This is a genomic window from Bradyrhizobium stylosanthis, from assembly GCF_001641335.1.
Taxonomy (GTDB): Bacteria; Pseudomonadota; Alphaproteobacteria; order Rhizobiales; family Xanthobacteraceae; genus Bradyrhizobium; species Bradyrhizobium stylosanthis.
Genome location: NZ_LVEM01000006.1, coordinates 1 through 112721, shown reverse-complemented (window position 1 = coordinate 112721; position 112721 = coordinate 1). Strand labels below are relative to the sequence as shown.

The following is a 112721-nucleotide window of genomic DNA, read 5'->3' as shown; positions in this document are numbered from 1 at the left end:
CAGAATTGGAGCCCATGCACCTCGGGCGGCTACTGAACTACGTCGAGATGCTTGCCGATCTAGGAAAGATGCGCGCGAAGCAGCAAGGAAAATAGCGGGGACGAGAGTGTCTAACCCCTCAGTGACCGCAACAATCTCAGCCAATGATCAGGCGGCCCCCAAGCTGAGAGAGTTGCTCGAACTAACAAAGAAGCTAGAAAGCACAGCGAAGGCGGCTTTTAAAGAGAATGGCGGCAATGCTCTCGCTAACAGCTACCGGCAAGCCACGTCCGCCGCGCAGCAACACCTCACGGTGCTTGAGAAGATGCACTCCGTGCATCTCGCGCGGCTCATGCAGTTGCGTCACTAGGCATGTATGGGGTAAGGGGCTCACGGCAGAGCAGATGCGGGAAAAGCTCGCGTCCGCTCTCGACGAAGGCGCACGCACCTTGTGTCCGTGTGCACCCTAGTGAGTGGCCGACTAGAAATCGAATTCGACGCCAAGTTGGGCGATGTCGGGCGAGCCTTCGAGGAGGCATCGAAGGCAGGCTCCGGGAAGCTGAACTAGCCAGCGATGCGTGGTACTGAGGACTTGAGGCCAGATCAGCCTATCTCGCTAAAGGCTGCCTGTGAGATCATCTTCGAGGACAGCATAGGCCCCGCGACGCTCAAGGTGGAACATAGGCGGGGCAACCTTGAGATTTTCAAGATCGGCCGGGCGTACTTCACGACGCGGCGGCATGTGGAAGCGATGATTGAGAAGTGTCGAACTCAGGTGCGGGCAGCACCTTCGAGATCATCTGGCGCCGACAACTTGACAGAGGAAGCGAGTCGCCGCGCCTCGCGTGCTGCGGCTTGGCTGAGCGTCAATCCGGCCCATCGTGTTGTGGCTACCGCTGTTCATACGCAGGCCGAAAGCCCTTTGTCTGCGGCCTGAGGGCCGCAGAGCGTCTTTTAAGTTTCGACGGCAAGCGGCCCACACGGGCCGCTTTTCGTTTTATGGATGGCCGCGCAGTCTCGTCAGCTTTTGGTCAGCCAGCGCGGATACGGAGCCCCGGGGTTAGCGGGTATGTGGCAGGGACAGCGCGATGGCACCAGAACGGTCAGCGCCGAGTCACGTGCCGCTAGCTTCCATGGTAGTGCGGGCGGGGCAGGGACAGCGTCCTGTCATGCCCCAAGCCAACAGGCGCCGAGTCTCGCCCGCGCTGCCTGCGATCTGGGAATCATATTCCTCACGGACACTCAGGGAGCGAGAGGAGATTGTCCGGTTGAATTCCGTCCACTGTTGTCTTGATGTACTTGTGTCGGCCGTCGGTCGCGACGATGACCTCGGCAGTGATGCCTGATTCTTCGACGTAGTACTCCCACTCGCGGCTTTCGATATCTCGGATAGTCTTCGCGACCGATAGCCTCCATCGCGTTCCGTCTGAATTCAGCCCGCCGACAAATTTGATTCTCTCATGTGCGATTCGCCTGTCAGACTTGTTTATGCAATGAATGCGCACGCGTTTTGCGGGGTGTCTCCCGTCTCTGCAAGCTGCCGGACCAGCTTAGAGATTGCCTGACGACGTGGGGCCGACCGGTTCTGGTAGTTGTGCCAGGGCTTTTCCTGATGAATGTATCGTACCGTCAGCTTCTTCCGCTGCTGTGAGGCTGGCTGTGTCGAAGTTAGCGGTGCGTTGCAGGGACAGCGCTCTGCCTCCAACGCTCGGGCGCCGAGTCACGTTGCCGCTAACTTCGACTGCGGATGATCCAGGCAGGCGGTGATCACCAGGGGCGAGGACCCTCGGGAGCGTAAGTCAAGGCACCCGCTGCCACTGGCTGATTTTGTCCGGTATGCCCAAGTTTGATGGGTCTCCGGCCGAAGGCCAAGAGCATGTCCCGTTCGCCAAGTCTTCGGCCGCGGAGGCTGGCGAAGCATACCGCCCCAATGTCTCACCACCAAACGTGACCGTAAAATCCTCCCCATTGGGAACGATCTGAGCCACCCCAGCGTGAGTTTTGTAGAACCATTTCACCATCTGCGACCCTTCCATGAACGTGCTGTGGTTTCACGTCTGAATGTAACTCGCATGCGCTGAGCACGCTCGCGCTGCCTTGCATTCTCGTCCCCACCAGTTTTGATAGGTGCCCCGGTTACTTGTCTGCGCCATTATCTGGTGGCGCCTGTAGAATGTGACCCTCTCAGCGAAGCGTAACCTACGGTAGCTACCGGCCAACGAATGGACATTTTCGAGCGGCACATCAACTCACTGCGGTCGCAAGCGCTTGCGGTGCTTGCCGCCAATCAAGCCCGTTCGGCCGATCAGTCTTTGAGCCTGGCAGATCGCCAAGTCGCGACGTTTGATGCTGAGGACGCCCAGGAAGTGCTCAGCATACTCGATTGCGTGAAATTCGACCCCGGGCCCGAGGAGGCACGGAAGATCGCTGCGCGCATACGTGCGTTTCTAGAGGACCCCGTGTGCGCCCACCAATCCAGGTAGGTGCTTGCGGTAACTTCTCCATGTTACAGATTAGTAGCCCCCCGGGGAATTGAGCCTCTCGGAGAGTGAGGTGGTTAGCAGTGTCTGACCGCCGAAGTTTGCTGCGCGTGGTAGAGACGGCGCTTCGGGTCTGGTCCAACTACGCGAGCGCCGTGTCAGCGCCGCCAACTTCACTGGTAGCGCGGACGTGGTAGGGGCAGCGCCAAGTTCCCGTATCTCCGGCTGCCGCCGAGCCACGTTCGCGCTGCCTCCTTTGGGCCAATCAACGGTGGCCCCCGTTTAGGGCCGCTGGCCGACGATGGCGGCTCGCCCGTAGTGCGCAACGTCATGAAGCCATCAGATGCACCGATGCCAGCCCGTTACACGATTCGACGTGACGCACTCGGATGGAGCGTTATTGATGTGTTCACCGGGCAGGTAGCATGCCGCGACAACGTCACCCTGACGGGGTTCTCGTCGAGGAAGAAGGCTGACGACTTGGCCAAGGCGCTGTCCTGGCTCTATCGCAAGGCCAGACGAGACTAGGCGCCGGGCTATAGCGCCGCGCGTACTTGCCATTGGAATCTGTTACCCCCGCGTTACCCGAACGCTCCATGCGATCTTGGGCACATGAGTTTTCGTCGGAGGTTTTACAGTAGTTACAGGTGGTTAAGTGGTGAGCGCGCTGGGGCTCGAACCCAGGACCCCGTGATTAAAAGTTATGGTTTTCCGGATTTCATTGGATTGCATCAGCTTTCATTGGATTACATAACTCACTGAAAGTATTGCCGTTTGCGCCGATATGCGCTATCAATGGATTTCATTGGGGCACGCGCTGTTTCGCATTCATGTGGCCCCGGAGTGGCCCCATGCCTGCGAAGAAGCATCGCACCGAGCTTACTGCGACGTCGATTGCTAAGCTCAAGCCGCCCGCGATTGGACGCCTATGGATCGCGGATTCGATCGTGCCGGGTTTCGGTGTGCGCGTGACGGATAAGAGGTCCAAAACCTTTGTGCTACGGACGCGCTACCCCGGCGAAACGAGCGCCAGCCGGCGCGAGATCGGCAAAGTCGGAGAGATTAATTAGCCGACGCCCGGGACAGGGCTAGGAACTGGATCAGGTTGGTGGGCGAGGGTAAGGACCCGGGGAAGGTCGAGGAGCAACAGCGAAAGGCCCAGCTTCGGAAAGGTGCCGCCACCGTTACTGCCGTGCTGGACGCGTTCGAAAAGGACCATGTTGAGGGGCTGCGCAGCGGCGGTCAGGTTAAGGCAGCATTCAGCAATCATGTTCGGCCGCGTATTGGCGATCGGTCCATTTATGACCTGAAGCGCAGCGACATCACTACCATGCTCAACGAGATCAAAGCCGAGAGTGGCCCGGTGATGGCTGACCGTGTGCTGGCGCACGTTCGAAAGGCTTTCAACTGGCAGATGATCCAAGACGACGATTTCAAATCGCCGATCGTCCGCGGCATGGCCAAGACGATGCCAAAGGAGAGGGCTCGGAAGCGGATCTTGGCAGACGACGAGATCCGAGACGTGTGGACCGCGCTCGACCAAATTGAACAGCCGGCCTGCTACCCGCGCTATGTGAAGTCCCTACTGTTCGCCATGACGCGCCGGAACGAATCTGCTCGGATGCACACAGACGAGCTGGAAAGCGACCTCTGGATCATTCCGGGTTCCCGTTACAAGAACAAGCAAGATCACGTCATTCCGATCACATCCGCGCTCCGTGAGTTAATCGGCGACAAGCCCGCCGGCTGCAAGGGAAATTCGTGACGTTTTCTCAACCACGACACTGAACGGCGAGTTCGATGGCGCGAAGCCCCTCAGTGGGTTCAGCAAAGCAAAGAAAGAACTCGACGGGATCGTCGCCCGGATCGGCAAGGTGGAGGGCAGGGCGCCGATGAAGCAGTGGCAGCTTCACGACCTGCGCCGCACCGCTCGGAGCCTCATGAGCCGGGCCAAGGTCGATGCCGATCACGCCGAGCGCTGCATGGGTCGCGTCATCGGCGGTGTCCGCGTAACCTATCGAATATCTGACCGAGAAACGGAAGGCGTTCGAGGCGCTGGCGTCCATGCTGGATATGATCCTAAACCCGTTTGCGGATAACGTCGTGCCGATGCGCGCTGAAGCGATCGGGTAATTCCGCGCAATTCGCAATGTTTCGTTAACCTTCGTGCGGCAGCATACGATTGTATCTAGGTTCTAGGGAACTAGCTGAAATTCGTTGACCGAGATGGTCGCGAGAGATCTGCGGATCTTGCTAGTGACTAAGGCCGCGCGACCGGGATGGTCGGGACCAGCGCAACAAGCGCTCGCCCGGCCTTTTTTATTGGCGGCGAGCACAGCTACCGGAGCACGCCGCCGTGTCGCAGAAGTTGATTGCCTATGAGGGCCTTTCGGCCAAAGGCATCGTTTATTCCAAAACTCAGCTTTGGCGGCTCGAACGAGCAGGGAAGTTTCCGCGGCGCGTGAAGCTCTCCGCCATGCGGGTTGCCTGGATCGAAACTGAAATTGACGAATGGATCGCGGCCCGCATTGCCGCGCGCCGGCAGCCCGTCGCGGCTTGATGTTGATTGGTCAACATCCAACGCTGACTTTCGATACTCAGGAAGCTTAGGGAAATCCCATGAACGAATTGCATCAATTGATCGAGCAGCGCGGCGCACCGCACGAGGTCGTGGAACGCGCGAAACCCCTTATCGCGACGGCACGTCACCTGGCGGATGCGGTGGACGTATTACGCACGGTAACAAAGAATGCGGCTGCAGATCGAACCCGGACGGCCGAAGGGCAACGCGGGTTCGTTCGCACGCACATCATCGACGGGACATCAACGTCTCTCCGGAAAGCGCGATCGCAGGCCAAGCAATGCCGGGATGATCTGGCCACTTGGACAAAGCGCCTGGTCCCTCCAACCGGCGACAAGAGCGATCTCGAAACGGCGGTAGTTCGCAGTGACATTCGAGCAATGTTTCGCGGCATGCCGGCGCCGGAGCGAATGCAGTTCCTGGCAAAGCTCGACCACCCTGTTGAAGTGTATTCCGCTTTGTTGTCGGGACCAACCCTGCTGTCAGGCATCAGCGAGGCTCAGCGCGCCAAGCTGCTCGACAACTACCGGAGCCAGTTTCACGCTGCAGACATGCAGCTAATCGCACAGCAAGAGGACGCAATCGCGTTTCTCGACGCCGTCAGTAGCACAGTCGTTAACGAAGCTGCGCGCACCGGGGGTTGGCAATCCCACGAATTTTCCAAGCTCATCGAAGAGGCGAACTGAAAATGGCGACACTATCTCAACTCCAAACCTCCCGTGCTGCAGCCGGCTCCGCATACGCCAGCGCCCTTGCGTCATTGAAATCGGCATATATCTCGCTAGCGGCGCTCGACCGCACCATTGGCAATACGAACGTCAGTGGCGCGACCGTGCAAGGCTTTCCGCTCGACCACGCGGCGCTGAACAACACCATTCGTATGCTGAGCCACAGCCAGTTCGCACCGAACCAGGCGCAGGGTTGGGAAGACCAGATCCTCGCCGCTTCCAACGCGCAAATTTCCGCCTTCACGCCAGGCTGATCGCATGACCACTCTGATTGCGGTCTCAAAGACCACCGACTCGCTTGCGCCACTTCACATACTGACGGTAAGCGTTCCGGCAGACAGTGCCGCGTCTGTGACTCGGTTGGGCGACCGCATCGGCGATACGCCCGAAAGTGTCACGGCAATCGCGGCCGACGAAACGAAGCTCTTCGGGCCGTTCGCCATGGCGACCCGGTGGAAATTCGTTTGCGCTGCCGGAACTGCAACGATCACCACGGCGCCGGCTGATCTTCTGGCCGTGGATCAGAATATCGAGCGCATGGTGAAGTTGACGCAGAGCGAATACGACGCGCTCGATCCGCCCGACTCCAAAACACTCTACATGATCGTCGGATGACATCACGGAACAATCAAGTGAGGAAGAACGGACGTGTGATCGCTTGGAGCGCGTCGCGATCGGGCGGATTTGGTTGGCTTCGAAATCATGAGGGTGGCCCCGACTTATTTTTTCACAATTCGGCACTGGCGTCGGACGATAGGCCCACCGTCGGTCGCGAAGTTACCTTCGAGACCGATTTTGACGAGGTTCGGGGCAAGCCCAAAGCTGTTCAAGTTCGACTAACCTAGTCGCAACCTACGTTCTTGCTCGCGAACCATCGTCAATTTAGACTTCCTACCTCTATTTTTATCGGAGTGTTATACGTGGCTTTGGGTACCGTGAAGTGTTCAACGCGACCAAGGGATATGGAGTTATTCAGCCGCAGGATGGTGGTCCTGACGTGTTCGTTCACATCTCGGCTGTTGAAAAAGCGGGCTATACCGGTCTCGCTGAAGGGGCGAAGGTCAGTTACGAACTGACGACGGGGCGGAATGGGAAAGTGTCAGCCGAGAATTTGCGGATCGGCTAACGAAAGCATCCGGTTTCCACGGACCTGCATCGATTGGGCTGCAATAAGGAATCGGCTAGGATCGATTTCGTGGCTTGTTGCGTCCGCGAAACCCGTCTCCCGGCAGTCGCCATGGCGCATTTGCCCCAGGCCGCTTGAGATCGGCACCAACCAATCCTGGTAGGTGCTTGCAGCACTTCTCCGCAATACCCTTGCTCGCCCTTGAGAGTTTGATCCTCTCGGAGGCCAGTGTGGTCAGTCTCGCCAATCCAAGGACGAGGGCTGATCACCGAAGTTTGCGGCGTGCGATAAGGGACAGTCACATCGCCACCAACTTCGCTGGCAGCGCGGGCGCGCGGACAGCGTCGGTTCTCTTCGCACTTCCCGACGCCGAGTCGCGCCCGCGCTGCTTCAATCGCGGGGATAGCTCATTGTGGGGACACGCTCTAACAGCCTTTCTTTTGTCGATATTTGCGCACTAGCTTTGGTTTTTGAGAAATGGAGAAGTTAAGTGGCCTTAGGGACGGTCAAGTGGTTCAACTCGACAAAGGGTTATGGATTTATACAGCCCGACAACGGCGGCAAGGACATCTTTGTTCACATCTCAGCAGTTGAGAAAGCTGGTTTCACTTCGCTGGCAGAGGGCGCGAAAGTTAGCTTCGACGTCGTGAACAATCGCGGAAAAGACTCGGCGGAAAATCTACGGATAGGTTGAGCCCGCTAGCATCCGGTCCAGCGGGTTCGGTGCGTTTTCACGTCCGGAAGATCAGTAAACGCCGCGTCGAGCTTGAACCTGTCCCAGATAGCGCGCGCCCCGACCCGATAAGGGCGGGGCATTCGACCATCGGCGACCATCTCGTCGAATTTGGTCGTCCCCACGCCGACGTAGCGGGCGGCCGCATCGCGATTCCGCCCACGCGGAGGATACGCGATCGGATCTGGTCGGAGCGTCAACGACTGCGGCCGTTCAGCGCCGGGAAAGGCACCATCTTTCCGCACTTGGACGTGTCAGCCATCTCGCTGAACGCTTCGGCAGACGATCCGTTGATGCGAATACTGAGTGTCTGGAGTCCTGTCATGCCGCCCTGTGAATTGCGGCCGTTGGCGTCGAGGCAAACACAATCGTCGTTGCCACTTGGACAAGGCGCGACGGCGCCTAGCGAAGCGTCGTGGATCGAATCCGGATCTTTGAACATTCGCGATTTCGCGGCTATCGCCGTCCAGAAACGCTTCATTTGAAATCCCCTTACCGCCGGCATCTAATCGGAACCACAAGGGCACGCAACTACAAATTATTCTGTGAAAACAATACATATGTTGATTGTCAACACGCCGAAGGCTCCGCGCGTGCTATCGGTCGACCATGATGACCGCCGAACCTCGCTTGATGACCGGACGCGAAGCCGCGGCGTACTGCAACGTGACGATAGCCACGTGGGCCGAGCACCTCGTCGAACATGAAGCGTGGATGCGCAACAGCCAGCGGGAGAAGCTGAACAACTGCGGCGACGCCTCTGGAATATCTGGAAAGACCTCAAGGGGACCGCGCTCCGCTCCAGACACGAAAAAGCAGCCCCGATGACCGATGACGACGCCCTGATCACCCTCGACGAAGCGGCCAAACTCATCCCTGGCGCCGACGCTGACACCTTGAAGCGGATGCATCGGGCCGGAAAGCTGGTCTGCTACCGGCCTGGAAAAAAGCTTCTAACAACCGCGGCGAATGTGCAGGAGGCGGTTCGGACCAACTACCGCGTGACGCCTGTACGGGCTCCGAAGATTGCGGGCCGTCCAGATGCCGCGGCAATGGAGCGATCGAAGGCCGCACTAGACCTGGCGTTGTCTCGCCTGCCGTCGAAACGCAAAAAGGCGGCACGAGCAAAAGCCCGGCCGCCCCACATGCCCGAAAAGTCCGACTAGTACGATGGGCGCTTTCGCAACTGGTCCCACCGCGCCTCAACGGTCCGCATGTCCATAATATAGTAGTGCCGATCACGCCGGCCGCGGCGAGCCGCGTGCCACTGAATCTCACTTTCGGTGTAGCCGAGCTTGGAGAGACTGTTGCGCAGTCGATCGGCGGCGGCGGCGCGGGCTTCGGCCCGGGTCATCTTGAAGCCGTACCGATGGGCCGCCGCAATGGATTCGCTGATGCCGGCCGGGCTGGCCTCTTTGGCGAAAGTCTGTACGGCCGCCTCGTATTGGCGGCGCTCCAACGCGAATTCCATGAAGGCGCCCGGGTTGGAAAAGTAAGCGCCGGGAAGAGTGTAGATGTGCGTGCTGCGGGCGGGCGTGAAGGTGGCGAGGTTAATCATGCTGCTCTCCTATTCGGCCGGGCTGTTGCCTCAGCGAGGGCCAGGCGCGATGTCCGCTCGGATTGGAACGCGGGGGATGGCGTTCTGTCGTCATCGCCGTCTGCTCGACGTCCGGTGCGGTTCGCGCGGGCGACCTGCTAGTCCGGCCAGACCCGTACTCGGATTCGTCCTGCCACGCTTGCAGGCGGCTGGTCCCCAATTACGTTTCCCGGTTGATGCGCGCAGTAGCCACTGGTGGCGCGGACGCAGCGGGAGACCGACGCGGTCGCGGAACTGCTGGCGAACATCTTCGAGGAAGACGCGACGCTGGCTCCGGTCGAGACACCGGTGGCATCGGCGGCGAGCGAGGCCTCCTTCGAGGGGTTGGACGGACCGCACACCGAGCTTGTCGAGCTTCTCGAGCGGAAGGGATCAGTCGCGAGAGCCGAATTCGATCAGCGTGCGCGCGCGATGAAACTCCTGCCGGACGGCGCCATCGAACGCATCAACGATTGGTCGTTCGAACGCTTCGAGGAATCGCTGCTCGAAGACGGGGACGAGATCGTCATGGTGCCGCATCTGCGGGAGCGACTGGTTCAACTGAGAGAGACGACGGCATGAGCAAAGCGCCAAAGACGATAAAGCCGAAGGAGCGGGACACCATCATCCAGGCGCTGAGCGCCGGCGTGGTCCCGCGCGTCGGACTTCCGCACATCCAGGTCGGCAGAGCCGCGGAGATCGGAGCGTTGGTTCGGGACGTCGACCGCATCGCGGACGGCGGCGCAGCCGTCAGATTCGTGATCGGCGACTACGGCGCCGGCAAGACGTTCTTTGCGAACCTCATCAGGCTGATCGCGCTGGAGCGGAGGTGCGTGACTGTGCACGCGGATCTGGGGCCCGATCGCCGCATCTACGCCAGTGGCGGTCAGGTGAGGGCGCTCTATTGCGAAGCCGTCCGGAACATGGCGACACGCACGAAGCCGGAGGGCGGCGCGTTGGCGGCGGTCGTCGAGCGGCTCGTCACCGACGCCGTCAAGGAAGCCGGAGAACGGCAGGTCCCGGTCGAAAAGGTGATCGACGAGAAGCTGGCTCCGATCCAGGAATTCGTCGGAGGGTACGATTTCGCGACGGTGCTCAAGGCCTACTGGCGCGGCAGCGAAGCGTCAAACGAGGAGCTCAAGCTCGCGGCCCTGCGTTGGCTGCGCGGAGAATTCTCGACCAAGACCGAGGCTAACAGATCCCTCGGCGTCAGGACCATAATCGACGACGACAGCGTGTACGATTCACTGAAGTCCCTCGCGTGCCTGACGAAGGTCGCAGGTTATGCGGGCCTGCTGGTGATGTTCGACGAGATGGTGAACATCTACAAGCTCCAGAATGCCCAGGCGCGCAAATCGAACTTCGAACAGATCCTCCGCATCGTGAACGACGCTCTGCAGGGAAACACCGCCAACATCGGCTTCCTCATGTGCGGCACACCCCAGTTTCTGATGGACACCCGGCGCGGCCTGTTCAGCTACGAGGCGCTGCAGTCGCGGCTCGCGGAGAACCAGTTCGCCACCAAAGGTCTCGTCGATCTCTCGGGCCCGGTGATAAACCTCCAGAGCCTGAGGCCGGAAGATCTTCTGATCCTTCTGTCCAATATCCGAACGGTGTTCGCTGCCGGGGACCCGACCAAATATCTGATTCCCGACGAGGCGCTTACCGCCTTCATGGCCCACTGCGATCGCCGCATCGGAGAGGCGTATTTCCGCACGCCGCGGACGACCGTGAAGGCCTTCGTGCAGATGCTTTCCGTGCTCGAGCAGAACCCGGGCACGAAGTGGCAGGACCTTGTTGGGCAGGTCGACGTACCCGCCGATCTGCAAGGCCAGCAGGAAGCGGTGCCCGAAGGCGGCGCTCAGCCCGGAGACGACGATGAACTCACCAGCTTCCGGCTCGGGACTTGAAGCCGCCTACCACCTGCTACATCCCAAGATCCGCCGCTGGATCCGCGATCAGGGCTGGGACGAGCTGCGCGAGATCCAGGCGCGCACGATCCTCGCCGTTCTCGAGGACGACCGCGACATCCTGATCTCCGCGACGACCGCGGCCGGCAAGACGGAAGCGGCGTTCCTCCCGATCCTGACGTCGATCGCAGAGCGCAGCGCTTCGGGCTTCTCGGTCCTGTACATCAGCCCGCTCAAGGCGCTCATCAACGACCAGTTCCGGCGGCTCGAGGGACTGTGCGAGAGCATGGAAATCCCCGTTGTGAAATGGCACGGGGATGCGCCGCAGGCCGAGAAGAAGAAGGCGATGAACAAGCCCGACGGGATCGCCCTCATCACCCCGGAATCGATCGAGGCGATGTTCGTCCGTCGTCCGGCCGACGCTAAACGGTTGCTGTCGGCCGCCGAGTTCATCGTTATCGACGAGCTTCATTCGTTTCTGCAGGGACCGCGTGGACTGCATGTGGCCAGCCTGCTGCGGCGGATGGACGCGATGGCGGCGCGTCCGGCCCGGCGCGTCGGGCTTTCCGCGACGATCGGCAACCTCGGCCAGGCCCGGGCGTGGCTGCGACCGAGAGATCCTACGAACGTCGAAGAGCTCGTGGCCAAGTCGGACGCTCCGGAATTGCGCCTTCAGGTCAGAGGCTACGTCGAGCCGCCGGATCTCGACGATCCGGATCACGCGGAAGGCGGCGGAACGGGTCCGGAGCAGCAGGAGCCGCGGCGGATCGCGCTTGACTCGATCTCCGATCATCTGTTCGAGATGCTGCGGGGGGAGAACAACCTCGTGTTCGGCGGTTCGCGGCGGACGGTGGAGTCGACCGCCGACCGCCTACGCAGGCGCTCGGAGAAGGCCGAGGTACCCAACGAGTTCTATCCGCATCACGGAAGTCTTTCGAAGGTGCTCTGCGAAGAGCTCGAAGATCGGCTGAAGGAGGGGAGACTGCCGACGACGGCGGTATGCACCTCGACCCTCGAGCTCGGCGTCGACATCGGCTCGGTCAAATCGGTCGCCCAGATCGGCGCGCCGCGCTCGCTCGCCTCGTTGAAGCAAAGGCTCGGCCGGACCGGTAGGCGACGCGGAACTCCTTCGGTCCTGCGCATCTACCTCCGCGAGCCGAACATCGACAACAAGTCCGGCATCCTCGATCGCTTGCGGCTCAACACCATCAGATCCGTCGCCGTGGTCAGGTTGTTGCTCGAAGGATTCGTGGAGGAGGCCCGCACTGCACCCGAGATCGCCTCGACGCTCATCCACCAGATGCTGAGTGTGATCATGGAACGCGGCGGCATCGGGCCGAAGCCTCTCTACGACCTGCTGTGCGGCCCGGGGCCGTTCGCCTCAATCTCCACCGCCGACTTCGCTTCGCTGCTCCGGCATCTCGGCAGCGAAGCCGTCCGCTTCATCGAGCAGGCGGGCGACGGAACGCTGATGCTTGGGCAGGAGGGCGAGAAGGTCGGCCAGTCCCGGAGCTTCTTCGCGGTGTTCGAATCGAACGAGGAGTGGCGGTTGACGACCGGCGGGCGCACGCTCGGAACGTTGCCGATCATGCATCCGGTCCACAAGGAAGGACTCGTCGTCTTCGCGGGCCAGCGCTGGATCGTGCAGGACCTCGACGAACAGACGATGACGCTGGTGGTCGCTCCGCATCCGGGTGGCGTCGTGCCACGTTTCGAGCCCGCGGCCGGCGAACCGGCTCACGACCGGCTGATCGCGGAGATGCGCAAGGTCTATCTCACCGACGACGTCCCACCCTATCTCGACGCCAGAGCCCGGGATCTCCTGGCGGAAGGTCGCGACATGTTCCGCGAGCTCGATCTGGAAAGTCGATCGCTGGTCGAAGAAGAGCGCGACACCCACATCTTTCTCTGGCGGGGATCTCAGGCGACCGCGGTCTTCAGCGCGGCGCTCGCGATGGCCGGGCTTCAATCGGGTGTGCACGAACTCGGCGTCACGGTCTCCAAGACCAAGGAGAGCGAACTGCGACCGATCCTCTCCAAGCTCGCCGAAATGCGAAACATCGATCCCCACGACGTCTCGGAGTTCGTGGCGAACATCAAGGTCGGAAAATTTAGGGAACAGGTCCCGGAAAATCTGGCACGATCGCTCTGGGCCAGACAGAACGGCGACAAGGTCACTGGAATCCCCGTCATGGCCGAAAGTCTGTAGCTGCGAACTGCCTTCGAAGGCTCGACGGCGGAGGAATGACGAGATGCATAAGACGGGCGACAAGCTCAACCTGAGCGCCGGCGATCTCGTCGGTCACCTGAATTGCCGGTACTTGACCGAGCTCGACCTCGCGGTGATACACGGAGGGCTGGCCAAGCCCCGGGTCTGGGACCCGGTGTTGGAGACGCTCGCGGACTGAAGGCGAACACGATCGACGGCGTAGGCATCGACGCGAGCGCCGTCGCGGTCACCACCGAAGCGATGGTTCGGGGCGATCCCGTCATCGTGCAGGCGGCTCTTCAAGGAAGCAATTGGAGCGGACGTGCCGACGTCCTCCTTCGTGTCGAGCGGCCGAGCAATCTCGGGCCCTGGTCATACGAAGTCACCGACACCAAGCTCGCCCGCGAGACGAAGGGCAATACCGTCCTCCAGATCTCGCTCTATTCCGATCTTCTCGGCAAAATGCAGGGACTGGCACCGGAGGCGGCGTTCGTCGTCACCCCCGGAACGGACTACGCGCCGGAACGATACCGCATCTCCGACTACGGCGCCTACACGTGAGAGGAAGCCGCGAGCGGGCGGTTTCGGATACCGAGGCCGAAAGCGCCTATCCGGAGCCGATCGAGCACTGCGATATCTGTCGCTGGCGGCGCTACTGCGACGAGAAGAGAAGGGCGGACGACCACATGTCGCTCGTCGCCGGCATCAGCAAGTCCCAGATCGGAGAGCTCGAGCGGCGCGGCGTCGGCACCACTGCCGCGCTGGCCGCGATGCCGATACCGATGAAGTGGAAGCCCGATCGAGGCGCTGCCAAGAGCTTCGAGAAGGTACGCGAGCAGGCGCGGATCCAAGTCGAGGGGAGGGACGCGGGGAAGACTCTGTACGAGACCCTTCCTCCGGTCGAGGGGTTCGGATTGTCGCGCCTCCCGGCGCCTTCGCCGGGCGACATCTTCTTCGACTTCGAAGGCGACCCGTTCGTGGACAATGGAGGTCTGGAGTTCCTGTTCGGCTACGTCTTCGCCGACGAAGACTGCGCGGACAGGTACGTGGGCGATTGGGCCTCCAATCGGCAGGAGGAGCGGGAGGCGTTCGAGCGCTTCGTCGATTTCGTGATCGAACGCCTGAAGAAGCATCCGGATCTTCATATCTACCGCTTCGCTCCCTACGAACCGGCCGCGCTGAAACGCCTGATGGGACGTTACGCGACGCGCGAGAACGAGGTCGACGACCTGCTGCGTGCGGAGATCTTTGTTGATCTGTACTCGGTCGTGCGTCACGCCGTCCGCGCCAGCGTCGAGAGCTATTCGATCAAGAAGCTCGAGCCGCTCTATGCGTTCACGAGGTCCGTCCCGCTGGACGAGGTCGGTGCGACCATGGCGCGGACCCAGGCGCGGCTCGAGATGGCCGACGGCGGAGGAGTTCCAGAAGAGGATAAGGCCGCCATCAGGGGCTACAACAAGGATGATTGTGCGTCCACCAAGGCACTTCGGAACTGGCTGGAGGAGGTGCGAGCGGATCTCATCGCGGGCGGTGCACAGATCGAGCGGCCGGCCCCGTCGGAAGCCGCGATCGTTGCCGAGCTCGACGATCGGCAGAAGAAGATCGCGGCGCTCGTCGTCCGCCTCACGGAAGGCGTGCCCGATGACGTCGCGGAACGGAGCGCCGAGCAGCAGGGACGATGGCTGCTGGCGCACATGTTGGACTGGCACGGGCGCGAGAAGAAATCAGTCTGGTGGGAATACTTCCGGCTGCGCGATCTGTCGGCGGAAGACCTCCTTCACGAGCGGGACGGCCTGGCGGATCTCGAATTCCTAGAGCCGTGCGGCGGGACGGCCAAAGCACCGGTGCATCGGTATCGGCTCGCGCTGCAGGACACCGACATCCGGGCGGACGACGAGCTCAGAAGCATCGGCGGCGAAAAGTTCGGACGGGTCGTGGCTATCTCCTTGGACAATCGTACCATCGACATCAAGAAGCGCGGCGACACGGCCGGGCTGCATCCCGAGGCGGTCTTCGCCCATAGTTTCGTCGATACCCAGGTGCTCGCGGACTCGCTGATGCGGATCGGCGAATACGTCGCGGACCACGGACTGCAAGGCGACGGCGACCACAGGGCGGCGCGGGACCTTCTGATGGCGCTCGTTCCGCGCCTCAGCAATGGGGGACTGCAGGTCGACGGCGAGCCCGTGGTCGCGGCCGCGACGCGCATAGCGGTCGATCTCGACGAGAGCGTCTTTCCCGTGCAGGGCCCTCCCGGCGCCGGAAAGACCTTCGCCGGAGCCCGCATGATCCTCGCGCTCGCGCGCGAGGGACGAACCATCGGGATTACGGCGAATTCGCACAAAGTGATCCGTCATCTCCTCGACGAAGTCGGAAAAGCATCAAGAGAACAAGGGTTTGCCGTCGAATGCATCCAGAAGCTCTCGGACAAGGAGGATGACCGGCCGGGTCTCAGGTTCACGACCGAGAACGGAGCATTCCTGGACTCCTTGAATTCGGACTGCAGGGTCGGCGGCGCGACGGCATGGTTCTGGGCGCGGCCCGACGCCGCGGAGAACGTGGACGTTCTGTTCGTTGATGAAGCGGCGCAGATGTCCCTCGCGAACGTTCTGGCCGTGTCACAGGCCGCGCGCAGCGTTGTCCTGCTCGGGGATCCGCGGCAGCTCGAGCTGCCGATCCAGGGTAGCCATCCCGACGGGGTGGACGTTTCAGCACTCGACCATATCCTCGGTACACATGCGATCCTTCCGCCGGAACGCGGCCTTTTTCTGCCGGAGACTTGGCGTCTGCACCCGAACATCTGCGCGTTCAACTCCGAGCTCTTCTACGAGGAACGCCTGCGATCGTGCGCCGGGCTCGAAAAGCAGGAGATTAGGTCGAAGAGCAGGGTCAGCGGGGCAGGGCTCAGATATCTGCGTGTGGAGCACGACGGCAATCAGAACTCATCCAAGGAGCAAGCCGAAGCGGTTCGGCTTCTTGTTTCGGAGATATTGGACGCCGACAGTACTTGGATCGATCTGAAGGGCGTGGAGCGACTTATCGGTCTCGACGATATTCTGATCGTCGCTCCCTACAATGCCCAGGTCTTCCAGGTGCAGGAGCTCATCCCCGGCGCGCACGTCGGTACGGTCGACAAGTTCCAAGGCCAAGAGGCGCCTATCGTCATCTATTCCATGACGACGTCGAGCCATTCCGACGCTCCACGAGGAATGGAATTCCTTTACAGCGCGAACCGCTTGAATGTCGCCACGTCCAGAGCGAGGTGTATCTGCATCATCGTTGCTTCGCCGCGATTATTTGACGCGGAGTGCCGCACCCCGAGGCAGGTGCAGCTCGCGAATGGCTTCTGCCGATATCTGGAAATGGCCACAAAACTTCAAGAGCGAAGTACGCCGTAAGGCGAGGCCGAAAGGCACCTTTCGTGGGCGAAAAGCACCTCAGCTCATTCCTTGGCTGCGTAAGCCATTGATATCACGGGAAATGCGAACGCCCTCCGAGCACACCATAAACCCACGCCTGCCTTTGAAGCCGCCGGCGACCGCAGCTCGCGATATCAATCACCCCGCGGGTGGCTCGAGTTATCGAACTCACCTCAGAAACAGACAGGGGATTTTTGAGACGCTTGGACGGCTCACGTTTTATTGTACTGCTTTACAACATGCGTCCAAGCTTGCCGGAGCTTGACGTGGATATGGGAGGACTGGCTTGAAATGGCCGCAGCTCATCTTCGCGATTTTTCGGGGCTGTTGAAGTGTCTTCTTTGTTGCGCTTTGTATCATCCGATCTGTCTCCAGCACGCTGCAACCAAGCGACGGCATTCGCGACAAGGAGCGACTATGACGGGTGGCCAATCAAAGAACGATGGACGAAGACCGCCTAGAAACGAATTGTCGCCTACGGGTCGCGATGCGAAAGTGGTCCCGTTTGGTGAGCGACTCAGCTGCACCGTCGAGGAAGCTTGCTTGGCAACCGGCTTGGGACGCACAAAGCTTTACGAGTTGATAGGATCTGGCCAACTTGTCACGACAACAATCGGACGCCGGCGCTTGGTGATGGTGCGATCACTTCTCGCACTTCTGGACACGACCATGTCGGCGTGACCAATCGCTTACTTTCGTCAGGGGCTCAGCTTCTGGGCTTGGGGTAGGAGAACGGGTTTCGCGTTCCAGAATGTGGCGCTAAAGCTTTAGCGGTCGCGTACCACGTCGCCGGCCTAAAACGCCGCAACGTTCATGCCCGTTTCCCCATAGGCACCACATTTCCGCCGCTCCTGAACACCAGCGGCACGACTGCCGCCCTCGCTAGCTCTTCCAGGGCTGTCGCAATGTATTTCGCGTAGTGCCGCTCGATCATTTTAACGGAGGTGTTGTGCATTTTGGCGACGTGCTGGATCGGTAAACCCTTCCGGAGACCGCGCACAATGCTCGAATGCCGCAAAGCGTAGGGAATAACGTCAGGCATGACGGCGCGTTCGCGAATAGCGCCCCAGGGGCGCGTAAGTTCAGCTCTTTTCCATGGGCCGCGTTTGGATCTTTTCCATTCAATGCCGTTCGGCGCCTGCTCGTGGATCCAGCGCTCAAATAACGTCGCATCGCTCGGCCGTCCGACGATCGCGGGCAAAAGCGTCTCAATGACATCGTCACCTACCGGCACGGGGACTGAGCCGCCATTGCCGCCACGACCCTTGTACGAGCCTGGCACCATTAGACGCCGCTCAGGGGCCTGTAGGTCGCCCACACGCAGACGCCTGACCTGGGCATACCGCGCGCCGGTCGCCGCTAGACACACGACGATCTGATACAGATCGCCGTCGAATTCCTGCTCCCTGTCAACTTCCAACGCGGCTTGAAGTATTTCAGCGACCTGCTGATCCGTGAGGATCTGGTTGTCTCGAGCAACCGATGTCTCATCATCGTCATCGATCCGCTCGGCTTTGAAGCCGGCTTTCACGTCGGTGAGGAACGTGGGATTTAGCTTCTTTCGATCCGCGGAAAGCCGGGCCCAAGAGGCGTTGAGAGCGGCCTTCAGGTCATTCATAAGCCGCTGCTTTGTCGTGACCTTAAGTCCCTTCGGCAAGCCCTCACGCCACGTCAGCATGTCATCTTCCTTCAGCGCGTGCAGATGTACCGCCGCGAGAGGTGCAGCTTCGATGGCTCGCTGGTTGCCGCGCTTGTCTTGGCCGAGAACGTAGCGCCGCAGTTTGTTGGCGGCATCGGACCGCACGTCGCGACCTGTTCGCCGCCTTTCTCGAGCGTCGCGCTCCTCGATGTAGGCCTCAACGGCTGATCGCACGGTAGGGGCAGGCCCCGCTGCCTGCGCCGCGGCTTCTGCCCTGGCCCGAGCGACGGCGTCTCCGGCAGTCTTGTTGGCCTGCTGGAAGGTCAGAACGCCAACGGCCGTTTTGTCGTTGACATCGTTGGCGGTGCCAATAGGGGCCTGCTTGTAGCTGGCACCTTCATGGTGGTTGCGCCAACGGACTAACCAAACGCCGCTTTGTCTTCCCTTGCGATAGCCCAGGTGCGCTTCCGCATCGAGGCGGCGCCAATGCACGCCAGGTTCCAGCCTAGAGCGTGCCTTTGCCGTCGTGATTTGAGCCTCTATGAGCGCCTTCGACATTTCATCTACCGCATTGCCACAAGTCGAATATCCGTCGAATATCTGTCAAATATGCATCGTCGTGCAGTGGCGGACAATAGTGAAGTACGATCCACAAGTCATTGATTTTGTTGAACGTGAGCGAACAGAAGCGGACTGGTGTAAGCGCTTTATTTGGCCCTCTCAAGGCTGAAACAGGGGTTCGATTCCCCTAGGGAGCGCCAGCGGCTTTCAAAAAGCGCTGTGATTTCCAGTTGGTTGCGGCCAACTCAACGCTGCAGATTTCGCAAGGATTGGACCGTCGCCGGCAAGCGCGACGCTCGCCGGCGATGTTCGGATGGCCTACCGATCCTGGCGTCACTGCCGGATCAGCCTCACCACATCCTGCCTCAGCAGATAGAACGACACCGCCAGCAGAACCACGTCCTTCATCAGGAAGGGCACGTTGCCCGTCATCGCGGGGAAGCCTCCGGCTGCGACGTCCCAGCCGTCCGGCATGAAGGGAATGATCGTGACCGTGGCGATGAAGGTGCCGGTCGAGCCCAGCGCGCCGAGAATGCCGAGCGGCCTGTTCCAGAAGCCGGCGAACAGCAGTGTCCCGAAGGTCCACTCGGAGACGCCGAGGAAGTAGCTGGCGCCGGCGTGGCCGAAGACGGGATAGAGCCACCAGATCAGCGGCCCGTTGCTGATGAACGGGACCAGCCTTTCGAACTCGTACGGAAACCACTTCTGGTAGCCGAAGAAGAGAAACATGATCACCATCGACGCTCGCACGACGTGGTAGTCGAGGTCCTCCGCGAGCAGGCCGGACTTCTGCAGCGCGCGGACAAGCGGATTGTGTGTGGTGCTGGCAATTGCGCTCATGGTCGTGATCCTTTCATGCAAGATCTGACAGGCGGTCGCTTCACGCGATCGCGGGGAAGTCGATCTCGGTGTCGTTGATGCGGTTGAAGACGTTGGTGAAGACCGTGGTCGCGAAGGCCAGGCTGATCTCGACGAGCTGCGCGTCGGTGTAGCCGGCAGCCTTGATCGCGGCGAAATCCGCGTCGCTGACGGTGCCGCTTGACCGCGCGAGCTTGCGGACGAAGCGGATCAGCGCATCGCGCTTGTCGTCGCCGGTCGGCTGGTCTTCCCGGATCTGCTTCAACTGCTCGGGCTTCAGGCCCGCGAGCTTGCCGAGCAGGCTGTGCGCGGCCACGCAGTAGTCGCAACCGGCGACCCCGGAGATGACGAGCTTGATGGCTTCCTGGTCACGCTTGGAGAGCGAGCCCGAAGCGAGCACGCTGTCGGCGAGCAGGATGGCCTTGAGCGCGTCCGGTCCATGGGCGCCGATCGCGGCGAAGGTATTCGGCACGCTGCCGATCGCCTTCTTGATCTGGCCATAGACCTCGGCGGTCGCGCCGGTTGCGGAGTCGAAGCTGGGAACGGAAAGACGGGACATTGTTGGCACTCCTTGGTTCGGGTGGTGAACGATTGCGGAGTGACAATAGGATCGAGGCTTGATACTATTAATACCGATATTTCTCGATTATATGCTCAATCGTCTCATCTCGAGCTCTAGGGAGAACCGCCGTGGATTGGTTGAGCCGGTTGTTCGAGATGATGCCGGTGCGCGGGCGCCTCGATCTGCGCTGCTCCTACGGCACGCCCTGGCGCATCGACCAGGGACCGGGTGCGTCCAACGAAATCCCCTATCACGCCGTGCTTGCCGGCTCGGCGATGCTGGACGATCCGGCGGGAGGGCGACCACTGCAGCTCAAAGCCGGTGACATCCTGCTGCTTCCCGCCAATCCCCGTCACGTCATGCACGACGGCAGCGGGGCCGCGCCGCTACCGGCGCAGAACCGCGCGGTTCTCAATTTCACCATCAGCGAAAATCCCGGCGCGGGCGAACGGCTCGATCTGTTGTGCGGACATTTCGCCATCGCGCCGCCGCACGACCGTCTCCTGCGCAGCTATCTGCCGCCGCGCCTCGTCGTGCATGCGGGTGACGATGCCGGCGACGACGACACGGCAAGGCAGCTCGCCGGGCTCGTTGCGCTGATGCGCGGCGAGTCCACGGGCGATCGTCTTGGCGGCCGCGCGATGCTGAACGCGCTCTCGAGCGCGATGTTCGCGCTGGTCTTGCGGCTCGCCAGCCTTACCGGCGATGCGCCGCGCGGTCTGCTCGCGCTCGCCGGTCATCCGCGCCTCGCCCCGGCGATGGCTGCTCTTTTCAACGAGCCGGCGCGTGCATGGTCGTTGCCCGAGCTGGCGCGTCTGTGCGGCATGTCGCGCGCGACGCTCGCGCGGCAATTCCAGGAGAAGCTCGGCCACTCGGCCGCGGATCTCCTCACCGATATAAGGATGGCGCGCGCGGCGAACGAGCTGAGGGCATCATCGCTTTCGACCGGCGCCGTCGCGGAAGCTGTCGGCTATCAATCCGAAGCGGCGTTCCAGCGCGCCTTCAAGAGCCACATGGGCATGACGCCGGCACAATGGCGAAAGGCCGAGGCCGCCACGGCGAGACCGTCGGGGGATGTGTCCGGCTGATGTCGTGCGGCCGCTCGCTCACGCCGTCGTGCCGTCGATCGAGCGGCGGATCACTCGCTGCACTTCCGCGTTCGACAGAAACAGATCGTGGTTGATGATGCCCCAGCCTTCCTGCGAGGCATCGACCACGCGCACACCGAGCCGCGCGATGGCGGCTTTCTCGGCCGCGCCGACGCGGGTCATGCCGCCTGCGATCTGGCCGGACAGCGCGAGGGCACGATCGTTGGTCGCGGCGATCACGGTGATCTTGCCGGCGAGCGGGCCGATGCGCTGGATCGCCGACGAGAACACGTCCATGTCGATATCGGGGGCGGCAAACACGACCGCGCCGATCCTGCCCGTGACCGTGTCGCCGTATCGCGCGTAAAGCTGACGCAGGCTTTCGAGCGTCAGCATGGTTCCCATGCTGTGCGCGACGATGTTGACGCGGCCGCCGCTTGGCGCCGACACCAGCGCAGAGAGCACGCGCTCGAAATCGTCGCGAGACCACATCGCGCTGTCGCGGTCATAGGCATAGTCGAAAAATCCCGCCTTGGAGGGCCAGGAGAACACCATGGTCCGGCCGCGGAACCTGATCCCGTCGGAAAGATGGGCGGCATCCAGCACCGCCGTCTCGAATGTCTGCTTGAAGCCGTGCACGTAGATCAGCACGTCGCCTGCGCCGGCCTGCGCGGCGAGATCGCCGGCGTCAGCCGACACCGGTTCGATCCGGTCAAGACGCCAATCGCCGAGGCCGACCGAGGCGAGAGAAAGACGGCTCTCGTCCGGAGCCACCAGCCTCGCCCGCGCGACCGTCATGCTCGTCGCGCGCTCCGGCCCGAACCAGGGTTTGGTGCGGCCGCCGCCCACGGGCTTGCGCGTGGTGGTAACGAGCACTGTGGGATCGGCGGAGAGCGACGAGGCGTCGTAGCGCGCGCCGGTCGCACCCAGACCGGTGCATCCGCCGAGCGCAAGGGCGCTTCCTGCCGACACAAATCCGCCGAGCAGCGCGCGGCGCGAAACAGAATGACGGGAGTCGGATTGCTGAAGACGTCGGACGACCAAAGGGAACCCCGGGGAACTTGCCCACCGTAACGCCGCCCCGCTGTCTCCCTGAATGACAATGGGGGCGAGAAGACGGCGGCGGCTTTGTCAGTTCCCGGAACCTGCGGCGATCCTGCGTCTGCTTCAGCGGCGCAGATAGCGCCAGCCGACGACGACACCGCTCACCGAGACAATGGTGCCCAGGATCGACAGCAGCCAGACCACGATGTCCCAGGCCGGGCGATACATCAGCAGAAGGCGGAAATCGAAACTGTGCAGTGCGTTGAACAGCCAGCGATACGTGCGATGGCTGGTGTCGATGCGGCCGAGGATGTCGCCCGTGACCGGGCTGATGTGGAACCATGTTTTCGCGTCGTCATCGAACGCTGCGCGCAGCACCGGCAATTCGCGGTCGTGATGATGAGCATACCAGTAGGAGTCGTAGTCTGCGACGATCGACCGCTCCGTCAGGCGGGCGTGCGGTAGCAGCTTTGTTGCGGCGGTCCAAAGACGATCCTGCGGGAGTGCCGTCATTTGGCCGGACGTCACATCCAGTAGCCTATGCGTGCCATCGCGCGATGCGACGATCATCATCGGGCTGCCATCGAGCCATACGAAGCGCGCTTCGACCGCCGCGTCTTGTGGCGCCGGCAGCCTTGTCGCAATGGTCGGTGCCTCATGGCCGGCATAGCGCTGCAGCACGGCGTGCGGCGTGTTGCGGCTTGCGAAATAGTCGCCGGGATTGAGCGAAAGCCAGCCGGAGAACATCCAGGTCAGCACGAAGATGCCCGCGATCAGGCCGGCGACATGGTGCCATGCCATCCAGCCGCGATACGGCGTGATGCTGCCGCTCGCATAGCGCCGCTTCAGCCGTACGCGCAGGATGCCGACCCAGATGCCGGTGGCGCCGGTGATCAGGCAGATGCCCGAGATCCAAAGCACCACCAGCCGCCACGATGGCCCATCCTTGCGCAACACGGTCGGATAGATCCAGTGCGGAATCGAGCCGAGCCAATTCCAGACGCGCTCGGTGCGGTTGGTGTCGAGCACGATCTCGCCGGAGCGCGAGGAAACGTAGACCTTGGTACCGGCACGGTCGCCGAGCCCGATGAGGTAGAGCGGCCGCAGCGGATCGTAACGCGCCGTCACGCTCCATTGGTCGCGATCGACGATGTCCTCGAGCTCAGGTGTCTTGCTCGCGGGGTGATATTGCGCGATCGCCAGCGCCTGTTGTTCGGAGACGTCGGTGATGGCACGGCCATCGGCGGCAGAGATCGCCTGCCGGGAGCCGTCCCACCCCGTCATGCGATAGACGGGCTCATCGGCCAGCATCGAAAGACGGAGATCGCGCGGATAGCGCGTGACGCCGGCCTTCTTCATGGCGTCGTCCGGCGACAACGCCACCTTCTCCCATTGGATGTCGGGAAGCGCTGCCAGCCTTTCCTTGTTGGAAAGGCCGGGGAACGCGACATACATCATCACCACGCCCGAGATGAACCACATCGCAAAGAACAGGCAGGTGGCGATGCCGATCCAGCGGTGGCCGATATACAGCCACCGCCGGAGCGTGCGTTTCAGGGTACGTGACACGCTCAGAACTTCACGTTGACGGCGAGCTGGGCCGTGCGGGGCATTCCGAGCAGCCATTGCGTGGTGCCGCCGGACGTCGTGTAAACCTCGTCGAAGAGATTGTAGACGCGGAACGACACCGTGGTGTTGGGATCGGGCTTCCACTGCACGCCGGCATTGACGATGTTGTAGGCCGGGCGCGTCACCGTGTTGGCGTTGTCCGCAAAGGTCTTGCCGACGATCTGGACGCCCGCATTGGCCGACCAGTTCGGCGCAAAGGCCCAGGTCGCCCAGATGTTGGAGACGGTCTGCGGCACGTTGACGGGCACGTTGCCGGCGTAGTTCACGCTTCCGCCGCCGACCGCCTGTACGAAGTCGTCGTACTTCGCGCGAAGGAAGGCGGTGTTGGCGTCGATGCGCCAGCCGTAGTCGAAGAGGAAGCCGACCGATGCTTCGACACCACGCGACGATTGCTGGCCGACCTGGACGGTGAGCGATGGAATGTTGGGATCACGTGCCAGCAGATTGTTCTTCACGATCTCATAGCCGGCCAGGGTCCATTCGCCGCGGCCGCCCCAGAACGATTGCTTGACGCCGATTTCGATCTGTCTGCCGGTCGCGAGATCGAAGTTCTTGTTTGCGGAGGACAGTGAGATGAGCCCTCCGACCGGATCGACGGCGGTGGCGTACTGGCCGTAGAAGGCGAGGTCCTTGATCGGCGTATAGACCGCACCGGCGCGCCAGGTCGTCGAGGAGAACGACTTCTCGAAGCTGCCGGCGGGCGCGACATAGTCGGTGCGCGTGATGGTCGGTTCGTCCTGGCGGACGCCGGCGATCAATGACAATTGCTCGGTGACCGACAGCCTGTTCTCGGCAAACAGCGCGTACTGGTTGGTCACGCTGCCGAAGCCGGGAACGGTGGCGTTCGGGCTGCTGAACACGCCCGGAACGAAGCTGATGGGATTGACGGACGACGCGCCGCTGTAGGGCGAATTGTTGGTGTGGGTGAAATTGATGCTGTTGACGTCGAAGCCCGCCAGGAACTCATTGGCCATGCCAAACACATGCCCGCTGAATTTCGCATCCATGCGATTGCCGACCTGCTGCTGATCGTGAAAGATCTCGATATAGCTGCTGCGGTTGATCAGGCCGGTGGCGGGGTTATAGGCGTAGCTTTCGACGTCCTTCCAGTGTCGCTTGGAATTCAAATAGTAGAGCGTGTTCTGGATCGAGATTCCATCGGCGACCTGCCATTCGGTCTTCACCTGATTCCAGCTGTCCTGGTATCGGATATGGCTGTCGCTGAAATTGTAGTTCTTGAAACGCAGGGCGTCGTCGATCCTGCCGTTGATCAGCGGCGTGCCGAAGTAGCGCGACGGGTTGCGGTCACCGTAGTCCGTGGACAGCGTCCAGGTGATGTCTTCGGTCTGCTTGATCTGGACGACGGCGTGAAGCGCGACATTCGAGGTGTTGTCGCGATCGACCCATCCGTCGGACATGTTGCCGGTGGCGGTGATCCGGTAGGCGACGTCCTTGCTGACCGGGCCCCCGCTGTCCACCGCGATGCGCCGGGTCATGTTGCTGTCCAGCGAGATCTCGGCCTGATTGCGAGGGACCCACGACGGCAGTTTCGAAACCACGTTGATGGCGCCGCCGACTGCGCCCGCGCCGTACAACACCGACGCGGGGCCGCGCAGCACCTCGATGCGCTCCGTCGACCAGGTGTCGAACGGAAAGGTCACCGTTCCGGCGCCGATATAGAGCTGGGTGCCGTCATAGAGCGTCATGACGGAGCCAAGGCCCGTGAAGCCGCGGGTATTGAACGAGACGCCGCCATTGCCTGGCGCCGGGCTTGCAGTGAAGCCGGTCGCATTCTGCGTCACGGCGTCTAGGATGTTCTGCTGGCCGCGTTCGGCGATCGTTTCGGCGGAGATCACCTCCACGCTGGCCGGGGTCTGCAGGCGCGTCAGGCCGAGGCGGCTGCCGGCCGTGCTCGCGCCGGTGAGATTGAGCGTCGGTGCGGCGAAGGCAGGACCGCTCGGCCCTGCAGCCGGTGCGCTGTTGGTGGACGCGACGTAGCGCTGCTGGCGTGAACGCGCCGCGTTTGCGGCAGTGTTTCGCCCGCTGCTGCGGGCACTCGACGGCCTCGCCGGTGGCTGCACCACCACCGGGTCGAGCGCCTGCGCTGGCTTTTCGGACTGTGCCCAGCCATCGGTCGACAGCACGAGGCAGGAGAATGCAACTGAACGGAAAAGCGCACGGCGACGCCGTGATGCGAAGATGGGACGGGAGGTCATCAATGGACTCGCGATAACGTGGCACGTCACCGCGAACGCAGTTTGGCCGCCGCCTCAAACCGAAGACGGCCCAACACCCACCAGGACACCCCGCCCAATGTGCTCGCGTGTGACCACGACTGACGGCAGGTCTCCTGGCTCGCGGGTCGTTGCCTGTCGCCGCCTTCCCAGGCCCGCAGGCCCAGTGGCATTTGACGAAGGCTCGCCGCTTACAGTTGCGGGGGCAGCCACGGCGTTGGGGAGTCCCCGCACCGTATTCCCTATTGATCTCCCGAAGGAGAACCGTCGCAGGCACCCTAGTTGTATTTGCAAACGACTGTCAACTGGTTGCGCCGCCGGGCCGACGTGCGGATCGTCATCGCCTCGTTGGGGCAAAACAGCACAGGCTGCTGTCGATCCCCTTTGCCAAAAATATCCGCTCTACTGAAATTCGGATGTGGTGCGGCGCCGCCGGCGTTAGCGGGCTACGAGGTCAATGCATCCAGCAATCGTTTCGCAACTTCTGGATCATCTAGGTATCCAACAACGCCGTGACGATTGTCCGTGTGATTCTTCACGAGTGAATAGTTTTCGATCGCAGGCGATACCGGGAAATTCGCTTGATCCAATGGATAAAGCGCTATGACATCTCTGGGGTCGTATGCGTTGTACCACCTCTCGATCGGCTGCGGATATCGAAGGGGGCGTAGTTGATCTCGAACAGCTCTGATCCCAAGAGGGGATCCTACCGTTAGGTACAGTGGAATGCGAAGCGATCTTCGGTCGGATCGCAACACATTATAGGCAACAATCGAGCCCAGCGAATGACCAACGACGACCGTCGGCTGTTCAGTGAGGGCGGCCCCGACGACTCGGTCGATCTCGTCCCGAACACCAGCTCGGGTCGTGTAGAGAAAAACATCCCGAGTAATGGTCTGAAGCGCCGTCTGGCCCATTCCGCCGCCGTGCTTGTCAAGCGCCCGCAGGATTGCCTGGACCCACTCCCAATTGAGGGGCCCTTTTGGTTTGGGGTTCGCTCCGTATTCAGTATCGATCTGCTGGTCGGTAACTCCAGCGCGTAAGCGGACGCTCTCCGCGATCTGGGCCTGGAACACCAGGAACTCATCCTCGATCTGGCCGCCCTTTGCGCGAACGTTTTCAGTGAGGGGAATGTCGAAATCCCTCACAAATTTATCGAGGATGTCTGCGTAAAATGGAAATGTCACCTCCAGCGATTCCGGAAGACTTCGCCCAACACTCTTTGCACCCAAGGCAAGCGCATCAAGCCAAGCGGCTTTCAAGGCAACGGGATCCAGGCCCTGTTGGGCTCGCCCGTGAACCATCACCAGGCGAATGCCATTCGAAGCCGCAAGTGCTTTCGGAACCATGCTCAATATAGCGCCAAGCGAGGATAGCCATAGAATTTCTCTGCGGTCGAAAAGACTGCTCATCCGGCGTTCCCTTGTCGGACCATTGTTGAGACGATGTCCATGCCGGTGGGATCGAAGGTGGTCCACAGGGATGGCCGCAGGTGATTACGTGCCTCGTCCAGTGCGGTCGGAAGCTGAATTTGCAGTACCCTGAGAAGATTCCATCCCTGGCTCAACATCGGAAACAGAGGGAAAACCGTTTTCGCTTCACTCAGGGCGGGACCGCTTCGTTCCCGCGACAGCATGGCGACGTCGAACAATTCGATGCTGAGGTCGCTCCGCATGAAATCATTGACCGACCTCACTTGATCGATGAGGTCTGCCTGTGAGTAGGCGTACGCAGCGTACAATCCCAAAGTAGGATCAGCGCTCTTCCCGACCCTTATGCTATCGCCAAAAGACCGAGCGTTTTGCGCGGCTGTTTCTCTCGTTCCATCAATACGAAAGACACCTGATTGCGCCGCCGCTGTTACGGCGGCGTGAAGGGCGTCGATGTTGGGATCGCTCGGTCCCCTGCTGCGAATATACGTTACGCTTGCAACTCCGATCCCGTCGAAAGCCAAGCTGCAGATGAAGCCCCTGATTGCCGGAACGACAGTTCCGGACCCATCACTGAAGCGGACAGCGACATTCGCGGCTGGTTTGCCTCGAAGCAGGACAACTGCCCTGGACGGGTCGAGAATTTGTGCCTTCACGCCACCATCCGCCTCGACCTGTTTGAACGATGTGTTTGCGACCAACAGCTCGGCCTCGCCGTGGCCCGACATCGTCGTGGAAGGTCGGCGGGCAGCGGCGTTCGCCGTGACGACGCGAGTCTGTGCCCTTTTGAACTCCCCTACAGAAGGAATGGCTATGCAAAAAGCATCCTGCGGATCGCATTGGTCATTTGGATCGGGCAGAGCCGCATTCGTCGGAAGGCTTTCGTTCAAGATAGGACCGGCCCCCGCGCTTTGCAGTGTCTTCGCCGCAAACTTGTTGATCGTCCATTGCGGCGCCGGAATTCCGGCGAGGCTTCCCAGATCCGCGACCGGTGTCAGATAGGTGTTGTCACCGGATACGATATTTGCATCCGGCTTCTGCTGAAGCTTGATTGATCTGCGTTCGGCCTGTTTCACGACCTCACTTTCCAGGAATGACTTCAGGTCCCTGTTGGTGATGACACGAACGCCATCAACGGTTTTGATCAAGGAGCTCACTGGCGTCTGAAACGCGCTGAGGAGGCAACTCGTAAAGATGCCCTCGAAAGCCGGCGCGCTTTGCGAAATAGGAAGCTCAAGGGCCGGACTTCCGGGCAACGCTGCTAGAAATTGGTCGACCTCTGACCGCACATTGCGGCTGACGTCACCGTTTGGGAAAATCAGGCTCCCCCTGACGCGGCTAGTCCCGATGCTATCCGGAGTTGAGCGGCATGCATCGGAGATGAAGACGACGCTTGGAATGCCGGTCTCTTTGGCGAGTACTACGCTTTCTGTGAGACTGACGGCTTCGTTCGGGTTTTGCGGTGCATTGGATAGCATCCAATATTCCGCATAGGCATTCAGAAAGCCGTGTCCGGAGAAGTAAACGACGAGCTGATCGAGCGTGCCGCGTTGGACAAGCTCGTCTATCGCTTCGAACAGGGCGGCGGCTTTGACCGGCGAACTTTCGTCAACAAAGAGCTTAACTTCGAAGCCCGCACCTTTCAGCCAATCCGCGACCGATCGCGCACCTGATACCGCAGCGCTCAGCTTGGGCAGATTGCCGGCTTTGTTCACCCCAATGACGACTGCGGCACACTTGCCTCTGTTGGCTAGAGCGCCAGAGGATAATAGCCAGCTAGTCGCGGCCGCGCCGCCGATCAAAAAATCGCGTCGTCTCATGGCTCGCCAGCCCTAAAATGCCGTTCAAAATAAAAATATGCCAGCAGGGAAGGTTTGTCCATCATCATACAGTGTAAGGTTGTGCCTGTCGATCATTACCAGACTTAAGCCTGGGCTTGGATCGAAATGCCTGCGGCGACGTCGCTCTGAGCAGAAGATCTTGTCTTGAAGGTTGGTGGACATATTCAATGCGCGGACGTCTTCACAGATTTGTCCTCGGCTGCACGCACTGTTGCGTCATGTGCCAGTCTATACTGGCGTCCGCTGCCCGTCGGGCAAAACAGCTCATGCCGCCGTCAAGTACCCCATCAAAAATATTCCACTTTACCGAAATTCGGATTTATCGTATGCCTCGCCCATCCCAGCCCACCAAAGGGGCGGTCGTACGTCGTTTCGAGCGCGGGTAGGGAGTTGCGGTGGACGCGGGCGGCGTTGAAGGCGGGCTTGTTGCATGCCGGGCGAGATGAACCTCGTGAGCATGACAGCTCCTGCGAAGACGGACGGCGCTCAATGTCTTGCGAAGCTCTCGGGCTAAGGAGCCCTGGGGCGATGCGAGAAAGCCTGCGTACGGCGAAACCGTGTGGTCCTGGCCGTCGTTGCTACGGTCAAGCCTTGGCGAAGGCGTCATCGCATCAACCGGTGCGGTGGCGTGTCTTTCGCGGAGGCGAGGGAGGCCAGAAGGAACTCGGCTCCCGGGAGAGCGCGGCATAGGCCGTCAAACCATCGCGCAGGGAAGGCCTGGTCTCGGCTGCCCTGTGTCTCCCCTGTGCATTGCGCGTGCATTCGTTCAGCGCAGGGGTTTTGTGGGTGCCAGCCGGCGCCCGGTCTTCCCTGCGCCCTTTCTTCTCGGGAGGGGGGTATGAAGCGAAGCAGAGCTCGGGCAGATCATGCCGCGAGGATGCGCGCGCATGCCGGTATGTTGCGCTCCGGTCCCGATACACTCCCAGCGTTCACCGGCCTCACATGCAAGCATGCAGCATCGGCATCCATGGTGGTGGTCGTTCTTGCCAAAACCTGCACTATGCGCCCCGCGCCTCCGGAGCTGCTGCCGGGTCTTTGGAGGTTCTTTGCAATAGCTTTTTGGAGTGACGAGATGAGCGGTTTGGTGATCTCTGGCGGCCGGGTGGTGGATCCCGCGAGCGGGATGGATGCCGTCGGCGACGTGGCGGTGGTGGACGGCAGGATCGCGGCCGTCGGCACGGGCCTCGGCGGCGCCGAGCGGGTGATCGACGCCACCGGCCTCGTGGTCGCGCCCGGCTTCATCGATCTGCACGCCCACGGCCAGTCGATTCCGGCCGACCGCATGCAGGCGTTCGACGGCGTGACGACGACGCTCGATCTCGAGGCCGGCGTGCTGCCGGTCGGATCCTGGTACGAGCGCCAGGCGCGCAAGGGGCGCGTGCTGAACTACGGCGCCGCCACCAACTGGGCCTTCGCCCGCATCGGCGCGATGACGGGCTCCAATGCGGAGAGCTCGCTGGAGGCATTCGGCAACGCCATGCGCGACCGCCGCTGGATGGACAATGTCGCGACCGATGCGGAGGTCTCAGGGATTCTCGAGCGCCTTTCGCGCGGCCTCAACGAGGGCGGCATCGGTATCGGTATCCTGAATGCCTATGCGCCGGGCGCCGGCGTGCAGGAGCTGACCGCGGTCTGCCAGCTCGCCGCCAAACAGGACGTGCCGACCTTCACCCACGTCGCCTTCATGTCGCGCATCGACCCCGAGAGCGCGGTGGAAGCCTATATTCGCCTGATCGGCTATGCCGGCGCCACCGGCGCGCACATGCACATCTGCCATTTCAACTCGTCGAGCAAGACCGACATCGAACGCTGCCGCGTGCTGATCGAAAAGGCGCAGGCGCAGGGCCTGCCGATCACGGTCGAGGCTTATCCCTACGGCACCGGCTCGACCGTGCTGGCTGCGGCGTTCTTCAGCGATCCCCAGTTCGTCGAGCGCAACGGCACCGGCTATGATTCCGTGCAGCGCGTGACCGACGGCTATCGCTTCCACGACCGCGAGGAGCTCCTGAAGGCGCAGGCGGAGGAGCCGTCCTCGCTGGTGCTCTGGCACATCCTCGACACCGAGCACAATGCGCATCACCGCGACCTGCTCGACATGTCGGTGCTCTATCCCGGCGGCGCCATCGCCTCCGACGCGATGCCGTGGACGACGTCGGACGGCAAAACCTACACCGGCGATGCCTGGCCGCTGCCTGACGATGCCACCTCCCATCCGCGCTCGGCCGGCTGCTTCACGAAATTCATCCGCGAATGGGTGCGCGAGCGCAAGGCCGTGTCGCTGCTCGAGGGCGTACGCAAATGCGCGCTGATCCCGGCGGAGATCCTGTCGCAGAGCACGCCCGCGATGCGCGCCAAGGGCCGGCTCGCCAAGGACGCGGATGCCGACATCGTAGTGTTCGACTACGAGAAGCTTTCGGACCGCGCCACCTTCACGGCGATGAACCGCCCCTCCGAAGGCGTGCGGCACCTGATCGTCAGCGGCCAGGTGCTGATCAGCGACGGTGTGTTGGATGTCGCGGCGCGGCCCGGAAAGCCGGTGCGCCGCCCCGTCGTCGGGGGCTGACCCATGCCGGTCCCCGTTCTTCTGGTGACGGGTTTTCTCGGGGCCGGCAAGACCACGGTCGTGAATCACCTGCTCGCGCATGCGGAGGGGCGGCGGATCGCTGCCGTGGTCAACGATTTTGGTGCGATCAACATCGATGCGGAGCTGATCGCGGGTGCCAGCGACGGCGTGGTCAGTCTCGCCAATGGATGCATCTGCTGCTCGCTCGAAGGCGATCTGCTGCGCACACTCTCGACGCTGCTCCGGCGTGATCCCCGGCCCGAATACATCGTCATCGAGACCAGCGGCGTTGCCGATCCCTCCGACATCGTGCGCAATTTGATGGATCCGGTGATCCTGCGCGAGGCGCCGCTGGAGACGGTGCTCTGCGTGATGGACGCCGGCACACCGCCGTCCGCGCTGGACGATGCGCTGTTGCGATCGCAATTGCGCGTCGCCGATATCGTGGCGTTGAGCAAGCTGGATCTGGCGGACGCGGGCGCCGGCGTCCGGATGCGCGAGGCCATCCGTGCCCAGCGCGTTCCCGCGGTCGTGGTCGAGGCGAAGCATGGCGAGCTTCCGTCGGCACTGCTGTTTCCCGCCACCGCCGATCGTGCGCCCGCGCGTGACCCTGGGCCGAAACGGCCGACGGAAGAGCGCTTCGAGACGCTGAGCTGGACGTCGGAGCAGCCGATCTCGCTGCCGCGCCTGCAGCAGGCCATCGGCAAGCTCGCGCCGAAGCTGGCGCGGGCAAAGGGTCTGTTCGAAACCATCGAGCAGCCCGGCCGCCAGATGGTCTTTCAGTTCGCCGGCGGCCGCGCCACGCTCGCCCCAGGCGAGGCGCCGGCAGCAGGCGTGCCGCGGTCACGGATCGTCTTCATCGCCGAGCTCGGCGTGCTGTCGAAGGCCGAGCTCGATGGAATCATGGAGGGGTGCGTTGCCGGCGGGTAGCGCAGCTCGCAGACGTATCAGGTCAGATCTGGCGTGGCCTCAATCCTCCACCGGCAGCGCATCTCCGTGCACATACCAGTCCGCGCGCGATGCCCACTGCACATGCCGGTCGGGTGCCGCACCCAGCGGCGCGTCGAACGCGCCGGCATGGATGATCGCCTCGCGCCCGCTGCGTGTGAGATGCGGCATCGGGCTGCCGCAGGTCTTGCAGAATGCGGTCGCGAAGCTCCGCGCATTCGGCAGATCAAAGCGGGCAACCGATGCTTCCCCGCGCAGCCAGCGCAGAGCGCCGGCCTTCACGATCACCTCGCAGGCATGTGCGGTCCCCGTCGCCTTGCGACAGCGCGAGCAGTGGCAGTTGAGGAAATGGTCGAACGGGCCCTCGACCTCGAACGCGACCTCGCCGCACAGGCAGCTTCCCCGGAATGCGGCCATTTCATTCTCCGTCCGGCTCGGCCGGTTTGTCGATCACAGTCAGCGCGCCATCAGACCCCTGCGGCCGGAAATTCTCAAGAGGGCGCTCGCGATTCCGCGCCTGGCCCGCTCAAGCAAATTGCGCGATGCCGTTTCCGACCGACCAGTTCTCCGCGGGCGCGTCGAGCACGTTCACGAACACGTCCTCGGGCCGGATGCCCGGATTGTCGCCGAGCAGCTCGGCGATCCGCCGGTACAGCGCCTTCTTCTGCTCGGGCGTGCGCGAGGCGAACACGGTGATCTGGATCAGCACGGCATCCTCGCTGCGATTCACGCCGTAGGCATTCCCGCAGCGGAAGTTCGCGGGCGCAAGCTCGTTGATGGTCATGAACTCGTCGCCTTCGGGCACGTTCAGGGCTTCGCGCAAGGCGCGGTAGAGACCGTCGAGGATCGCCTGCCGGTAGGCGTCAGGCTTCCCCGCGCGCATCGAGATGTGAAGCAGAGGCATGAGCTGGTTCCTGTGCATGCGCGCCCGGCCGGCCGGGCGCATCATCCGCGCCGGCCGCTGGCCTGTTGACGAAACGGGATATCAATCCCAATTTGTTTTTGACACGATGTCGAGAAATCACGTTTTTGACGGTGTGTCAAATACTATGGGAGCAGCATTTGAGACCGCGCGAGTTCGACCATGACGATGTCCTGCGCATCGCGTTCGACCAGTTCTGGCGCAAGGGCGTGCGCGGCACCTCGCTGTCGGACATCGCGCGCGACGCCGGCGTACAGCGCGGCAGCCTCTACAATGCGTTCGGCAGCAAGGAAGCGCTGTTCCTGCAGGCCTATGAGCGCTACGCCGGCGACTATCTCCTTGCCCTGCAAAAGGCGCTCGGCGCCGGCAGCCTGCGCAAGCGGCTCACCGCGTTCTTCGACCTCACCATTACTAATTTCCGCTCCGGCTCGCCGCCGCGGGGCTGCCCGACCACGCGCGGCCTGATGGAGCTTGGCGCAGCGGAAGGCGAAGGGCTCGATGAAGACGCGCGCGAGGCTTTCGCCAGCCTCGTCTCGCGCATCACCGCGCTGGTTCAGGGCACGTTGGCGGCGGCGGCGAAGCGCGGCGAATTCAACGGCAATCCCGCAAGCACAGCGCTGCACATCATCACGGTGACGCGCGGCCTCGCCGTGCTCGAACGCGCCTATGACGACGAAGCCCAGCTGCGCAAGATCGCGAGCCACACCATCGATCTCGTGCTCGACAAGAAGGGAGGCTAGGTCTCAGCAGCAGGCCAGCGCACTGACAGCCTGCGTCGTCGCGTCTTCTTTCCCCGCACCGACGAACTGGCAGACGACGGATTTAAGTTCGCCGGGCTGCGCGCTGCGCGCGACGGCCAGCAACTGCATCAGCTCCGCCTCGTCCTTCGAAAGGCGCCGGCACGACGGCGGCATGAAGCACAGCTCGCAGGGCCGCCCGCTCCGCAAAATCCTGACCAGCGCCGCGGCGCGCGCGACCAGCAGCGGACTGTCGGCTATGCCGGGAGCTTCGTCGGCGAAGCGATAGGCCGCCTCCCAGCAATCGGATGCACCGGTCGCGTAAGCCGCTCCAATGAAGCGGAGCAGCGACAGCGCGACGCGGGAAAATTGATCGTAGCTTTCGACGCTCGGACGCGCGCAAAGCGCACCCTGGAGCGGACAGAGTTTCGGCAGGTCCGCATCCGGGACCGGCACAGAAGCGCGAGCAGCCTGCATCATGGACGATCCCGTCAATGCAATGTGGGGCTGCCCACGAACCAGCTCTTCATCGCCATGATCTGGTCCTGATCGAAAGTGCGAACGTGCCGGTCGGGCATCACGAGACCAGCCATGCGGAAGATCGTCGCGAGCCCGCGCACCGGCGCCAGCGCCCAATCCGCACCGACCGGCGGCAACCAGCATTCGAACTGCTCGCGCGTGATCTCGATGTGCTCCCGCTGTGCCGCGGCGATGGCGCGCAGGATTCCGTGCTCGCTCTCCGACATGCGCGGGCAGGTGGGGCAGTGCACTTCGATGGCGGTGTGCGCCGTGCAAGCGAAGATCTCGATGATGGATTCCAGCGATGGCACGGCGTCGCCGACGCGAAAATGGTCATACACCTGCTGGATGTCGGCGGCGGTCGGCACGGCGCTTCCGCGCCGCGCCTTGGCGCGAAATCCCCAGATGAAGAGCCGCTCCGCCGCGCACAGCGCGGGCACGTCGAGGGCCGGCGTGGATGTCGATCGATGCATGGAGCCTCTCGTCCTTGGCTGCCGTCCTCGGCTGCGCTAGCGCCGCGGATGACGCTGACGTCTGCACGGATCGTTCGGCCAGAGGCTCCGCCAAGTCAACGCCGGGAGGCTCGATATCGAGGTCTTCTAGATCTAAAGAGCCGTACCTCGGCGTGGCCGCGAATCCCTGTCAGGCGGGCTCTTACGGAACCCGAATGCTTAAAGCTTTGCTAAGGCCTTCGGGATAAGTTGGCATACCACTATTGCCCCATCATGTGAGCTTCGATGATTTTCTCCCGCATCAGTTTCAAGCTGGTCCTGATTGTCGGCATCAGCCTTCTCGGCATGATCGCACTGGCGCCGATCGCGCTCTCGACACTGCGCGCGCAGATGATCGCCGACCGCCAGGCCAAGACGCAGCACATGGTCGATGTCGGCTACGGTATCCTGGCCCACTACCAGAAGCTCGAGAGCGAAGGAAAACTCCCACGCGAGCAGGCGCAGGCCGCCGCGATGGCGCAGCTCAAGAGCCTCCGCTACGACAAGGTCGAGTATTTCTGGATCAACGACATGACCCCCAAGATGGTCATGCACCCGATCAAGCCGGATCTCGATGGCAAGGACTTGTCGGGGATGAAGGATCCCACCGGCAACGCGCTGTTCGTGGGCTTCGTCGACGTCGTCAGCAAGCAGGGCGCGGGCTTCTACAGCTATCTCTGGCCGAAGCCCGGCTTCGACCAGCCGGTCGGGAAAATCTCCTATGTGAAGGGCTTCGCGCCCTGGGGCTGGATCATCGGCACCGGCATCTATCTCGACGACGTCGATGCCGTCTTCCGCCAGGATGCGATGACGTTCGCGCTGGTCTGCCTCGCGGTGCTGGTGCTGGTGTTGGCGGCGTCTTTCGTCATCGGCCGCAGCGTCACGAAACCGCTCGCAAAAATCACTGCGCTGACCGAGCGTCTCGCCGCCGGCGACAGCGCCTTCGAGGTTCCCTACACCGATCGCAGCAACGAGGTCGGCGGTCTGGCCAGGGCGCTTGCCGTGTTCAAGGATAACGCGGCAGCGGTGGGTCGGATGCACGCCGAGCAGCAGGAAGCCAAGCAGCGCGCCGACGACGAGAAGCGCAAGACCATGGCCGATCTCGCCGGCAAGTTCGAGGCGAGCGTCCAGGCCGTGGTCCGCGACGTCTTCAACGAGGCGCGCGAGATGCAGCAGGCCGCGCAAGGCATGTCGGAAACCGCAAACAAGGCGACCGATCGCGCCAGCTTCGTCGCGACCGCCTGCCAGCAGGCCTCGAGCAACGTGCAGACGGTGGCCTCCGCGGCCGGCCAGCTGTCGTCCTCGATCACCGAGATCAGCCAGCGCGTCGCGCAGGCCGCTTCCGTGGCCGACAAGGCCGCCGCCGACGGCCAGCGCACCAACGACACCGTGCAGGGGCTCGCCGCCGCCGCGCACAAGATCGGCGAGGTCATCGACCTCATCAACCAGATCGCCTCGCAGACCAATCTGCTCGCGCTCAACGCCACCATCGAGGCGGCGCGCGCGGGCGAGGCCGGCAAGGGCTTTGCGGTGGTCGCGAGCGAAGTGAAGTCGCTGGCGAGCCAGACCGCGAAGGCGACCGACGAGATCGGCGCGCAGATCACCGCGATCCAGGGCGAGACCAACCAGGTTGTCGGCAACATCGAGAGCATCCGCAAGACCATCATGGAGGTCAACGAGATCTCGTCGTCGATCGCGGCCGCAGTCGAGGAGCAGGGCGCGGCGACGCAGGCGATCGCGCACAGCGTGCAGGAGGCGGCCTCCGGCACCGATCAGGTCTCGCAGAACATCTCCGGCGTCACCGATGCGACGGCGGAGACCGGCCAGGCCGCCGGCCTCGTGCTGCAATCGAGCGGCCGTCTGACCAACAAGCTGCAATCGCTCCAGGACGAGGTCAGCACCTTCGTTGCCGGCGTGCGGGCCGCCTAGTATAGCGGGAGGATGGGTCAAGACTCTACTGGGCGAGCGCCCATCCTCCTGATCAATCCGAACAGCAACGAGGCGACCACCACGATGATGGTGGCGATCGCCAGGTCCGTCGTCGCCGACGGATTTGACATTGTCGGCGCCACGGCGAGACGTACGCCCGCGATGATCGTCTCGCCGGATGTGCTGGAGGCGGCTGCGCCCGAGGTTGAGGAGATCGCGCGGGCCCGCACCGGCGCGTGTTGCGGCATCATCGTATCGGCATTCGGCGACCCCGGCCTCGCCGGGATCAGGGCGGCGATGAAGCTGCCGGCCGTCGGCATCGGCGAATCCGCGATGCTGGAAGCCGCTGGGAACGGTCGCCGCTTCGGCGTGGCGACCACGACGCCGCTGCTGAAAGCGAAGATCGATGCATTGCCTGAAGCGCTGGGGCTGCGTTCGCTCTACACTGGTACGCGCTTTGCCGTCGGCGATCCCGAGGAGCTTGTGCGCGATCCGGCGCGGCTCCGCGCGGCACTAGCCGGCGCGGTCGAGGCCTGCATCGCGCAGGACGGGGCGGAAGCGGTCATCATCGGCGGTGGGCCACTGGGTGAAGCGGCGCGCGAGCTTCAGCCGATGTTCGCGGTGCCGGTCGTCGCGCCGATCCCGTCGGCCGTGCGTCGGATCATTCGTCTCGTCACCGCCTAACGTCGGGTTTTTCCGCGTCGCGGCATCGGCCGTGATGCGGAAAACTGTTTTCCTTGACATGAAGTCTGCCGTGCTCGACGTGTAACGATGTCGAGTGACGACACGTTGCGTGCCGTTGCGAAAAGAACAAGCAGCACGGGACGGACGCCATGACCGCAGGTCTCAACGAGCAGGATTATCTCGCCACCTTGCGGGGCCTGTGGGATAAGGCCTGGCCGAAGGGCATGCCGCGCTCGCCGAACTATCTGCACGGCGAGGTTCCCCTGACGGAATATCTGCGTGCCTGGGCGAAGCAGAGCCCGGATCGTCCCGCGGTGATCTTCTACGGGCACGTGACGACCTATGCCGAGCTCGATCAGCAGAGCGACCGCTTTGCCGCGCTGCTCGCGGCGAAGGGCGTGCGCAAGGGCGATCGCGTCGCCGTCTTCCTGCCGAACTGCCCGCAATTCCACATCGTGTTCTTCGGCATCCTGAAGCTGGGGGCCGTCCACGTTCCCGTGAGCCCGCTCTCGCGCGCGTTCGAATTGTCCTACGAGCTCAACGACACCCAGGCCGAGGTGATCGTGGCGCTCGACCAGCTGATCCCCGTCGTCGAGCAGGTGAAGGGAGAGGTGCGGCTGCGCGAGATCATCGTCACCAGCTTTGCCGATGTCGTGCCGTCCGCGCCGGCATTCCCGACGCCGGACTCGATCCGCGGCCCCCGCATCGCCGTCCCGGGCGCGACCGATCTGTTGCCCGCGCTTGCTGCGATGTCCGCGCCGACGCCGCTGTCGCCGCCCGGCCTCGACGACGTTGCCGCGCTCAACTACACCGGCGGCACCACAGGCATGCCCAAGGGCTGCGTCCATACCCATCGCGACATGGTCTATACGGCGGCGGCCAATTACGGCATCTCGGTGCTGTCGGACGAGAGCAGCGTGTTCCTGTCGTTCTTTCCGGAGTTCTGGATTGCGGGCGAGAATTTCGGCCTGATCTTTCCGTTGTTCTCCGGCGGGACTCTGGTTCTGCTGGCGCGCTGGGACGCCGTCGGCGCGATGGCCGCGATCGACAAGTACAAGGTCACGATCACCGCGATGCCGGTGGACGGCGCCGTCGAGCTGATGGACCATCCGCGCTGGAGCGAGTTCGACCTGTCGTCGCTGAAGCAGGTCCGCGTCGTCTCCTTCGTCAAGAAGCTGAATGCCGACTATCGCAAGCGCTGGAAGGACCTCACCGGCACGATCCTGATGGAAGCGGCCTGGGGCATGACCGAGACCCACACCTCCAACACCTTCACGGCAGGATTCCAGGACGACGACTTCGATCTCAACAACCAGCCGATCTTCGTCGGCCTGCCGGTCCCCGGCGCCGAGTTCAAGATCACCGATTTCGAGACCGGCGCGCTGCTGCCGCTCGGCGCGGAAGGCGAGATTCGCGTGCGCACGCCGTCGCTGCTCAAGAGCTACTGGAATAAGCCGGAGGCGACCGCGGAGTCGCTGATCGACGGCTGGCTGCGCACCGGCGACATCGGCACCATCGACAAGGACGGCTTCCTGCACTTCCTCGGCCGCCGCAAGGAAATGCTCAAGGTCAAGGGCATGAGCGTCTTCCCGCCGGAGATCGAGGCGCTGCTCGGACAGCATCCGAAGGTGCTGGGCTCGGGCGTGGTCGGGCGCGACGATCCGGACAAGGGGCAGGTGCCGGTGGCCTATATCCAGCTCAAGCCGGAGGCGGTCGGCACCATCTCCGCGGAAGACCTGCGCGCCTGGTGCGCCGAGCGCATGGCCGTCTACAAGATCCCGGAAGTGCGTATTATCGAAGCCCTGCCGCTGACGGCGACAGGGAAGGTGAAGAAGCAGGACCTCGATCCAAATCTGCCCGCTGCCGTCTGAGTGAGAGACACGATGTCGTTCAAGAGACTCCTGATCGCCAACCGCGGCGAGATCGCCATCCGCATCGCGCGTGCTGCGGCCGACGCCGGCATTGCAACCGTCGCGATCCATCCCGCGGACGATGCGCTGTCGCTGCATGTCCGGGTTGCCGACGAGGCGGTCGAAATCCCGGGACGCGGCGCACGGGCCTATCTCGACATCGACGCCGTCGTGAAAGCCGCGAAGTCGGCCGGCTGCGATGCCGTGCATCCCGGCTACGGTTTCCTCAGCGAGAACGCGGCGTTCGCGAAGGCCTGCGCCGATGCAGGCATCACCTTCGTCGGACCGAAGGCATCCGCGCTCGAACTGTTCGGCGACAAGGTCGCGGCCCGTCAGCTAGCAAAGCGTTGCGGCGTACCGATCATCGCCGGCACCAGCGGGCCGTCGAGCCTCGAGGAGATCACGGCGTTCTTCACCTCGCTCGGCAGCAATGCGGCGATCGTGATCAAAGCGATGGCCGGCGGCGGCGGCCGCGGCATGCGCGTGGTCGAGAACGCGTCCGACCTCGCGGAAGCTTATGCACGCTGCCAGTCCGAAGCCAAGGCGGCGTTCGGCTTCGACGGCGTTTACGCCGAGCGGCTGATCCGGCAGGCGCGCCATATCGAGGTGCAAATCATCGGCGACAAGCACGGCGCGATCTCCCATCTCTGGGAGCGCGAATGCACCATCCAGCGCCGGCACCAGAAGCTGGTCGAGGTGTCGCCCAGCCCGTCGTTGAGCGATCCCCTGCGCGGCCGCATTATCGAAGCGGCGAAGCAGCTTGCAACGGCCGCGGCTTACGACAATCTCGGCACGTTCGAATTCCTGGTCGACGGCACGGCGGACGACAGCTTTGCCTTCATCGAGGCCAATCCGCGGCTCCAGGTCGAGCATACCGTGACGGAAGAGGTGCTCGGCCTCGACCTCGTCCGCGCCCAGCTCGCGGTCGCCGCCGGCAGTTCGCTCGCTTCGCTTGGTCTTGCGCAAGGCGAGATCCCGAAGCCGCGCGGCTACGCCATGCAGCTCCGCGTCAACATGGAGACGCTGGACGAGACGGGTGCGACGCATCCGACCGGCGGCGTGCTCGCCGTGTTCGAGCCGCCATCGGGGCCAGGCGTCCGCGTCGATAGCTTTGGCTATGCCGGGTACAAGACCAGCGCGGCCTTCGATTCGCTGCTGGCAAAGGTCATCGTGCATACGCCGGGCGAGGCCTGGCACGACGTCGTTGCAAAAGCCTCGCGCGCCCTGCGCGAGTTCCGCATCGACGGCGTCATCACCAACATCGCCTTCCTGCAGGCCGTGCTGGCGCATCCCGATTTCAGGACCAACCGTATCGCGACCGATTTCATCGATCGCAATATCGCCAAGCTGGTCGAGGCGGCCGATGGCGCCGCCAAGCCGCTCTACTTCGCGGCGACGGAGCGCGGCGGCCACGATGCGGAAGCGCATGTCGCGCAGATCGTGCCCGAAGGTATGGTGATGGTCGCAGCGCCCCTGCAAGGCACCATCGTCACCATCCAGGTGAAGGAGGGCGAGATCGTGCGGCCCGGCCAGCAGCTCGCCGTGATCGAGTCCATGAAGATGGAGCATCTGGTCATGGCCGAGCAGGGCGGCCGTGTCGTGAAGCTCGCAGCCGGCGACGGGGTCACGCTGATGCACGGCGAGCCCATCATGTATCTGGAGCCGCTCGACGTTGCGGCCGATCATTCGGCGGCGGAGGCCGATGTCGATCTCGACCACGTCCGCCCCGACCTCGCCGAGCTGATCGCGCGCCAGGCCAACACGCTCGACGCGAACCGCCCGGCCTCGGTCGAGCGCCGCCGCAACACCAACCAGCGCACCGCGCGCGAGAACGTCGCCCAGCTCGTCGACGACGGGTCGTTCATGGAATACGGCAGCCTCGCCATCGCGGCGCAGCGGCGCCGGCGCAAGCTCGACGATCTCATCAAGAACACGCCGGCCGACGGCCTCGTGATGGGCGTCGCCACCGTCAATGCCGAAAAGTTCGGACCGGAAGGCGCGCGCTGCATCGTCGTGGCTTACGACTACACCGTGCTCGCGGGCACTCAAGGCCACATGAACCACAAGAAGATCGACCGCATGCTCACGCTGGCGGAAGACTGGCGCGTGCCGCTGGTGTTCTACACCGAGGGCGGCGGCGGCCGGCCCGGCGATACCGACCGGCTCGGCATGACCGGCCTCGACGGCCCGTCCTTCGTGCAGTTCGCGCGGCTCTCCGGTCTCGTGCCCGTCGTGGGCGTGGTCTCCGGCTATTGCTTCGCCGGCAATGCCGCGATGCTCGGCTGCTGCGACGTCATCATCGCAACTAAGAACGCTTCGATCGGCATGGGCGGCCCGGCCATGATCGAGGGCGGCGGGCTCGGCGTCTATCATCCGGCCGAGGTCGGTCCCGTCTCGTTCCAGTCGCCGAACGGCGTCATCGACATCCTGGTCGAGGACGAGGAGGAGGCGACGTCCGTCGCGCAGAAATACCTGTCCTACTTCCAGGGCGCGGTGACGGAGTGGCAGGCCGCCGACCAGCGCCTGCTCCGCCGCGCCATCCCGGAGAACCGCCTGCGCGTCTACGACATCCGCAGCGTGATCGACCTTGTCGCCGACAAGGACAGCGTGCTGGAGCTGCGCCGCGACTACGGCGTCGGCATGATCACCGCGCTGATCCGCATCGAAGGCAAGCCGTTCGGCCTGATCGCCAACAATCCGCGCCATCTCGGCGGCGCCATCGATGCCGACGCCGGCGACAAGGCCGCGCGCTTCCTGCAGCTTTGCGATGCGTTCGACTTACCCGTCGTCTCGCTCTGCGACACGCCCGGCTTCATGGTCGGCCCCGAGGCCGAGAAGACCGCGATCGTGCGCCACGTCTCGCGCATGTTCGTGACGGGTGCGAGCCTTACCGTGCCGCTGTTCGGCATCGTGCTGCGCAAGGGCTATGGCCTCGGCGCCCAGTCGATGATCGGCGGCGGCTTCCACGCCTCGTTCTTCACCGCGGCCTGGCCGACCGGCGAGTTCGGCGGCATGGGCCTGGAGGGCTATGTCCGCCTCGGCTTCCGCAAGGAGATGGAGGCGATCGCCGATCCCGAGGAGCGCGAGACCTACTATCGCAACAAGGTCGCCGAGCTCTATGCCAACGGCAAGGCGGTCTCGATCGCCTCGGTGTTCGAGATCGACAACGTCATCGACCCCGCCGAGACGCGGCGCTGGATCATGGCAGGGCTCCGCTCGGTGCCGAAGCCGCCGGCGCGGACGGAGAAGAAGCGGCCGTGCATCGATACCTGGTGAGGGCGGTGCAGCATCGGCGCTGCTTAAGTATTTGGGCATTCTGTTTCCACACCGTCATGCCCGGGCTTGTCCCGGGCATCCACGTTCTTCGCGCGTGCGGCAACGCGTGGATGGCCCGGACAAGCCCGGCCATGACGACGTGGTGAGAGTACGTCACTCCACCTCTATTCCCTGTTCCCGATTGACATCCCCGCCCGTGCTGCCAGACTTTGCACAATAATACAGGGTGGAGACGTCCGCGATGGCCAGCCTTTCGGCCTCGAACCATGTCGCCCGTGTCTTGTCCGTCGCCAATCATGTGGCCGACGTCGATGCCTCTTCGCGGATTGCCAATTCCTGGCGGCGCTGCCTGATCGGCCACAAGCTCGATCCCGCCCGCCAGGGCCCGCCGCAGACGCTGACCGAGGCCGAGATCCGCCACGTCGCCGAGCCGATGGAGGAGACGATCAGGCTCGCGACGCCCGAGCTCGACGATCTCGCCCGCGTGCTGCGCGATGCCGGCTACTGCGTCAATCTCGCGGATGCGAACGCGACCATGCTGTTCAGCCGCCTGCCGGGCGAAGCCGACGCCAGGATGTTCCTGGACTGGAAGATCTACACCGGCTCGAACTTCGCCGAGACCTTCGAGGGCACCAACGGGCTGGGCACTGCGCTCGCCGAGCAGAAGCCGATCCTGGTGCACCGCGACGAGCATTTTCGCGCGCAATGGCACATGTTCTCCTGCGCGGTGGCGCCGCTGTTCGACCAGGCCGGGCGGCTCGCCGGTGCGGTCAACATCACTTCCTGCCGCGAGGATCTCGAGCGCGCCGCGCATCAGCTCGCGCTCGCGGTGACGATGGAGGCGACGCGGCGGATGGAGGGCGCGATCTTCCGCGGCCATTTCCGCAACGCCTGGATCGCGACCGTGCCCGGCGATGGCGGCAGCGGCCTCGTCGCCTATGACGACGACCGCCGCATCGTCGGCGCCTGCCGCTCCGCGCGTGCGCTGCTCGGCCTCACCGACGGCCTGATCGCCTCCGGCATTGACCTGTCGCGCTACCTCAAGTTCGATCATCATGCCGCGCGTGGTGCGGACGAGATCGTCGAGCTGCGCCGTGCCGACGGCAGTCCGTTGGGGCAGGGGCATGTTGCCCCGCCGCTGCGTGCAAGATCGCATGCGCCGCGCCGCGATGCGCCCGCCGGCCGCTTCGAGGCCCTGCATCGGCTTGCCGGTCGCGATCCCGGCCTCGTCAGAAGCGTGAAGCGGCTCATGAGCATCGGCGATCACAATCTGCCGGTGCTGCTGCATGGCGAGACCGGCGTCGGCAAGGATGTGTTCGCGCGCGCCATTCACGCGGCGAGCAACCGCGCCCGCAACAATTACGTCGCGCTGAACTGCGCGGCGATGCCGGAAAGCCTGATCGATGCCGAGCTGTTCGGCTATGAGGCCGGCGCCTTCACCGGCGCGCGGCGCGACGGCTCGAAAGGTCTGATCGTGCAGGCCGACGGCGGCACGCTGTTCCTCGACGAGATCGGCGACATGCCGATCGCGCTGCAGACGCGCCTGCTGCGCGTTCTGGAAAACCGCGAGGTCTGGCCGCTCGGCGCGCTCAAGCCGGTGCCGGTCGACATCCGCCTGATCAGCGCCACCCATCGCGACCTCGGCCGCATGGCGGAAGAGGGCGCCTTCCGCGCCGATCTCTATTTCCGCCTGCGCGGTCTGGAGGTGAAGCTGCCCGCATTGCGCGAGCGCGCGGACAGGGAGGATGTCATCCGTCAGATCGCACGCGAGGAGGCGCCGGATTGCCGCCTCTCGGACGAAGCCTGGTCGCTGCTCGCGGCCTATCCCTATCCCGGCAACATGCGGCAGCTCCGGCACGTGCTGCGGCTTGCCGGCTGCACGGCGGAGAACGGCGTCATCACCGATGCGGACCTCGATCTGCCGCCGTTCGGCGGGCGGACGACGGAGCCCGATCTCGCGGCCGCCGAGCGTGCCACGATCGTCGAGGCCCTGCGCAAGCACGGCGGCCGCGTGACGGACGCAGCGCGAGCGCTGAAGCTGAGCCGCGCGACGCTGTATCGGAAGATCAAGCTGCTGAAGATCGAGACGGCGCAGTAGCGTTCAATCGCATGCGGCGAGACGGGTGAGGGGTATCTCTCCGCTAGCTTGGATTCGTAGGGTGGGCAAAGGCGCACTTGCGCCGTGCCCACGATCTCGAGCCGAATGTTGCAGATCGTGGGCACGCTTCGCTTTGCCCACCCTACGATACTGAACTCGCGGATAGAACCCCTCATCCGGCGCCATAGCTGAAGCTTTGCTTCGGCGTTCTTGAGAACGGCGGCCGGAGGCCGCCTATCCCACCTTCTCCCGCAAGGGGAGAAGGGAAGGGCAGCGAGCCCAAGGCCTACGAAAAATCCGTCCAGCTCAGATGCCGGGAATCGAGGTCGCCGACTGTGACGGTCTCGCGGATTTCCTGGGGTGTATGAAAACTGCTCCGCAGATAGATCAGCGGCTTGGCGGCATCCGCATGCGACACGGCGCGGACCTCGCCGACGAAGATCGAGTGCGTTTTGGTTTCGAACTCCTGCGCCAGCACGCAATCGAAGGCTGCCACTGCGTCGGTCAGCACCGGTGCGCCAGTGACGCCTCGCGTCCACTGCCCGAACGCAAAGCGGTCGTCGCCGTTGACGCCCTTCTGGCCGCTGAAGGTCAGCGCCAGCATGGCGTGATCCTCGTGCAGGAAGTTGATCGCGAACGCGCCTTCCTCGCGGATGCGTGCGTGCGCGCTGGCGTTGCGGTTGACGCAGACGATCAGCGAAGGCGGCGAGTCCGACAGCGAGCAGGCCGACGTCACCGTCAGGCCGGTGCGCGTGCCGTGCTGGGCGCCGACCGTGACCAGCGCCACGGCACCGGCGCATTGGCGCATCGCCTGCTTGAAATCCTTTGCATCGAGAGGATTGGCGTCGACCGTCACGCGGAAATCTCCGAAATGAATGCGGGTGCGGCACGATCGCGCCGCACCCGCACCCGCGTCAAGCCGCCTTCTTCGCGGAGCCGAGATGCTTCAGGCGCGGCATCACCTCGTTCTTCAAGAGCGAGAGCGAGTGGTGCCAGGCCTCGGCCTTGTGCTTGTAGTCGAAGCCGAACACCAGCAGCACGCCGAAGCCGCCGACCTCGTCGTAGATCTTCTCGATCTTCTCGGCGACGGTCGCGGGCGAGCCGACGATCCAGTTCCGCTTGGCGCAATATTCGACCGTGACGTCGCTGTCGGGCACGTCAGGGGCGTGCTTCAGATAGTCCTTGAAGCCGAAATGGCCGAGCAGGGGCAGGAAGTACTCGCTCATCATCCGGCCCATCATGTCGCCGGTCGAGAGCTTCCAGGCCTCCTCGTCGGTATCGGCGACGAACACCTCGCGCACGAGGCGCCAGTCCTGCCGGTTCGGCTTGCGCCCGGTCTTGGCGGCACCGACCTCGACCGAATCCCAGTGACTGGAGACGTAGGCCGGGTTGAGGTTGAGGCTCATCGGGATGAAGCCGCGCTCGCCAGCGAGCTTCAGCGTGTCCGAGTTCTTCGAGAGGCCGGCAACGCCGATCGGCGGATGCGGCGCCTGCAGCGGCTTGATGTGCGGCTTGAGGAAGTCGAACATCGTGTCCGGCTTCGTCACCGTCCAGAACTTGCCCTTGTGGGTGAAGGGCGCGGGCTCGGTCCACAGCTTCAGGATGATCTCCAGCGCCTCGCGGGTCATGTCGCGGTTCTGGCCGCTCATGCCGTCGACGTTGAACATCGCCCAGTCGCTCGGCAGGCCGGAAGCCGCGACGCCGAAATTCAACCGGCCCTCGGAGAGATGGTCGAGCATCGCGACGCGGTTGGCGAGTTCGGCCGGGTGGTGATAGGGCAGCAGGAATCCGCCCGGCCCGATGCGAAGCTTCTTGGTCTGCATCAGCGCTTGCGCGATCAGCAGGTCCGGCGTGGGATTGGGTTCCCAGGGCGCGGTGTGGTGCTCGCCGACCCAGGCCTCCTGATAGCCGAGTTCGTCGAGCCAGCGCATGACCTGCAGGTCCCAGTCGTTGCCTTCCTTCAGGCCGCACTCCGGCGGGTGCGAAGGCATCGTGAAGTAGCCGATCTCCATGGGTTTCCTCTCCATAATTGACGCGTCTTGTTGCGCGGTTCACGGATGTGAGTGGAGAGGCTTCAGCAAGCGGTGTGCCAGCGCGCCTTGCGCCCCTGGCTTGCGAGAAAAGGCTGGTTTGCCGGGGCAATAGCCGATATCCCGGGGCGGATTTGCTGGACGGCGTCTCATTGTCGCGAGACGGCGTCTTGCCGGTGAGACGAGGATACGATGACCGAACCCGCCTATGTCGCGGTGGACTGGGGCACCAGCAGTTTTCGCCTGTGGCTGGTTGATCGCGCCGGCAAGGTGCTGGCCGAGCGCCGCAGCGGCGAGGGCATGCTGGCTGCGGCCAAGACCGGCTTCGCAGCCGTGCTGCAATCGCATCTTGCCGCGGTCGAGGCGCCCGCTCATCTGCCGGTCCTCATCTGCGGCATGGCCGGCGCCAAGACCGGCTGGGTCGAGGCCGGCTATGTCGACACGCCGGCGCCGCTCGCCGCCATCCTCAAGCAGGCGGCGCGCGTGCCGGGCGAGGCGCGCGACATCCGCATCCTGCCGGGTATCGCGCAGCGCGATGCGGCCGCGCCTGACGTGATGCGCGGCGAGGAGACGCAGTTGCTCGGCGCGCTCGGTCTTCAGGCCGCCGGCGAAGCGATGGTCTGCATGCCCGGCACGCATTCGAAATGGGTGCGCGTGAAGGACGGCACGGTCGCGAGCTTCTCCACCTTCATGACCGGCGAGCTCTTCAGCGTGGTCTCGCGCGAGACGATCCTGTCGCTCGCGGTTGCCAATGCCGAGGACGCCGAGGACGTCTCGAGCTTCAGGGCGGCGGTGAAAGCCGCGTTCGAGGCACCGGCCTTCGCAGCCAATCTCCTGTTCGGTGCGCGGGCACGGCAGTTGCTGTTCGGCGGCACGCCCGCCGCGGCACGCGAGACGCTGTCGGGCACGTTGATCGGCGTCGAGCTTGCGGCGGGTCTTTCGGGCGCCGTGCCGAAAGCCGGCATCACGCTGGTGGCATCGGGGCGGCTTGCGGCGCTGTACAGGCTCGCCTTCGACACGTTGTCGGTCACGGTGCAACAGGTCGAGGCGGATGAAGCCGTCCGCCGCGGCCTGTCGATGGCGGCCGCGGCGATCTGGACGAAGTAGAAGGATTTTTGCGATGAGCGTTCCCTTTCCGCCGATGAAGCGTCCGCTGGTCGCGATCCTGCGTGGCGTCAAGCCCGAGGAGACCGAGGCGATCGTCGGCGTCCTGATCGAGGCCGGCATGACCGCGATCGAGATTCCCCTGAACTCGCCCGATCCGTTCCGTTCGATCGGGCTCGCGGCGAAGCTTGCGCCTTCAGGCGTGCTGATCGGTGCCGGGACCGTGCTGACCGCCGCCGATGTCGATCGTCTCAACGATGCCGGCGGCAGACTGATGGTGTCGCCCAATGTCGACACCGAGGTGCTGGCGCGCGCGCATCAGCACGGCATGGTGACGTTGCCCGGCGTGTTCTCGCCGACCGAGGCGCTGCTTGCCGCGCGCTCCGGTGCGTCGGGCCTGAAGTTCTTTCCCGCGAGCGTGCTCGGCGCCTCCGGCATTGCCGCGATCAAGGCGGTGCTGCCCGCCGGCGTGATGATCGCCGCGGTCGGCGGCGTGTCCGATCAGAATTTTGCGGAGTACATCAAGGGCGGCGTCACTGCGTTCGGTCTCGGCTCCAGCCTCTACAAGCCGGGCATGACGGCGGCCGACGTCGCGGCGCGCGCGAAGGTGACGATGGTGGCCTACGATCGGGCGATTGCGAAAGACTGAGCTGCCAATAAACAAGCCGTGATGGCGGCGACGCCATGCGTTGTCCTATCTTGCTGCACCAGCGAGATCAGGGAGACCGACATGGCAATCAACAACATCGCCGATCTGTTCGTGGCAACGCTCGAACAGGCCGGCGTCAAGCGCATCTACGGCATTGTCGGCGACAGCCTGAACGCACTGACCGAGGCGCTGCGCCGCCGCGGCACCATCGAATGGATCCATGTCCGCCACGAGGAGGTCGCGGCGTTCGCGGCCGCGGGCGAAGCCGAGATGACCGGGAGCCTTGCGGTGTGCGCGGGCTCCTGCGGTCCGGGCAACCTGCATCTGATCAACGGCCTGTTCGACGCGCATCGCAGCCGTGTTCCCGTGCTGGCGATCGCGGCGCAAATTCCGACCGCCGAGATCGGCGGCGGCTATTTCCAGGAAACCCATCCGCAGAACCTGTTTCGCGAATGCAGCCATTATTGCGAGCTGGTCTCGGACGCGAGCCAGCTTCCTTTCGTGCTGGAGAACGCGATCCGCGCGGCGGTCGGCCTGCGCGGCGTCGCCGTCGTCGCGATGCCCGGCGACGTCGCGTTCCGCAGCCCGCCCAAGCGCGCGCTCTCGACGTCGCGCGGACTTGCGCTTGTCGCGCCGAAGGTGGTGCCGCAGGCCGACGAGCTGCAGGCGCTCGCGGATCTCCTCAACGGCTCCGAACGCATCACGCTGTTCTGTGGCCGCGGCTGCGCCGGCGCACATGCGCCGCTGATGCAATTGGCCGAAGCGCTCAAGAGCCCGATCGTGCACGCGCTCGGCGGCAAGGAGCATGTCGAATACGACAACCCCTACGATGTCGGCATGACCGGCTTCATCGGCTTCTCCTCGGGCTATGCCGCCATGCACACCTGCGACGCGCTGGTGATGCTCGGCACCGACTTCCCCTACAAGCAATTCTTCCCGGCCGATGCGAAGATCGCCCAGATCGACATCCGCCCGGAAAATCTCGGCCGGCGCGCCAAGATCGATCTCGGCGTCGTCGGCGACGTCAAGCTGACCATCGAGGCGCTGCTGCCGCTGCTCAAGTCCAAGACGCAGCGTAAACATCTCGACGACGCCGTCGCGCATTACAAGCGGGCGCGCGAAGGTCTGGACTCGCTTGCCAAGGGCACGCCGGGAGCCAAGCCGATCCATCCGCAATATCTCGCAAAGGTCATCAGCGACCATGCGAGCGACGACGCCGTGTTCACCGCCGATGTCGGCACGCCGACGGTGTGGGCGGCGCGCTATCTCGACATGAACGGCCGCCGGCGGCTGATCGGCTCCTTCGTGCACGGCTCGATGGCCAACGCCATGCCGCAGGCGATCGGGGCGCAGGCTGCGCAGCCCGGCCGCCAGGTGATCTCGCTGTCGGGCGACGGCGGGTTCACCATGCTGATGGGCGATCTGATCACGTTGACGCAAGAGCAGCTCCCGGTGAAGGTCGTCGTCTTCAACAACGGCGTGCTCGGCTTCGTCGCGCTGGAGATGAAGGCGGCGGGCTTCGTCGACACCAATGTCGATCTGGAGAATCCCGACTTCGCGGCGATGGCACGCGCGATGGGCATATTCGCCAAGCGTGTCGAGGATCCCGGCGAGCTTCCGGGCGCGATGAAGGAGATGCTGGCGCACAACGGACCTGCACTGCTCGATGTCGTCACTGCCAAGCAGGAGCTGTCGATGCCGCCGACCATCACGGCGGAGCAGGTCAAGGGCTTCAGCCTGTGGGTGCTGCGCGCGGTGATGAACGGCCGCGGCGACGAGGTGCTCGATCTCGCAAAGACGAACCTGCTGCCGCGCTAACGCGCGAACGATTGCGCTCTAGCCCCGCTTCGGCGCCGGCAACGGCAACCGCTCGTGGCGGCGCTGGAAGCGCTGCCAGTGCAGCACGATGCCGATCAGCAGGGCCGGCACGAAGCCGAGCGCGAGCAGCCAGAGCGGCAGCCCTTTCGGCGAGATGAAGGCCATGGCGATGTCGGATATCAGCCAGAGCGCTGCAAACATGACCGTGAAATCCAGGCGCGGGCAGCGCAGATAGTAGAACACGGCGGTGATGATGATGGCGGGCCCGATGGCGATGCCGATCATTACCGCCGTCAGTTCCTTGGGCGTCAGCGCGTCGAGCACCATCGACGCCAGCAGCCAGAGTGCGGCGAACATGGCAATGATGTCGAGCGGATGCCGCAACCCAATACCTCTCGTGGGAACCGCGCTATCGTTGTGGCCGAGCACCCCTGCCGTCAAGGGAAAATGCGGCTATTCCTCGTCACTTCCGGGCGTCTGGCGTAGCATGAAATGGCCGAAAGCGGTGGCGATCGGCTTATCCGCATCGTCCTGCCAGGCGCGGGCCTCGAAGGCCACGATCCGGCGGCCCTGCTTCACGATCGAGACGTTGGCAAAGGTATCGAGCGCGCGGCCGGAACGCAGATAGTTGACAGTGAGTCCGATCGGCTTGGGAGGCGCGGCAGCGCCGAGCTCGCGCGCCACGCCGATGATGGCGGTGGTCTCGAGGAATGCGCCGGTCATGCCGCCGTGGATCGCGGGCAGAATCGGATTGCCGATGATCTGCGGCGAGAACGGCATCGTCAGCGTGCCGTCGTCGTTGACGCGGATGCCGAGCGCGCGCGCGAACGGGCTGCGTGCGAACGGGCCGTCCGGATCCTCCGGTGCCTCCAGCGTCGGGATGCTGCGCGCATCCATCCGGCGGTCGGCGAGCATGTTGGTGCGATTGGCGCCGATCATGAAGCCGGCGGTCGCGGTCGCGACCGGCTCGTCCTCGGACTCCTGATAGGCGGTGGCGCGCACGAACGCGATCGAGCGCGTGGTGCGGTAGCAGATCGAATGCGCCTTGATGTCGAGGCCGGGCGTTGCCGGCTTCTGGTAGTCGATGCGCAGATCGAGGGTTGCGATGGCGCGCGTACCGTCGAGCGCAAGTTGCACCGCCATGCCGCAGCTCTCGTCCAGCATCGCGGTGACGACGCCGCCATGCAGGACGCCGGTCTCGGTGTCGCCGACGAAGACCGGGCGATAGGGCAGGCTGGACCAGGCCTCGCTGGGCGCGAAGCGGTCGAGCTGGAGCCCGCTGATATGGCCGTAATCGGAGCGGCGGCCCTTGATGGCCTCGGCGAGTTCCTCGAACGGCAGCGTGGTGTGTGGCGTGGACATGGCGATGTTCTAGACCAGTGCAGGGCGGCGCGCAAAACCTGCGAATGCGCCTTGCCAGGGGGCTTTTGCCGGGGCCGGTTTGGCCTCGACAGGGCGGGTCAAAGCAACGATGGTGGGCCCTTCGTTCGTCCAATGCCCGCAAGGAGCGCCCATGACCGACCCCGAGACGCCCGGCACCAATCAGGGGCCCGTCACCATTTCGACCAGCAGCTCGGAGCGGGCGCCGATCATCTATTTCGACGGCGCGTCCTGCTTCGGCCATCACAACGGCGCGATCCAGATCGAGCTCGCCGCGAACCTGTTGGTGCCGATCGGTGCCGCCGTCAGGGTCGACGTGGTCCAGACCGCGCACCTGCGCTGCAGCGTGGCCGCCGCGCTGGCGCTGCGCGAAGCACTCGACAAGGCACTCGCAATGTACAAGCAGGGCCAGCAGCAGCCTGCGGAGGTCATTCCCGCGGTGAAGAACTGACGGGCCGGTTGAGGGGCTGATATCTCGCCGCGAAACAGGTCCTCATCCTGAGGGCCCACCGACGGCGGGCGTCTCGAAGGATGAGCTGTCGGAGGCGATCTCTCAGCTCACATGCACCTTCGGCTTCCGGCCGCCGTTCCACTTGCCGTCGAGCGCGCGCTCGATCTGGGCGGCGAGCTGCAGCAGGAGGCCGTCATTGGCTTGCTTGGCGATGGCCTGGATGCCCAGCGGCAGGTCGTGATCCTGCGCGGCCATCGGCATCGAGATCGCGGGCATGCCGCAGAGATTGGCGAGCGGCGTGAAGGCGAAGAAGCGCCAGAGATTGCCGAACCAGTCGAGCACGTCGGGGTTGTCGGAGATGGTGAGATATTCCTTGGTGCCGACCTTCGGCGTCGGCAGTGCGGTGATCGGCGTCAGGATCACGTCCCATTGCTCGAAGAAGCTGCCGAAGCCGCGCGAGGTCGTGTTGAACACGCCCTGCATCTTCGCCCGCTCGGCGAAGGTGGTGTGGCGGCCGGCTTCCCAGATGCGGATGTTCATGGGCTCGATCAGATCTTCCGGCGGCTTCTCCAGCCCGCGCGCCGCGAGCATGTTGGAGATCACGACTGCGAAATTGCTGATGTAGCAGGTGGTCTGTGCCTCGAAGGCGGCGCGGAAGTCGAGCTCGGGCAGTGCGTAGTCGACGTGATGGCCGAGGCCTTCGAGGAAGCGGCCGGTCTTCTCCAGCTCGGCGGCGATCTCCGGCGTCGCGGTATAGTCGCCCCAGGTATGCGACAGCGCGATGCGAAGCTTTGTCGGATCGCGCTTGATCATTTCCGAATAGGGCTGCGCCGTGGTCCAGAACGGCATGAACTCGCCGGGCGCGGGCCCGCGTGCGTGGTCGACGAAGGCGGCGGTATCGCGCACCGAGCGCGACTGGCAGCCCTGGATCGAGACGAGGCCGGTGAGATCGGACATGTGCGGCGCCAGCGAGAACACGCCGCGCGAGACCTTCAGGCCGATATTGCCGTTGACGCCGGCGGGAATGCGGATCGAGCCGCCGCCGTCGGTCGCGTGCGCGATCGGCACTACGCCCGCGGCCACCATCGCGGCGCTGCCGGCCGACGAGCCGCAGGTGGTGTAGTCGGTGTTCCAGGGATTGCGCGTGACGTAGACGGCGGGATTGTCGGCCGAAGAGCAGACGCCGAATTCCGGCGTCGTGGTGCGCCCGATCAAATTGAGCCCTGCCTGGCGGAATTTGCCGGTGAGGAACGTATCGGCCGCCGCGCGATTGCCGCGCATCAGGAGCGAGCCCATCTCCTGCAGCCGGCCCTTCATGGTCGGGCCGAGATCCTTCATCAGGAAGGGCAGGCCGGCGAAGGGACCGGCGAGATTGGCGCCGTCCTTGGCGGGATCGGCGATCACGTCCTCGAACAGCTCGACCACGCCCGACAGGGACGGATTGACCTTGGCGACGCCCGCCGCTGCCTGCCGCGCCAGTTCCTTTGCCGTCAGCTCGCCCTTGCGGACGCGGGCCGCCAGCGCGACGCCATCGTGCTGCGCCCATTCATTCCAGCTCATCGGCAAAGTCATGTCGTCAAAATCCCCTTGGGTAGCGGCGCCACCTTTTTCGCAAGGGGCCGCGTGAATCAACTGAGCCGGGGCGAAGGGCAGGGTTGCGCCCGGCGGAGAGGTCGGCGGGTCCTTAAGGCAGGCGCGCGATGACCGCAACCGGGCCGCCGCCGGCCGGGCCCTGATGCTCGGCGCCGCCGGAAACATAGACTGCGCCGGTGCCGGAAAGACCCGCAATCAGGCCGCCGACGGCGGCGCGGGCGTGGCGTGTCGAGCTGATGTCGGTGTCTTCGAGCATGGTGTGGCGGAAGCCGCGCACGGTGCCATCGGGCGAGGCCTCGGCCTTGGCGAAGATGTTGACGAGCGTGCGGCCCGGCTGCGGTGTGGCGCCAAGCCCGACGCTCTTCAGAGCCGACGTCACCGCCGCGGCATCGATCGCATCGTCCATCACGGCATGCCCGATTTCGAATTCGCTCGCTGATGATGCGGAGTTGCCGAGCACGATGATGACGTTGTGCATCAGCTCGATCCCCGACGAGGTCGAGGCGACGTTCGAGAACAGGTCGTAGCGCCGCATCACGTCCTCGTCGCGGACATCAGGGCCGATCTCGCCGAGCGCGACCCCAACCCCGAGCGCGGAGGCGCCGCGCGAATAGGCCATCGAGCTGTAGGCGCTGGTCGTCGCCGTCTTGTTGCCGCGTGCGTTTGCTGCTTCGACGCGCTCACTGGTGAGCAGCGGACACTTGATCTGCACGAAATGGACGTCGGCGGGATCGGAAATGCCGGCATCCGCCATCGCGGCCTTCACGGCCTTCGCCGTCTCCGTGATCTGCGCGGAGCGCCCGAGCTCTTCGGGCAGGAAGTCCCGCGTGTGTGCCATGCCGATGCCGAGGCGCTTGCCGGACAGGCCTGCCGGGCGCTCGGCCGCGCTCCGCGTGAATACCGTGAGATGCGGGCTCAGCACGCCTTCGGTGCCGCCCGACATCACGAAGGCGATGCGCTGCTCGACGGCTTCCGGCGACAGGCCGAGCTTTGGCGCCAGCGCCGTGCACAGCGCGGCCACGGCATATTCCCGGGTGAAATCGTTGACGCCGCCATTGCCTTCGGTCTTGCCGAGGACCGCCAGGATCGATGTCGGATCGATCGCGCCGGAGCCAATCATGGCCATGAGGCCGGAGACGTCGCCGGGGCCGCTGGTGGCGATCTTGAAGACGCCGACCGATGTGGTGGGCATTGTAGTCCTCGCATGCAGTTCGGTGGTCCGGCGAGGCCAACCAGCCGTGGTACGGGGGCACATGTCAAGCCGCCAGCGCCGTGCTCTCACCTCAGGATGACGGGATGGCCATTTTGGCCGGGCGCGACGCAGGTCAGAGCTCTCCGCCACCCCACGATTGTGGCGAGATCGCATCGCTCCAGCAAAAAAATCCTCTGTCGACGGTTGCGCGCCGCACCTTGATGAATCAACCTTGGTTGGTCCATAAGCGGCGTCCCGCGGCCGGATTTCGGTCTGCGTCGCGTGCTTGGATAGAGGGATTCTCGCGTGGCAAATATCAACCAGAAGATTGCGCAGGAGCTTGGGGTACGGGCGGAGCAGGTCGAGGCGACGGTGACGCTGCTCGACGGCGGCGCTACGGTTCCCTTCATCGCCCGCTACCGCAAGGAAGCGACCGGTGCGCTCGACGACGCGCAATTGCGCACCCTGGAGGAGCGCCTGGTTTACCTGCGCGAGCTCGAAGACCGCCGCAAGGCCATCCTCGAATCGGTTCGCGAGCAGGGCAAGCTCGACGCCGCGCTGGAAGCCACCATCATGGCCGCCGACAGCAAGGCCCGTCTCGAAGACATCTATCTGCCGTTCAAGCCGAAGCGCCGCACCAAGGCCGAGATCGCCAAGGAGGCCGGCCTCGAGCCGCTCGCCAATCAACTCATGGCCGAGCCCGGCAACGATCCGAAGGTCGTGGCGGAAGGCTTCATCAACGCCGAGAAGGGCGTTGCCGATGCCGCCGCCGCGCTCGACGGCGCCCGCGCCATCCTGGTCGAGCGCTTCGACGAGGATGCCGATCTGATCGGCGCATTGCGCGAGGAGATGTGGACCAACGCGCGCATGGCCTCCAAGGTGCGCGAGGGCAAGAAGACCGAGGGCGAGAAGTTCGCCGACTATTTCGAGTTCTCGGAGCCGCTGACCAAGCTGCCCTCGCACCGCATCCTCGCGATGTTCCGCGGCGAGAAGGAAGAGATCCTCGACCTGCAGATTCAGCCCGAGGCGGAGGCGCCGCCGCCCGGCGTGCCCAGCGCCTATGAACTCAAGATCATGAAGCGGTTCGGCATCGCCGACCTCAAGCGCGCCGGCGACCGCTGGCTGATCGACACCGTGCGCTGGGCCTGGCGCACCAAGATCCAGGTGCACCTCAACATCGACCTGCGCATGCGGTTGTGGAATTCGGCCGAGACCGAGGCCGTCCGCGTGTTCGCCTCGAACCTGCGCGACCTCCTGCTGGCGGCGCCCGCCGGCACCCGCGCCACCATGGGGCTCGACCCCGGCTACCGCACCGGCGTCAAGGTTGCGGTCACCGACGCGACCGGCAAGGTGGTCGATACCGCCGTGATCTATCCGCATGAGCCGCAGCGGCAGTGGAACGAGTCGCTGGCGACGCTGGGCCGGCTCGCGATGAAGCATCGCGTCGAGCTGATCGCGATCGGCAACGGCACGGCCTCGCGCGAAACCGACAAGCTCGCAGGCGATCTCGTCAAGGGTCTCGCCGAGCTGAAGATGAACAAGATCGTGGTGTCGGAAGCCGGCGCGTCGGTCTACTCGGCCTCGGCCTTCGCCTCGGAGGAGCTGCCCGGCCTCGACGTCACGCTGCGCGGCGCGGTTTCGATCGCGCGGCGCCTGCAGGATCCGCTCGCCGAGCTCGTCAAGATCGAGCCCAAGGCGATCGGCGTCGGCCAGTATCAGCACGATCTCGGCCAGGCCAAGCTCGCCAAATCGCTCGATGCCGTGGTCGAAGACTGCGTGAACGCCGTCGGCGTCGACGTCAACACCGCCTCGGCGCCGCTGCTGGCGCGCGTGTCGGGCGTCGGCTCCGGCCTCGCCCAGAGCATCGTGGCGCATCGCGACGCCAACGGCCCGTTCAAGTCGCGCAAGGCGCTCAAGGACGTGCCGCGGCTCGGCCCGAAGGCGTTCGAGCAGTGCGCGGGCTTCCTGCGCATCCTCGGCGGTGAGGACCCGCTCGATGCCTCGGGCGTGCATCCCGAAGCCTATCCGGTGGTGCGCCGGATTCTCGAAGCGACCAAGAGCGATATCAAGGCGCTGATCGGCAGCAGCGAGATCGTCCGCACGCTGAAGCCGAAGGATTTCGTCGACGAGACCTTCGGTCTGCCGACCGTCACCGATATTTTGAAGGAGCTGGAAAAGCCCGGCCGCGACCCGCGTCCGGCCTTCAAGGCCGCCGTGTTCAAGGAGGGCGTCGAGGAGATCAAGCACCTCCAGAAGGGCATGATCCTCGAAGGCACCGTGACCAACGTCGCCGCGTTCGGCGCCTTCGTCGATATCGGCGTGCACCAGGACGGCCTCGTCCACATCTCCGCGATGTCGAAGAACTACATCAAGGATCCGCGCGAGGTGGTGAAGCCCGGCGACATCGTCAAGGTCAAGGTGCTGGACTTCGAGGTCGCCCGCAAGCGCATCTCGCTGACCCTGCGCCTCGACGACGAGGTCGGCGCCAAGAAGGACGCACCCGGCATGCAGCGCGACAACAGCTCGCGCAACGCCAGCCGCATGACCTCGTCCGCCCCGCGCAAGCAGGAATCCTCCGGCGGCGGCGCGCTCGCCGAGGCGATGCGCCGCGCGGCGGAGAAGAACAACGGCAAGCGGGCGTAGCTCTTAACCTCTCCCCGCCCTTTGCGGGGAGAAGTCGGAATGCACCCGGCGATGCGGAGCGTCGTTCGGCGCGATCCGGGCGAGGGGCCTCCGCGACTTCATCTGGTCGAGGTACGGAGACTGCTGCCCACGCCGTCATTGCGAGCGTAGCGAAGCAATCCAGGCTGTTTCCGCGGAAACAGTCTGGATTACTTCGTCGCAAGGGCTCCTCGCAATGACGGGGAGCGAGCGGGGCTCTGCCTCCCTAACTCCCGCGTCAGAATCTGGCGTGTTTGTAAGTTGAAGGGCGCTTCCTCTCGTCTGATCCTCCTCATGCGGCACGGAGACTGCCGCGCTGCAAGGAGGATGCTTCGATGCACAACAGGCTTCTCAAGGGCCTCACCGCGGTGGTCGTCGCCGCGACGATGGCGCTCGCGTCACCGGTGCTGGCCCGTGGCGGCGGTGGTGGCGGCCATGGCGGCGGCTTCGGCGGCGGAGGTCACGGCGGCTTTGGCGGTGGCGGCCATTTCGGCGGCGGCATGCACGCGGGCGGCTTCGGCGGCATGCATGTCGGCGGCATGGGCGGCGCCCGTTTCGCCCATGCCGGCGGTCCCGCCTTCGGCGGCGCGCGTTTCGCCCATGCGGCGATCGGGCCGCGCTTTGCCGGCGCCGGCTGGCACGGCCATCACGGCTTCTTCCGCCATCACCACTTCCGTCGTTTCGCCGTCTTCGGCGCGCCTTTCCTCTATGCCGGCTACGATGACGGCTGCTGGCGCAGGAACTGGACGCCCTGGGGATGGCGATGGGTCAATGTGTGCGGAGACTACTGGTAGTCGCATCGCCGTACCGCACCATTGTCGCGATCGCCATCGGGCAGTTCCGCTCAGCCCCGGAACGGGATAGTCTGGTGGCGATCGTCGCGCGGAGTTTTGCATGACCGGAGGTCACCGCCGCATCCTGGTCGTCGAGGACGATCCGGAAACCGCAGGCCAGCTCGTCGAGGAGCTGACGACCTCCGGCTATGACGTCGACCTCGCCGCCACCGGGCGCGAAGCCCTGAGCCACGGCGCCGCGCGCGACTATGCCGTGATCACCATCGACCGCATGCTGCCCGACATCGACGGCATCACCGTGATGCGCCAATTGCGCGACGACGGCATTGCCGCCCCCTTCCTGATCATCTCCGCGCTCGGCGAGGTCGATGATCGCGTCCGGGGCTTGCGCGCCGGCGGCGACGACTATCTCGTCAAGCCGTTCTCCTTCATCGAGCTGCTGGCCCGGCTCGAAGCCCTCGGGCGGCGCAGCGACACCATCGCCAAGGAGACGCTGCTGCGCGTCGGCGACCTCGCCGTCGACCTGATCGCACGGGCCGCCTTCCGCCGCGGCCGCAAGATTCCGTTGCTGCCGCGCGAGTTCCAACTGCTCGAATATCTCGTCCGCAACGAAGGCCGTGTCGTCTCCCGCGCGATGCTGCTGCAGCATGTCTGGGACCTGCATTTCGATCCCTCCACCAACATCATCGACGTCTATGTCGGACGCGTCCGCCGCAAGGTGGACGATGCGCAGGCCTATCCGCTGATCCACACCATCCGCGGCATCGGATATTGCCTCCGTGCTCCTGGCTAACACGCTTCGTTCCTCGACCTTCCGCCTGGCGCTGATGGCGATCGCCGCATTCGGGCTGATCGTCGCGGCGATCATGGCCTACGTCTATGTCGGGACGCTCGCCTATGTCGAGCGCCAGCTCGGCGCTGCCGTCGATCATGACGGCTTCACCGGCATGATCGAGCTTGCGATGGTCGCTGTCGCCGTGCTGCTCCTCGCCCTCGCCGGGCTTGCGGCGGTGCTGGTGACACGGCGCACGGTCGGCCGTATCGAGGAGATCAACGCCACCAGCCGTGCCATCATGCTGTCCGGCCTCGACCGGCGCATCCCCTTGCGCGGCAGCCACGACGAGTGGGACCGTGTCGCCGAAAATCTCAACCAGATGCTCGACCGCATCGAGACCCTGATGGGCGAGGTCAAGCAGGTCAGCGACAACGTCGCCCATGACCTGCGCACGCCGCTGACGCGCATGCGCGGCCGGCTGGAGAAAGCCTATCATGCCCCGCGCAACAGCGCGGCCGATGCCGGCCTGATCGGCGATACCATCGCCGATCTCGACGCCGTGCTCGGCATGTTCGCCTCCATCACCCGCATCTCGGAGATCGAGACGCGGGCCCGTCGCAGCGCCTTTCGCGCGCTGAACCTGACGGAAATCGCAGGCGAGGTGGTCGAGCTCTACGACGCGGCGGCCGAGCAGGTCGCGACGCAGCTCGTTCTGGAGGGAGATCGCGAGGTGCCGGTGACCGGCGATCGCGACCTCTTGTTCGATGCCGTCGCCAATCTCGTCGACAACGCGATCAAGCACGGCTGCAAAGGCGGGCAGGTGACGGTGACCTGCCGCAGCGCCGACGGCGGCGCCGAGATCGCCATCGCCGACGACGGTCCGGGCATTCCCGCTGAACAACGCGAGCACGTCTTCAAGCGGTTCTACCGGCTCGAGCAGAGCCGCTACACGCCGGGCAACGGCCTCGGTCTCAGCCTCGTCGCCGCGGTGGCGCGTCTTCATGGCGCCGAGATCGCGTTGCACGACAATGCGCCGGGCCTGACGGTCCAGCTCCGCTTCCCCAAGACCTCGGCACCATAAGGCGCGTCAGAGCTCGATCACGCCGCGGCGCGCCGCGTGGGCCACTGCATCGGTGCGACCGGTCGCATCGAGCTTGTCGAGCAGCGAGCCGACATGGAATTTCACGGTGTGCACGGAGATGCCGAGCCGCCGCGCGATCATCTTGTTGGAGGCGCCCTCGGCCATCAGCGCCAGCACGTCGAGTTCGCGCTGCGTCAGCGCGATGTCCGCGGGCATGCTTCGCACATCGCGGGCGACGATCGCCGCGGTCGCCTGCTCGCCGGGTACAGCGAGGCGAATCCCGGCGACATTGCCGAGCAATGCCGCCAGGCGATCGGCCAGCGCGGGATCGTCGATCTCCAGCGACAATACGATCTCGGCCGTCTTGTCCGCGCTCACGCCTCCGGCCTTTCGCCGACCGTGACCTTGAAGCTGACCGGCTCGCCGCCGCGGCGGACCGCGACATCGACGATTGCGCCGACACTGGCCGGACCCAGTGTCCGCGACAGAGCGCGCACGCCCGACAGCTTCTGGTCGTTGACGGCCACGATCACGTCGCCCTGGCGGATGCCGGCCGCGGCCGACGGACCGGCCTTGTCGACATTCATCACCATCGCGCCGACGCCGTCGTCGAGCTGCACCGGCTGCAGCCCGAGGCCGAGATAGCCGCGGGCGATGCGGCCGCGTGCCTCGAGCTGCGGCGCGACGCGTTCGATCGTCGCGGCCGGTATCACCAGCACCCGCCGCGGTCCGAGCACCGCCATGCCGAAGGCGCTACCCGATGCGTCGAGCGCGAGGCCGCCCTGCTGGCTGCCGCCGAGGCGGACGTCGAGCTCGATCCGGGCGTCGATGTCGCCACCGCGTAGGGAGCGCCAGCCCTTGCCGGACGCCGAGACCATTCCGAGCGCGGCGCTCGGCGCCTCGCGGTGGGTGGCGACCACGATAGACAACGCGCCGAGCGGCGGCACCGAGGCGTCCAGCTTGATCGGCGCGAGCGCGATGTCCGCGCGCAGCAGCGCGATGTCGGTCGTATGGTCGCGGCCGGCGATCGTGGCGGCGACCCGGCTGCCGTCGGCGAGGCCGATCTCGACCTCGCCCTCGTCGGCCAGTACCTCGTCGGCGGTGACGATGAGCCCGCTCTTCCAGACGAAGCCGGTTGAGCGGGAGCGATGCGAATGCACGGAGACGACGGACGGCGCGGCGCGCGCCACCACGTCCGCGAGCGCGGACGACAGCGAGGACAGAGGAGTTGAGTCGGTCATGGCGAGCTCCTGAACGTTGTCCTCAATCTGGGATGTCGCGGGCGATTGCGAAACTGGCCGGGTGGCCAGGATTCGAACCAGGACGGGCCTCCGTAGGACCACGGCCGACGAACATGTGATTGGGAGCCCCTCACGGGAACGTGTAGCTATCACGAAATTGCGCCCCATGGCCTCAAGGATTTCAGCGAGCCTCGCCCGATGACCATCGACCTCACCCGCCGCACCCTGCTTCAACTTGCCGGCGCCAGCTCGCTCGCGATGGCGGCCGCCGCGGCCGCGCGCGCCGAGGGCAACCCGCAAGGCGGTGGCCCGACCTATGCCAGCCGGACGCCGATGCGGGTCGGCATGGTCACGCTCCGGGTCAAGAATCTCGACAAGGTCGCGGACTACTACCGTGACGTGATCGGGCTCACCGTGATGGAGCGCTCGTCGGCGACCGCAAGGCTCGGTACGGCCGGCATCACGCTGCTGGTACTGGAGGCCCGTCCCGATGCCGCGATCGAGCAGCGCACCGCCGCCGGCCTCTACCACACCGCCTTCCTGATGCCGACGCGCAAGGACCTTGCGCGCTGGCTGGTGAACGCGGCCGCGCATCGCGTCAAGCTGTCGGGCTTTGCCGATCATCTCGTCTCTGAATCCGTCTATCTCGACGACCCCGAAGGCAACGGCATCGAGGTCTATGCCGACCGCGATCCCTCGCAATGGCAGTGGAGCGAGGGCAGCGTGAAGATGGCGACCGACGAGCTCAACATCCCCGACCTGCTGTCGCTGACCAATACGCGCGTCCCCGACTATGCCAGGGCGCCGGACGGACTGCGCGTCGGCCACATGCATCTGCGCGTCGGCGATCTCGCCGAGGCCGAGCGATTCTATCACGGCACGGTCGGCCTCGACCCGACCCGCAAGCGTAACGGCGCGGCGTTCCTGTCGTCGGGGCGCTATCACCATCACCTCGGCATGAATGTCTGGCAGAGCGAGGGTGCCGGCCAGCGCGACGATTCCGCGACCGGGCTCGCCTGGTTCTCGCTGGTGATGGCGAAGCAGGAGCTGCTCGCCGCCCAGGAAGAGCGCCTGCGCAAGAACGGCGTGAAGGTCACGGCGCTTGCCGATGGCCTGGAGGCGATCGATCCCTGGGGCACACGGGTGCGCTTGCTCAAGGTTTGATCGCCGGGGCGGGCATTGCTAATACCTCCGGGGTTCGAGCCTCCGGAGCCCCGACATGTCCGAATTCCACGGCGTTTTTCCCTACCTCGTCTCCCCCGTAGATGCCGACGGCAACGTTCGGACGAACGTGCTCGCAAGGCTCTGCGACGATTTGATCGGCGCCGGCGTGCATGGACTGACGCCGCTGGGATCGACCGGCGAGTTCGCCTACCTCAATGCGGCCCAGCGGAGCGCGATCGTTCAGACCACGATCGAAGCGGCGAAGGGCCGCGTGCCTGTCGTGGCCGGGGTCGCCTCCAACTCGACCGCGGATGCGGTGGCACAGGCGAGGGCGTATCAAAAACTCGGTGCCAACGGCATCCTGGCGATCCTGGAAGCCTATTTTCCGCTGACTGATGCCCAGGTCGAATCCTACTTCCGCGCCATCGCCGACGCCGTGGACATTCCCGTCGTCATCTACACCAACCCGCAATTCCAGCGCTCCGACCTGACCCTCGACACCATTGCGCGCCTCGCCGAGCATCCGCGCATCGGCTACATCAAGGACGCCTCGACCAACACCGGCCGGCTGCTCTCGATTATGAACCGCTGCGGCGATGCCCTGCGCGTGTTCTCGGCCTCTGCCCACATCCCGGCCGCGGTGATGCTGATCGGCGGCCTCGGCTGGATGGCGGGCCCTGCCTGCATCATCCCGCGCCAGAGCGTTCAGCTCTACGACCTCGGCAAGGCCGGCCGCTGGGACGAGGCCATGGCGCTCCAGCGCAGGCTGTGGCGCATCAACGAGGCCTTCGCCCGCTTCAACCTCGCCGCCTGCATCAAGGCGGGCCTCGCCATCCAAGGCTACGACGTCGGCGATCCCGTCCCGCCGCAGGCCCCGCTGACATCAGATGCGCGCAAGGTCGTGGAAGCGGCGCTGCGGGAGCTGGCCTAGGCCTCTCGGCATTCGTCATGGCCGGGCTTGTCCCGGCCATCCACAATCTTTCAGGCCGCACCAAGAACGTGGATGCCCCGGGACAGGCCCCGGGCATGACGAATCCGTGGGTTCGTCGTCCAAAACCGCGGCTGGCATGCCTCCGATCGATCCGCTAAAAGGCTGCCCGCAGTTTCGAAAAGACCCTGAGGACCCCACGGAATGAACATTCTTCCCGGCAATTTGCGTTTCGGAGCGGGCCAGCCCGTCAAGCGTTTGGAAGACCAGCGGCTGCTGACCGGGAAGGGGCAATTCATCGACGACAAGCCGGAGGATGGCGCGTTTTGGTTGCATGTGCTGCGCTCGCCGCATGCGCATGCCAGGATCGTCTCCATCGACACCAGTGCTGCGGCCGCGATGCCGGGCGTCGCCGCGGTCTACACCGGTGCCGACCTGATCAAGGACGACATCGGCACCATCCCGACCCTGAGCATCTTCAAGCGCCCCGACGGCAAGCCGATGACGGTGCCGCCGCGCCGCCTGCTCGCCCATGAGATCGTGCGCTATGCCGGCGAGGCCGTCGCTGCGGTGGTTGCCTCCTCGCGCGCGGACGCGCAGAGCGCGGCGGAAGCGATCGTGGTCGAATACGACGTGCAGCCCGCGGTGGTCGATCCCGTCGAAGCGGTGAAGCCCGGCGCGCCCGTGGTGTGGCCGGAGGCGCCCGACAACATTGTGGGTGCGATGAGCTATGGCGATGCCGCCAAGGCGGACGAGGCGTTCGCCAAGGCCGCGCATACCGTCGAGCTCGACATCGTCAGCCAGCGCCTGGTGCCCTCGGCGATGGAGCCGCGCTCCACCATTGCCGAGATCGACAAGAAGACCGGCCGTCTGCTGCTGCATGTGCAGTCGCAGACCCCGGCCTCGACCCGCGACGTGCTGGCGGAAGCCGTGCTCAAGCGTCCCAAGGACAGCGTGCGCGTGCTGGTCGGCGACATCGGCGGCGGCTTCGGCCAGAAGACCAACCTCTATCCCGAGGACGGCATCGTCGCCTACGCCGCCACCAAGCTGAACAAGAAGATCCGCTGGCGCGGCGACCGCACCGACGAGTTCGTCGGCGGCACCCACGGCCGCGATCTGACCTCGACGGCGTCGTTCGCACTCGACGAGAAGGGCAAGGTGCTGGCCTATCGCGTCAAGTCGATCGGCTGCACCGGCGCCTATTCCTCGGGCGCGGCCAACATCATCCCGCTGGTGCTCGGGCCGTTCGTGCAGACCGGCGTCTACGACCTGCCGCTGGTGCATTTCGAGGTGCAGTCGGTGATGACCCACACCGCGCCGGTCGGTGCCTATCGCGGCGCCGGCCGTCCCGAGGCGGTCTTCATCGTCGAGCGTCTCTTTGACGCGGCGGCGCGAAAGATCGGCATGGATCCGCGTGCGATCCGGAAAGCGAACTACATCAAGCCGGGTCAGCTGCCCTACACCAACGCGGCCGGACAGGTTTACGATTCCGGCGCCTTCGCCCACATGCTCGATCGCGCCGTGAAGCTCGCCGACTGGGACGGCTTTGCCGCGCGCAAGAAGGCTGCGAAGAAGAAAGGCCTGCTCTACGGCCGCGGCCTCACCTCCTACATCGAGTGGACCGGCGGTCGCGCGCACACCGAGAAGGTCAGCCTACATGCGACCTCGCAGGGCCGCGTCGTGCTGCATTCCGGCACCATGGCGATGGGGCAGGGGCTGCAGACCACCTACACCCAGATGATCTCCGACACGCTCGGCATTGCCATGGACAAGATCGACGTCGTCCAGGGCGACACGGATATCGCCATGGGCTTCGGCAGCGTCGGCTCGCGCTCGCTGTTCGTCGGCGGCACGGCGGTCGCGGTCTCCTCCAACGACCTGATCCAGAAGGCGCGCGAGAAGGCGGCCAACGTGCTGGAGACCTCGGTCGAGGACATCGAGTATCAGGGCGGCATGCTCACCGTGGTCGGCACCGACCGCCGCATCAGCCTGTTCGATCTCGCCGAGAAGGAAGGCGGCGCCAAGCTCAGCGTCGATTCCGAGGGCGAGGTGGACGGACCGAGCTGGCCGAACGGCACCCATATCTGCGAGGTCGAGATCGATCCGGAGACCGGCGTCTCCAAGGTCGTGCGCTACACCACCGTCGACGACGTCGGCGTCGCCGTGAACCCGATGCTGGTTACGGGGCAGATCCATGGCGGCGTCGCGCAGGGCATAGGCCAGGCGCTGTATGAGGGCGTGTCCTACGATGCCGACGGCCAGCTGCTCACCGCGAGCTACCAGGACTACTGCATCCCGCGCGCCGACGATGTTCCCGCCATCGTGGTGACGCTGGACGATTCCGCGCCCTGCCGCACCAATCCGCTCGGTGCCAAGGGCTGCGGCGAATCCGGCGCCATCGGCGGCCCGCCTTGCGTCACCAACGGCGTGATGGACGCGCTCGCCGAGCTCGGCATCACCCAGCTCAACACCCCCCTGACGCCGCAGAAGATCTGGCAGGCGATCAGGGAGGCGAAGGCGGGTTAATTACATTCGGCTGTTGCCTCAAATTCAGTGTCGTCCCGGCGAAGGCCGGGACCCATAACCACCGAACCCAGTTTGGCGAAGACTGGTCATGACCATCTCGCGCCACACCCCGTCTGCGGCGTATGGGTCCCGGCCTTCGCCGGGACGACAGCAGAGAATGAGGCGGCTGCTGGGGCTAAATCCCCAGCATCATCTTCGCAATAATATCGCGCTGGATCTCCGACGTGCCGCCGAAGATCGTGTAGGCCCGCCCGTTGAGATATTCCGGCACCACGGTCAGCATGTCCTCGGGCGTCGCCGGCTCGTGGTTGAGCTTGTAGAGCGGCCGCATCGGCTCGACGGCGAGGGCGTCGTGCCCGATCACGTCGACGCCTAACCGCGTCACGGCCTGGCGGATCTCGCTGTTGCGCAGCTTCAGGATCGACGACACCGCGCCGGGATTCTGCCCGGTCTGCAGCGCCGAGAGCACGCGCAGCTCGGTCATCTCCAGCGCATCGATGTCGACCTCGACTTCTGAGATGCGGCTCGCGATATCGGGGCTGTCGATCGCGCGGCCGGTCAGGTCGGACTCGGCGAGCTCGGCGATCGCCTTCAGTCCCTCGCGCAGCTTGGCGGAGGCGATGCCGGAGCCGCGCTCGAACTCGAGCAGATATTTGCCGTAGGTCCAGCCCTTGCCCTCATCGCCGACGCGGTTGGCGACCGGCACGCGCACGTCGTCGAAGAACACCTGGTTGACCTCGTGGTCGCCGCCGATGGTGAGGATCGGGCGCGTGGTGATGCCCGGCGTCGTCATGTCGATCAGGATGAAGCTGATGCCGTCCTGCTGGCGCTCGCCGTCGCTGGTGCGCACCAGCGCGAACATGCGGTTGGCGTGGTGGGCATGCGTGGTCCAGATCTTGGTGCCGTTGATGATGTAGTCGTCGCCGTCGCGTACCGCGCGCGTCTTCAGCGAGGAGAGATCGGAGCCCGAGCCCGGCTCGGAATAGCCCTGGCACCAATAGTCCTCGCCGGAGAGGATACGCGGCAGATAGAAATTCTTCTGCTCCGGCGAGCCGAAGCCGATGATGACGGGGCCGACCATCTTCACGCCCATGACGTTCACATTGGGCACGCCGGCCCGCGCGGACTCGGTCTCGAAAATCCAGCGCTGCGCCGGCGTCCAGTCGGGGCCGCCATATTCGACCGGCCAGCCCGGCGCGCCCCAGCCCTGCCTGTGCAGCGCGCGCTGCCAGGCCATGCCGATATCGGGGTCGGAGAACACCGACGGCGTCAGCGCGGTGGCGCGCTTCATCTCGTCGGTGAGATTTTTGGCGATGAAGCCGCGCACCTCGCTCTGGAAGGCGCGCTCTTCGGCATTGAACGTGAGGTCCATGATGCGCTCCTCCTGTCAGGCGGGCACGGATGTGCGGCCAAGCTGGGCGTGGCGGGCATAGTGATGCGCGCTGCCGCCGAACAGCGTGTCGAAGGCGACGAGGCGCTTGAAATAGGCGCCGACCTCGAGCTCCTCGGTGACGCCCATGCCGCCGTGAAGCTGGATCGACTGCTCGCCGACAAAGCGCGCGCATTTGCCGATCTTCGCTTTCGCGCCGGAAGCCGCCCGTGCGCGATCCAGTGGCGGGCTCTCCACCTTCAACGCCGCCCGCAGCGCCATCGAGCGTGACTCGTCCACCTGCATCGCCATGTCGGCGAGGCGATGGCGGATCACCTGGTTGGCGGAGAGCGGCCGTCCGAACTGTTTCCGGATCTTGGTATATTCCAGCGTGGTGTCGAGCAGCGTCTGCATGATGCCGACGGCTTCCGCACCAAGCGCGGCCATGGCGCGGTCGACGGCCCATTCGATCGCGGGCAGGGCGTCGTGTCCGTCGCCGAGCAGCGCGTCGTCCGGCAGCTCCACGCCTGACAGATCGATGTTGCAGGCCCGGCCGCCACCGAGGCGCTGATAGTCGCTGATCGAAAGGCCTGGTGCGGTCGCCCGCACCAGGAACAGTCCGATCCGTCCCGAAGGGCCGTGATGATCATGGATCAGCGCCGACACGATGATCTCATCGGCGGCGTGACCGTCGAGCACCGCGATCTTGCTGCCGGCAAGGCGCCAGCCCTGCGCCGTCTTGTTCGCGGTGGCCGCGACCTTGGCAAGATCGAACCGCGCGGCGCGCTCGGAATGCGCAAAGGCCAGCTTCAACGAGCCGTCCGCGACCTTCGGCAGGATTGCCTGCTTCTGGGCTGCACTGCCGCATCGATCGATCAGCGCCGCGCCCAGCACCACCGTTGCCACATAGGGCTCCGACACCAGCCCGCGGCCGAACGCTTCCATCAGGATGCCGATCTCGACCGCGCCACCGCCGAGCCCGTCGAACTCCTCGGGGATCGGCAGCGCGAGCCAGCCGAGCTCGGCGAACTGCTTCCAGACCGCCGGACTGTATCCGAGCGGATCGTTCGCCATCTTGCGGCGGTGATCGGCATCGTAGCTCCCGGCTACAAAACGCTCCACGCTTTCGCGCAGCAGCTTTTGCTCGTCGCTGAGGTTGAGATCCATAGTGTCTACTCCGCGGCCGCCGGCGGCTTGCGCACGGAGGGATGCAGGCCGGATGGATCGACGATCATGCCGAACTCCTGGAGATTGTGGGCGTGACAGAGCTGATGCAGCGCAAAGGCCTGGTCGATCGCGGCGGGCTGTCCCATCACGTCGACCGAGCGGTTCACCGCTTCCTTGGTGAGCTTGAGCGCGAACGACGGCTTCGATGCGATCCGGCGCGCCAGCTCCAGCACGCGCGCCGACAGCTCCGCACGCGGCACCACCTGGTTGACCATGCCGAGCTGATGCGCTTCCTGCGCGCTCCAGCTGTCGGCTGTGAACAGGAACTCCTTGGCCTTCCGCGCGCCCAGCTCCCAGGGATGCACGAACCATTCGACGCCGCAGACGCCCATGGCGACGACAGGGTCGCAGAACTGCGCATCGTCGCTGGCGACGATGAGATCGCAGGCCCAGGCCAGCATCAATCCGCCCGCGATGCACTTGCCGTGCACCTCGGCAATGGTCGGTTTGGCCAGATTGCGCCAGCGCCGCGTGATCTGGAGATATATTTCCTGCTCGCGCGCGAAGCGGCCATGGGCGTTGGGTTCGGCAAAGCCGCCCCAATTTCCGATCGGCGGAAAATCTGTGCCTGCGCCGTTCTTGCCGCCGGGGCGCAGGTCGTGACCGGAGGAGAAGTGCGGCCCGTTGCCGGCGAGGATGATCACCTTGACCGCGTCGTCCTGCACCGCTTCGTCGAAGGCGGCATTGAGGTCGTAGGTCATCTGCAGGTTCTGCGCGTTGCGCGCCTCGGGCCGGTTCATCACGACACGGACGATCGCCGGCTCCGGCCTCTCCACGAGGATGGTCTCGAACGAGCTCATCGCGTTCCCCCTGGCGTTTTTCGTCTTGTTGCCGAGAGTTGACTATGTCGCCTGCGGATAGGCAAGAGGCTTGCGTAAATCGGCTGCTTTTCGCGCTCAATCTGCTACCTTGCGCCAGATTCCACCGGGAGAAATTTAATGCGCAAGATCCTGACCGTGCTGGCGGCGCTGGCCTCGCTGAGCCTGACCAATTGCGGCTACAACGCAATCCAGAGCGAGGACGAGCAGATCAAGGCGAACTGGTCCGAGGTCGTGAACCAGTATCAGCGTCGCGCCGATCTGGTGCCCAACCTCGTCAACTCGGTGAAGGGTTTTGCCCAGCAGGAAAAGGACGTGCTGCTCGGCGTCACCAATGCCCGCGCCAAGGTCGGCAGCATCCAGGCGACGCCGGAGGTCTTGAACGACCCCGCCGCGTTCCAGAAGTTCCAGGCCGCCCAGGGCGAGCTCTCCAGCGCGCTGTCGCGGCTGCTCGTGGTCACGGAAAACTACCCGCAGCTCAAGTCGGACGCGCTGTTCAAGGATCTGATGTCGCAGCTCGAGGGCACCGAGAACCGTATCACGGTCGCCCGCAACCGCTACATCAAGGCGGTGCAGGACTATAACGTCACCATCCGCTCGTTCCCGTCCAACCTCACTGCGATGGCGTTCGGCTACAAGGAGAAGCCGAATTTCTCGGTCGCGAACGAGAAGGAGATATCGACCGCGCCGAAGGTGGATTTCAACCCGGCGCCCGCGCCGTCGAAGTAAGCGCGCGCCGTTTCGCGAATGCGCTTCACCCCACCCAAAACTGTCATTCCCCGCGAAGGCGGGGAATCCGGTACGCCGGGGCTTCTCCGTATCGCTCTGGCGTCTCTGGAATACTGGATCGCCCGGTCAAGCCGGGCGATGACACTGAGTGTATGGCTTGTTGTCGCGCTCTTCGCTTTTGCTTTCCCCGCCTTCGCCGACGTCGCCGTCCCCCAGCTCACCGGCCGCGTGGTCGACCAGACCGGGACACTGTCCAGCAGCGACATTGCCGCGCTCACGCAAAAACTGCGCGATTTCGAGACGCGCAAGGGCAGCCAGGTCGCCGTCCTGATCGTGCCGACGACGCAGCCGGAGACGATCGAGCAGTACGCGATCCGCGTTGCTGAGGCCTGGAAGATCGGTCGCAAGAAAATCGACGACGGCGCGATCCTCGTCGTCGCCAAGAACGACCGGCATTTGCGCATCGAGGTCGGCTACGGCCTCGAGGGCGCGCTCACCGACGTCACCTCGCGGCGGATCATCGACGAGATCATCACGCCGAAATTCAGGACCGGCGATTTCGGCGGCGGCATCTCCGATGGTGTCGATCGCATGATCAAGGTGATCGACGGCGAGCCGCTGCCGGTTCCGTCTCCCACGGTGAATTTCGGCAATATCGACGATCTCGCGCCGCTCTTCATCGTGACATTATTCGCCTCCCTCGGTGTCGGCGGGTTCTTCCGTGCCATGCTGGGGCGGCTGGTCGGATCATTGGCGACCGGCGGCATCATTGCGGTGCTGAGCTGGATCATTCTCGGCTCGGCCGCGCTGGCGCTGGCGCTCGGCGCCGTCGGTTTCGTCATCGGGTTCATTGCCGATCTGTTTTCTGCAATGGGGCCAGCCACGCGGTCGTCGCGCGGGGGCTCGTGGTCGAGCGGCTCGTCGGGAGGCGGCTGGAGCAGCGGATCGTCGAGCAGTGATAGCGGCAGCTTCAGCGGCGGGGGCGGCAGTTTCGGCGGCGGCGGCGCCTCGGGGAGCTGGTAGCGGTCATGAGCATCAAGCGCATTGCCACGCATCTCGTGCAGCACCATTGGCGGGCCAGGCAGATCTTCCCGCAAGCCGTCCTCGACCGCATCGAACAGGCGATCCGGCAGGGCGAGAGCACGCATTCCGGCCAGGTCCGCTTCGTGGTCGAAGGCGCGCTCGACGGCGGCTCGCTGTTCCGCAACCAGCCGGCGCGCGAGCGGGCGCTCGACGTGTTCTCGCATCTGCGCATCTGGGACACTGCGCACAACAACGGCGTCCTCATCTATCTCCTGCTCGCCGACCGCGACGTCGAGATCATCGCCGACCGCGGCATCGACGCTAAGGTGGGCGGTGAAGGCTGGGAGCGCATCTGCCGCGCGATGGAGGCCGAGTTCGCCTCCGGCCGGTTCGAGCAGGGTGTGATCGGCGGCATCGCCGCAGTGTCGCGCGAGCTGGCACGGCATTTTCCGCCGCAGGGCCCGCATGCGAACGAGCTGCCGGATGCGCCGGTCGTGATGTAGTCCGCCGCTCTAGCCACCGTCATTGCGAGCGCAGCGAAGCAATCCAGACCGTCCGCTGAGGCGAGACTCTGGATTGCTTCGTCGCTTCGCTCCTCGCAATGACGGCGTGGGAGGCCGCGCGCCCCACCCATTGCGCCGCCGTTCATCTTCGCGGTGACAAACTGTTTCACGCTCGCCACACCGGTTCCACTTTCCCGGCCCAATTCGGCCCCGGAAGAGTTCCTAAAATTTCGGTTAGTGGGTCCGAAGGTAAGGATTTCGCAAGCAATGAAAGTTACCAAAAGGTCAATCCAGACTGGAGTATTTGAGCCGTGAGCGAACCAATGTCCGAGCAGGCTGCCCAGGATTCCGGTGTTGTCGACGCCGCAGCGCCGCAGGCCGTAGAAGCTGCTGCCGGTATCGAGGCCCCCTCGATCGCCCCCGACCATGAGACGCTGCCCAAGCCCGATCCGGTCAAGGCCGAGGCCCCCAAGGTCGAGCCGCCGCGGATCGAGGTGCCGAAGTTCGAGGCCAAAGCCGAAGCCAAGCCCGAGCCGAAGCTGGGCAAGCTCATCGTCATGCCTCCGGCCGACCGCGCCTGGGAGCGCGAGGAGTTTGCTCCGCATGCCAAGGCAGACGCGCCGCGCGAGACCGGCAGCACGCGTCGCCTGTCCGCGATGGCCGCCGTGGTGGCGATTGCCGCAAGCGTAGGTGCCATCAGCGGTGCGCTGGCGACTGCCGGCATGATGCATTTTGCTGCCCCGGCCGCCGCGCCGGTGCAGGTCGCCGACACCAGCGCGCTGGATGCGTCCGTCGCGCGGATCGATGCAGACCTCGTCGCGCTCAAGGCGAATGTCGAGCACAGCACAAAGACCGGCCTCAGCCAGTCCAACCGTGCCAATGACCGTCTCGACAAGCTCGAGAAGGCGCAGGCCGAGCCGATGGCCAAGCTGGCAAAACTGTCCGAGACCGTGGACAAGCTTCGCGCCACGCCGCCCGCAGCCCCTGCGCAGGCCGCCGCTGCACCCGCCAGGGAGACCACCGGCTCGATCGCGCCGGCGCAGGTCGCGACCGCTGCTGTCGCACCGGCTCCCGTTCCCGCCGCACCCAAGACCGATGTCGGACGCCTGCCGACGCTCGAAGGCTGGCGGCTGCGCGATGTCGCCAATGGCGGCGCGTTGATCGAGGGCCGCGATGGCCTCTACGAGGTCTATGCCGGCGACCCCATCCCCGGCGTCGGCCGCGTCGACGCGATCCGCCGTCAGGACGGCCGCTGGGTCGTCGTCACCAGCAAGGGCCTGATCGTCGCGCGCTGAGCTGTCGATATTCGACTTTCGAAGAGGCGCTTCACTACCATGTGAGGCGCCTTTTTACTTGAATAGGTGTCCCTGCGCGGTGTTACCTCAGGCATGAGCCGCGCGTTGCGAATTCTCCTTGCTGCCGTCGTGTTGTTGGCCGGCACTGTCTCGCTTGTCGCAGCGGAGAGCGCGCCGCTGACGCGCGGCACCGCAATCACCGATCCCGCCCTCCTGCGCAGGCTCGACGAGCAGGATACTTTGACGATCTCGCGTCTGCTCTGGCCGGAGCGCAACGCGAACTTTCCGCTGACGACCGATCTGCTGTTCTCCTCGTTGCCGCAGCTCAAACAGATTCCCCCTGCGATCGACGCGGAGTTCGAGCGCTACGTCGCGCAGCAGAAAGCGGCCTGGCCGACCGAGACCATCGGCGTCGGTGAAGGCTTTGACGTGCAGCTGTTCGACCGCGCCAACCTGAAATCCCCCGACACGCGCTTCGTGCTGGCGGGGATCGTCAACCGCATGGACCGCGCCTATGTCTCGGAAGAATCCTGCGGCGAGATCCGGCTGATCTACCGTCTCGCGCGCATCGAAGCCAAGCCCGACGGCAGCAGGACCGGAACGCGCCTGCCCATGACGTTCAACCTGGTGCTGAAGGCGCGCGATGCGCGCCAAATGGATGCGAACGGCAAGCCGCTCACCTGCGCCGAGGTCGCGCGGCGCTGGCTCGACAACGGCGACTGGCAGGGATTGATCGGCGGCGGCGTCCATCCCACCGATGCGATGCTCGACCGCATCGAGACCAACATCCAGATCTCGATCGCGCCGAAATCGGCGCTGCACGATTTCCGCTCCGACTATCTCTTGAAGGTGTTCAAGTACAATTCCGCGACGAAGACCTTCGAGGAATCGACGCTGGAGAACCAGATCGACCGTGACCGCATCCTCGCCGACGATGATCTCCGGCGCGACTTCAAGGCGTGGCTGCTGACGCCGGAAAACCTTCGCGAGTTCGATCGCGGCACCGTCCTCATCCCCGAAAAATTTCTCGCCAGTGCTGCGGTCGTGCCGACGCCGGCGGGCCTCGATGCTTCGGCGATGCAGCCGGAGTTCGGCTTGATGCAGGGGGAAGAAAAAGGGCAAGGAAAAGAACAAGGAAAAGAACAAGGCAAGGACAGCCCGGTTTTCACCGACAACGACGTGGTCGGTGCGCTGAAGCAGGCCGCGGCGCGCGGCGAGTTGCAGAACATCCGCTCGGTCGCGGGCTTCCAGCGCCGCCTCAACGACGTCACCTGTGCCGGCTGCCACCAGACCCGCGGCATCGGCGGCTTCCATTTCCCGGGCGTCGACTGGCTGGCGGACAAGCCGTCGAATTCCACCATCGTGCCGGCCTCACCGCATTTTATCGGCGACCAGCTCCGTCGCCGCGGCATCCTGACTGCATTCGCCACCGGCAAACAGCCTGATTTCTCACGTGGATTTGCCAGCCGGCCGCAGACCCGCGGCAGCGCCGAGCTCGCCGGCACCGAGTATCAGGACGGCTGGGGCGCACATTGTTCCCTGGAAAATGCGGGATCGGGAACGCGGGACAAGAGTTTTACGTCATGGAGCTGTGCTACAGGCTTGACCTGTCAGGCTGCCGCGGCCTCGCGCCGCATCGGCATGTGCTTCATCAAGACGCGTTAGCGTGTGATCCGGAAAGTCTTCCGGAGAGATCACGCGCAAGATAACACCCGATTGCGATTTGGATGACCCATGACGGACACCAGCGAAGCCAACAAGGAGCGCAATCGCGAGATCGCGCGCAATGAGGAAGCCAAGCAGATCACCGGCAGCGTCCGCGTCAGCACCTGGGCGGTCGCCGTGGTCGTCATCGTCGGCGGAATTTTGTTCACGCTGGGCTGGCTGGCGCTGAGGTGATCTTCCTTACCTCGCCCCGCTTGCGGGGAGAGGTAGGATTGCATCGAAGATGCAATCCGGGTGAGGGGGTACAGGTCTATCGATGAATCTCGCTCGCGGAGAGAAGCCCCTCACCCCGACCCTCTCAGCGCGAGCGAAGCTCGTCGCGCCCCCGTAAGAACGGGGAGAGGGAGAAGAAAGAACCTCCCTCACTTCGCGTAATTCGTCATCCGCTTGCCCGGCAGCAATTCATAGGCCGGCTTCCAGCCGGGCAGCGTCGCCATGCGGCCGAGCCAGGCATGGATCGCGGGATGGCTCGCGGCGAAATCGAAGCCGTGCTCGTCGCTCGGATAATGCAGATAGGCCATCATCGAGATATCGGCGACCGTCGGCCTCGCGCCGATCGCGAAGGCGTTGTGCTTGAGATGTCCGTCGAGAATGCCGAGGAAGTCGTCGAGCCGGCGGCGGAAATGCTTCAGCACCTGCGGATCGTTCTTCTCGGTGAAGGCGCGCATGAAGCGATAGGTCGCCATGTAGCCGGTGAGCTTGTGGTTGTCCCAGAACAGCCAGCGCAGCAGCTCGAACTTTTCCGCCTCGCTCTCCGCGCCGAAGCGGCCATATTGCTCGGCGAGCTTCAAGAGGAGCGGCGCGGTCTGCGTCATCTTCACGCCGTCGATCTCGAGCACCGGAATTTCGCCCATTTCGTTGACGGCCGCGCGCCATTCCGCGCTGCGCGTGACGCCGCCGCCGAAGTCGGTCCACACCGGCTCGAACGTCTCGCCGCAAAGCGTGAGCATCAGCGCCAGCTTGTAGCTGTTGCCGGATTCGGGGAAGTAGTGCAGGCGGTAGCTCGGCATGGGACCTCGCGGCATTGGGGTGTTGCCAATGTTATAGCGAGCTCGTCCAGCATCGTCATTGCGGGCGTAGCGAAGCAATCCAGCAATGCATCTGCTCAACGTCGTCCCGGCGAAGGTCGGGACCCATACCGCGTGATTTCCCGATGCGGTCGGTGGCAATACCGAACGACGAATCTTCGCCAAACCACTCCCTGTGGTTATGGGTCCCGGCCTTCGCCGGGACGACGGCGGTGTGTGCGGCGCGCGTTCCCGCCCTTACCCGACCGCGCCCTTCGACCGCAGCTCCCTGATCGCCTTCTCGTCGTATCCCGCGCCACGCAAAATCTCGTCACTGTGCTCGCCGATTGCGGGCGGCTTGCGCGGCTGGACCTTCTTGGCGCCGTCGATCCAGATCGGGCTGGAGATGGTGAGCATGGTGTCGTTCTCGAACGGCACCAGCACCTCGTTGTCGAGCATCTGCTTGTCGTTCGGAATGTCGTCCATAATGCCGACGATGCCGAACACCAGGCCATTGCCGTCGAGAATCTTGCGCCATTCGGCGAGATCCCTGGTCGCGAAGGTCTCGTCGAAAATCTTGATCAGCTCGACCGAACGGGCATGGCGATCGGCCTTGGTGGCGAAGCGGGGATCGTTGATCAGGTCTTCGCGTCCGAGGCACTTGGCGAGCGTCGGAAACTGTTTCTCCTCGCTGAGCAACGACAGGATCAGCCAGCGGCCGTCCTTGCACTGGTAGTGATTGGCGACCGCGTTCAGCGCGCGCTCGCGGGGGCGCCGCTCGGCGAATTTGGCGCCGCAGAGCTTGGCCTGCGCCAGCACGCTCGCCGCCCATATGCCATTCGCCATCAGGTTGGAGGCGACGTGCGATCCCTTGCCGGTCTTCTCGCGCTGATAGAGCGCGGTGACGATGGCGCCGTAGAAGGCCATGGCGCAGGGATGGTCGCCCATGCCGGCGACCGAGCGGGCCGGCGTGGTGTGGGTGTCGGCGCGGACGAGGTCCATCAGGCCGGATCGCGCCCAATAGGCGTTGCTGTCGAAGCCGGGCTTGTTGGCCTCCTCGCCCTTTTCGCCATAGCCGGTGAAGGAGGCGTAGATCAGCCGGTCGTTGAGATGGGCGAGGTGGTCATAGGTGATGCCGAGCTTGGTGCGTACCGGCGGCGGCATGTTGGTGATGAAGACGTCGGCCTCTTCCACCAGCTTGTAGAGCACGGCCTGCGCCTCGGGTTTGGCGAGGTCGAGCGCGATGCTCTTCTTGTTGCGGGCTTCCAGCAGCCACGCGTAGTTGTGCTCACTGCTCGGATAGCCGGGAATGTTGGGCAGATTGCGGTAGGGGTCGCCGGCGCCGGGCGGCTCGATCTTGATGACGTCGGCACCGAAATCCGACAGCACGGTCGCGGCCGCGGGCGCTGCGATGAAGCTCGCGCAGTCCAGAACCTTCAGCCCCGCAAAAATGCCCTTGTCCATCGCGGCGTTGCTCCCTCGCTCTTGTTGTTTCCCGCGCGCTGGAATGTTCTGCGCGGAACATCGTGGGGAGCATTAGACCGATGTTTTGCCGGGATGCAACGGCGCCCGGCGCAGGGCGGTAATCTGTCATCCTGAGGTGCGAGGCATGGGGCGCAACGCGGCCCATGCAGAGCCTCGAAGGATGCAAGGCCCGGCTGCATCTCGGCCGTCGCCCTTCGAGGGCCGCTTCGCGGCCACCTCAGGGTGACGGTACGGAGAGCGATGTCGGCCGCTCACTCCTCCCCCGCGAGCAGCGCGGCATTCCCGCCCGCCGCCGCGGTGTTGATCGTCACGGTCTGCTCGGTCGCGAACCGCGCGAGGTAGTGCGGACCGCCGGCCTTGGGGCCGGTTCCCGACAGGCCGTTGCCGCCGAACGGCTGCACCCCGACCACGGCGCCGATCATGTTGCGGTTGACATAGATGTTCCCGACCTGGACGCGGTCGATGATGGCCTCGATGGTGTCGTCGATGCGGGAATGGACGCCGAGCGTCAGTCCGTAGCCGGTGCGCTCGATCGCCTGCAGCACGCGCTCGAGAGTCTCGGCGCGATAGCGCACCACGTGCAGGACCGGGCCGAACACCTCCTCGGTGAGCTGGTTGGCGTCCCCCAGCTCGAAGATGTGCGGGGCGACGAAACAGCCTTCCGGCGCGGCGCCGTCAAAGTGCAGCCGCGCCTCGCGCTTCATCCGCGCGATATGCGTATCGAGCCGTTGCTTGGCCTCGACGTCGATCACCGGCCCGACATGGGTTGCGACATCTGCGGGATCGCCGATCTTCAATTCACGTGCCGCGCCCGCGATCATCTCGATCATGCGGTCGGCGACGTCCTCCTGCACGAACAGGAGCCGCAGCGCCGAGCAGCGCTGGCCGGCGGAGCGGAACGCCGATGTCACGACGTCGTCGGCGACCTGCTCGGGCAGCGCGGTCGCATCCGCGATCATGGCGTTGATGCCGCCGGTCTCCGCGATCAGCGGCACGATCGGCCCGTCCTTGGCGGCCAGTGTCCGGTTGATGCTTCGGGCAACCTCGGTCGAGCCGGTGAAGACGACGCCCGCGATATCCCGGTGCGCCGTCAGCACCGCGCCGATGCGGCCATCGCCGGTGACGAGGTGCAGCGCGCTCCGGGGGATGCCGGCCTCGTGCAGCAGGGCGACCGCCTCGCGCGCAATACGCGGCGTCTGCTCGGCCGGTTTCGCCACCACGCTGTTGCCCGCCATCAGTGCCGCCGTGATCTGGCCGAGGAAGATCGCCAGCGGAAAATTCCACGGCGAGATCGCGACGAAGACGCCGCGTCCGCGCATCGCAAGCGCGTTGCTCTCGCCGGTCGGGCCCGGCATGGCGACCTCGGTGCCGAACAGCTTTCGGCCCTGCGCGGCATAGTAGCGGCAGAAATCGGCGGCCTCGCGCAGCTCCGAGAGCGCATCGTCCAGTGTCTTGCCACCCTCGGCTTGCAGCAGCGCGATGAAATGCGCGCCGCGGCCCTCCAGGAGATGCGCGGCCTGCTCCAGCGCCGCCGCGCGCGTGCCGGCTTGCGTCCGGCTCCAGGCGGCAAAGCCGGCGCGGCTCGCTGCAACCGCCGCATTGGCCTGCTCTGGCGTGGCATCAGCGATCGGCTTGAGGTCGATCGCCTCGGCCTTGACGTCCGTCAGCAATTGGTCGAGCGCGGCACGAGCGCCGAACTCCACGCCGCGCGAATTGCGCCGCTCCGGCGCGAACAGGTCGCCGGGCAAAGCGATTTTTGGATGCGCCGCTGCCTGTGGCCGGACGATGGCATCCGCCGGACGCTGCAACAGTGCCGGGACCGGCACGCGATAGTCGGCGGCCTGCGCCACGAAGGAGGAGTTGGCGCCGTTTTCCAGCAGACGCCGCACCAGATAGGCGAGCAGGTCGCGATGGCTGCCGACCGGCGCATAGGTGCGGTAGGCGATGTCAGGGTGGTCCTTGGCGAGCTGCTCGTAGAGCGCTTCGCCCATGCCGTGCAGGCGCTGGAATTCGAAGCCGCCGCTGCCTGCCGCAAGCTCCAGCACGGTCGCGACCGTCAGCGCGTTGTGGGTGGCGAATTGCGGGAAGATGCGCGGCCGCAAGGCCAGGAGCTTCGCCGCGCAGGCGACGTAGTTCAGATCCGTCATCGCCTTGCGCGTGAACACGGGATAGCCGTCGAGCCCGCGCTCCTGCGCGCGCTTGATCTCGGTGTCCCAATAGGCGCCCTTGACGAGGCGCACCATCAGCTTGCGGTCATGCGCGCGCGCGAGCGCATCGACGTAATCGATCACCGCGCTGGCGCGCTTCTGATAGGCCTGGATCGCAAGGCCAAACCCGTCCCAGCCTTTGAGCGAGGGATCGGCGAGCGTCGCGGCGATCACGTCGAGCGACAGCTCCAGCCGGTCGGCCTCCTCGGCGTCGACGGTGAAGTTGAGGTCGTGGGCCTTGGCGCGTTGCGCGAGGTCCAGCAGCAGCGGCACCAGCTCCGCCATCACGCGGTCGCGGCTGATCGCCTCGAAGCGCGGATGCAGCGCCGAGAGTTTTACGGAGATGCCGGGCCGGTCGGGCAGGGGGCGATCGCCGGCCGCTTTGCCGATGGTCTCGATCGCGCTGGCATAGGCGTCGAAATAGCGCTTGGCGTCCGCGGCCGTGCGCGCGCCTTCGCCGAGCATGTCGAAGGAATAACGCGGCTTCTGGCCGGAGCGCGGCTTGCCCCGCTCCAGCGCCTGCTCGATGGTCTCGCCCAGCACGAAATGATTGCCCATCAGCCGCATCGCCTGGCGCGTGGCGGTGCGCACCGCGGGCGCGCCGAGCCGCTTCACCAGGCGGCCGATGGTGCCGTCGGGCGTCTCGCCGGGCTGGATGACCCGCGCCGACAGGCCGAGCGCCCAGGCCGAGGCGTTGACCAGGAACGCGGTGGACTTGGTCTCGTGGTGGATGAAGTCGCCTTCGCCGAGCTTGTCCTCGATGAACTGGTCGGCGGTGCGGGCATCAGGCACGCGCAGCAGCGCCTCGGCCAGCACCATCAGCGCGAGGCCTTCCTTGGTCGAGAGTGCGAACTCCCGCAACATGTCCTCGACCCCGCCGAGCCGGTCGTCGCGCTTGCGGATCGCCTCGATCAGACGCGTCGCGGTGCGGTCGATCCGCGCCTCCTGCGGCGGGGCCAGATGCGAGGCCGGCAGGAGCCGTGCGGCGATCTCGGCATCGTCAGGCGCGTAGGGAGCAGTGAAGGGCGGCGGGATGTCTGGCATGGCGTGTCCTGTTGCTGAAACTCAGGATAAGACCCGCGTGACCGTAGTTCGATAGACAAGATAGCAATTTTGCCTTAGAAAATGAAGAAGAATGGCAAAATGGCCGTGTAAAATATGGAACTCGACCGAACAGACCGGAAAATCCTCTCGATTTTGCAGGAAGATGGCAGAATCGCCAATGTCGAGCTTGCCGAACGCATCGGCCTGTCGCCGACCTCGATCGGCGAGCGGCTGAAGCGCCTGCAGCGGGAGGGTTTTGTCGAGGGCTATGGCGCCAGGCTCAATCCGCACCGGCTCGGCCTCGGCTTGCTCGTGTTCGTCGAGGTGCTGCTCGACAAGACCACGCCCGACAATTTCGAGCGCTTCGCGCGCGCGGTGAAACTCGCACCCGAGGTGCTCGAGTGTCACATGGTTGCAGGCGGTTTCGACTATCTGGTGAAGGCGCGGCTGGCGGACATGACCGCGTATCGGCGCTTCCTCGGCGAGACCCTGCTGTCGATGCCGGGTGTGCGCGAGACGCGGACCTATGCGGTGATGGAGGAGATCAAGCGCGACGCACCGTTGCCGGTAGGCTAGGGAAGTGCCGTCGCGATTGTCGTTGCTGGTGGCGTTGAATCAGCGGCCTTCGCGGGAAAAATAGCTATCCTTGCGCAATCGCAACGCCTGTCGTCGAATGCACTGGCCGTCTTCTAAATTTTCTTGGCCTCGCTCCCGGAACTGATCCGGGAGGCAGCGAAACGCTGACGGGCTTATACTTTGAGGTTTTCTGCGGAGGTCTTGCCCCGGTTTGCGATCTCTTCGTACTCAACCGTCTGTCCCTCGTTGAGGGTCGACAGACCGGCCTTCTGCACCGCCGAGATATGCACGAACACATCCTTGCCGCCCGACGCAGGCTGGATAAATCCATAACCCTTCGTCGGGTTGAACCACTTGACCGTACCTTTAGCCATCACGACTTCTCCGCGGGTCTTCCTCCAAGATCTCGAACCGCCAGTCCCCGCCAACCGGCCGGTTCGGTCCTAACAGGATACGCGGAATGTGGCGGGCTTGGTAGCTCAAACCACATCCGCCTTTCGCTGAATTCCGCTCAACTTCGCGGCGTTTTTGCCGGATTTGCCCGTTTCCCGGTCAAACCGCCCAAGCGCCGCGCGTCGTCAGTCAATAGGTCGCGGCCAGGTAATCGACGATCTTGCCGACATCGGCATCGTCGATCGGTGCGCCATAGACCTTGATCATCTTGGTGACCTCGGCCTGCCAGAAACCCTTCTTGTCCTTCATCGGCGGCTGCGTGGCGACGTAGTCGGACGAGTGGCAGGCGCTGCAATTGCCCTGCACAACCTCGAGATTGGGGCCGGGCTTGAAGGCGGCGACCTCGTCCGGGGTCTTGTAGTTGACCGGTGCTGCAAGTGCCGAACCCGCCAATGCGGCGAGGACGAACGTGACGGCGAGGGGAACGGTGCGCTGCATGATCATTCTCCCTCAGGCCACGCTGACGCGGACGGTTTCGACGACGTTGCGCAAATAACCCGCCGGGTTCCAGCGCGGCGTGTCCGGCTGGGTCTCGCCGCCATTGCCGGTCGCGCGGACCTTGAGCTCCCACGAGCCGGCCGCGAGCTTCACCGGCAGCTTCCATTCGCGGAAGGCGTATTTGCCGAGATCCTTGCCAAGCTTCGCGTTCGTCCAGGTCTTGCCGCCGTCGGTGGAGACCTGGACCTCCTTGATGCCCTTGCCGCCGTCGAAGGCGATGCCGCGCAGCGTCGTCGATCCTGCCTTCAGCTTGGCGCCGTCAGGCACGCTGGTGATGAAGGAGCGGATGGTGAAGCGGTTGATCGGGATGGTCGCCTTCGGCGCGGTGCCGGGCTCGACCGCATTGTTCGGGGTATCGGGGATGCGATAGGCCGACTTCATCCAGAAGCCGTCATAGACGCTGTCGATGACGGTGATCTCGTTGAGGTGCTTGAGCCAGTAGGTGCCGTAATAGCCGGGCACGACCAGGCGCAGCGGAAATCCGTTGAGGAACGGCAGGTCCTCGCCGTTCATGCCATAGGCCAGCATCACCTCGCCGTCGGTGGCGTGATCGATATCCAGTGCCTTGACGAAGTCGGGCGTCTTGTCACTGACCGGACCGTCCATGCCGCCGAACGTGACCTGCTTGGCGCCGGCCTGCACGCCCGCCATCTCGAGCACGGCCTTGAGCGGCACGCCGCGCCAGCGCGCGCAGCCCATCGCGCCGTTGGCGAGCTGGCCGCCGGCGACACGCGGCTCGGAAAAGCCGCGGCTATTGCCGGAGCACTGGTTGACGGCGACGATCTCCGTCGCCTTCATCTTCCTGATGTCCTTCAGCGACAGTTTCAGCGGCTTGTCGACCTTGCCCTTGACCTCCAGCGTGAACTTGTCGGGGTCGAGATTGTAGGGCAGGTCGGAGAGGTGATAGCGCACGAAGAAGGCGTTGTTCGGCGTGATCGGCCCGTCGTTGAACACCGCGAACGGCGTCTCGAGCTGCGGCGGCCGGCTGGTGAGCCCGATCATCGGCCGCTTCTGCGGATATTTCACCAGCGCCCGTTCGCCATTGGCGAAGGGCAGGGTGACGGTGTCGAGGGCCAGCGCCTTGGTGGAATTCAGTGCAGCCGCCATGGCGGCAAGTCCCGCTCCTTTGAGCAGGTCGCGTCGATCGAACATTCTGGTCTCCTCCCGGAGCTTTTCCTTGGACCAGCGGTCATCACCGCGATCCTGCGTCCATCTGTCTCAACCATCTGGTTGAAGTCAATTCGTGCTTTCGCAGCAGGTCCATGCCGCTGCGTCGCAGCAAGCCGGTGTTACGTTTGTTGCGAGATGGAGCCGAACTGCAGCGGCGCGGGCAGTGCGCTCCCTCGCCCCGTTCTTACGGGGAGAGGGTTGGGGTGAGGGGCCTCTCTCCACGCGTGTGACTGCCGCGAGACCTGTACCCCCTCACCCGGATCGCAAGCGATCCGACCTCTCCCCGCAAGCGGGGAGAGGTGAAGAAAGGTCAGGCCGCAACGCGCTCGCCGCGATCGACCAGCGCCGCCAGCTCCCTGGCGTCGGCGACCACCCGCACCGCCATCGGCTCGTCGCGGCCGCGGATCGCGACCTCCTGCTGCGGCAAGGCCTCGTCGGCGATGCCGGCCGTGCGGCGCACCTCCTCCGAGACGATCGCCTCGCAGGCGAGCGTCTTGGTCATGTCCTGCAGGCGGGCGGCGACGTTGACGGCATCGCCCAGGGCCGTGAAGACGATGTGATCGCGGTAGCCGATGTCGCCGATGATGACCTCGCCGCCGTGAATGCCGATGCCGAAGCGGATCGGCTGGCGCAGATCGTGGCTGAGCAGCTCGTTCAACTCGTCGATATTCGCGGCGAGCTTGCCGGCAGCCCGCAGCGCCTGCCGGCAGGCCTCCCGCGGATCGGCCGACAGGCCGAACAGCGCCAGCATGCCGTCGCCGACGAACTGGTTGGGCTGGCCGCCGTGCTCGATCACGGCCTGCGAGACCGCGCCGAGGAAGCGGTTGACGATGAACACGGTGTCGAACGGCAGCCGCTTCTCGGCGAGCTGCGTCGAGCCGCGCATGTCCACGAACAGGCTGACGAGATAGCGCTCCTGGCCGATGCGCGCCGGCGTCGAGGCCTGCCCGTCCGCCGCATGCGTGTGGGGCGTGAACAGCTGGAAGAAGGAGAGGTCGGTGTCCGGCCGCAGCTGGCAGGCGAGCCGGATCGAGGGATCGGCGGTGCCGACGCGGGCCAGCACGAAAGCCTCGCGCTGCGACGGCTCGGGGAGGGTGCCATGGTCGCCGATGATGCGGATGCGGCAGGTCGAGCAACGCGCCCGGCCGCCGCAGACGCTGGCATGCGGCACGTTGTGGCGCAGGCTCGCCTCCAGCACGGAGAGGCCCTTGGGCACGCGCACCGTCTTGCCGTTGCCGTAGGACAGCGCGATCATGCCGCCGCGCCGCTCGCGCAAGGCGCGCACGCCGCGTGCGGCGAGCGCCAGGCCAAGCAGTCCGAAATAGCCGATGGTGAGGGCGCTGCTGATGCGGTCGAGACTATTGGCCTCGGCGACCGAGCCGAGCTGGCGGCGCGTGAGGTTGTGCGTGCGCCATTCGCCGTCGTCGGCCTCGATCTCGATGCTGCGGCCGCCCTGGTACACGCCAAGCAGCGACAACGTCGGGATCAGCACCGCGGCCGCGAGCAGATAGGGCGCAGCGCGCTTGAAGAACGGCTTCAGGCGAAGCCAGAAATAGATGCCGATGCAGCCGTGCACCCAGGCGATCAGGAGCAGGGTCGTCATCGTCCAGATCCGTCCGGGCGAGCCGATGAAGAACAGATAGAGCTCCTGCGGATAGAGCTTCTGGTGCCCGTACAGCGTCTGGCCCAGCCGCACGCCGATCACATGCGCCATGACGAGGGCCGGAATGCTCAGCCCCAGCACGAGCTGCAGCGGTTCGATCGTCTTCCAGCGGAACTGCCGGCGTTGATACAGCGCGTAGATGCCGAGCCCCATATGCGTGAGCGCGGCCGTGTAGAACACGATCGCCACGGGCAGGAACTGCCAGAACAGCATGTGGTAGTAGACGCCGGCCTCCATGGCATCGACCGAGATGTTGCCGAGCGCATGGTTCAGGAAATGGCTGACCACATAGGAAAACAGGATGACGCCGCAGATGAGCCGCACCTGCCGCGCGCTGGTGGCACGGACGAGTTCGGGCATATGGACGGGAGCGGTGGCCATGATTCGGTTGTATCAGTTCATCAACAAGAACAGCCAGCCTAGCGTTTAATTCCCCCCACGGACAGTTTGCCCGATCACATGCGCGGCAAGGTTACCAAACTGTAGGGCATCGTAGGGTGGGCCAAGGCGCGCACTTGCGCGCTAGGCCGGGACGACAGCGAAATATGGCGCAATACCCCCTACATTGACTCCCCCTCCCAAGTCGGGGAAAAGCGCGGCCGTGACGATCGCTCCCGACATCTCCGCGAAGCCAGACGGCGCCGGACGCCGGCTCATCCTGATGGCCGTTGTCGTCATCGCCGCGATGACGCTGCTTCGCATCGTCTATGCGTCCGCGCTCGAGCTGCGCACCGACGAGGCCTATTACTGGACCTGGTCGAAGGAGGGAGCGCTGAGCTTCCTCGATCATCCCCCCGGCATCGCCTGGCTGATCCGTTTCGGAACCGCGATCTTCGGCGACACCACACTCGGCGTGCGCTTCGGCGGCATCGTCGCGATGCTGGTGACGCAGCTGCTGCTCGCCGACATCGTCCGCCGCCTCACGCACGATACGCGTGCCGTCGTGTTCGCCGTGCTGATGCCGGAGGCCGCGCTCTATTACGGCCTGCTGATGGCCAAGGTCGCGCCCGACGTCGCCATGATTCCGTTCGCGGTGGCGATGATATGGTCGCTGGTGCGGCTCGCGCAGGGCGGCGATGGCCGCTGGTGGCTCGCCGCCGGCCTGTTCGGCGGGCTCGCGATGCTGTCGAAATTCACCGTAATCCTGTTCGCGCCGGCGATCGCCGCCTTCCTGCTGGTGCCGGACTGGCGCATGCGCTGGCTGCGCAGCCCTTATCCCTATCTCGCCGTGTTGGTTGCGCTCGCGGTGTTCTCGCCGGTGCTGATCTGGAACGTGCAGCACGACTGGGCTTCGATCCGCTTCCAGGGCGTGCGCGCCACCACCAATTACGGCATCTCGCTGCGGACGGTCGGCGATTACATCGGCCTGCAATTCGGCCTCGTCGGCTTCGTCATGCTGCCTGTGGTGCTGTCGGGCCTCGCGATGACCGCATGGCGCGGCTATCGCACACGCGAGCCGGTCGCGATCCTGCTGTCCACCGCGGTGCTGGTGCCGTTCCTCTATTTCCTCGTGAAGTCGCTGACGCTCCGGGTCGGCGACACCTGGCCGATGTTCATGTGGCCGGTGGGCTTCGCGGCGACGGCCGTGAACTTCGTCGTGCTCTCGCGTGACGGCCGGTCGGCGCGATTGGTCCGGTCGAGCCTGTTCTGGATCAAGACGGCGATCGCCTCGGGCATCGCCTTCGTCGTGATCGTGTTCCTCTATTACGTCGCGGCGCCCTTCAATCTGCTCGGCAAGATCGATCCGATCGGCGCCGAGGCCGGCTACGAGCAGGTCGCAGCGCGCGTGCAGGCCGCGCTCGATGAGACCGGCGCAACCTGGATCGCCACCACGGACTACCGCACCTACGCCATGATGCGCTGGCTGTTCCGGGGCCGCGCACCCGTCGTCGAGATCAACGAGCGCGGTCGCTTCCAGGATTTTGCCGATCCCGGCATGGACAGGATCAAGGGCCACGCCGGCATTTATGTCGGCCGCGAGCCGGACAACCGTTCGCCGGTGTGGGCGTCGATCCCGGCCACGCGCGAGCAGCTCGGCCAGGTCGAGCGCCGCTGGCGCGGTGTCCTGACTGATACCTATGCGATCGAGAAGCTCACGGGCTGGACCCCCGAGCTATCGCCGCCAAAGGACTCCCCGCTGTTCCAGTGGAGGGTGCTGGCGGGGGAGTTTGAAAAGCGAGAGCTCGGATAGGGCGGCGCCTTTCTTCCTTCTCCCCTTGTGGGAGAAGGTGGCGCGAAGCGCCGGATGAGGGGTCTCCATCCACACGGCGAAAGCTATATACGCGGAGACATACCCCTCACCCGTCTCGCCGCTACGCGGCGAGCCACCCTCTCCCACAAGGGGGGAGGGGGCAGCGAGCGTGCGGCACGAAGGACTACTCCTCGTCGTCCTTCTTCCGCAGCAGATCCGTCGCGAGGTCCGACAGTTTCGGCGGCGGCAGGGCCGCGAACGGCAGCGGCCGCGTGACGTCGATCGCAGCCAATCCCAACCGCGCCGTCAGCAGTCCGTTCAGCACGCCTTCGCCCAGCCGCTGCGACAGTTTTGCCGCGATGCCGTGGCCGAGCATCTGCTGCACCAGGCTGTCGCTTGCGGCCATGCCGCCGGTGATGGCGAGATGGGCGATGACGTGGCGCAGCAGGCGGATCATGCCGAGCGCGCCGGGCCGGCCGCCATAGAGATAAGCGAGCTGGCGGATCAGCCGTAGCGCGGCCACGAACACGAACAGCACGTCGATCGCGGCGCGCGGCGAGACCGCCGTCACGATCGAGACTTTTTGCGCAGCCGACGACACCAAGCGCCGCGCCTCCACATCCAGCGGCGACATCAGCTCGCGCTCGGCGAGGCGGATCATGTCGGCGCCGTCGATGATCTCGCCGGAGTGGCTCTCCAGCGTGGCGCGGGCGCGTGCAAGCTGCGGGTTCTGGTGCGCGATCTTCAGGAGATCCTGCACGATGACGCGGCTCTCCTTGCGGTCGTCGCTGGCAAGCACCGCGGCTGCCCGCGCATGCAGCTTCTCGATGGTCGCAAGGCGCGCCAGCCCGAACGCCTCGCGCCCGATCACGACGGCAAGCGCCAGCGCGGTGACGAAGGCGAAGGCAGACCCGACGAAGCCGAGCGTCTCGCTGCGCGCAAACAGATCCTCGATCAGATGCACGACACCGAGCCCGGTGCCGAGCAGCGTCAACCCGGCAAGGCCGGACCAGAACAGCGTGCCCCAGGGAAAGCCGCGCCGCGCCGGCAGCGCGGCTTCGATCGGCACCGGCAGCGCCTGAGGATCGTGCTCCGGCGTGATCTGGATGGTCGCGCGGGCGAGCCGGCTGGTCTCGTCGGCCTCGGTGACGACGACACCGGGATCGTCGAGCCGGAACGTTGCCGGCCGCCGCGGCTGGGATCGGTCGTTCATGCGAGCTTGTCTCCGATCAGGAACTGCAAGGCACGGTCGAGGCGGATATGTGGCAGTGCCGGTTCGCCGTCACCCTCGCGTTCGAGCCTGGGCGGACGGAAGCGCAGGAAGCGGAAGTCGCTCTTCTCGGCGGCTTGCGTCGACAATCCGCGGAACGCATCCGTGCCCTTGAACAGCGGCTCGGGATCAACAGGCAGATCGCCCGGAAAGGTCGCCACTTCCGTATTGCCGTCGAAGAACTCGCCATTGGCGCTTTCGCCTGCGGCCGGCGTTCCCAGGATCGACGGCAGTTTGTCGCGGCCATGCGCGATCTGCGCCTCGCGCGTCGCGCGCACGGCGGCCAGTGCGACGACGTCGATCTGCGCGCCGGTGTCTTCCGCGCGCGCCACCGCTCTCGTCACCGCACGGCGCAGCACGGCCTCGAGCCGGTCGTGGCTGGAGTGGTGCAGGTGGTCCGCCTTGGTCGCCGCGAACAGGATGCGGTCGATGCGCGGCCGGAACAGGTTGGAGAGGATCGTGCTGCGGCCGATGTTGAAGCAGTCGAGAATGCCGGCGAGCGCGGCTTCGAGATCGTGCAGCGCCTCGGGACCGGAGTTGAACGCGGCGAGCGCGTCGGCCAGCACGATCTGCCGATCGAGCCGGGCAAAATGATCGCGGAAGAATGGCCGCACCACGACGTCCTTGTAGGCCTCGAAACGCCGCACCATCATCGCCCATAGCGATCCCTCCGGCGCCTGCGCGCCTTGGGGCACGTCGAGCGGCGCGAAGGTCAGGGCCGGCGTATCGGCGAGATTGCCCGGCATCAGGAAGCGCCCGGGCGGCAGCAGGCTCATCGCGAAACGTTCGTCGCGGCAGGCCCGCAAATAATTGGTGAAGAGCTTTGCGGCGGTGAGCGTTGCCTGCTCGTCCTCGCGCGCGTCGGGCTTGAGGGTTGCAAGATGCGCGTGCCATTCGCCCGCCAGATGCGCGCGCGGCGCCTCGCGCGACAGCGCCAGGCTTTCGGTGGACCATTGCTCGTAGCTCTTGTGCAGCAGCGGCAGGTCGAGCAGCCACTCGCCGGGATAGTCGACGATGTCGAGCGTCAGGGTGCGATCGGCGCCGTTCTGGCGCTGGTAGTCGATGACGAGGCGCAGCTCGCTGATGTCGACGGTCGAGTTCGGCCAGCGCCGTTCCTCGACCAGCGCGCGCAGATGGTTCTCATAGGCAAAGCGCGGCACGGCGTCGTCCGGCTGCGGCGCCAGATGCGCCCGCGCGATCCGGCCCGAGGCATAGGCCTCGAACACCGGAAACCGGCCGCCGCGCGTCAGACCATGGATCAGCGCGGTGATGAACACCGTCTTGCCGGCGCGCGACAGGCCGGTGACGCCAAGGCGCACCGTCGGATTGAAGAAGTGCTCGCCATAATCGATCAGCGCCCGGGCCGACAACCGGGCCTCCTCGACCATGTCCTGGAAACTGAATGCCATATGAACGTGAGGGGGCTCGGGCGAGGGGTACGCAAAACGGACTAGTCACAAAGGTGGCAACTACCTGAAGAAAATCAAGCTTTCATACTTCCACCGCCTTTGTCGGCAAATCAGCCGTTTGAACGACGCGCCGGTCCCGAAACACCCATACAAGAGGCCATTGCCTCAGCCCGTGTTGGATTGCCATGACCGTGTTCCAGTTGAAACAGTTCGCATCCTCCTCCGTCCACGCCGCCGCCGACGTGATCGGCTGGGATTACGACCGCGCCGAGCTGATCGCCGACGGCGTCATCCATGCGATCGGTGTGCTCTCCGGCATCGTTGCCGCCACCGTGCTGGTGGTGCTGACCGCGGTCCATGCTGACGCCACCGACATCGTCGGCGTCTCGATCTACGTCGCCGGGCTGCTGTCGATGCTGGTGCTGTCGGCGACCTATAATCTCTGGCCGGTCTCGCCGGCCAAATGGCTGCTGCGGCGGTTCGATCATTCGGCGATCTATCTCCTGATCGCAGCGACCTACACCCCGTTCATCCTGGAGGTGAAGGACAGCGTGTTCGCGCTGGTGCTGCTCGCCGGCGTCTGGTGCGTCGCCATATCGGGCATCGTGCTGAAGCTGTTCTACCCCGGCCGGTTCGACCGCGTCTCGGTCGGCATCTATCTGGCGATGGGCTGGAGCGGAGTGATGCTCTATGGCCCCGTGGTCAGGGCGCTGCCGGCGCTGGTGCTGGGCTTCATCCTTGCGGGCGGCCTGCTCTACAGCTTTGGCGTGATCTTCCACGCCTGGCGGCGGCTGCGCTTCCAGAATGCGATCTGGCATGGCTTTGTCTTGGCCGGTGCGGCGTGCCATTATACCGCGGTGCTCGACCTCGTGTTGAGCTGAGAGGACCCGCGACGCGGAACAAGCGGCGCGGTACAACAGCGGTATAAGACAAGAGGAGACGTCGCATGCAGGTGACCGGCAAGGTCGTGGTCGTCACGGGCGGCGCAAACGGCATCGGCAAGGCGCTGTGCGAAGCCTTTCACAAGGCGGGTGCCGCCAAGGTCGTCGTCGCGGACATGGATGCCGCCAACGCGCGGGCGGTTGCAGCCACCGTCGATGGCGCAGCGTTCAAATGCGACGTGGCGCAGGAAAAGGACATCTCGCACGTCATCGAGGAGACCGAGCGGCAGTTCGGGCCGATCGCCTTGTTCTGCTCCAATGCCGGCATCGGCGGCGGCTTCGATCCGATGTCGGTCAATGCCGGCGGCGCTTCCGACGAGCCCTGGCAGCGCAGCTGGGCGATCCACGTCATGGCCCATGTCTACGCGGCACGGCACCTGATCCCCCGCATGAAGACGCGTGGCGGCGGCTATTTCCTCAACACCATCTCGGCCGCGGGCCTGTTGTCGCAGGTCGGCAGCCCGGCCTATTCCACCACCAAGCATGCCGCGGTCGGCTTTGCCGAAAACCTCGCGATCTCGCATAAGGCGCACAACATCAAGGTCTCGATCCTCTGCCCGCAGGGCGTCGACACCAACATGCTGCGCTCGATCCCCAAGGGCCCGCAATCCGGCGACGGCGACCTCACGCCCGAGCAGGTCGCGAAAGACGTGCTCGCCGGCCTCGACCAGGAAGCCTTCCTGATCCTGCCGCACCCGCAGGTGCTCGGCTACATGCGCAAGAAAACCGAGAACTACGACCGCTGGATCGGCGGCATGGCCAAGATCCAGGCCAAGATGCGGGAGGAGTTCGGGAAGTAGCCGACGCTGTTGAGGCACGCTCGCGCCAAATCTTCGGTGTCGTCCCGGCGAAGGCCGGGACCCATAACCACAGGGCGAAATTTGGCGAAGACTGTTGGTTATTCGGTACTGATACCTGTGCATCATCGATAGATCACGCGGTATGGGTCCCGGCCTTCGCCGGGACGACACCTTGAGTTAGGCGGCCGATTGCCCCTCCTCCACCCGGCTCGCCCGCAGCGCCCGCGCATAGAGCATCATCCCTTCACGCACCGTGCGCTGCTCCGCCTCCGTCAGCGCCGCAAGCGCGCCGCGCACCTGCTGGCGGCCGAATGCATGCAGCGCCTCCAGCGTGCGCCGGCCCTTCGCCGTCAGTGACAGCAGCTTGCTGCGCGCATCCTGCTCGTCCGGCGTCTCCCTGAGCTCGCCGCAATCGATCAGCTTGCGCACCAGGCGGCTGACGCTGGATTTCTCCAGGCGCAGGAAATCGCTGATGTCGCCCGACGTCATGGGGCCGCGGATGCCGATCTCCAGGATGGTGTGCACGGCCGAGGGCGGATAGTCCGACGCCGCCACCGTCGCATCCATGAAGCCTAGCTCGCGCACCATCAGCCGCGAGGCGGCGCGGATGTCGTCGATCAGCGAAAGCTCGGCCATCTTGACTCCGGGCATATAGTTGTATCATACAACTATATGCGTGCAACGGCGCGCGCAAGCGTTTTGGAGTAGGTCATGAACGGAATTCTGCCGACCGGCGAGCGAATGGGAGGCAAGGTCTGCCTCGTCACGGGCGGCGGCAGCGGCATCGGCCGCGCCACGGCCTTGCGGATGGCGTCAGAGGGCGCCGAGGCGGTCATCATCGCGGGCCGGCGCGAAGCCGAGATCGAGGCGACCGCTGCGGCCTGCCGCGAGCTCGGCACGGCCGCGATCGCGCTCAAGACCGACATCACGCGCGAGGACGAGGTCGCCCGGCTCGTCGGCACCGCCGTCGAGCGCTGCGGCCGGCTCGACGTCGCCTTCAACAATGCCGGCTTCCAGGAGCGCCGCGCGCCTCTCGAAGAGCAGGGCACCGACATCTACGACAGCGTGTTCGACACCAATGTCCGCGCGCTGTTCCTGTGCCTGCGGCATCAATTGCCTGTCATGATCGCGAAAGGCCGCGGCAGCATCGTCGTCAACGCCTCCGTCAGCGGCATGCGCAATCCCAATCCCGGCTTCTCGCTCTATTCGGCTTCGAAAGCCGCCGCGATCTCGCTGACCCGCTCGGCCGCGATGGAGAACGCCCCGCGCGGCATCCGCATCAACGCCGTCGCACCAGGCCGCGTCGTCACCGACATGATGCTGCGCTCCGGCGTCGGCGATATCGCAACGGTGAGCGCCGGCCTGCCGCTGCGGCGGATGGGCAGCCCGGAAGAGGTGGCGGAGGCCGTGGTGTGGCTATCGTCGGACGCGTCGTCATACGTGGTCGGGCACGTGCTGGCGGCGGACGGGGGATTTCTGGCGTCGTGACTTGGGGCGCCAGTGCGACAAATTCCGCCGTCGTCCTGGCGAAAGCCAGGACCCATTACCCCAGGGAGCAGTCGTCGCGCGAGATCGTTATTACCAACCTTCGCCAAATTTGCTGCGGTGGTAATGGGTCCTGGCCTTCGCCAGGACGACGATGCTGAGAGAGCGCCGGGACGACGACGAGGAGATACCTCGCGAGCCTAGTGCTTCTGCCCGTACAGCACCGGCACCGCCGAATCCACGATGACCTCCACCAGGCTCGTGCCCCCGAACGCCATCCCTTGCTTCAGCGCTTCGCCGAGCTCTGCCGCCTTGCTCACCCGCACAGCATGGCACCCCATGCCTTCGGCGATCTTCACGAAATCGATCCCCGGCAGCTCCAGCCCCGGCACGTTGCGCACCTGCATGACCTGGCTGAACGAGCGCATCGCGCCGTAGCCGGAATTGTTGATGACGACCACGGTCAGCGGCAGCTTGCGCTGCGCGGCGGTCCACAGCGCCTGGATCGAATACATCGCCGAGCCGTCGCCGATCAGGCATACGGTGCGGCTCTTCGGCCTGCCCAGCGCCATGCCGACGGCGGCGGGCAGCGAGTAGCCGAGGCCGCCGCTCGCCATGGTGTAGAAGGAATCCTGGCCGCGCATCGGCAGGAATTTCTGCATCGCCGGCCGGTGCGAGGGCACTTCCTCGACCAGCGAGGCGCCATCCGGCATCGCCCGTGACAGCGAGTGCAGCAGGAACTCGACCGGCAGCGGATCGGCGGCCTGCGGCGCCGGCGGCAACGTGCGGCCCTTGGGCGTGGCGCGCTTGCTCTCCGGCAACATGTCGAGCAGCAGGCTGAGCGCCGGCTTCATGGTGGCGACGATGCTGGTGCCGACGGGTGTCACCGCCGCCGCATCGGGATCGTCGGTGATCTGGAAGATCGTGGCGCCGCCGTCGAAGATCGCGGCATGGCCCTCGACGTGGAAGGTGAATACCGGTGCGCCGATGACCACGACGAGATCGTGCTCGCGCAGTGCGTCGGAGAGCTGCGCCGGCGAAGCGTGCAGGAAGCCTGCGAATTGCGGATGCCGCTCGGGGAACGAGCAGCGCGCCGAGAACGGGCTGACCCAGACGCTGGCCTTCGCCTTCTCGGCCACGCGCACCATCAGATCGACCGCGCCGGCGCGGTCGATGCCGGGGCCGACGACGAGGGCAGGGTGCTTTGCCGAACCGAGCGCGGTCACCAGCGCCTTCATCGCCTCCGGCTCCGGTCCGGTCTCGCGGCTGACCTTGCGCGCCTCGATGGGCGCGCAGGCATGGGCCCAGTCGTCGATCGGGATCGACACGAAGGTCGGCCCGCATGGCGGCTGCATCGCGGTGTAATAGGCGCGCGCGATCGCGGCCGGTACGTCCTCGGCCCGCGCCGGCTCGACGCTGTACTTGACGTAAGGCCGCGGAAACTCCGAGGCGCGCTCGGCATAGAGGAATGCCTGCAAGGGCAGGATCGAGCGCGCCTGCTGGCCCGCGGTGATCACCAGCGGGGTCTGGTTGCGGTGCGCGGTGTAGATGTTGCCGAGCGCGTTGCCGACACCGGCGGCCGAATGCAGATTGACGAAGCCGGCATTGCGGGTCGCCTGCGCATAGCCATCGGCCATGCCGACCGCGGAGGCCTCCTGCAGCGCCAGCACGTAGTCGATGTCGTCGGGCCAGTCGGAGAGGAACGGCAGCTCGGTCGAGCCGGGATTGCCGAACACTTTCTTGATGCCGAACGATCGCAGCAGGTCGAGCGTCGCCTGCTTCACGGTGACGGACTTGCTGCCGGTCTTCCCGTTCTTGGCCATGGTTTCCGTCCCCTGTTCATTCCTCATCCTGAGGAGCGCGTCTTCGCGCGTCTCGAAGGATGAAGGCCCGGCTGGTGGCCTCGCCCTTCGAGACGCCGCTGCGCGGCTCCTCAGGGTGAGGGTCTAAGGTCCTACATCGCGGCTAGGCTCGCAATGACGATGTGGAAGCAGCGTGGCTCACCACACCGCCGTACCCTTCATCGTCGGCTGCCCCTCCGCATTCGCGGTCCACAGCTCCATCCCCGCCTCGGTCTCGTTGGCGTTGATGGAAAACTCCGTGCCCTCGAACAGCGGCTGCACGCCGCGATAGGTGAACTTCTTCGGCGCCTTGCCGCCATGCAGCTTCGCGGCCATCTCGATGATGAACGCGGCCTGCAGCGGGCCGTGGAAGATCAGGCCCGGATAGCCCTCGACCTTGGTGACGTAGTCGCGGTCGTAGTGGATGCGGTGGCCGTTGAAGGTCAGCGCGGAGTAACGGAACAGCAGCACGGGATCGCTGACATGGCTCTCGCGGTGCTGCGCCTTCGGCGGCGGAGGCGGGGCCTTGGCGGTCGCCGGCGCGCTGCTCGTCATCTCGCGATAGACGATGTCCTGCCGCTCGCGGATCGCGGTGCCGCGCGGCGAGGAGATGCTGTGCTCGACCGAGACGAAGCACAGCGTGCCGGTCGATCCGGTCTTGATCTGGACGTCGGCAATGCGCGAGGTCCGCGTCGATTCATCTCCGACCTGCAGCGGCTGCAGGAACTCGATCTCGCCGCCCGCCCACATCCGGCGCGGCAGCGGCACCGGCGGCAGGAAACCGCCGCGGGTCGGATGGCCATCGGGCCCGAGCATCGACATCGGAAACACCGGCTGCGCCAGGCACCAATGCACCGTGAACGGCGCGGCATCGCCCTTTTGGGGCTCGCCGACCTCCTGGAACAGCGTCGCGCGCAGGCCCTTCACGAGCTGCGCGGTGACGATGTCGGTGGCCTCGGTGCTGCGGCCGATCCATTGCCGCAAATGATCGATGTCGAGCTTCTCGGTCATGATGCCTCGCTCTGTTACTTCTTGGCTTGGGGCTTTTCGCCGATGGCCGGCACCGCGCCGTAGCTCCGCGTCTCGCCGACGACGATCGGCGCCGGCGCGGGATAGCTGACGCGACCGTTCGGCGTGTCGACCTCGATCCGTCTGAGATGCGGATGGCTGGTGAGGTCGGCCATGGTGTTGACCTCGGCAAAGGCGATGTCGGCATCCGACAGCCGCTTCAAGAGCTCGTCGCGCGTCATCCTGCCGAAGATGTCGGCGACGGTCTTGTCGGTGAAGTCACGGTTGCGCACGCGCTCGACCATGTTGGCGACGCGGGGATCGGCGGGCAGGTCAGGCTGGTCGAGCACCTTCGCGCACAGCGTCTTCCACTCGCGCTCGCTCTGGATCGAGATCAGGATGTCCTTGCCGTCCTTCGAGGTGAACACGCCGTAGGGCGCGATCGAGGGATGGCGCAGGCCCATGCGCTTGGGCGGATTGCCAGCTTCGGAGTTAAGCAGCGGCACGGTGCACCAGTCCGCCATCACGTCGAACATGGAGATGCGGATGTCGGCACCCTTGCCGGTGCGCCCGCGCCCGATCAGCGCTTCCAAAATTGCCGCATGCGCCGTGGCGCCGGTCGCGACGTCCACGATCGACATGCCGACGCGCGAGGCGCCGTCGGGGTTGCCGGTGATCGAGGCAAGCCCGCTCTCGGCCTGGATCAGCAGATCATAGGCCTTGCGATGGGCGTAGGGGCCTTCGTCGCCATAGCCGGTGATCGTGCAGGAGATCAGCTTCGGATAGTCCTTCAGCAGCCGCTCGCGGGAGAAGCCGAGCTTGTCCATCGAGCCCGGCTTGAGGTTTTGGATCAGCACGTCCGCGCTCGCGATCAGCTTCTCCAGCTCGGCGCAGCCTTCCTTCGTCGCGAGATCCACCACCGCCGACTGCTTGCCGCGGTTGAGCCACACGAAATAGCTGCTCTGGCCCTTGGCCGCCGCGTCATAGCCGCGGGCGAAATCGCCCTCGGGCCGCTCGATCTTGATCACCTCCGCGCCGGCATCCGCCAGGCGCGAGGAGCAGAACGGCGCCGCCACGGCCTGCTCGACCGCAATCACCCTGATCCCGTCAAGTGCTCCCATTGTGCGACCTCAGTACGAGCGCGGCATGCCGAGCACGTGCTCGGCGACGAAGGACAGCACGAGGTTGGTCGAGATCGGCGCCACCTGGTAGAGCCGCGTCTCGCGGAACTTGCGCTCGACGTCGTACTCCTCTGCAAAGCCGAAGCCGCCATGGGTCTGGATGCAGGCATTCGCCGCTTCCCAGGACGCATCCGCCGCCAGCATCTTGGCCATGTTGGCCTCCGCGCCGCAGTCGAGGCCGGCCTCGTATTTGCGCGTGGCTTCCTTCACCATCAATTCGGCCGCGCGCATCGAGGCATAGGCCTTGGCGATCGGGAATTGAATGCCCTGGTTCTGGCCGATCGGCCGGCCGAACACGGCGCGCTCCTTGGCGTAGTTGGTGGCCTTGGCGATGAACCATTTGGCGTCGCCGACGCATTCGGCTGCGATCAGGATGCGTTCGGCATTCATGCCGGAGAGGATGTAGCGGAAGCCCTTGCCTTCCTCGCCGATCAAATTCTCCGCCGGCACCTTCATGTCGGTGAAGAACACCTCGGTGGTGGCGTGGTTCATCATGGTGCGGATCGGGCGGATCTCGAGGCCGTTGTTCTTGGCCTCGCGCATGTCGACGATGAACACCGACAGGCCGTCGGTGCGCTTCTTGACCTGATCCTTCGGCGTGGTGCGCGCCAGCAGCACCATCAGATCGGAATGCTCGGCGCGGCTGGTCCAGATCTTCTGGCCGTTGACGATGTAGCTGTCGTTGCCTTCCTTGCGCGCAAACGTCTTTAGCGAGGAGGTGTCGGTGCCGCTGGTCGGCTCGGTGACGCCGAAGGCCTGCAGGCGCAATTCGCCGCTCGCGATCTTCGGCAGGTACTTCGCCTTCTGCTCGGCATTGCCGTGCCGCAGCACCGTGCCCATCGTGTACATCTGGGCGTGGCATCCGCCGCCGTTGCAGCCGGCGCGCTGGATCTCCTCGAGGATCGCGGCCGCCGCCGAGAGCTTCAAGCCCGCACCGCCATACTCTTCCGGGATCAGCACCGAGAGATAACCGGCCTCGGTCAGCGCGTCGACGAAGGCCTTGGGATAGGCCATCTCGCGATCGAGCTTGCGCCAGTATTCGCCGGGAAACTGCGCGCAAAGCTTTGCGACGGCTTCGCGGATGTCGGCGTAATCTTCGGTATGGTGTTCTTCGCTCATGGCGTTTCCTGTTCGTAGCGGCAGTCAAGATAACGCCGGCCAACCCTCTGGCGTTGTGAAAACATCGCCAGCCCCCTATGCTCATTTGCTATAGCGTATGGAGTAGCCTTCCAGGATTGGCAAGCATGGATTTCCGGCAGCTCAGGACCTTCAGTTGCGTGGCGGAGCTCGGCAGCCTGTCCAAGGCCTCCGACACCTTGCGCGTGGCGCAGCCGGCGCTCTCCCGGCAGATCAAGCTCTTGGAACACGAGCTGCGCACCGAATTGTTCACCCGCAACGGCCGCGGCATGGTGCTGACCGAGGCCGGGCATTTGTTGCTGGCGCGCACCTCGGGCATCGTGCGGCAACTTGACCAGATCCGCGACGACATCCAGTCGGCCAAGGGGCCGCCGTCGGGCCAAGTCGTGCTCGGCCTGGTTCCGACCGTGAGCTGCGTGCTGTCCGCACGCTTCGCCCGGCGCTGCGTCGAAAAATTTCCCGGCATCTCGCTGCGCATCGTCGAGAGCTACAGCGGCCATCTCGTCGAATGGCTGCATCGCGGCGAGATGGATCTCGCCATCCTCTACGGCCGCTCGGCCGATCTGCATCTCAACGTGCAGAGCCTCGGGCGAGACAACATCGTCGCGGTCGGCCCGCGCGGCTGCGGTCTTGCGCGCAAGAAGAGCGTCGATATCGGCTGGCTGCTGCGGCAACGCCTGGTGCTGCCCAGTCATTCCCACGGCCTCCGCGCGCTGATCGAGCACGCGGCGGCCCAGCGCAAGATCAAGCTCAATGTCCAGCTCGAGGCGGATTCCTTCCGCGTGCTGACCAGCCTCGTCGAGGAGGGGCTCGGCTTCGCGCTGCTGCCGCCGTCGTCGGTCCATGGCGAGGTCGCGGACGGACGGCTGGAAACCACCGCCGTGTCCAGGCCGATGACGCGCGAGCTCATTTTCGCTTCTCCAATCGACCGCCCGGCCTCGACCGCGTCCCTCGCCGTCACCGCGCTCCTGCGCGAGGAAGTCGCCGCCTGCCGCAAGGAAGGCGTCTGGGACATCAAATTGAGTTAGATGCCGTGTGGTAGAACAGTCGGACGCCATCGTGCCTTCGCATCTGGCGCGAGCTGTCATGCCGAAATTTTATAGCTGGGCGCCAGCTCCTCATCCTGAGGAGCGCACGTCTGCCTCACCCTCGGTGTCATTGCCCGCGAAGGCGGGCAATCCAGTATTCCAGAGACGGCGCGGCTTGAACCGAGGAGCCGCGGCGTACTGGATGCCCCGGTCAAGCCGGGGCATGACAGTGGGGCCTACGCCGGAATCCGCACTGGAAGCGATTCATACCCCTTGATGAAGCTGGAATAGATCCGCTTGGGCTCGCCGACCACCTCGATGCGGTCGAACCGTTTCAGCATCTCCTCCCAGACGATCCGCAGCTGCAGCTCGGCGAGCCGCATGCCGACGCAGCGATGGATGCCGAAGCCGAACGAGAGGTGGGTGCGCGGGCGCGGCCGGTCGATGATGAAGTCGTTGGGGTTCTCGAACATCTCGTCGTCGCGGTTGCCGGAGACGTACCACATCACGACGCGGTCGCCCTTCTTGATGTGCTTGCCGCCGACCTCGGTATCCTGCAGCGCGGTGCGCCGCATATGCGCCAGCGGGGTCTGCCAGCGGATCACCTCCGGCACCATGGAATCGATCAGCTCCGGATTGGCGCGCAGCTTGTCGTACTGCTCGGGATTCTCGTTCAGCGCCAGCACCGAGCCGGTCATGGTGTTGCGCGTGGTGTCGTTGCCGCCGACGATGAGCAGGATGATGTTGCCCATGAGGTTGTCGGGGTCCATGTGGCGCGTGGCGTCGTTATGCGCCATCAGCGACAGCAAATCGTTGCGCGGGGCCGAGTTGACGCGCTCGTTCCACAGCTTGGACATGTAGGCGTAGCATTCGTCCATCTCGCGGCGGCGCTCATCGGCCGAGGCGACGATGCCGCTCTTGGGCAGCGCGGTCGAGACGTCGGACCAGCGCGTCAGCTTGCGCCGCTCCTCCCAGGGGAAGTCGAACAGCGTCGCCAGCATCTGCGTCGTCAGCTCGATCGAGACGCGCTCGACGAAGTTGAAGGTCTCGTTGCGCGGCAGATTGTCGAGCACGGTCTGCGAGCGCTGGCGGATCAGTTTTGCGAGTTCGTCCAGATGGGTCGGCGTGAACATCGGCGACACGGTCTTGCGCTGCGACGAATGCTTCGGTTGGTCCATCGCGATGAAGCTCGGCCAGTCGTAGCCTTCGGGCACGTCGCGGATCGAGATTCCGCCGAGCGTGGAGTCCGAGGAGAAGATGCCGTGGTTGGTGTCGACATGCATGATGTCGTTGTATTTCACCACCGACCAGTACGGCTCGATCGGCGCATTGGTGCAGTAATGCACCGGCTCTTCCCTGCGCAGCCGCTCGAACCACGGCCACAGCGTGTCGTCCTGGAACAGCCGTGGCGCGCCGGGGTGGAACTGCGCCAGCGGCGTCGCATAGGCCTCCTCGCGGGCCCTGCGCATGCGTTCGGCCTTGTCCACTTTAACCGGCGCTTGGATGTTCATGGTGGTGGCCTCCAGTTGGTTCTCTCCTTTACCTCGCCCCGCTTGCGGGGAGAGGTCGGATCGCATCGGTAGATGCGATCCGGGTGAGGGGGACTCTCCGCGATTCGGCTCTCACCGTTCCCGTGGAGACTCCCCCTCACCCCAACCCTCTCCCCGCAAGCGGGGCGAGGGGGTCTTACGTCACGCCGAAATCTTCACCGGCAAGGTCTCCAGTCCCTTCACGAAGCTCGAATAGACTCGCTTGGGCTCGCCGACCACATCAATATGGTCGAAGCGCTCGAGAATCTCTTCCCAAATAATCTTGAGCTGGAGTTCAGCAAGCCGCAAGCCGACGCAGCGGTGGATGCCGAAGCCGAAGGAGAGATGCGTGCGCGGGCGTGCGCGGTCGATGATGAAATCGTAGGGCTTTTCGATGGCCTCCTCGTCGCGGTTGCCCGAGACGTACCACATCACGACCTTGTCACCTTTCTTGATCTGCTTGCCGCGGAACTCGAAGTCGGCGAGCGCGGTACGGCGCATATGCGCAAGCGGTGTCTGCCAGCGGATCACCTCCGGCACGAAGCTGTCGAGCAGCGCGCGGTTCTCGCGCAGCTTGCGATACTGCTCCGGATGCTGGCTCAGCGCGAGAAGCGAGCCCGACATGGTGTTGCGCGTGGTGTCGTTGCCGCCGACGATCAGCAGGACGAGATTGCCGAGGAAGTTCTTGGCATCCATGTCGCGCGTCGCGGCGCCATGCGCCATCATCGAGAGCAGGTCGCTCTTCGGCGGCTGCTCGATACGCTCCTTCCAGAGCCGGGCGAAATAGCCGGCGCATTCGGTCAGCTCCGCCTGGCGCTCGTCCTCGGTCGCGACGAGGCCGTCCGGGCCGGGAATGGTGGTAGCGATGTCGGACCAGCGCGTCAGCTTGCGGCGGTCCTCCCAGGGGAAGTCGAACAGCACCGCCAGCATCTGCGTGGTGAGCTCGATCGAGACCCGGTCGACCCAGTCGAACACCTCGCCGCGGGGCAGATTGTCGAGGCACTCGGCCGAGCGCTTGCGGATGTTGAGGGCGAGATTGTCCAGATGCGTCGGCGTGAACATCGGGGCCACGGTCTTGCGCTGCGCGGCATGGCGCGGCGGGTCCATGGAGATGAAGCTCTCGCGGCGCAGATCCGGATCGATGTCGCGGATGGTGATGCCGCCGAGCGACGAAGCCGAGGAGAACACGGCGTGGTTCGTCTCGATCTCCATGATGTCGTTGTAGCGCGTCACCGACCAGTACGGCCCGAACATCGAGTCCTTGCAGTAGTGCACCGGATCTTCGCGGCGCAGGCGGTCGAAATACGGCCAGAACGTATCGGTCCTGAACAGTTCCGGATCGCCCGGATCGAATTGCTCCAGCGGCAATGACGATGCGCGTTCGCGAAGTGCGTCGAGATCGGACGCGCTCTCGATGGTCCCATGCATGACCGTTCTCCCTGGCATTCCCTTCCGCGCGCTGTTTTTATGAATTCTGCGCTGCGGTATTTGATTTGCAATTACAGCCGGTTGTCTGCGCCGGAGCAAGGGAGAGTTTTGCCACATCCAACCCTTGCGAGAGGACGGGTGCGCCGCCGGGATGGAGGCGCGCGTGGTCGGTAGTCCGGATCAAGCCAACAGGCCGGCATCCGCGAACGTGATCTCACGCACGCCGTTTGTCATGAAATCCTGTCAGAAATCGACCGGAATCGCGGTAAATCGAACCCGCCCATCTTGGGGGTCGACTAACCTCTGATCTATAAGTTTGACCACGACAGGTCCGCACCCCGAGGTTGCCGCCGTGAACGACATGCAATGGGTCCCCATTGGCTCCGAACCGCTCCCGCCGCCGCTGCCGCCGACGGGGGTGGACTTCACCGGCGACCGGTCCGAGTTCCGCAAAATGGTCACCAAGGGTGCCATGCTGGAGCTGGTCACCTTCGGGTTCTACCGGTTCTGGCTCGTCACCGACATCCGCCGTCATCTGTGGACGCACACCGCGGTTGACGGCGACGCCGCCGAATATACCGGCCGGGCAAAGGAGCTCCTGATCGGCTTCCTGTTCGCGCTCGCGATCCTGGTGCCGATCTATCTCGCCTATTTCCTTGTCGGCATCGAGTTCGAGCGCTGGCAGGGCTTTGCCTCGACCCCGCTGTTCATCAGCTTCTACGCCTTCGGCCAGTTCGCGATCTTTCGCGCGCGGCGCTACCGCCTGACGCGCACGGTGTGGCGCGGCGTGCGCTTCTGGATGGACGGTTCGGGCTGGGCCTATTCGTTCCGCGCCATGGCGTGGGGGCTGCTGGTGTTCCTGACGCTTGGCCTCGCGCTGCCCTGGCGCGCGGCCGCGCTGGAGCGCTACAAGATGCGGCACACCCATTACGGCGATTTGCGCGGCGATTTCGAAGGCGACGGCTGGACCTTTTTCAAGCGCGGCTGGTGGCTGTGGCTGCTCAGCCCGATCGCGATCCTCATCTTCCCGCTCGCCCCGTTCTTCTATGCCGAGTTCAAGGCGCGCGAATGGCGCTGGTGGCTGGACGGCATCCGCATCGGCGGCGTCAGCCTGTCCTCGGAACTGCCGCACGACGCCTTCTACGGCCTGTACTGGAAGGTGATCGGCTGGTGGATTTTGCTCTCGGTCATTTTCAGCGCCTATATGGGCGGCAGCGCAGTGCTCGTCTCCCAGCTCAGCGGCTTGTCGGCCGAGCAGATGTTCGAACCGGGCAACGGCGCCAAGGGCATCCCGATGGTGGTGGCGATGGTGGTCGGCTATTTCGCCGTGGCACTGGCGATCAACATCGTCATGCGGGTCTATCTTCAGCGCGATCTCTGGGCCAAGGTGCTGGAGACCGTCGAGGTGCACAACATCGCGGCCGCCGCGGATGTGCGCGGCAGCGGCGAGCTTGCCAGTGCGCTCGGCGAGGGCTTTGCCGACGGGCTTGATGTCGCGGGATTCTGAATCGTGAGTGATGTGTCCGCCGAGATTCCGGCGCAGTCCGCCAAGCCGACGATCTTCTTCGACGGTGTGTCGAGCCGCAAGCGCCAGGTGACGCTGGCGCTCGGTGATGCGCTCGAGATCGTGGAGGAGGGCGGAACGCCCGTCCGCTGGGACTATGCCGACATCCGCCGCGCCGACAGTCCGGCCGGCGTTTTGCGCCTTGCCTGCATGACCGCGCCGCCGCTGGCGCGGCTCGAAATCCGCGACGCCGCCCTGGCCGCGGACGTGACGGTCCACTGCATGCGGCTCGACGAGCACCAGACCTCGCGCCGCGGCGTCGCGAAGATCGTCGGCTGGTCGGTCGCGGCTGCCGTCTCCATTGTCTGCGTCGTGCTGTTCGGCGTGCCGCTCGCCGCCGACCGGCTCGCGCCGCTGGTGCCCAAGCCGATCGAGCGCCGCATCGGTGACGCCTCGGAAGTCCAGGTCAAAGCCATCTTCGGCGGCAAGGCCTGCGAAGACCCCGCCGGCAAGGCCGCGTTCACAAAACTCGTCAACAGCCTGCGCGATGCCGCCGGCCTCGACGATGATTCCATGACGGCGGGCGTGTTGCCGACCCCGGTGCCGAACGCATTCGCGCTGCCGGGCGGCAAGGTCTATTTGCTGCGGGGCCTGCTCGACAAGGCGCAAAGCCCCGACGAGATCGCCGGCATCCTCGCCCACGAGCTCGGCCATCTCAAGCATTACGACAACATGCGCGGCCTGATCTACAACGGCGGCACCTCGTTCCTGATCGGCCTGCTGTTCGGCGACGTCACCGGGTCATCAGCCGTGATCTTCGCCTCGCGCAGCGTGGTCGAAGCCTCCTATTCGCGCGAGGCCGAGACGGCCGCCGACACCTTCGCGATCGAGATCATGCACAAGCTCGGCCGTTCGCCGAAGCCGGCGGCCGAGCTGATGTTCCGCATCACCGGCAAGGAAGGCGGCTCCGCGCTCTCCACGATCCTCGCCAGCCACCCGCTGACCGAGGACCGCCTCGCCCGCATGACCAGGGAAGATCGCCCCGCCAGCGGCCCGCCGCTGCTGACGGACAAGGAGTGGCAGTCGCTGAAGCTGATCTGCGGCAGCGGGAAGATCTGAGGCGGAGCACGGCGCGAAGCTCGCATACAGCCATCCTTCGAGACGCCCGCCTTGCGGGCTCCTCAGGATGAGGACTGGGTGCGTGGCAGCAAGTTCACAGGCAAAGTGCTGCTGAGCCTCATCCTGAGGAGACCGCGCAGCGGTCGTCTCGAGGGACGAGGCGTTCGCTCAGGCCCCGCTGGGCCCGTAGGTGATAAACCCAGCCCACACGGGAGAGAGGCGAACCGCTTGCGTTGCCGCCTTACCGCGTGCCGTAGGCGCGGTCGCCGGCATCGCCGAGGCCCGGCACGATGAAGCCGTTGTCGTCGAGGCCTTCGTCCACCGCTGCGGTCCAGACCGGCACGTCCGGATGCAGTCCGCGCAGGCGCTCGAGTCCTTCCGGTGCCGCGATCAGGCAGGCGAGGCGGATGTCCTTGGCGCCGCGCTCCTTCAGCCGGTCGATGGCGGCGACGGCCGTGTTGGCGGTGGCGACGACAGGCGTCACCACGATGGCGAGGCGCTCGCTGAGATCCGACGGCGATTTGAAGAAATACTCGACCGCGGCAAAGCTGAGAGGCTCGCGGTAGAGCCCGATGTGGGCGACGCGCGCGGTCGGCACCAAATCCATCATGCCGTCGACAAAGGTGGTGCCGGCCCGCAACATCGGCACGAACACCAGCTTCTTGCCGGCGATCTTGGCCGAGTGCATCGTCGCCAGCGGCGTCTCGATGACGGTATCGGTGAGCGGCAGGTCCCGCGTCACCTCGTAGCAGAGGAGCATGCCGATCTCCTTGATCAGCTCGCGAAACGACTTTGTGGAGATCGATTTGTCCCGCACCAGCGTCAGCTTGTGCTGCACCAGCGGATGATCGACGATCGTGACGCCTTCCATGTAACGCTCCTAACGAAATGCGCGTTGGTTAAAATGCAACGAGCCGGCGCTTCTTCCTTCTCCCCTTGTGGGAGAAGGTGGCGCGAAGCGCCGGATGAGGGGTTTGTCTCCGCGCACTCAAGTGAGAGATGCCTTCGCGGATACAAACCCCTCACCCGGCTTCGCTGTCGCGAAGCCACCCTCTCCCGCAAGGGGGGAGGGTTTAGAAAACCGTACCGTCGCTGATCACCTTGAGCGGCGGCGAACCATCGGGTCGGCGCGCAAACGCGATGGCACGGCCGGCGGCCCAGGTGCCGCCTTCCAGAATGCTGGCGAGCGGCAATGTCTCCGGTGTGCGTCCGAGCTTGGCGCGAACCCGCTCGGCAAGCCGGTCCAGCAGCGCCACGGTGAGCGCACGCCATTCCACGACGAGCAGCGAATCCACCGCATGCGCGCGATCCGCATCCGCGGCATCGCGCAGGCGCAGCACTTCGTGATCGACGAACAGCCCGCCATTGCGATACTCCGCAAGCCCGGTCAGGCCGTCGATGTCGGTGATGGCAAATCCGGCGCGCTGCAGCGGCTCGATCAGCGAATAGCTCAGCCATTGCGACAGCTTGTGCAGCGGCACGAGCCCCGCGGTTGCGTCGTCCGCCTTGATTGCCGGATGGCGCCAGCAATCACCGAGCGGAACGCCCGCGAGCTCCAGCCGCGACGGCCAGATCGGTCCGAGCTGGTTCAGCACCGCCGACAGGATGGCGGGCGCAGCGACCGCACCGCCGACCGCTTGCGCCGCGATGTGATCGAACAGACCGCCGGGCCGCGGCGAGTCGTGCAGACCGAACACGTCCGCACGCTCCGAGACCAGCTTGCCCAGGCGCCGCAGCAGGTCGGTGCGGCCTTCGAGGCCGAGCAGCGGATTGGCATCGCTGACCTGAAAGGCGGAGGTGAGGGCGGTAAGGGGCAGCTTAGCGAGCACAGCCGCATCGGCCCTGAAGGGGCTGCGCGCATCGCCGGAGAACAGGCCGTTCGCGAACATGTCGAGGCTGGCAATCGCAAGCCCTTCGGACCTGCCGATGCTTTCGCCCGTCACGGCATCGCGGTATCGCCACGCAGCGCCCGCGCCGGCATCGAGCAGCACGCTGACGATGGCAAGGTCGAACTCGGCACGCGCCCGCGCGGCGCGGTCCGGCCATGTCGCGGCGTCCGCTAGCCGCGCCCAGCGATCGGCCCCGCCAAGCACAAAATGCCGCCAGCGCGCGTGGAAGGGAACGTCCAGCGTCGGATAGGCCTTTCGCGTCACGGTGAGCACGGCATCGGCCACGCCGTCCATGCGGTCGAGATCAACAGTGAAGTGGCTCAAGCCGCCGCCAAGCCCGATCTCGAGCATCTGCCCAGCACGCGCGCGGACCGCAGCTGCGCTGAGCAGCGAGCGGGCCTCTCTTTCCAAACCGTCAGTCATCGCGCGATCAGTATTTTTCCAGCGAGCGGCCGACCACGCCGTCCACATCCTTCTCGGGCGCGATGTCGGTCGAGTAGTAGCCGGCGGCCTTCTTCGCGGCGATCTCGACATAGGCGTCGGCGGGGATCAACTCCGGCGGGATCGGCACGCGCTCGACAATGTCGATGCCCTGCGAGGTCAGCGCGTCGTATTTCATGTCGCTCATCGACAGGAAGCGGTCGATGCGCTTCAGCCCGAGCCAGTGGATGGTATCGGGCATGAGCTGCTGGAAGCGCGCGTCCTGCACGCCGGCGACGCATTCGGTCCGCTCGAAATAGGCGGCGGCCGCGTCGCCGTCCTCCTGGCGCTTGCGCGCGTTGTAGACCAGGAATTTGGTGACCTCGCCGAGCGCGCGGCCCTCTTTCCGGTTGTAGACGACGAGCCCGAGCCCGCCCTCCTGCGCGCCGCGCGCGGATTCCTCGATGCCGTGGATGAGATAGGGCCGGCAGGTGCAGATGTCGGAGCCGAACACGTCGGAGCCGTTGCACTCGTCATGCACGCGGCAGGTGATCTTGGTGCGATGGTCCGGCAGCTTCGTCACATCGCCGAACATGTAGACGGTGGTGCCGCCGATCGGCGGCAGGAACACCTTCAGGTCGGGGCGCGTGACGAGCTCGGGGAACATGCCGGCGGTCTGCTCGAACAGCGTGCGGCGGAGTTCGGTCTCGTTGGTGCCGAAGCGCTCGGCAAGACCGGGCAGATACCAGACCGGATCGATCGCGATCTTCACCACCGAGACGCTGCCATTGGCATGGACGACGTCGCCGTCGGCGCGCAGTCGCTTGGCGGCCAGCGCCTCGCGGATCTCAGGCAGATCCAGCCGCGCCCGCGTCACCGCGATGCTCGGGCGGATGTCGACGCCCTCGGCGATCTCCTTGCCGAAATTCTCGGCGACGAGATGGCCCCAGGGATCGAGCGCGACGATCTTCGCGGGATCGCGCCATTGCTCGAACGGGCCGATGGTCGCGGCCGGAAAGGTGTTGGTGAGGTCGGGGCGGCGGATCGGATCGAGCGCGCCGGCGGAGACCGCAAGCGCCCGGTACATCGCGTAGGAGCCGCCATGGCTGCCGATCACGTTGCGATCCCCGGCGCGCGACACTGTGCCGATGATCGGCCCGCGGGCGCGCGCGTCAGCAGCGCCCCAGTGGATCGGGAAGGCGGCCTTCCGGCCCGGCTCCGGATGGGAGGTCAGGCGGATGTGGTCGGTACGGTTCGCGCGGCTCATGTCCAGGCTCCCAAAAAGCCAACGGCCCGCCGCTCGGACGGGCCTGGCTCACTTGCACCGCCAATGCCAGACATCGGCGACGCAAGCTCAATCCAACATATTGTAGCGGCCCTCGGCGACAGACAAGTTAATCGTGCCGGGCGGGCGCTCCGTGCCGGAGCCGGCAATGCCAGCACGCGAGGGTCCGTCCTGACTGGATCGTGGCCCCGGAACGTAGCCTATATCTATGTAATCATTTGTATTTTTGAAGGGGTGGGCGTCGCGTTTCGCCTAAGTCAGCTGCCGGTCGCCGTTCGGCGTCCGGATCACCGCGCGAAACGAAGGCACGGAGGCCCGGCTGAAACGAATCCGCGGGTCGTCCACAATGCCGGCCAGCGCCGCGCGGATCGCGTCCGCCTCGGGATGCAGGATCTCGAACGTCACCAGCGAACAGCCGAGATCGGCCATACGGGAAGCCGGGTGAGGGCCTTGCGGCCATTCGATCACGGTCGGGAACGCGCCATCGAACGGCATCGAGCCGTCGGGCGGAACCGAGATGAGCCATTCGAGATGGCCGCGTGTCACCGCAATCGCCGGCCGCGCCGCCTGCGGGATCTTCGCGAGCGCCGAGGTGATGTCGGAAGTGTCCACGACCCAGGTCATGAGCCTCGGCGAGGCCGCCAGCGTCGCATGTGTGCGCGGGTCGTCGAGCGCGAACCAGCGCGGCCGGGTCGGCGCAGGCGCCGACGGGTCCGGGGCGATGACTTCGAGGAACGACGTCTCGCTCAGTCGCAGCAGATGATTATGCGTCCCCATCAGTGGATGCGCGCCACCGGCCGGCGGCGCAATGCCGAGCGCGTCTTCGACATAGGCCACGCCCTCGGCGAGGTCGTTGGCGGCGACGGTGATGTGGTCGAGACGGAGCATGGTCAGCGGTCCAATTTCTTCTGAAGCTCTTCCAGGCTGTAGCCATAGCGCGCGACGAGGTCGGACCAGAAGCGGATATGCTTGAACCGGCTCAGCGGCACCCGGAAATCGGATGGAGCGTACTCTCGCTCGAAATAGTCATCGAGGTCCGTGCCGTAGTAGATCGTGTCGAAGCCGAAGACGGAAAAAACCGGGTTGCCCGCTTCGTGCGGCTCCTCGGGCAGGTATCGATGGGCGATCAAGGGAACCAGTTTGGGGGCGCGCGCGACAACATCTCGCACGACCTCCTTGCGCGCTTGCATATCGGAAGGCCTCTCTCCCCACTCCGGCCACCAGTGCGGATTGCGCTCGATGGAGGACAGCAGCATGGCGAGAGGAAAGTCGAGCGCTCGCCTGATGGCTGCCTCGTCGTTCCAGTCATGTCCTTCGACCGGACGCTTCTCCCTCAGGAGGGCGACCAGGTCAGGTGGAAAGATCAGGCCAAATCGCTCCTGGGCACGGTCCAGTTCATCCTGACTGTAGCCCTTGGTCCATTGAACCGTCATTGCCTGCCCGCATTCTCCCTGCGAAGAGATCGCCATCTTGCACAAATTGGCCGCGTTCACACCTCCAACAGGTAACTGGATAAAACCGTCATATTCAGACATATCGACGGGATCGGCTTTGTTCCGGAGACCCGCATGCCCACCGCCAGCTACATCGATCCCCGCAACGGCAAGCTCTATCCCCTCGACCAGCCGCGCTGGTGCTCGGACGAGCGCACGCCGCTGCTGGTGACGCCGGGGGCGGGGATCTCGCGCGACGACATCGACAGCGCGACGCGCTCGCTGTGGCGCTATCGGGCAGCGCTGCCGGTGGAGATCAAGGATCCGATTTCGCTCGGCGCGGGCTGTACGCCGCTTGCCCAGCAAAACTGGGGCGATTTGCGCCCGTTCTTCAAGCTGGAATGGTTCAACCCGACCGGCAGCTTCAAGGACCGCGGCTCGGCGGTGATGCTGTCCTTCCTCAGGCAGATCGGCGTCGGCGCCATCCTGGAGGATTCCTCCGGCAATGGCGGCTCGTCGATGGCGGGGCTGGGTGCCGCCGGCAACATGCGCGTGAAGATTTTGGCGCCGGCCTCGACATCGCCGGCGAAGATCGCGCAGGTGCGCGCTTACGGTGCCGAGGTGCAGCTCGTCGAAGGGCCGCGCGAGGAGTCGGAAGCGGAGGCCATCCGCCAGTCGAGCCAGACCTTTTATGCCAGCCACAATTGGCAGCCGTTCTTCCTCGAGGGCACCAAGTCTCTCGCCTACGAGATCTGGGAAGACCTCGGCTTCCGCGCGCCCGACAACGTCATCGTCCCCGTCGGCGCCGGCAGCAGCCTGCTCGGCTGCGCCTTCGGCTTCCGCGAGCTTTTGAAGGCCGGGCAGATTTCGAAGCTGCCGCGCCTGTTCGCGGCGCAGCCGCTCAATTGCTCGCCGATCGATGCGAGCTTCAAGGCCGGTGTCGATACGCCCGTCGCGCGCGAGGTCAGCAAGACCATCGCGGAGGGCACCGCGATCAAGAATCCGCTGCGCCTGCGCGAGATCATCGCCGCCCTGCGCGAGAGCGGCGGCGGCACCGTCGCGCTCGCCGAGGACGAGATCGTCGCGGCCTTGCGCCGTCTCGCGCGGCAGGGCCTGTTCGCCGAGCCGACCAGCGCGAGCGCCGCGGCCGCGCTGGAGAAGCTCTCCGCGGCCGGATCGATCAAGGCGAACGAGACTACGGTCGCGGTTCTCACCGGCACCGGCCTGAAGGCCGCGACCACGGTCGCCGATCTCGTGCAGTAGGATGGGTAGAGCGCAGCGAAACCCATCTTCTTTCTTCCTTCTCCCCTTGCGGGAGAAGGTGGCATAGGCGGCCTTTGGCCGCCGTTTTTGAGAACGCCGAAGCAAAGCTTCGGCTACGGCGCCGGATGAGGGGTATTTGTCCGCGCACTCGATGAGAGTTGAACGCGCGGAGACATACCCCTCACCCGTCTCGCCGCTGCGCGGCGAGCCACCCTCTCCCACAAGGGGCCTGTTGCGTAATTCGTCAGTTATGATTCCCTAGGCCAAGCCTTTGGGAGAGTGCTGATGGCGGTGAAGCAGACGGGACAGCCGAGCTTTGTGGACGTGCTGATGCCGAAGGGAGCCGGTGCCAATGCGGCGCTGGATCGGCTGTCAGGCYTGGTGAAGTGGTATCGGTTCGAGAAGCTGATCGGCCATTTGCGGGACGAGAAAGGACCCGGTCAGCCGGGATACCCGGTGTTGGTGCTGTTTCGGGCGCTGCTGTTGCAATCACTCTATGGTCTTTCGGAACGCGAGCTCGAGGAAGCGCTGGGCGACCGGCTCTCGTTCAAGCGTTTCGTCGGTCTGAGCCTTGAGGATGCGACGCCCGACCATACGGTTCTGAACCGCTTCCGGAACCAGCTCGTCGAACAGGGTCTTCTGGAGAAGTTATTTGGCGAGTTGGATCGCCAGCTTGA

General features: G+C 65.0%; 102 protein-coding genes, 1 tRNA gene, 1 pseudogene and 1 riboswitch. Of the genes and pseudogenes, 55 read left to right on the top strand and 49 right to left on the bottom strand.

Going from position 1 to position 112721, the window contains the following annotated elements; translation table 11 throughout:
• The first annotated feature begins 121 nt into the window (after positions 1 to 121).
• Positions 122 to 349, top strand: a complete 228-nt coding sequence (locus tag A7X65_RS35055; RefSeq protein WP_063693973.1) for a hypothetical protein — start codon at positions 122 to 124, stop codon at positions 347 to 349.
• Between the two features lie 862 nt (positions 350 to 1211).
• Here A7X65_RS35055 and A7X65_RS41130 read toward each other — a convergent pair.
• On the bottom strand, positions 1212 to 1484 hold the full coding sequence (locus A7X65_RS41130; protein WP_082885178.1) for a DUF3892 domain-containing protein: 273 nt from the start codon (positions 1482 to 1484) through the stop codon (positions 1212 to 1214).
• Between the two features lie 1826 nt (positions 1485 to 3310).
• On the opposite strand from A7X65_RS41130, the gene A7X65_RS43435 reads away from it, so the two are divergent.
• Both A7X65_RS43435 and A7X65_RS43430 read left to right on the top strand, forming a co-directional pair.
• Positions 3311 to 3529 (top strand): integrase arm-type DNA-binding domain-containing protein, encoded by a 219-nt coding sequence (locus A7X65_RS43435; RefSeq protein ID WP_245324039.1) that lies wholly within the window; start codon positions 3311 to 3313, stop codon positions 3527 to 3529.
• A 38-nt stretch (positions 3530 to 3567) separates the two neighbouring features.
• Positions 3568 to 4224 carry a tyrosine-type recombinase/integrase gene (locus tag A7X65_RS43430; RefSeq protein WP_245324038.1) on the top strand — a complete coding sequence of 219 codons (657 nt, stop codon included), beginning with the start codon at positions 3568 to 3570 and terminating at the stop codon, positions 4222 to 4224.
• Positions 4225 to 4231: 7 nt separating this feature from the next.
• Here A7X65_RS43430 and A7X65_RS43425 read toward each other — a convergent pair whose 3' ends face one another.
• Positions 4232 to 4525: a hypothetical protein gene (locus A7X65_RS43425; RefSeq protein WP_245324037.1), complete on the bottom strand. Its 294-nt coding sequence runs from the start codon at positions 4523 to 4525 to the stop codon at positions 4232 to 4234.
• 290 nt (positions 4526 to 4815) lie between these two features.
• Here A7X65_RS43425 and A7X65_RS35035 point away from each other — a divergent pair, with 290 nt between their 5' ends.
• The 7 genes and pseudogenes from A7X65_RS35035 (at position 4816) to A7X65_RS41120 (ending at position 7588) form a co-directional block, all read left to right on the top strand.
• Positions 4816 to 5019, top strand: a complete 204-nt coding sequence (locus A7X65_RS35035; protein ID WP_063693970.1) for a helix-turn-helix transcriptional regulator — start codon at positions 4816 to 4818, stop codon at positions 5017 to 5019.
• Between the two features lie 59 nt (positions 5020 to 5078).
• Positions 5079 to 5726: a hypothetical protein gene (locus tag A7X65_RS35030; RefSeq protein WP_063693969.1), complete on the top strand. Its 648-nt coding sequence runs from the start codon at positions 5079 to 5081 to the stop codon at positions 5724 to 5726.
• Positions 5727 to 5728: 2 nt separating this feature from the next.
• Positions 5729 to 6022, top strand: a complete 294-nt coding sequence (locus A7X65_RS35025) for a hypothetical protein (protein WP_063693968.1) — start codon at positions 5729 to 5731, stop codon at positions 6020 to 6022.
• 4 nt (positions 6023 to 6026) lie between these two features.
• On the top strand, positions 6027 to 6383 hold the full coding sequence (locus A7X65_RS35020; protein WP_145669816.1) for a phage upper tail fiber protein: 357 nt from the start codon (positions 6027 to 6029) through the stop codon (positions 6381 to 6383).
• Entirely contained in the window at positions 6380 to 6613 is a 234-nt protein-coding gene (locus A7X65_RS43950; protein WP_082885177.1) for a cold shock domain-containing protein, read from the top strand. Before A7X65_RS35020 ends, A7X65_RS43950 begins: the two co-directional genes overlap by 4 nt.
• A 75-nt stretch (positions 6614 to 6688) precedes the next feature.
• Positions 6689 to 6894 (top strand): annotated as a pseudogene (locus tag A7X65_RS35015) (cold-shock protein).
• A 490-nt stretch (positions 6895 to 7384) separates the two neighbouring features.
• Positions 7385 to 7588, top strand: a complete 204-nt coding sequence (locus A7X65_RS41120) for a cold-shock protein (protein WP_082885176.1) — start codon at positions 7385 to 7387, stop codon at positions 7586 to 7588.
• A gap of 5 nt (positions 7589 to 7593) precedes the next feature.
• Here the strand turns inward: A7X65_RS41120 and A7X65_RS43420 are convergent, their stop codons facing one another.
• Complete coding sequence (locus tag A7X65_RS43420) at positions 7594 to 7827, bottom strand: helix-turn-helix transcriptional regulator (RefSeq protein ID WP_082885175.1); 234 nt, start codon at positions 7825 to 7827, stop codon at positions 7594 to 7596.
• The gene (locus A7X65_RS42270; RefSeq protein WP_145669813.1) at positions 7824 to 8108 is read right to left on the bottom strand and encodes a hypothetical protein; all 285 of its coding nucleotides are present in this window, start codon (positions 8106 to 8108) and stop codon (positions 7824 to 7826) included. Before A7X65_RS42270 ends, A7X65_RS43420 begins: the two co-directional genes overlap by 4 nt.
• A 343-nt stretch (positions 8109 to 8451) precedes the next feature.
• Between A7X65_RS42270 and A7X65_RS35010 the strand changes: the two genes are divergently transcribed.
• Positions 8452 to 8793: a hypothetical protein gene (locus A7X65_RS35010; RefSeq protein ID WP_063693965.1), complete on the top strand. Its 342-nt coding sequence runs from the start codon at positions 8452 to 8454 to the stop codon at positions 8791 to 8793.
• Here A7X65_RS35010 and A7X65_RS35005 read toward each other — a convergent pair.
• Positions 8790 to 9185, bottom strand: coding sequence for a hypothetical protein (locus tag A7X65_RS35005; protein ID WP_063693964.1), 396 nt, complete (start codon positions 9183 to 9185; stop codon positions 8790 to 8792). The two genes, A7X65_RS35010 and A7X65_RS35005, sit on opposite strands and share 4 nt — an antisense overlap.
• Before the next feature lie 234 nt (positions 9186 to 9419).
• Between A7X65_RS35005 and A7X65_RS35000 the strand changes: the two genes are divergently transcribed.
• The 7 genes from A7X65_RS35000 (at position 9420) to A7X65_RS43990 (ending at position 17422) form a co-directional block, all read left to right on the top strand.
• Entirely contained in the window at positions 9420 to 9785 is a 366-nt protein-coding gene (locus tag A7X65_RS35000; protein ID WP_063693963.1) for a tellurite resistance TerB C-terminal domain-containing protein, read from the top strand.
• On the top strand, positions 9782 to 11113 hold the full coding sequence (locus A7X65_RS34995) for an ATP-binding protein (RefSeq protein ID WP_063693962.1): 1332 nt from the start codon (positions 9782 to 9784) through the stop codon (positions 11111 to 11113). The genes A7X65_RS35000 and A7X65_RS34995 overlap by 4 nt, the downstream gene beginning before the upstream one ends.
• Entirely contained in the window at positions 11082 to 13322 is a 2241-nt protein-coding gene (locus tag A7X65_RS34990; protein ID WP_063693961.1) for a DEAD/DEAH box helicase, read from the top strand. The genes A7X65_RS34995 and A7X65_RS34990 overlap by 32 nt, the downstream gene beginning before the upstream one ends.
• A 43-nt stretch (positions 13323 to 13365) precedes the next feature.
• The gene (locus A7X65_RS43415) at positions 13366 to 13521 is read left to right on the top strand and encodes a hypothetical protein (RefSeq protein WP_245324036.1); all 156 of its coding nucleotides are present in this window, start codon (positions 13366 to 13368) and stop codon (positions 13519 to 13521) included.
• Positions 13522 to 13583: 62 nt separating this feature from the next.
• Positions 13584 to 13883, top strand: a complete 300-nt coding sequence (locus tag A7X65_RS43410) for a hypothetical protein (protein ID WP_245324035.1) — start codon at positions 13584 to 13586, stop codon at positions 13881 to 13883.
• Complete coding sequence (locus A7X65_RS34985; RefSeq protein ID WP_245324034.1) at positions 13880 to 16720, top strand: TM0106 family RecB-like putative nuclease; 2841 nt, start codon at positions 13880 to 13882, stop codon at positions 16718 to 16720. The genes A7X65_RS43410 and A7X65_RS34985 overlap by 4 nt, the downstream gene beginning before the upstream one ends.
• 312 nt (positions 16721 to 17032) lie before the next feature.
• Complete coding sequence (locus A7X65_RS43990) at positions 17033 to 17422, top strand: helix-turn-helix domain-containing protein (RefSeq protein ID WP_488230389.1); 390 nt, start codon at positions 17033 to 17035, stop codon at positions 17420 to 17422.
• A 130-nt stretch (positions 17423 to 17552) separates the two neighbouring features.
• Here A7X65_RS43990 and A7X65_RS34980 read toward each other — a convergent pair whose 3' ends face one another.
• On the bottom strand, positions 17553 to 18938 hold the full coding sequence (locus A7X65_RS34980; protein ID WP_063693960.1) for a tyrosine-type recombinase/integrase: 1386 nt from the start codon (positions 18936 to 18938) through the stop codon (positions 17553 to 17555).
• Between the two features lie 129 nt (positions 18939 to 19067).
• Here A7X65_RS34980 and A7X65_RS42265 point away from each other — a divergent pair.
• A tRNA-Glu gene (locus A7X65_RS42265) sits at positions 19068 to 19141 on the top strand.
• Between the two features lie 133 nt (positions 19142 to 19274).
• Here A7X65_RS42265 and A7X65_RS34975 read toward each other — a convergent pair.
• Entirely contained in the window at positions 19275 to 19781 is a 507-nt protein-coding gene (locus A7X65_RS34975; protein ID WP_063693959.1) for a YkgB family protein, read from the bottom strand.
• 40 nt (positions 19782 to 19821) lie between these two features.
• Positions 19822 to 20358 (bottom strand): carboxymuconolactone decarboxylase family protein, encoded by a 537-nt coding sequence (locus A7X65_RS34970; RefSeq protein WP_063693958.1) that lies wholly within the window; start codon positions 20356 to 20358, stop codon positions 19822 to 19824.
• A gap of 131 nt (positions 20359 to 20489) precedes the next feature.
• Here A7X65_RS34970 and A7X65_RS34965 point away from each other — a divergent pair, with 131 nt between their 5' ends.
• Positions 20490 to 21449 carry an AraC family transcriptional regulator gene (locus tag A7X65_RS34965; protein WP_082885173.1) on the top strand — a complete coding sequence of 320 codons (960 nt, stop codon included), beginning with the start codon at positions 20490 to 20492 and terminating at the stop codon, positions 21447 to 21449.
• Between the two features lie 18 nt (positions 21450 to 21467).
• Here A7X65_RS34965 and A7X65_RS34960 read toward each other — a convergent pair whose 3' ends face one another.
• The 5 genes from A7X65_RS34960 to A7X65_RS34940 all read right to left on the bottom strand — a co-directional run bounded on the left by A7X65_RS34960 (position 21468) and on the right by A7X65_RS34940 (position 29606).
• Positions 21468 to 22421: an alpha/beta hydrolase gene (locus tag A7X65_RS34960; RefSeq protein WP_063694289.1), complete on the bottom strand. Its 954-nt coding sequence runs from the start codon at positions 22419 to 22421 to the stop codon at positions 21468 to 21470.
• 195 nt (positions 22422 to 22616) lie between these two features.
• Entirely contained in the window at positions 22617 to 24062 is a 1446-nt protein-coding gene (locus tag A7X65_RS34955) for a PepSY domain-containing protein (RefSeq protein WP_063693957.1), read from the bottom strand.
• A gap of 2 nt (positions 24063 to 24064) precedes the next feature.
• Entirely contained in the window at positions 24065 to 26338 is a 2274-nt protein-coding gene (locus A7X65_RS34950; protein WP_063693956.1) for a TonB-dependent receptor, read from the bottom strand.
• Positions 26339 to 26445: 107 nt separating this feature from the next.
• Positions 26446 to 26640, bottom strand: a riboswitch (cobalamin riboswitch).
• A gap of 162 nt (positions 26641 to 26802) precedes the next feature.
• Complete coding sequence (locus A7X65_RS34945; protein ID WP_082885172.1) at positions 26803 to 27768, bottom strand: alpha/beta hydrolase family protein; 966 nt, start codon at positions 27766 to 27768, stop codon at positions 26803 to 26805.
• On the bottom strand, positions 27765 to 29606 hold the full coding sequence (locus tag A7X65_RS34940; RefSeq protein WP_063693955.1) for a caspase family protein: 1842 nt from the start codon (positions 29604 to 29606) through the stop codon (positions 27765 to 27767). Before A7X65_RS34940 ends, A7X65_RS34945 begins: the two co-directional genes overlap by 4 nt.
• A 1093-nt stretch (positions 29607 to 30699) precedes the next feature.
• Between A7X65_RS34940 and A7X65_RS34935 the strand changes: the two genes are divergently transcribed.
• Together A7X65_RS34935 and A7X65_RS34930 are read left to right on the top strand one after the other, a co-directional pair.
• Positions 30700 to 32190 carry an amidohydrolase family protein gene (locus A7X65_RS34935; RefSeq protein WP_063693954.1) on the top strand — a complete coding sequence of 497 codons (1491 nt, stop codon included), beginning with the start codon at positions 30700 to 30702 and terminating at the stop codon, positions 32188 to 32190.
• Positions 32191 to 32193: 3 nt separating this feature from the next.
• Complete coding sequence (locus tag A7X65_RS34930) at positions 32194 to 33120, top strand: CobW family GTP-binding protein (RefSeq protein WP_063693953.1); 927 nt, start codon at positions 32194 to 32196, stop codon at positions 33118 to 33120.
• Between the two features lie 39 nt (positions 33121 to 33159).
• Here the strand turns inward: A7X65_RS34930 and A7X65_RS34925 are convergent, their stop codons facing one another.
• Positions 33160 to 33555, bottom strand: coding sequence for a GFA family protein (locus A7X65_RS34925; RefSeq protein WP_063693952.1), 396 nt, complete (start codon positions 33553 to 33555; stop codon positions 33160 to 33162).
• A gap of 109 nt (positions 33556 to 33664) precedes the next feature.
• Positions 33665 to 34042, bottom strand: coding sequence for a tautomerase family protein (locus tag A7X65_RS34920; protein WP_063694287.1), 378 nt, complete (start codon positions 34040 to 34042; stop codon positions 33665 to 33667).
• Positions 34043 to 34200: 158 nt separating this feature from the next.
• Between A7X65_RS34920 and A7X65_RS34915 the strand changes: the two genes are divergently transcribed.
• On the top strand, positions 34201 to 34800 hold the full coding sequence (locus tag A7X65_RS34915) for a TetR/AcrR family transcriptional regulator (RefSeq protein WP_063693951.1): 600 nt from the start codon (positions 34201 to 34203) through the stop codon (positions 34798 to 34800).
• A 3-nt stretch (positions 34801 to 34803) separates the two neighbouring features.
• On the opposite strand, the gene A7X65_RS34910 is transcribed toward A7X65_RS34915, so the two are convergent.
• Positions 34804 to 35277 (bottom strand): hypothetical protein, encoded by a 474-nt coding sequence (locus A7X65_RS34910; protein ID WP_063693950.1) that lies wholly within the window; start codon positions 35275 to 35277, stop codon positions 34804 to 34806.
• A gap of 11 nt (positions 35278 to 35288) precedes the next feature.
• A complete protein-coding gene (locus A7X65_RS34905) occupies positions 35289 to 35789 on the bottom strand; it encodes a hypothetical protein (RefSeq protein ID WP_063693949.1) in 501 nt (166 codons plus the stop codon).
• Positions 35790 to 36053: 264 nt separating this feature from the next.
• On the opposite strand from A7X65_RS34905, the gene A7X65_RS34900 reads away from it, so the two are divergent.
• From A7X65_RS34900 to A7X65_RS34880, 5 genes are all read left to right on the top strand, one after another.
• Positions 36054 to 37736, top strand: a complete 1683-nt coding sequence (locus A7X65_RS34900) for a methyl-accepting chemotaxis protein (protein ID WP_063693948.1) — start codon at positions 36054 to 36056, stop codon at positions 37734 to 37736.
• A gap of 12 nt (positions 37737 to 37748) precedes the next feature.
• Positions 37749 to 38420 carry an aspartate/glutamate racemase family protein gene (locus A7X65_RS34895; protein ID WP_063693947.1) on the top strand — a complete coding sequence of 224 codons (672 nt, stop codon included), beginning with the start codon at positions 37749 to 37751 and terminating at the stop codon, positions 38418 to 38420.
• 149 nt (positions 38421 to 38569) lie between these two features.
• Positions 38570 to 40291: an AMP-binding protein gene (locus A7X65_RS34890; RefSeq protein ID WP_063693946.1), complete on the top strand. Its 1722-nt coding sequence runs from the start codon at positions 38570 to 38572 to the stop codon at positions 40289 to 40291.
• A 12-nt stretch (positions 40292 to 40303) separates the two neighbouring features.
• On the top strand, positions 40304 to 43606 hold the full coding sequence (locus tag A7X65_RS34885) for an acetyl-CoA carboxylase family protein (RefSeq protein WP_063693945.1): 3303 nt from the start codon (positions 40304 to 40306) through the stop codon (positions 43604 to 43606).
• Between the two features lie 241 nt (positions 43607 to 43847).
• Positions 43848 to 45704, top strand: coding sequence for a sigma-54-dependent Fis family transcriptional regulator (locus tag A7X65_RS34880; protein WP_063693944.1), 1857 nt, complete (start codon positions 43848 to 43850; stop codon positions 45702 to 45704).
• 286 nt (positions 45705 to 45990) lie between these two features.
• Here A7X65_RS34880 and A7X65_RS34875 read toward each other — a convergent pair whose 3' ends face one another.
• Positions 45991 to 46560: a flavin reductase family protein gene (locus A7X65_RS34875; protein WP_063693943.1), complete on the bottom strand. Its 570-nt coding sequence runs from the start codon at positions 46558 to 46560 to the stop codon at positions 45991 to 45993.
• 58 nt (positions 46561 to 46618) lie between these two features.
• Positions 46619 to 47716 carry an LLM class flavin-dependent oxidoreductase gene (locus tag A7X65_RS34870; RefSeq protein ID WP_063693942.1) on the bottom strand — a complete coding sequence of 366 codons (1098 nt, stop codon included), beginning with the start codon at positions 47714 to 47716 and terminating at the stop codon, positions 46619 to 46621.
• A gap of 210 nt (positions 47717 to 47926) precedes the next feature.
• Here A7X65_RS34870 and A7X65_RS34865 point away from each other — a divergent pair, with 210 nt between their 5' ends.
• From A7X65_RS34865 to poxB, 3 genes are all read left to right on the top strand, one after another.
• A complete protein-coding gene (locus A7X65_RS34865; protein WP_063693941.1) occupies positions 47927 to 48841 on the top strand; it encodes a 2-dehydro-3-deoxygalactonokinase in 915 nt (304 codons plus the stop codon).
• 13 nt (positions 48842 to 48854) lie between these two features.
• Positions 48855 to 49487, top strand: a complete 633-nt coding sequence (locus A7X65_RS34860) for a 2-dehydro-3-deoxy-6-phosphogalactonate aldolase (RefSeq protein ID WP_063693940.1) — start codon at positions 48855 to 48857, stop codon at positions 49485 to 49487.
• A gap of 81 nt (positions 49488 to 49568) precedes the next feature.
• Positions 49569 to 51305, top strand: coding sequence for a ubiquinone-dependent pyruvate dehydrogenase (gene poxB, locus A7X65_RS34855; protein ID WP_063693939.1), 1737 nt, complete (start codon positions 49569 to 49571; stop codon positions 51303 to 51305).
• An 18-nt stretch (positions 51306 to 51323) separates the two neighbouring features.
• On the opposite strand, the gene A7X65_RS34850 is transcribed toward poxB, so the two are convergent.
• Both A7X65_RS34850 and A7X65_RS34845 read right to left on the bottom strand, forming a co-directional pair.
• Positions 51324 to 51689, bottom strand: a complete 366-nt coding sequence (locus A7X65_RS34850) for a hypothetical protein (protein ID WP_063693938.1) — start codon at positions 51687 to 51689, stop codon at positions 51324 to 51326.
• Between the two features lie 69 nt (positions 51690 to 51758).
• A complete protein-coding gene (locus A7X65_RS34845) occupies positions 51759 to 52667 on the bottom strand; it encodes a PaaI family thioesterase (RefSeq protein ID WP_063693937.1) in 909 nt (302 codons plus the stop codon).
• Positions 52668 to 52818: 151 nt separating this feature from the next.
• On the opposite strand from A7X65_RS34845, the gene A7X65_RS42930 reads away from it, so the two are divergent.
• Positions 52819 to 53136, top strand: coding sequence for a hypothetical protein (locus A7X65_RS42930; RefSeq protein WP_063693936.1), 318 nt, complete (start codon positions 52819 to 52821; stop codon positions 53134 to 53136).
• Between the two features lie 102 nt (positions 53137 to 53238).
• Here the strand turns inward: A7X65_RS42930 and A7X65_RS34835 are convergent, their stop codons facing one another.
• Both A7X65_RS34835 and atzD read right to left on the bottom strand, forming a co-directional pair.
• Positions 53239 to 54708, bottom strand: coding sequence for an amidase (locus A7X65_RS34835; protein WP_063693935.1), 1470 nt, complete (start codon positions 54706 to 54708; stop codon positions 53239 to 53241).
• A 112-nt stretch (positions 54709 to 54820) separates the two neighbouring features.
• Positions 54821 to 55921, bottom strand: coding sequence for a cyanuric acid amidohydrolase (atzD, locus tag A7X65_RS34830; protein WP_063693934.1), 1101 nt, complete (start codon positions 55919 to 55921; stop codon positions 54821 to 54823).
• 306 nt (positions 55922 to 56227) lie between these two features.
• On the opposite strand from atzD, the gene A7X65_RS34825 reads away from it, so the two are divergent.
• The 4 genes from A7X65_RS34825 to A7X65_RS34810 all read left to right on the top strand — a co-directional run bounded on the left by A7X65_RS34825 (position 56228) and on the right by A7X65_RS34810 (position 61232).
• Positions 56228 to 58564 carry a Tex family protein gene (locus A7X65_RS34825; RefSeq protein ID WP_063693933.1) on the top strand — a complete coding sequence of 779 codons (2337 nt, stop codon included), beginning with the start codon at positions 56228 to 56230 and terminating at the stop codon, positions 58562 to 58564.
• A gap of 353 nt (positions 58565 to 58917) precedes the next feature.
• On the top strand, positions 58918 to 59376 hold the full coding sequence (locus A7X65_RS34820) for a hypothetical protein (RefSeq protein ID WP_063693932.1): 459 nt from the start codon (positions 58918 to 58920) through the stop codon (positions 59374 to 59376).
• Positions 59377 to 59476: 100 nt separating this feature from the next.
• Positions 59477 to 60169 (top strand): response regulator transcription factor, encoded by a 693-nt coding sequence (locus tag A7X65_RS34815; protein ID WP_063693931.1) that lies wholly within the window; start codon positions 59477 to 59479, stop codon positions 60167 to 60169.
• Positions 60156 to 61232 carry a sensor histidine kinase gene (locus A7X65_RS34810; protein WP_063693930.1) on the top strand — a complete coding sequence of 359 codons (1077 nt, stop codon included), beginning with the start codon at positions 60156 to 60158 and terminating at the stop codon, positions 61230 to 61232. Before A7X65_RS34815 ends, A7X65_RS34810 begins: the two co-directional genes overlap by 14 nt.
• A gap of 6 nt (positions 61233 to 61238) precedes the next feature.
• Here the strand turns inward: A7X65_RS34810 and A7X65_RS34805 are convergent, their stop codons facing one another.
• Together A7X65_RS34805 and A7X65_RS34800 are read right to left on the bottom strand one after the other, a co-directional pair.
• A complete protein-coding gene (locus A7X65_RS34805) occupies positions 61239 to 61610 on the bottom strand; it encodes a response regulator transcription factor (protein WP_063693929.1) in 372 nt (123 codons plus the stop codon).
• Positions 61607 to 62473, bottom strand: a complete 867-nt coding sequence (locus A7X65_RS34800; RefSeq protein WP_063693928.1) for a S1C family serine protease — start codon at positions 62471 to 62473, stop codon at positions 61607 to 61609. Before A7X65_RS34800 ends, A7X65_RS34805 begins: the two co-directional genes overlap by 4 nt.
• A gap of 198 nt (positions 62474 to 62671) precedes the next feature.
• Here A7X65_RS34800 and A7X65_RS34795 point away from each other — a divergent pair, with 198 nt between their 5' ends.
• The 3 genes from A7X65_RS34795 (at position 62672) to A7X65_RS34785 (ending at position 67091) form a co-directional block, all read left to right on the top strand.
• Positions 62672 to 63637 carry a VOC family protein gene (locus A7X65_RS34795; protein WP_063693927.1) on the top strand — a complete coding sequence of 322 codons (966 nt, stop codon included), beginning with the start codon at positions 62672 to 62674 and terminating at the stop codon, positions 63635 to 63637.
• A gap of 55 nt (positions 63638 to 63692) precedes the next feature.
• Complete coding sequence (locus A7X65_RS34790; protein ID WP_063693926.1) at positions 63693 to 64568, top strand: dihydrodipicolinate synthase family protein; 876 nt, start codon at positions 63693 to 63695, stop codon at positions 64566 to 64568.
• 201 nt (positions 64569 to 64769) lie between these two features.
• Positions 64770 to 67091, top strand: a complete 2322-nt coding sequence (locus A7X65_RS34785; RefSeq protein ID WP_063693925.1) for a xanthine dehydrogenase family protein molybdopterin-binding subunit — start codon at positions 64770 to 64772, stop codon at positions 67089 to 67091.
• Positions 67092 to 67266: 175 nt separating this feature from the next.
• Here A7X65_RS34785 and A7X65_RS34780 read toward each other — a convergent pair whose 3' ends face one another.
• The 3 genes from A7X65_RS34780 to A7X65_RS34770 are packed head-to-tail and all read right to left on the bottom strand — an operon-like array spanning position 67267 to position 70487.
• Entirely contained in the window at positions 67267 to 68463 is a 1197-nt protein-coding gene (locus tag A7X65_RS34780; RefSeq protein ID WP_063693924.1) for an acyl-CoA dehydrogenase family protein, read from the bottom strand.
• 15 nt (positions 68464 to 68478) lie between these two features.
• Entirely contained in the window at positions 68479 to 69627 is a 1149-nt protein-coding gene (locus tag A7X65_RS34775; protein WP_063693923.1) for an acyl-CoA dehydrogenase family protein, read from the bottom strand.
• A 5-nt stretch (positions 69628 to 69632) separates the two neighbouring features.
• Entirely contained in the window at positions 69633 to 70487 is an 855-nt protein-coding gene (locus tag A7X65_RS34770) for an enoyl-CoA hydratase (RefSeq protein WP_063693922.1), read from the bottom strand.
• A gap of 138 nt (positions 70488 to 70625) precedes the next feature.
• Between A7X65_RS34770 and A7X65_RS34765 the strand changes: the two genes are divergently transcribed.
• The 6 genes from A7X65_RS34765 to A7X65_RS42925 all read left to right on the top strand — a co-directional run bounded on the left by A7X65_RS34765 (position 70626) and on the right by A7X65_RS42925 (position 75954).
• On the top strand, positions 70626 to 71234 hold the full coding sequence (locus A7X65_RS34765) for a LemA family protein (protein WP_063693921.1): 609 nt from the start codon (positions 70626 to 70628) through the stop codon (positions 71232 to 71234).
• A gap of 138 nt (positions 71235 to 71372) precedes the next feature.
• Positions 71373 to 72257 carry a TPM domain-containing protein gene (locus tag A7X65_RS34760; RefSeq protein WP_063693920.1) on the top strand — a complete coding sequence of 295 codons (885 nt, stop codon included), beginning with the start codon at positions 71373 to 71375 and terminating at the stop codon, positions 72255 to 72257.
• Between the two features lie 5 nt (positions 72258 to 72262).
• A complete protein-coding gene (locus tag A7X65_RS34755; RefSeq protein WP_063693919.1) occupies positions 72263 to 72760 on the top strand; it encodes a TPM domain-containing protein in 498 nt (165 codons plus the stop codon).
• Between the two features lie 323 nt (positions 72761 to 73083).
• On the top strand, positions 73084 to 74055 hold the full coding sequence (locus A7X65_RS34750) for a hypothetical protein (RefSeq protein WP_063693918.1): 972 nt from the start codon (positions 73084 to 73086) through the stop codon (positions 74053 to 74055).
• Positions 74056 to 74148: 93 nt separating this feature from the next.
• On the top strand, positions 74149 to 75720 hold the full coding sequence (locus A7X65_RS34745; RefSeq protein ID WP_063693917.1) for a hypothetical protein: 1572 nt from the start codon (positions 74149 to 74151) through the stop codon (positions 75718 to 75720).
• A gap of 69 nt (positions 75721 to 75789) precedes the next feature.
• Positions 75790 to 75954 (top strand): hypothetical protein, encoded by a 165-nt coding sequence (locus A7X65_RS42925; RefSeq protein WP_167358330.1) that lies wholly within the window; start codon positions 75790 to 75792, stop codon positions 75952 to 75954.
• A gap of 188 nt (positions 75955 to 76142) precedes the next feature.
• Here A7X65_RS42925 and A7X65_RS34740 read toward each other — a convergent pair whose 3' ends face one another.
• The 3 genes from A7X65_RS34740 to putA all read right to left on the bottom strand — a co-directional run bounded on the left by A7X65_RS34740 (position 76143) and on the right by putA (position 81523).
• Positions 76143 to 76790: a glutathione S-transferase family protein gene (locus A7X65_RS34740; protein ID WP_063693916.1), complete on the bottom strand. Its 648-nt coding sequence runs from the start codon at positions 76788 to 76790 to the stop codon at positions 76143 to 76145.
• A gap of 255 nt (positions 76791 to 77045) precedes the next feature.
• On the bottom strand, positions 77046 to 78251 hold the full coding sequence (locus A7X65_RS34735) for a CaiB/BaiF CoA transferase family protein (RefSeq protein ID WP_063693915.1): 1206 nt from the start codon (positions 78249 to 78251) through the stop codon (positions 77046 to 77048).
• Between the two features lie 272 nt (positions 78252 to 78523).
• Positions 78524 to 81523, bottom strand: a complete 3000-nt coding sequence (putA, locus tag A7X65_RS34730) for a bifunctional proline dehydrogenase/L-glutamate gamma-semialdehyde dehydrogenase PutA (RefSeq protein WP_063693914.1) — start codon at positions 81521 to 81523, stop codon at positions 78524 to 78526.
• Between the two features lie 114 nt (positions 81524 to 81637).
• Here putA and A7X65_RS34725 point away from each other — a divergent pair, with 114 nt between their 5' ends.
• Positions 81638 to 82099: an Lrp/AsnC ligand binding domain-containing protein gene (locus tag A7X65_RS34725; RefSeq protein ID WP_025032087.1), complete on the top strand. Its 462-nt coding sequence runs from the start codon at positions 81638 to 81640 to the stop codon at positions 82097 to 82099.
• A 173-nt stretch (positions 82100 to 82272) separates the two neighbouring features.
• Here A7X65_RS34725 and A7X65_RS34720 read toward each other — a convergent pair whose 3' ends face one another.
• The 4 genes from A7X65_RS34720 to A7X65_RS34705 form a co-directional block, all read right to left on the bottom strand.
• Positions 82273 to 82473 (bottom strand): cold-shock protein, encoded by a 201-nt coding sequence (locus A7X65_RS34720; protein WP_008563500.1) that lies wholly within the window; start codon positions 82471 to 82473, stop codon positions 82273 to 82275.
• 208 nt (positions 82474 to 82681) lie between these two features.
• On the bottom strand, positions 82682 to 82990 hold the full coding sequence (sorB, locus tag A7X65_RS34715) for a SorB family sulfite dehydrogenase c-type cytochrome subunit (protein ID WP_063694286.1): 309 nt from the start codon (positions 82988 to 82990) through the stop codon (positions 82682 to 82684).
• Between the two features lie 12 nt (positions 82991 to 83002).
• Entirely contained in the window at positions 83003 to 84202 is a 1200-nt protein-coding gene (gene sorA, locus A7X65_RS34710; protein WP_063693913.1) for a SorA family sulfite dehydrogenase catalytic subunit, read from the bottom strand.
• A 328-nt stretch (positions 84203 to 84530) separates the two neighbouring features.
• On the bottom strand, positions 84531 to 86264 hold the full coding sequence (locus A7X65_RS34705; RefSeq protein WP_156528375.1) for an adenylate/guanylate cyclase domain-containing protein: 1734 nt from the start codon (positions 86262 to 86264) through the stop codon (positions 84531 to 84533).
• A gap of 280 nt (positions 86265 to 86544) precedes the next feature.
• Here A7X65_RS34705 and A7X65_RS34700 point away from each other — a divergent pair, with 280 nt between their 5' ends.
• The gene (locus A7X65_RS34700; protein WP_063694285.1) at positions 86545 to 88074 is read left to right on the top strand and encodes a glycosyltransferase family 39 protein; all 1530 of its coding nucleotides are present in this window, start codon (positions 86545 to 86547) and stop codon (positions 88072 to 88074) included.
• Positions 88075 to 88258: 184 nt separating this feature from the next.
• On the opposite strand, the gene A7X65_RS34695 is transcribed toward A7X65_RS34700, so the two are convergent.
• The gene (locus tag A7X65_RS34695) at positions 88259 to 89287 is read right to left on the bottom strand and encodes a YcjF family protein (RefSeq protein WP_063693911.1); all 1029 of its coding nucleotides are present in this window, start codon (positions 89285 to 89287) and stop codon (positions 88259 to 88261) included.
• Positions 89284 to 90753 carry a YcjX family GTP-binding protein gene (locus A7X65_RS34690; RefSeq protein ID WP_063693910.1) on the bottom strand — a complete coding sequence of 490 codons (1470 nt, stop codon included), beginning with the start codon at positions 90751 to 90753 and terminating at the stop codon, positions 89284 to 89286. The genes A7X65_RS34695 and A7X65_RS34690 overlap by 4 nt, the downstream gene beginning before the upstream one ends.
• Positions 90754 to 90938: 185 nt before the next feature.
• Between A7X65_RS34690 and trhA the strand changes: the two genes are divergently transcribed.
• Complete coding sequence (gene trhA, locus A7X65_RS34685) at positions 90939 to 91634, top strand: PAQR family membrane homeostasis protein TrhA (RefSeq protein WP_063693909.1); 696 nt, start codon at positions 90939 to 90941, stop codon at positions 91632 to 91634.
• Between the two features lie 65 nt (positions 91635 to 91699).
• Positions 91700 to 92494 (top strand): SDR family oxidoreductase, encoded by a 795-nt coding sequence (locus A7X65_RS34680; protein ID WP_063693908.1) that lies wholly within the window; start codon positions 91700 to 91702, stop codon positions 92492 to 92494.
• 177 nt (positions 92495 to 92671) lie between these two features.
• Here the strand turns inward: A7X65_RS34680 and A7X65_RS34675 are convergent, their stop codons facing one another.
• Positions 92672 to 93130 (bottom strand): MarR family winged helix-turn-helix transcriptional regulator, encoded by a 459-nt coding sequence (locus A7X65_RS34675; RefSeq protein WP_082885188.1) that lies wholly within the window; start codon positions 93128 to 93130, stop codon positions 92672 to 92674.
• Positions 93131 to 93205: 75 nt separating this feature from the next.
• On the opposite strand from A7X65_RS34675, the gene A7X65_RS34670 reads away from it, so the two are divergent.
• Entirely contained in the window at positions 93206 to 93982 is a 777-nt protein-coding gene (locus A7X65_RS34670; protein ID WP_063693906.1) for an SDR family NAD(P)-dependent oxidoreductase, read from the top strand.
• A 197-nt stretch (positions 93983 to 94179) separates the two neighbouring features.
• Here A7X65_RS34670 and mdlC read toward each other — a convergent pair whose 3' ends face one another.
• The 4 genes from mdlC to A7X65_RS34650 all read right to left on the bottom strand — a co-directional run bounded on the left by mdlC (position 94180) and on the right by A7X65_RS34650 (position 99128).
• The gene (mdlC, locus tag A7X65_RS34665) at positions 94180 to 95802 is read right to left on the bottom strand and encodes a benzoylformate decarboxylase (protein WP_063693905.1); all 1623 of its coding nucleotides are present in this window, start codon (positions 95800 to 95802) and stop codon (positions 94180 to 94182) included.
• A 177-nt stretch (positions 95803 to 95979) separates the two neighbouring features.
• Complete coding sequence (locus tag A7X65_RS34660; protein WP_063693904.1) at positions 95980 to 96831, bottom strand: HTD2 family dehydratase; 852 nt, start codon at positions 96829 to 96831, stop codon at positions 95980 to 95982.
• Positions 96832 to 96845: 14 nt separating this feature from the next.
• Positions 96846 to 97949 carry a CaiB/BaiF CoA transferase family protein gene (locus A7X65_RS34655; protein WP_063693903.1) on the bottom strand — a complete coding sequence of 368 codons (1104 nt, stop codon included), beginning with the start codon at positions 97947 to 97949 and terminating at the stop codon, positions 96846 to 96848.
• Positions 97950 to 97958: 9 nt separating this feature from the next.
• Complete coding sequence (locus A7X65_RS34650; RefSeq protein WP_063693902.1) at positions 97959 to 99128, bottom strand: acyl-CoA dehydrogenase family protein; 1170 nt, start codon at positions 99126 to 99128, stop codon at positions 97959 to 97961.
• Between the two features lie 125 nt (positions 99129 to 99253).
• Here A7X65_RS34650 and A7X65_RS34645 point away from each other — a divergent pair, with 125 nt between their 5' ends.
• Positions 99254 to 100174: a LysR substrate-binding domain-containing protein gene (locus A7X65_RS34645; protein WP_063693901.1), complete on the top strand. Its 921-nt coding sequence runs from the start codon at positions 99254 to 99256 to the stop codon at positions 100172 to 100174.
• A gap of 236 nt (positions 100175 to 100410) precedes the next feature.
• Here A7X65_RS34645 and A7X65_RS34640 read toward each other — a convergent pair whose 3' ends face one another.
• Both A7X65_RS34640 and A7X65_RS34635 read right to left on the bottom strand, forming a co-directional pair.
• Positions 100411 to 101685 (bottom strand): cytochrome P450, encoded by a 1275-nt coding sequence (locus A7X65_RS34640; RefSeq protein WP_063693900.1) that lies wholly within the window; start codon positions 101683 to 101685, stop codon positions 100411 to 100413.
• Between the two features lie 180 nt (positions 101686 to 101865).
• Entirely contained in the window at positions 101866 to 103131 is a 1266-nt protein-coding gene (locus A7X65_RS34635) for a cytochrome P450 (RefSeq protein ID WP_063693899.1), read from the bottom strand.
• Between the two features lie 361 nt (positions 103132 to 103492).
• On the opposite strand from A7X65_RS34635, the gene A7X65_RS34630 reads away from it, so the two are divergent.
• Together A7X65_RS34630 and A7X65_RS34625 are read left to right on the top strand one after the other, a co-directional pair.
• Positions 103493 to 104638: a YjgN family protein gene (locus A7X65_RS34630; protein WP_245324044.1), complete on the top strand. Its 1146-nt coding sequence runs from the start codon at positions 103493 to 103495 to the stop codon at positions 104636 to 104638.
• 3 nt (positions 104639 to 104641) lie between these two features.
• On the top strand, positions 104642 to 105754 hold the full coding sequence (locus A7X65_RS34625; protein ID WP_063693898.1) for a M48 family metallopeptidase: 1113 nt from the start codon (positions 104642 to 104644) through the stop codon (positions 105752 to 105754).
• A gap of 241 nt (positions 105755 to 105995) precedes the next feature.
• On the opposite strand, the gene upp is transcribed toward A7X65_RS34625, so the two are convergent.
• The 5 genes from upp to A7X65_RS34600 all read right to left on the bottom strand — a co-directional run bounded on the left by upp (position 105996) and on the right by A7X65_RS34600 (position 110883).
• A complete protein-coding gene (upp, locus tag A7X65_RS34620; RefSeq protein ID WP_063693897.1) occupies positions 105996 to 106625 on the bottom strand; it encodes a uracil phosphoribosyltransferase in 630 nt (209 codons plus the stop codon).
• Between the two features lie 202 nt (positions 106626 to 106827).
• Positions 106828 to 108066 (bottom strand): URC4/urg3 family protein, encoded by a 1239-nt coding sequence (locus tag A7X65_RS34615; RefSeq protein WP_063693896.1) that lies wholly within the window; start codon positions 108064 to 108066, stop codon positions 106828 to 106830.
• Positions 108067 to 108073: 7 nt separating this feature from the next.
• A complete protein-coding gene (locus tag A7X65_RS34610) occupies positions 108074 to 109330 on the bottom strand; it encodes a GTP cyclohydrolase II (RefSeq protein ID WP_063693895.1) in 1257 nt (418 codons plus the stop codon).
• Between the two features lie 270 nt (positions 109331 to 109600).
• Positions 109601 to 110236: a VOC family protein gene (locus tag A7X65_RS34605; protein ID WP_063693894.1), complete on the bottom strand. Its 636-nt coding sequence runs from the start codon at positions 110234 to 110236 to the stop codon at positions 109601 to 109603.
• Positions 110237 to 110238: 2 nt separating this feature from the next.
• Positions 110239 to 110883 (bottom strand): hypothetical protein, encoded by a 645-nt coding sequence (locus A7X65_RS34600; protein ID WP_245324033.1) that lies wholly within the window; start codon positions 110881 to 110883, stop codon positions 110239 to 110241.
• Positions 110884 to 110916: 33 nt separating this feature from the next.
• Between A7X65_RS34600 and A7X65_RS34595 the strand changes: the two genes are divergently transcribed.
• A complete protein-coding gene (locus tag A7X65_RS34595) occupies positions 110917 to 112044 on the top strand; it encodes a threonine synthase (RefSeq protein ID WP_063693893.1) in 1128 nt (375 codons plus the stop codon).
• A 285-nt stretch (positions 112045 to 112329) separates the two neighbouring features.
• The coding region (locus A7X65_RS34590; RefSeq protein ID WP_167358329.1) for a transposase at positions 112330 to 112721 on the top strand (392 nt) is incomplete at its 3' end.

Excerpts from the sequence above, each read along its gene's own strand:
- A7X65_RS34635 (WP_063693899.1), bottom strand. The coding sequence starts at position 103,131 with ATGCATGGGACCATCGAGAGCGCGTCCGATCTCGACGCACTTCGCGAA.
- A7X65_RS43425 (WP_245324037.1), bottom strand. The coding sequence starts at position 4,525 with ATGGACGCCAGCGCCTCGAACGCCTTCCGTTTCTCGGTCAGATATTCG.
- A7X65_RS34735 (WP_063693915.1), bottom strand. The coding sequence starts at position 78,251 with ATGGACAAGGGCATTTTTGCGGGGCTGAAGGTTCTGGACTGCGCGAGC.
- A7X65_RS34880 (WP_063693944.1), top strand. The coding sequence starts at position 43,848 with ATGGCCAGCCTTTCGGCCTCGAACCATGTCGCCCGTGTCTTGTCCGTC.
- A7X65_RS34670 (WP_063693906.1), top strand. The coding sequence starts at position 93,206 with ATGAACGGAATTCTGCCGACCGGCGAGCGAATGGGAGGCAAGGTCTGC.
- A7X65_RS34980 (WP_063693960.1), bottom strand. The coding sequence starts at position 18,938 with ATGTCGAAGGCGCTCATAGAGGCTCAAATCACGACGGCAAAGGCACGC.
- A7X65_RS43410 (WP_245324035.1), top strand. The coding sequence starts at position 13,584 with ATGGTTCGGGGCGATCCCGTCATCGTGCAGGCGGCTCTTCAAGGAAGC.
- A7X65_RS34655 (WP_063693903.1), bottom strand. The coding sequence starts at position 97,949 with ATGGGAGCACTTGACGGGATCAGGGTGATTGCGGTCGAGCAGGCCGTG.
- A7X65_RS34770 (WP_063693922.1), bottom strand. The coding sequence starts at position 70,487 with ATGAGCTCGTTCGAGACCATCCTCGTGGAGAGGCCGGAGCCGGCGATC.
- A7X65_RS34910 (WP_063693950.1), bottom strand. The coding sequence starts at position 35,277 with ATGATGCAGGCTGCTCGCGCTTCTGTGCCGGTCCCGGATGCGGACCTG.
- A7X65_RS34760 (WP_063693920.1), top strand. The coding sequence starts at position 71,373 with ATGACACTGAGTGTATGGCTTGTTGTCGCGCTCTTCGCTTTTGCTTTC.
- A7X65_RS34900 (WP_063693948.1), top strand. The coding sequence starts at position 36,054 with ATGATTTTCTCCCGCATCAGTTTCAAGCTGGTCCTGATTGTCGGCATC.
- A7X65_RS43415 (WP_245324036.1), top strand. The coding sequence starts at position 13,366 with ATGCATAAGACGGGCGACAAGCTCAACCTGAGCGCCGGCGATCTCGTC.
- A7X65_RS35030 (WP_063693969.1), top strand. The coding sequence starts at position 5,079 with ATGAACGAATTGCATCAATTGATCGAGCAGCGCGGCGCACCGCACGAG.
- A7X65_RS34890 (WP_063693946.1), top strand. The coding sequence starts at position 38,570 with ATGACCGCAGGTCTCAACGAGCAGGATTATCTCGCCACCTTGCGGGGC.
- A7X65_RS34750 (WP_063693918.1), top strand. The coding sequence starts at position 73,084 with ATGTCCGAGCAGGCTGCCCAGGATTCCGGTGTTGTCGACGCCGCAGCG.
- A7X65_RS35005 (WP_063693964.1), bottom strand. The coding sequence starts at position 9,185 with ATGATTAACCTCGCCACCTTCACGCCCGCCCGCAGCACGCACATCTAC.
- upp (WP_063693897.1), bottom strand. The coding sequence starts at position 106,625 with ATGGAAGGCGTCACGATCGTCGATCATCCGCTGGTGCAGCACAAGCTG.
- A7X65_RS34610 (WP_063693895.1), bottom strand. The coding sequence starts at position 109,330 with ATGAGCCGCGCGAACCGTACCGACCACATCCGCCTGACCTCCCATCCG.
- A7X65_RS42930 (WP_063693936.1), top strand. The coding sequence starts at position 52,819 with ATGACCGACCCCGAGACGCCCGGCACCAATCAGGGGCCCGTCACCATT.
- A7X65_RS34755 (WP_063693919.1), top strand. The coding sequence starts at position 72,263 with ATGAGCATCAAGCGCATTGCCACGCATCTCGTGCAGCACCATTGGCGG.
- A7X65_RS34650 (WP_063693902.1), bottom strand. The coding sequence starts at position 99,128 with ATGAGCGAAGAACACCATACCGAAGATTACGCCGACATCCGCGAAGCC.
- A7X65_RS43950 (WP_082885177.1), top strand. The coding sequence starts at position 6,380 with ATGACATCACGGAACAATCAAGTGAGGAAGAACGGACGTGTGATCGCT.
- A7X65_RS43990 (WP_488230389.1), top strand. The coding sequence starts at position 17,033 with ATGGCCGCAGCTCATCTTCGCGATTTTTCGGGGCTGTTGAAGTGTCTT.
- A7X65_RS34815 (WP_063693931.1), top strand. The coding sequence starts at position 59,477 with ATGACCGGAGGTCACCGCCGCATCCTGGTCGTCGAGGACGATCCGGAA.
- A7X65_RS43435 (WP_245324039.1), top strand. The coding sequence starts at position 3,311 with ATGCCTGCGAAGAAGCATCGCACCGAGCTTACTGCGACGTCGATTGCT.
- A7X65_RS34740 (WP_063693916.1), bottom strand. The coding sequence starts at position 76,790 with ATGCCGAGCTACCGCCTGCACTACTTCCCCGAATCCGGCAACAGCTAC.
- putA (WP_063693914.1), bottom strand. The coding sequence starts at position 81,523 with ATGCCAGACATCCCGCCGCCCTTCACTGCTCCCTACGCGCCTGACGAT.
- A7X65_RS34990 (WP_063693961.1), top strand. The coding sequence starts at position 11,082 with ATGAACTCACCAGCTTCCGGCTCGGGACTTGAAGCCGCCTACCACCTG.
- A7X65_RS34975 (WP_063693959.1), bottom strand. The coding sequence starts at position 19,781 with ATGAGCGCAATTGCCAGCACCACACACAATCCGCTTGTCCGCGCGCTG.
- A7X65_RS34800 (WP_063693928.1), bottom strand. The coding sequence starts at position 62,473 with ATGACCGACTCAACTCCTCTGTCCTCGCTGTCGTCCGCGCTCGCGGAC.
- trhA (WP_063693909.1), top strand. The coding sequence starts at position 90,939 with ATGACCGTGTTCCAGTTGAAACAGTTCGCATCCTCCTCCGTCCACGCC.
- A7X65_RS34605 (WP_063693894.1), bottom strand. The coding sequence starts at position 110,236 with ATGCTCCGTCTCGACCACATCACCGTCGCCGCCAACGACCTCGCCGAG.
- A7X65_RS34660 (WP_063693904.1), bottom strand. The coding sequence starts at position 96,831 with ATGACCGAGAAGCTCGACATCGATCATTTGCGGCAATGGATCGGCCGC.
- A7X65_RS34940 (WP_063693955.1), bottom strand. The coding sequence starts at position 29,606 with ATGAGACGACGCGATTTTTTGATCGGCGGCGCGGCCGCGACTAGCTGG.
- A7X65_RS34945 (WP_082885172.1), bottom strand. The coding sequence starts at position 27,768 with ATGAGCAGTCTTTTCGACCGCAGAGAAATTCTATGGCTATCCTCGCTT.
- sorB (WP_063694286.1), bottom strand. The coding sequence starts at position 82,990 with ATGCAGCGCACCGTTCCCCTCGCCGTCACGTTCGTCCTCGCCGCATTG.
- A7X65_RS34745 (WP_063693917.1), top strand. The coding sequence starts at position 74,149 with ATGAGCCGCGCGTTGCGAATTCTCCTTGCTGCCGTCGTGTTGTTGGCC.
- A7X65_RS34600 (WP_245324033.1), bottom strand. The coding sequence starts at position 110,883 with ATGTCTGAATATGACGGTTTTATCCAGTTACCTGTTGGAGGTGTGAAC.
- A7X65_RS34795 (WP_063693927.1), top strand. The coding sequence starts at position 62,672 with ATGACCATCGACCTCACCCGCCGCACCCTGCTTCAACTTGCCGGCGCC.
- A7X65_RS34680 (WP_063693908.1), top strand. The coding sequence starts at position 91,700 with ATGCAGGTGACCGGCAAGGTCGTGGTCGTCACGGGCGGCGCAAACGGC.
- A7X65_RS34790 (WP_063693926.1), top strand. The coding sequence starts at position 63,693 with ATGTCCGAATTCCACGGCGTTTTTCCCTACCTCGTCTCCCCCGTAGAT.
- A7X65_RS34860 (WP_063693940.1), top strand. The coding sequence starts at position 48,855 with ATGAGCGTTCCCTTTCCGCCGATGAAGCGTCCGCTGGTCGCGATCCTG.
- A7X65_RS34720 (WP_008563500.1), bottom strand. The coding sequence starts at position 82,473 with ATGGCTAAAGGTACGGTCAAGTGGTTCAACCCGACGAAGGGTTATGGA.
- A7X65_RS34705 (WP_156528375.1), bottom strand. The coding sequence starts at position 86,264 with ATGGCCACCGCTCCCGTCCATATGCCCGAACTCGTCCGTGCCACCAGC.
- sorA (WP_063693913.1), bottom strand. The coding sequence starts at position 84,202 with ATGTTCGATCGACGCGACCTGCTCAAAGGAGCGGGACTTGCCGCCATG.
- A7X65_RS34615 (WP_063693896.1), bottom strand. The coding sequence starts at position 108,066 with ATGACTGACGGTTTGGAAAGAGAGGCCCGCTCGCTGCTCAGCGCAGCT.
- A7X65_RS34925 (WP_063693952.1), bottom strand. The coding sequence starts at position 33,555 with ATGGCCGCATTCCGGGGAAGCTGCCTGTGCGGCGAGGTCGCGTTCGAG.
- mdlC (WP_063693905.1), bottom strand. The coding sequence starts at position 95,802 with ATGGCCAAGAACGGGAAGACCGGCAGCAAGTCCGTCACCGTGAAGCAG.
- A7X65_RS34640 (WP_063693900.1), bottom strand. The coding sequence starts at position 101,685 with ATGAACATCCAAGCGCCGGTTAAAGTGGACAAGGCCGAACGCATGCGC.
- A7X65_RS34895 (WP_063693947.1), top strand. The coding sequence starts at position 37,749 with ATGGGTCAAGACTCTACTGGGCGAGCGCCCATCCTCCTGATCAATCCG.
- A7X65_RS34700 (WP_063694285.1), top strand. The coding sequence starts at position 86,545 with ATGGCCGTTGTCGTCATCGCCGCGATGACGCTGCTTCGCATCGTCTAT.
- A7X65_RS34845 (WP_063693937.1), bottom strand. The coding sequence starts at position 52,667 with ATGTCCACGCCACACACCACGCTGCCGTTCGAGGAACTCGCCGAGGCC.
- A7X65_RS34970 (WP_063693958.1), bottom strand. The coding sequence starts at position 20,358 with ATGTCCCGTCTTTCCGTTCCCAGCTTCGACTCCGCAACCGGCGCGACC.
- A7X65_RS34695 (WP_063693911.1), bottom strand. The coding sequence starts at position 89,287 with ATGAACGACCGATCCCAGCCGCGGCGGCCGGCAACGTTCCGGCTCGAC.
- A7X65_RS34785 (WP_063693925.1), top strand. The coding sequence starts at position 64,770 with ATGAACATTCTTCCCGGCAATTTGCGTTTCGGAGCGGGCCAGCCCGTC.
- A7X65_RS34835 (WP_063693935.1), bottom strand. The coding sequence starts at position 54,708 with ATGACTTTGCCGATGAGCTGGAATGAATGGGCGCAGCACGATGGCGTC.
- A7X65_RS34865 (WP_063693941.1), top strand. The coding sequence starts at position 47,927 with ATGACCGAACCCGCCTATGTCGCGGTGGACTGGGGCACCAGCAGTTTT.
- A7X65_RS34630 (WP_245324044.1), top strand. The coding sequence starts at position 103,493 with ATGCAATGGGTCCCCATTGGCTCCGAACCGCTCCCGCCGCCGCTGCCG.
- A7X65_RS34820 (WP_063693932.1), top strand. The coding sequence starts at position 58,918 with ATGCACAACAGGCTTCTCAAGGGCCTCACCGCGGTGGTCGTCGCCGCG.
- A7X65_RS34645 (WP_063693901.1), top strand. The coding sequence starts at position 99,254 with ATGGATTTCCGGCAGCTCAGGACCTTCAGTTGCGTGGCGGAGCTCGGC.
- A7X65_RS34870 (WP_063693942.1), bottom strand. The coding sequence starts at position 47,716 with ATGGAGATCGGCTACTTCACGATGCCTTCGCACCCGCCGGAGTGCGGC.
- A7X65_RS34775 (WP_063693923.1), bottom strand. The coding sequence starts at position 69,627 with ATGGATCTCAACCTCAGCGACGAGCAAAAGCTGCTGCGCGAAAGCGTG.
- atzD (WP_063693934.1), bottom strand. The coding sequence starts at position 55,921 with ATGCCCACCACATCGGTCGGCGTCTTCAAGATCGCCACCAGCGGCCCC.
- A7X65_RS34920 (WP_063694287.1), bottom strand. The coding sequence starts at position 34,042 with ATGCCTCTGCTTCACATCTCGATGCGCGCGGGGAAGCCTGACGCCTAC.
- A7X65_RS34885 (WP_063693945.1), top strand. The coding sequence starts at position 40,304 with ATGTCGTTCAAGAGACTCCTGATCGCCAACCGCGGCGAGATCGCCATC.
- A7X65_RS34780 (WP_063693924.1), bottom strand. The coding sequence starts at position 68,463 with ATGGACCTCACGTTCAATGCCGAAGAGCGCGCCTTCCAGAGCGAGGTG.
- A7X65_RS35020 (WP_145669816.1), top strand. The coding sequence starts at position 6,027 with ATGACCACTCTGATTGCGGTCTCAAAGACCACCGACTCGCTTGCGCCA.
- A7X65_RS34765 (WP_063693921.1), top strand. The coding sequence starts at position 70,626 with ATGCGCAAGATCCTGACCGTGCTGGCGGCGCTGGCCTCGCTGAGCCTG.
- A7X65_RS34930 (WP_063693953.1), top strand. The coding sequence starts at position 32,194 with ATGCCGGTCCCCGTTCTTCTGGTGACGGGTTTTCTCGGGGCCGGCAAG.
- A7X65_RS34995 (WP_063693962.1), top strand. The coding sequence starts at position 9,782 with ATGAGCAAAGCGCCAAAGACGATAAAGCCGAAGGAGCGGGACACCATC.
- A7X65_RS34725 (WP_025032087.1), top strand. The coding sequence starts at position 81,638 with ATGGAACTCGACCGAACAGACCGGAAAATCCTCTCGATTTTGCAGGAA.
- poxB (WP_063693939.1), top strand. The coding sequence starts at position 49,569 with ATGGCAATCAACAACATCGCCGATCTGTTCGTGGCAACGCTCGAACAG.
- A7X65_RS34595 (WP_063693893.1), top strand. The coding sequence starts at position 110,917 with ATGCCCACCGCCAGCTACATCGATCCCCGCAACGGCAAGCTCTATCCC.
- A7X65_RS35025 (WP_063693968.1), top strand. The coding sequence starts at position 5,729 with ATGGCGACACTATCTCAACTCCAAACCTCCCGTGCTGCAGCCGGCTCC.
- A7X65_RS42925 (WP_167358330.1), top strand. The coding sequence starts at position 75,790 with ATGACGGACACCAGCGAAGCCAACAAGGAGCGCAATCGCGAGATCGCG.
- A7X65_RS42270 (WP_145669813.1), bottom strand. The coding sequence starts at position 8,108 with ATGAAGCGTTTCTGGACGGCGATAGCCGCGAAATCGCGAATGTTCAAA.
- A7X65_RS34690 (WP_063693910.1), bottom strand. The coding sequence starts at position 90,753 with ATGGCATTCAGTTTCCAGGACATGGTCGAGGAGGCCCGGTTGTCGGCC.
- A7X65_RS34950 (WP_063693956.1), bottom strand. The coding sequence starts at position 26,338 with ATGACCTCCCGTCCCATCTTCGCATCACGGCGTCGCCGTGCGCTTTTC.
- A7X65_RS34675 (WP_082885188.1), bottom strand. The coding sequence starts at position 93,130 with ATGGCCGAGCTTTCGCTGATCGACGACATCCGCGCCGCCTCGCGGCTG.
- A7X65_RS35010 (WP_063693965.1), top strand. The coding sequence starts at position 8,452 with ATGACCGATGACGACGCCCTGATCACCCTCGACGAAGCGGCCAAACTC.
- A7X65_RS34935 (WP_063693954.1), top strand. The coding sequence starts at position 30,700 with ATGAGCGGTTTGGTGATCTCTGGCGGCCGGGTGGTGGATCCCGCGAGC.
- A7X65_RS34905 (WP_063693949.1), bottom strand. The coding sequence starts at position 35,789 with ATGCATCGATCGACATCCACGCCGGCCCTCGACGTGCCCGCGCTGTGC.